This window comes from Nonomuraea sp. LP-02, assembly GCF_036289125.1.
Taxonomy (GTDB): Bacteria; Actinomycetota; Actinomycetes; order Streptosporangiales; family Streptosporangiaceae; genus Nonomuraea; species Nonomuraea bangladeshensis.
The window spans coordinates 2535562-2647341 of record NZ_JAXCLK010000001.1 but is presented as its reverse complement, the minus strand read 5'-3'; the positions used below and the strand labels follow the sequence as shown (position 1 = coordinate 2647341).

109 protein-coding genes (2 of these 109 cut by a window edge) are annotated in these 111780 nt (G+C 72.6%); 44 read left to right on the top strand and 65 right to left on the bottom strand.

Annotation, left to right across the window (positions count from 1 at the left end; genetic code table 11):
* Together SMD20_RS12280 and murQ are read right to left on the bottom strand one after the other, a co-directional pair.
* A protein-coding gene (locus SMD20_RS12280) for a serine hydrolase domain-containing protein (protein WP_329579314.1) crosses the window boundary here: on the bottom strand, positions 1-578 show its 5' portion. Its footprint begins 469 nt before the window's first position; the window shows 578 of its 1047 coding nt (coding positions 1-578); it begins with the start codon at positions 576-578; its stop codon lies beyond the left edge, outside the window.
* Between the two features lie 22 nt (positions 579-600).
* On the bottom strand, positions 601-1500 hold the full coding sequence (murQ, locus tag SMD20_RS12275) for an N-acetylmuramic acid 6-phosphate etherase (RefSeq protein ID WP_329579312.1): 900 nt from the start codon (positions 1498-1500) through the stop codon (positions 601-603).
* 58 nt (positions 1501-1558) lie between these two features.
* Here murQ and SMD20_RS12270 point away from each other — a divergent pair, with 58 nt between their 5' ends.
* Positions 1559-2662, top strand: coding sequence for an exo-beta-N-acetylmuramidase NamZ family protein (locus SMD20_RS12270; RefSeq protein ID WP_329579310.1), 1104 nt, complete (start codon positions 1559-1561; stop codon positions 2660-2662).
* A gap of 2 nt (positions 2663-2664) precedes the next feature.
* On the opposite strand, the gene SMD20_RS12265 is transcribed toward SMD20_RS12270, so the two are convergent.
* The 8 genes from SMD20_RS12265 to SMD20_RS12230 all read right to left on the bottom strand — a co-directional run bounded on the left by SMD20_RS12265 (position 2665) and on the right by SMD20_RS12230 (position 11677).
* Entirely contained in the window at positions 2665-3537 is an 873-nt protein-coding gene (locus tag SMD20_RS12265) for a GNAT family N-acetyltransferase (protein WP_329579308.1), read from the bottom strand.
* On the bottom strand, positions 3537-4547 hold the full coding sequence (locus tag SMD20_RS12260) for an ABC transporter ATP-binding protein (protein ID WP_329579303.1): 1011 nt from the start codon (positions 4545-4547) through the stop codon (positions 3537-3539). Before SMD20_RS12260 ends, SMD20_RS12265 begins: the two co-directional genes overlap by 1 nt.
* The gene (locus tag SMD20_RS12255) at positions 4544-5560 is read right to left on the bottom strand and encodes an ABC transporter ATP-binding protein (protein ID WP_329579299.1); all 1017 of its coding nucleotides are present in this window, start codon (positions 5558-5560) and stop codon (positions 4544-4546) included. Before SMD20_RS12255 ends, SMD20_RS12260 begins: the two co-directional genes overlap by 4 nt.
* Before the next feature lie 5 nt (positions 5561-5565).
* On the bottom strand, positions 5566-6471 hold the full coding sequence (locus SMD20_RS12250; protein ID WP_329579296.1) for an ABC transporter permease: 906 nt from the start codon (positions 6469-6471) through the stop codon (positions 5566-5568).
* Positions 6468-7475, bottom strand: a complete 1008-nt coding sequence (locus SMD20_RS12245; RefSeq protein ID WP_329579293.1) for an ABC transporter permease — start codon at positions 7473-7475, stop codon at positions 6468-6470. Before SMD20_RS12245 ends, SMD20_RS12250 begins: the two co-directional genes overlap by 4 nt.
* 3 nt (positions 7476-7478) lie before the next feature.
* Entirely contained in the window at positions 7479-9314 is a 1836-nt protein-coding gene (locus tag SMD20_RS12240; RefSeq protein ID WP_329579290.1) for an ABC transporter substrate-binding protein, read from the bottom strand.
* Between the two features lie 145 nt (positions 9315-9459).
* Complete coding sequence (locus tag SMD20_RS12235) at positions 9460-10425, bottom strand: zinc-dependent alcohol dehydrogenase family protein (protein WP_329579288.1); 966 nt, start codon at positions 10423-10425, stop codon at positions 9460-9462.
* A 58-nt stretch (positions 10426-10483) separates the two neighbouring features.
* On the bottom strand, positions 10484-11677 hold the full coding sequence (locus SMD20_RS12230) for a M20 metallopeptidase family protein (protein ID WP_329579285.1): 1194 nt from the start codon (positions 11675-11677) through the stop codon (positions 10484-10486).
* Between the two features lie 59 nt (positions 11678-11736).
* On the opposite strand from SMD20_RS12230, the gene SMD20_RS12225 reads away from it, so the two are divergent.
* The 7 genes from SMD20_RS12225 to SMD20_RS12195 all read left to right on the top strand — a co-directional run bounded on the left by SMD20_RS12225 (position 11737) and on the right by SMD20_RS12195 (position 18396).
* On the top strand, positions 11737-12516 hold the full coding sequence (locus SMD20_RS12225) for an HAD-IIA family hydrolase (RefSeq protein ID WP_442942474.1): 780 nt from the start codon (positions 11737-11739) through the stop codon (positions 12514-12516).
* Positions 12517-12559: 43 nt separating this feature from the next.
* Positions 12560-13186, top strand: coding sequence for a hypothetical protein (locus tag SMD20_RS12220; RefSeq protein WP_329579283.1), 627 nt, complete (start codon positions 12560-12562; stop codon positions 13184-13186).
* Between the two features lie 127 nt (positions 13187-13313).
* Positions 13314-13901: a hypothetical protein gene (locus SMD20_RS12215; protein WP_329579280.1), complete on the top strand. Its 588-nt coding sequence runs from the start codon at positions 13314-13316 to the stop codon at positions 13899-13901.
* Positions 13902-14090: 189 nt separating this feature from the next.
* Complete coding sequence (locus SMD20_RS12210) at positions 14091-14489, top strand: hypothetical protein (protein ID WP_329579278.1); 399 nt, start codon at positions 14091-14093, stop codon at positions 14487-14489.
* A 155-nt stretch (positions 14490-14644) separates the two neighbouring features.
* On the top strand, positions 14645-15571 hold the full coding sequence (locus SMD20_RS12205; protein ID WP_329579276.1) for an acyl-ACP desaturase: 927 nt from the start codon (positions 14645-14647) through the stop codon (positions 15569-15571).
* A 111-nt stretch (positions 15572-15682) separates the two neighbouring features.
* Positions 15683-17662, top strand: a complete 1980-nt coding sequence (locus tag SMD20_RS12200; protein WP_329579273.1) for an ABC1 kinase family protein — start codon at positions 15683-15685, stop codon at positions 17660-17662.
* A gap of 116 nt (positions 17663-17778) precedes the next feature.
* On the top strand, positions 17779-18396 hold the full coding sequence (locus SMD20_RS12195; protein ID WP_329579271.1) for an NADPH-dependent FMN reductase: 618 nt from the start codon (positions 17779-17781) through the stop codon (positions 18394-18396).
* A 24-nt stretch (positions 18397-18420) separates the two neighbouring features.
* Here the strand turns inward: SMD20_RS12195 and arfB are convergent, their stop codons facing one another.
* The gene (gene arfB / locus SMD20_RS12190; RefSeq protein WP_329579268.1) at positions 18421-18828 is read right to left on the bottom strand and encodes an alternative ribosome rescue aminoacyl-tRNA hydrolase ArfB; all 408 of its coding nucleotides are present in this window, start codon (positions 18826-18828) and stop codon (positions 18421-18423) included.
* 101 nt (positions 18829-18929) lie between these two features.
* Here arfB and SMD20_RS12185 point away from each other — a divergent pair, with 101 nt between their 5' ends.
* From SMD20_RS12185 to SMD20_RS12175, 3 genes are all read left to right on the top strand, one after another.
* Positions 18930-19757: a hypothetical protein gene (locus SMD20_RS12185; protein WP_329579265.1), complete on the top strand. Its 828-nt coding sequence runs from the start codon at positions 18930-18932 to the stop codon at positions 19755-19757.
* Positions 19754-20347, top strand: coding sequence for an HAD family hydrolase (locus tag SMD20_RS12180; protein WP_329579262.1), 594 nt, complete (start codon positions 19754-19756; stop codon positions 20345-20347). The genes SMD20_RS12185 and SMD20_RS12180 overlap by 4 nt, the downstream gene beginning before the upstream one ends.
* 75 nt (positions 20348-20422) lie before the next feature.
* Positions 20423-21973, top strand: a complete 1551-nt coding sequence (locus SMD20_RS12175) for an alkaline phosphatase D family protein (RefSeq protein WP_329579259.1) — start codon at positions 20423-20425, stop codon at positions 21971-21973.
* 46 nt (positions 21974-22019) lie between these two features.
* Here SMD20_RS12175 and SMD20_RS12170 read toward each other — a convergent pair whose 3' ends face one another.
* Positions 22020-23639, bottom strand: coding sequence for an efflux RND transporter periplasmic adaptor subunit (locus SMD20_RS12170; RefSeq protein WP_329579256.1), 1620 nt, complete (start codon positions 23637-23639; stop codon positions 22020-22022).
* A 194-nt stretch (positions 23640-23833) separates the two neighbouring features.
* Between SMD20_RS12170 and SMD20_RS12165 the strand changes: the two genes are divergently transcribed.
* From SMD20_RS12165 to SMD20_RS12140, 6 genes are read left to right on the top strand one after another with little or no spacing between them, the layout of a single operon-like run.
* A complete protein-coding gene (locus tag SMD20_RS12165; RefSeq protein ID WP_329579253.1) occupies positions 23834-24958 on the top strand; it encodes an efflux RND transporter periplasmic adaptor subunit in 1125 nt (374 codons plus the stop codon).
* Complete coding sequence (locus tag SMD20_RS12160) at positions 24955-25704, top strand: ABC transporter ATP-binding protein (RefSeq protein WP_329579249.1); 750 nt, start codon at positions 24955-24957, stop codon at positions 25702-25704. Before SMD20_RS12165 ends, SMD20_RS12160 begins: the two co-directional genes overlap by 4 nt.
* Complete coding sequence (locus SMD20_RS12155; protein ID WP_329579246.1) at positions 25701-26963, top strand: ABC transporter permease; 1263 nt, start codon at positions 25701-25703, stop codon at positions 26961-26963. The genes SMD20_RS12160 and SMD20_RS12155 overlap by 4 nt, the downstream gene beginning before the upstream one ends.
* A gap of 10 nt (positions 26964-26973) precedes the next feature.
* Entirely contained in the window at positions 26974-27510 is a 537-nt protein-coding gene (locus tag SMD20_RS12150) for a hypothetical protein (RefSeq protein WP_329579243.1), read from the top strand.
* The gene (locus SMD20_RS12145) at positions 27507-28205 is read left to right on the top strand and encodes a response regulator transcription factor (protein WP_329579241.1); all 699 of its coding nucleotides are present in this window, start codon (positions 27507-27509) and stop codon (positions 28203-28205) included. The genes SMD20_RS12150 and SMD20_RS12145 overlap by 4 nt, the downstream gene beginning before the upstream one ends.
* A gap of 5 nt (positions 28206-28210) precedes the next feature.
* The gene (locus SMD20_RS12140; RefSeq protein WP_329579238.1) at positions 28211-29704 is read left to right on the top strand and encodes a sensor histidine kinase; all 1494 of its coding nucleotides are present in this window, start codon (positions 28211-28213) and stop codon (positions 29702-29704) included.
* Here the strand turns inward: SMD20_RS12140 and SMD20_RS12135 are convergent.
* Positions 29689-31065 carry an FG-GAP and VCBS repeat-containing protein gene (locus SMD20_RS12135; protein WP_329579235.1) on the bottom strand — a complete coding sequence of 459 codons (1377 nt, stop codon included), beginning with the start codon at positions 31063-31065 and terminating at the stop codon, positions 29689-29691. The genes SMD20_RS12140 and SMD20_RS12135 overlap by 16 nt on opposite strands.
* 67 nt (positions 31066-31132) lie before the next feature.
* On the opposite strand from SMD20_RS12135, the gene SMD20_RS12130 reads away from it, so the two are divergent.
* Positions 31133-32362, top strand: coding sequence for a cytochrome P450 (locus SMD20_RS12130; RefSeq protein WP_329579232.1), 1230 nt, complete (start codon positions 31133-31135; stop codon positions 32360-32362).
* A gap of 15 nt (positions 32363-32377) precedes the next feature.
* On the opposite strand, the gene SMD20_RS12125 is transcribed toward SMD20_RS12130, so the two are convergent.
* Together SMD20_RS12125 and SMD20_RS12120 are read right to left on the bottom strand one after the other, a co-directional pair.
* Complete coding sequence (locus SMD20_RS12125) at positions 32378-33778, bottom strand: MFS transporter (RefSeq protein ID WP_329579229.1); 1401 nt, start codon at positions 33776-33778, stop codon at positions 32378-32380.
* Positions 33775-34416 (bottom strand): TetR/AcrR family transcriptional regulator, encoded by a 642-nt coding sequence (locus SMD20_RS12120; RefSeq protein WP_329579226.1) that lies wholly within the window; start codon positions 34414-34416, stop codon positions 33775-33777. The genes SMD20_RS12125 and SMD20_RS12120 overlap by 4 nt, the downstream gene beginning before the upstream one ends.
* Positions 34417-34467: 51 nt before the next feature.
* On the opposite strand from SMD20_RS12120, the gene SMD20_RS12115 reads away from it, so the two are divergent.
* Positions 34468-35616: a Fic family protein gene (locus SMD20_RS12115; protein ID WP_329579222.1), complete on the top strand. Its 1149-nt coding sequence runs from the start codon at positions 34468-34470 to the stop codon at positions 35614-35616.
* On the opposite strand, the gene SMD20_RS12110 is transcribed toward SMD20_RS12115, so the two are convergent.
* Positions 35600-36244, bottom strand: a complete 645-nt coding sequence (locus tag SMD20_RS12110) for a biliverdin-producing heme oxygenase (RefSeq protein WP_329579219.1) — start codon at positions 36242-36244, stop codon at positions 35600-35602. The genes SMD20_RS12115 and SMD20_RS12110 overlap by 17 nt on opposite strands.
* Before the next feature lie 205 nt (positions 36245-36449).
* Here SMD20_RS12110 and SMD20_RS12105 point away from each other — a divergent pair, with 205 nt between their 5' ends.
* Together SMD20_RS12105 and SMD20_RS12100 are read left to right on the top strand one after the other, a co-directional pair.
* A complete protein-coding gene (locus SMD20_RS12105) occupies positions 36450-36701 on the top strand; it encodes a type II toxin-antitoxin system Phd/YefM family antitoxin (protein ID WP_329579216.1) in 252 nt (83 codons plus the stop codon).
* Entirely contained in the window at positions 36701-37123 is a 423-nt protein-coding gene (locus SMD20_RS12100; protein WP_329579214.1) for a type II toxin-antitoxin system VapC family toxin, read from the top strand. The genes SMD20_RS12105 and SMD20_RS12100 overlap by 1 nt, the downstream gene beginning before the upstream one ends.
* Before the next feature lie 4 nt (positions 37124-37127).
* On the opposite strand, the gene SMD20_RS12095 is transcribed toward SMD20_RS12100, so the two are convergent.
* From SMD20_RS12095 to SMD20_RS12085, 3 genes are all read right to left on the bottom strand, one after another.
* On the bottom strand, positions 37128-38492 hold the full coding sequence (locus SMD20_RS12095) for a phenylacetate--CoA ligase family protein (protein ID WP_329579211.1): 1365 nt from the start codon (positions 38490-38492) through the stop codon (positions 37128-37130).
* Positions 38493-38559: 67 nt separating this feature from the next.
* Positions 38560-39219, bottom strand: a complete 660-nt coding sequence (locus tag SMD20_RS12090) for a response regulator transcription factor (RefSeq protein WP_329579208.1) — start codon at positions 39217-39219, stop codon at positions 38560-38562.
* A gap of 257 nt (positions 39220-39476) precedes the next feature.
* Positions 39477-40814 carry a sensor histidine kinase gene (locus tag SMD20_RS12085; RefSeq protein WP_329579205.1) on the bottom strand — a complete coding sequence of 446 codons (1338 nt, stop codon included), beginning with the start codon at positions 40812-40814 and terminating at the stop codon, positions 39477-39479.
* A 704-nt stretch (positions 40815-41518) separates the two neighbouring features.
* On the opposite strand from SMD20_RS12085, the gene lon reads away from it, so the two are divergent.
* Entirely contained in the window at positions 41519-43876 is a 2358-nt protein-coding gene (gene lon / locus SMD20_RS12080; protein WP_329579202.1) for an endopeptidase La, read from the top strand.
* 97 nt (positions 43877-43973) lie between these two features.
* Here the strand turns inward: lon and SMD20_RS12075 are convergent, their stop codons facing one another.
* Entirely contained in the window at positions 43974-44408 is a 435-nt protein-coding gene (locus SMD20_RS12075; RefSeq protein ID WP_329579199.1) for a MarR family transcriptional regulator, read from the bottom strand.
* 381 nt (positions 44409-44789) lie between these two features.
* Between SMD20_RS12075 and SMD20_RS12070 the strand changes: the two genes are divergently transcribed.
* The 6 genes from SMD20_RS12070 (at position 44790) to SMD20_RS12045 (ending at position 50512) form a co-directional block, all read left to right on the top strand.
* Positions 44790-45743, top strand: a complete 954-nt coding sequence (locus tag SMD20_RS12070) for a methionine ABC transporter ATP-binding protein (protein ID WP_329579197.1) — start codon at positions 44790-44792, stop codon at positions 45741-45743.
* Entirely contained in the window at positions 45740-46396 is a 657-nt protein-coding gene (locus tag SMD20_RS12065) for a methionine ABC transporter permease (protein WP_329579194.1), read from the top strand. Before SMD20_RS12070 ends, SMD20_RS12065 begins: the two co-directional genes overlap by 4 nt.
* 10 nt (positions 46397-46406) lie before the next feature.
* Positions 46407-47252 carry a MetQ/NlpA family ABC transporter substrate-binding protein gene (locus SMD20_RS12060; RefSeq protein ID WP_329579191.1) on the top strand — a complete coding sequence of 282 codons (846 nt, stop codon included), beginning with the start codon at positions 46407-46409 and terminating at the stop codon, positions 47250-47252.
* An 87-nt stretch (positions 47253-47339) separates the two neighbouring features.
* Positions 47340-48875 (top strand): acyl-CoA synthetase, encoded by a 1536-nt coding sequence (locus SMD20_RS12055; RefSeq protein ID WP_329579188.1) that lies wholly within the window; start codon positions 47340-47342, stop codon positions 48873-48875.
* 54 nt (positions 48876-48929) lie between these two features.
* On the top strand, positions 48930-49154 hold the full coding sequence (locus tag SMD20_RS12050; RefSeq protein WP_329579186.1) for a hypothetical protein: 225 nt from the start codon (positions 48930-48932) through the stop codon (positions 49152-49154).
* Positions 49155-49267: 113 nt separating this feature from the next.
* Positions 49268-50512 (top strand): S1C family serine protease, encoded by a 1245-nt coding sequence (locus SMD20_RS12045; RefSeq protein WP_329579183.1) that lies wholly within the window; start codon positions 49268-49270, stop codon positions 50510-50512.
* Between the two features lie 76 nt (positions 50513-50588).
* On the opposite strand, the gene SMD20_RS12040 is transcribed toward SMD20_RS12045, so the two are convergent.
* From SMD20_RS12040 to SMD20_RS12005, 8 genes are all read right to left on the bottom strand, one after another.
* A complete protein-coding gene (locus SMD20_RS12040; protein ID WP_329579180.1) occupies positions 50589-51329 on the bottom strand; it encodes an ABC transporter permease in 741 nt (246 codons plus the stop codon).
* A complete protein-coding gene (locus tag SMD20_RS12035) occupies positions 51322-52215 on the bottom strand; it encodes an ABC transporter ATP-binding protein (RefSeq protein WP_329579177.1) in 894 nt (297 codons plus the stop codon). Before SMD20_RS12035 ends, SMD20_RS12040 begins: the two co-directional genes overlap by 8 nt.
* Positions 52212-52535, bottom strand: coding sequence for a transcriptional regulator (locus tag SMD20_RS12030; protein WP_329579174.1), 324 nt, complete (start codon positions 52533-52535; stop codon positions 52212-52214). Before SMD20_RS12030 ends, SMD20_RS12035 begins: the two co-directional genes overlap by 4 nt.
* Entirely contained in the window at positions 52532-53155 is a 624-nt protein-coding gene (locus tag SMD20_RS12025) for a hypothetical protein (protein WP_329579171.1), read from the bottom strand. Before SMD20_RS12025 ends, SMD20_RS12030 begins: the two co-directional genes overlap by 4 nt.
* An 82-nt stretch (positions 53156-53237) precedes the next feature.
* Positions 53238-54926 carry a thiol reductant ABC exporter subunit CydC gene (gene cydC, locus SMD20_RS12020; protein WP_329579169.1) on the bottom strand — a complete coding sequence of 563 codons (1689 nt, stop codon included), beginning with the start codon at positions 54924-54926 and terminating at the stop codon, positions 53238-53240.
* Entirely contained in the window at positions 54923-56635 is a 1713-nt protein-coding gene (gene cydD, locus SMD20_RS12015; protein ID WP_329579167.1) for a thiol reductant ABC exporter subunit CydD, read from the bottom strand. The genes cydC and cydD overlap by 4 nt, the downstream gene beginning before the upstream one ends.
* A 6-nt stretch (positions 56636-56641) precedes the next feature.
* Complete coding sequence (locus SMD20_RS12010) at positions 56642-57406, bottom strand: cytochrome d ubiquinol oxidase subunit II (RefSeq protein ID WP_329579164.1); 765 nt, start codon at positions 57404-57406, stop codon at positions 56642-56644.
* A gap of 11 nt (positions 57407-57417) precedes the next feature.
* Positions 57418-58584, bottom strand: a complete 1167-nt coding sequence (locus SMD20_RS12005) for a cytochrome ubiquinol oxidase subunit I (protein WP_329579161.1) — start codon at positions 58582-58584, stop codon at positions 57418-57420.
* 111 nt (positions 58585-58695) lie between these two features.
* On the opposite strand from SMD20_RS12005, the gene SMD20_RS12000 reads away from it, so the two are divergent.
* Positions 58696-59031 carry a PadR family transcriptional regulator gene (locus SMD20_RS12000; protein WP_329579158.1) on the top strand — a complete coding sequence of 112 codons (336 nt, stop codon included), beginning with the start codon at positions 58696-58698 and terminating at the stop codon, positions 59029-59031.
* A gap of 13 nt (positions 59032-59044) precedes the next feature.
* Here SMD20_RS12000 and SMD20_RS11995 read toward each other — a convergent pair whose 3' ends face one another.
* Positions 59045-59728, bottom strand: coding sequence for a permease prefix domain 1-containing protein (locus SMD20_RS11995; RefSeq protein WP_329579155.1), 684 nt, complete (start codon positions 59726-59728; stop codon positions 59045-59047).
* Positions 59729-59837: 109 nt separating this feature from the next.
* Here SMD20_RS11995 and SMD20_RS11990 point away from each other — a divergent pair, with 109 nt between their 5' ends.
* The 3 genes from SMD20_RS11990 to SMD20_RS11980 are packed head-to-tail and all read left to right on the top strand — an operon-like array spanning position 59838 to position 60980.
* A complete protein-coding gene (locus SMD20_RS11990) occupies positions 59838-60191 on the top strand; it encodes a VOC family protein (RefSeq protein ID WP_329579152.1) in 354 nt (117 codons plus the stop codon).
* A complete protein-coding gene (locus SMD20_RS11985) occupies positions 60188-60523 on the top strand; it encodes an ArsR/SmtB family transcription factor (RefSeq protein ID WP_329579149.1) in 336 nt (111 codons plus the stop codon). Before SMD20_RS11990 ends, SMD20_RS11985 begins: the two co-directional genes overlap by 4 nt.
* Positions 60507-60980 carry an SRPBCC family protein gene (locus SMD20_RS11980; RefSeq protein ID WP_329579147.1) on the top strand — a complete coding sequence of 158 codons (474 nt, stop codon included), beginning with the start codon at positions 60507-60509 and terminating at the stop codon, positions 60978-60980. Before SMD20_RS11985 ends, SMD20_RS11980 begins: the two co-directional genes overlap by 17 nt.
* A gap of 10 nt (positions 60981-60990) precedes the next feature.
* Here SMD20_RS11980 and SMD20_RS11975 read toward each other — a convergent pair whose 3' ends face one another.
* The gene (locus SMD20_RS11975; protein WP_329579144.1) at positions 60991-62340 is read right to left on the bottom strand and encodes a pentapeptide repeat-containing protein; all 1350 of its coding nucleotides are present in this window, start codon (positions 62338-62340) and stop codon (positions 60991-60993) included.
* A gap of 196 nt (positions 62341-62536) precedes the next feature.
* Between SMD20_RS11975 and SMD20_RS11970 the strand changes: the two genes are divergently transcribed.
* Positions 62537-62911 carry a thioredoxin family protein gene (locus SMD20_RS11970; RefSeq protein ID WP_091084337.1) on the top strand — a complete coding sequence of 125 codons (375 nt, stop codon included), beginning with the start codon at positions 62537-62539 and terminating at the stop codon, positions 62909-62911.
* A gap of 64 nt (positions 62912-62975) precedes the next feature.
* Here the strand turns inward: SMD20_RS11970 and SMD20_RS11965 are convergent, their stop codons facing one another.
* From SMD20_RS11965 to SMD20_RS11955, 3 genes are all read right to left on the bottom strand, one after another.
* Entirely contained in the window at positions 62976-63746 is a 771-nt protein-coding gene (locus tag SMD20_RS11965) for an SAM-dependent methyltransferase (RefSeq protein ID WP_329579138.1), read from the bottom strand.
* A gap of 180 nt (positions 63747-63926) precedes the next feature.
* Complete coding sequence (locus SMD20_RS11960; RefSeq protein WP_020540076.1) at positions 63927-65264, bottom strand: class II 3-deoxy-7-phosphoheptulonate synthase; 1338 nt, start codon at positions 65262-65264, stop codon at positions 63927-63929.
* A 61-nt stretch (positions 65265-65325) separates the two neighbouring features.
* Positions 65326-66543, bottom strand: coding sequence for an FAD-dependent oxidoreductase (locus SMD20_RS11955; protein WP_329579128.1), 1218 nt, complete (start codon positions 66541-66543; stop codon positions 65326-65328).
* Positions 66544-66661: 118 nt separating this feature from the next.
* Here SMD20_RS11955 and SMD20_RS11950 point away from each other — a divergent pair, with 118 nt between their 5' ends.
* Positions 66662-67687, top strand: coding sequence for an anti-sigma factor (locus tag SMD20_RS11950; RefSeq protein ID WP_329579125.1), 1026 nt, complete (start codon positions 66662-66664; stop codon positions 67685-67687).
* A gap of 69 nt (positions 67688-67756) precedes the next feature.
* On the top strand, positions 67757-70012 hold the full coding sequence (locus tag SMD20_RS11945) for a M64 family metallopeptidase (protein WP_329579122.1): 2256 nt from the start codon (positions 67757-67759) through the stop codon (positions 70010-70012).
* Here SMD20_RS11945 and SMD20_RS11940 read toward each other — a convergent pair.
* The 7 genes from SMD20_RS11940 to SMD20_RS11910 all read right to left on the bottom strand — a co-directional run bounded on the left by SMD20_RS11940 (position 69956) and on the right by SMD20_RS11910 (position 78145).
* On the bottom strand, positions 69956-70963 hold the full coding sequence (locus SMD20_RS11940) for a phosphotransferase family protein (protein ID WP_329579118.1): 1008 nt from the start codon (positions 70961-70963) through the stop codon (positions 69956-69958). The genes SMD20_RS11945 and SMD20_RS11940 overlap by 57 nt on opposite strands.
* An 11-nt stretch (positions 70964-70974) precedes the next feature.
* On the bottom strand, positions 70975-71973 hold the full coding sequence (locus tag SMD20_RS11935; protein WP_329579115.1) for a LacI family DNA-binding transcriptional regulator: 999 nt from the start codon (positions 71971-71973) through the stop codon (positions 70975-70977).
* Positions 71954-73363: a GH1 family beta-glucosidase gene (locus tag SMD20_RS11930; RefSeq protein WP_329579112.1), complete on the bottom strand. Its 1410-nt coding sequence runs from the start codon at positions 73361-73363 to the stop codon at positions 71954-71956. The genes SMD20_RS11935 and SMD20_RS11930 overlap by 20 nt, the downstream gene beginning before the upstream one ends.
* Positions 73360-74190, bottom strand: a complete 831-nt coding sequence (locus SMD20_RS11925; protein ID WP_329579109.1) for a carbohydrate ABC transporter permease — start codon at positions 74188-74190, stop codon at positions 73360-73362. Before SMD20_RS11925 ends, SMD20_RS11930 begins: the two co-directional genes overlap by 4 nt.
* Entirely contained in the window at positions 74187-75143 is a 957-nt protein-coding gene (locus SMD20_RS11920) for a carbohydrate ABC transporter permease (protein WP_329579106.1), read from the bottom strand. The genes SMD20_RS11925 and SMD20_RS11920 overlap by 4 nt, the downstream gene beginning before the upstream one ends.
* A gap of 57 nt (positions 75144-75200) precedes the next feature.
* Positions 75201-76541, bottom strand: a complete 1341-nt coding sequence (locus SMD20_RS11915) for an extracellular solute-binding protein (RefSeq protein WP_329579103.1) — start codon at positions 76539-76541, stop codon at positions 75201-75203.
* A gap of 593 nt (positions 76542-77134) precedes the next feature.
* Positions 77135-78145 carry a hypothetical protein gene (locus tag SMD20_RS11910; RefSeq protein ID WP_329579100.1) on the bottom strand — a complete coding sequence of 337 codons (1011 nt, stop codon included), beginning with the start codon at positions 78143-78145 and terminating at the stop codon, positions 77135-77137.
* Between the two features lie 186 nt (positions 78146-78331).
* Between SMD20_RS11910 and SMD20_RS11905 the strand changes: the two genes are divergently transcribed.
* Both SMD20_RS11905 and SMD20_RS11900 read left to right on the top strand, forming a co-directional pair.
* On the top strand, positions 78332-78523 hold the full coding sequence (locus SMD20_RS11905) for a DUF1918 domain-containing protein (protein ID WP_329579096.1): 192 nt from the start codon (positions 78332-78334) through the stop codon (positions 78521-78523).
* Positions 78524-78616: 93 nt separating this feature from the next.
* A complete protein-coding gene (locus SMD20_RS11900; protein ID WP_329579093.1) occupies positions 78617-79462 on the top strand; it encodes a universal stress protein in 846 nt (281 codons plus the stop codon).
* Between the two features lie 9 nt (positions 79463-79471).
* Here SMD20_RS11900 and SMD20_RS11895 read toward each other — a convergent pair whose 3' ends face one another.
* From SMD20_RS11895 to SMD20_RS11880, 4 genes are all read right to left on the bottom strand, one after another.
* A complete protein-coding gene (locus tag SMD20_RS11895; RefSeq protein ID WP_329579090.1) occupies positions 79472-80431 on the bottom strand; it encodes an Acg family FMN-binding oxidoreductase in 960 nt (319 codons plus the stop codon).
* Between the two features lie 90 nt (positions 80432-80521).
* Positions 80522-80986, bottom strand: coding sequence for an OsmC family protein (locus SMD20_RS11890; RefSeq protein WP_329579088.1), 465 nt, complete (start codon positions 80984-80986; stop codon positions 80522-80524).
* A gap of 104 nt (positions 80987-81090) precedes the next feature.
* A complete protein-coding gene (locus SMD20_RS11885) occupies positions 81091-81471 on the bottom strand; it encodes an STAS domain-containing protein (protein WP_329579085.1) in 381 nt (126 codons plus the stop codon).
* A 92-nt stretch (positions 81472-81563) separates the two neighbouring features.
* Entirely contained in the window at positions 81564-82847 is a 1284-nt protein-coding gene (locus tag SMD20_RS11880; RefSeq protein ID WP_329579082.1) for an ArsB/NhaD family transporter, read from the bottom strand.
* Between the two features lie 136 nt (positions 82848-82983).
* On the opposite strand from SMD20_RS11880, the gene SMD20_RS11875 reads away from it, so the two are divergent.
* Positions 82984-83535 (top strand): hypothetical protein, encoded by a 552-nt coding sequence (locus tag SMD20_RS11875; RefSeq protein ID WP_329579079.1) that lies wholly within the window; start codon positions 82984-82986, stop codon positions 83533-83535.
* Positions 83536-83597: 62 nt separating this feature from the next.
* Here SMD20_RS11875 and SMD20_RS11870 read toward each other — a convergent pair whose 3' ends face one another.
* The 14 genes from SMD20_RS11870 to SMD20_RS11805 all read right to left on the bottom strand — a co-directional run bounded on the left by SMD20_RS11870 (position 83598) and on the right by SMD20_RS11805 (position 99158).
* The gene (locus SMD20_RS11870; RefSeq protein WP_329579077.1) at positions 83598-84617 is read right to left on the bottom strand and encodes a LacI family DNA-binding transcriptional regulator; all 1020 of its coding nucleotides are present in this window, start codon (positions 84615-84617) and stop codon (positions 83598-83600) included.
* Positions 84618-84708: 91 nt separating this feature from the next.
* Complete coding sequence (locus SMD20_RS11865; RefSeq protein ID WP_329579074.1) at positions 84709-87381, bottom strand: beta-glucosidase family protein; 2673 nt, start codon at positions 87379-87381, stop codon at positions 84709-84711.
* A 194-nt stretch (positions 87382-87575) separates the two neighbouring features.
* The gene (locus tag SMD20_RS11860; protein WP_329579071.1) at positions 87576-88586 is read right to left on the bottom strand and encodes an aldo/keto reductase; all 1011 of its coding nucleotides are present in this window, start codon (positions 88584-88586) and stop codon (positions 87576-87578) included.
* Positions 88587-88628: 42 nt separating this feature from the next.
* Complete coding sequence (locus tag SMD20_RS11855) at positions 88629-89597, bottom strand: hydroxyacid dehydrogenase (protein WP_329592513.1); 969 nt, start codon at positions 89595-89597, stop codon at positions 88629-88631.
* 22 nt (positions 89598-89619) lie between these two features.
* Positions 89620-91881, bottom strand: a complete 2262-nt coding sequence (locus SMD20_RS11850) for a SpoIIE family protein phosphatase (RefSeq protein ID WP_329579067.1) — start codon at positions 91879-91881, stop codon at positions 89620-89622.
* A 177-nt stretch (positions 91882-92058) separates the two neighbouring features.
* Complete coding sequence (locus tag SMD20_RS11845) at positions 92059-92415, bottom strand: STAS domain-containing protein (protein WP_329579065.1); 357 nt, start codon at positions 92413-92415, stop codon at positions 92059-92061.
* 83 nt (positions 92416-92498) lie between these two features.
* Positions 92499-93947, bottom strand: a complete 1449-nt coding sequence (locus tag SMD20_RS11840; protein WP_329579063.1) for an MFS transporter — start codon at positions 93945-93947, stop codon at positions 92499-92501.
* Between the two features lie 106 nt (positions 93948-94053).
* A complete protein-coding gene (locus SMD20_RS11835) occupies positions 94054-94662 on the bottom strand; it encodes a TetR/AcrR family transcriptional regulator (RefSeq protein ID WP_329579061.1) in 609 nt (202 codons plus the stop codon).
* 54 nt (positions 94663-94716) lie between these two features.
* Positions 94717-95163 carry a CBS domain-containing protein gene (locus SMD20_RS11830; protein WP_329579057.1) on the bottom strand — a complete coding sequence of 149 codons (447 nt, stop codon included), beginning with the start codon at positions 95161-95163 and terminating at the stop codon, positions 94717-94719.
* 46 nt (positions 95164-95209) lie between these two features.
* On the bottom strand, positions 95210-95872 hold the full coding sequence (locus SMD20_RS11825; RefSeq protein ID WP_329579054.1) for a potassium channel family protein: 663 nt from the start codon (positions 95870-95872) through the stop codon (positions 95210-95212).
* A complete protein-coding gene (locus tag SMD20_RS11820) occupies positions 95865-97217 on the bottom strand; it encodes a TrkH family potassium uptake protein (protein WP_329579051.1) in 1353 nt (450 codons plus the stop codon). The genes SMD20_RS11825 and SMD20_RS11820 overlap by 8 nt, the downstream gene beginning before the upstream one ends.
* A 159-nt stretch (positions 97218-97376) precedes the next feature.
* A complete protein-coding gene (locus SMD20_RS11815) occupies positions 97377-97709 on the bottom strand; it encodes a DUF3140 domain-containing protein (protein WP_329579048.1) in 333 nt (110 codons plus the stop codon).
* Positions 97706-97948, bottom strand: coding sequence for a DUF2945 domain-containing protein (locus SMD20_RS11810; protein WP_329579045.1), 243 nt, complete (start codon positions 97946-97948; stop codon positions 97706-97708). Before SMD20_RS11810 ends, SMD20_RS11815 begins: the two co-directional genes overlap by 4 nt.
* Positions 97949-98003: 55 nt before the next feature.
* A complete protein-coding gene (locus tag SMD20_RS11805) occupies positions 98004-99158 on the bottom strand; it encodes an epoxide hydrolase family protein (protein WP_329579043.1) in 1155 nt (384 codons plus the stop codon).
* Positions 99159-99221: 63 nt separating this feature from the next.
* Here SMD20_RS11805 and SMD20_RS11800 point away from each other — a divergent pair, with 63 nt between their 5' ends.
* Together SMD20_RS11800 and SMD20_RS11795 are read left to right on the top strand one after the other, a co-directional pair.
* Positions 99222-100196 carry a helix-turn-helix transcriptional regulator gene (locus SMD20_RS11800; RefSeq protein WP_329592511.1) on the top strand — a complete coding sequence of 325 codons (975 nt, stop codon included), beginning with the start codon at positions 99222-99224 and terminating at the stop codon, positions 100194-100196.
* Between the two features lie 20 nt (positions 100197-100216).
* Entirely contained in the window at positions 100217-100783 is a 567-nt protein-coding gene (locus SMD20_RS11795; RefSeq protein WP_329579040.1) for an NADAR family protein, read from the top strand.
* Between the two features lies 1 nt (position 100784).
* On the opposite strand, the gene recD2 is transcribed toward SMD20_RS11795, so the two are convergent.
* Together recD2 and SMD20_RS11785 are read right to left on the bottom strand one after the other, a co-directional pair.
* Positions 100785-102932, bottom strand: a complete 2148-nt coding sequence (recD2, locus tag SMD20_RS11790) for an SF1B family DNA helicase RecD2 (RefSeq protein ID WP_329579036.1) — start codon at positions 102930-102932, stop codon at positions 100785-100787.
* Positions 102933-103041: 109 nt separating this feature from the next.
* Positions 103042-104184, bottom strand: coding sequence for an acetate/propionate family kinase (locus tag SMD20_RS11785; RefSeq protein ID WP_329579033.1), 1143 nt, complete (start codon positions 104182-104184; stop codon positions 103042-103044).
* Between the two features lie 107 nt (positions 104185-104291).
* Between SMD20_RS11785 and SMD20_RS11780 the strand changes: the two genes are divergently transcribed.
* The 4 genes from SMD20_RS11780 (at position 104292) to SMD20_RS11765 (ending at position 108384) form a co-directional block, all read left to right on the top strand.
* Entirely contained in the window at positions 104292-104780 is a 489-nt protein-coding gene (locus tag SMD20_RS11780) for a (2Fe-2S)-binding protein (protein ID WP_329579031.1), read from the top strand.
* Positions 104777-105748: an FAD binding domain-containing protein gene (locus SMD20_RS11775; RefSeq protein ID WP_329579028.1), complete on the top strand. Its 972-nt coding sequence runs from the start codon at positions 104777-104779 to the stop codon at positions 105746-105748. The genes SMD20_RS11780 and SMD20_RS11775 overlap by 4 nt, the downstream gene beginning before the upstream one ends.
* Positions 105745-107775, top strand: a complete 2031-nt coding sequence (locus SMD20_RS11770) for a xanthine dehydrogenase family protein molybdopterin-binding subunit (RefSeq protein WP_329579025.1) — start codon at positions 105745-105747, stop codon at positions 107773-107775. The genes SMD20_RS11775 and SMD20_RS11770 overlap by 4 nt, the downstream gene beginning before the upstream one ends.
* A 66-nt stretch (positions 107776-107841) precedes the next feature.
* Entirely contained in the window at positions 107842-108384 is a 543-nt protein-coding gene (locus SMD20_RS11765) for a DUF6328 family protein (RefSeq protein WP_329579022.1), read from the top strand.
* Here the strand turns inward: SMD20_RS11765 and SMD20_RS11760 are convergent.
* The 5 genes in view from SMD20_RS11760 to SMD20_RS11740 are tightly spaced (each overlapping or abutting the next) and all read right to left on the bottom strand, a layout consistent with a single transcriptional unit that may run on beyond the window.
* Positions 108297-108650 carry a cation:proton antiporter gene (locus tag SMD20_RS11760; RefSeq protein WP_329579020.1) on the bottom strand — a complete coding sequence of 118 codons (354 nt, stop codon included), beginning with the start codon at positions 108648-108650 and terminating at the stop codon, positions 108297-108299. The two genes, SMD20_RS11765 and SMD20_RS11760, sit on opposite strands and share 88 nt — an antisense overlap.
* Entirely contained in the window at positions 108647-108919 is a 273-nt protein-coding gene (locus SMD20_RS11755) for a monovalent cation/H+ antiporter complex subunit F (RefSeq protein ID WP_329579017.1), read from the bottom strand. The genes SMD20_RS11760 and SMD20_RS11755 overlap by 4 nt, the downstream gene beginning before the upstream one ends.
* Positions 108916-109461, bottom strand: a complete 546-nt coding sequence (locus SMD20_RS11750; RefSeq protein ID WP_329579014.1) for a Na+/H+ antiporter subunit E — start codon at positions 109459-109461, stop codon at positions 108916-108918. Before SMD20_RS11750 ends, SMD20_RS11755 begins: the two co-directional genes overlap by 4 nt.
* Positions 109458-111041 (bottom strand): Na+/H+ antiporter subunit D, encoded by a 1584-nt coding sequence (locus tag SMD20_RS11745; RefSeq protein ID WP_329579011.1) that lies wholly within the window; start codon positions 111039-111041, stop codon positions 109458-109460. The genes SMD20_RS11750 and SMD20_RS11745 overlap by 4 nt, the downstream gene beginning before the upstream one ends.
* A protein-coding gene (locus tag SMD20_RS11740; RefSeq protein WP_329579008.1) for a Na(+)/H(+) antiporter subunit C crosses the window boundary here: on the bottom strand, positions 111038-111780 show its 3' portion. The gene runs 64 nt beyond the window's last position; only the last 743 of its 807 coding nucleotides appear in the window; the start codon falls outside the window, past its right edge — the gene reads right to left on this strand; the stop codon is at positions 111038-111040. Before SMD20_RS11740 ends, SMD20_RS11745 begins: the two co-directional genes overlap by 4 nt.

Sequence of the window (111780 nt, the reverse complement as noted above, 5' to 3'; positions counted from 1 at the left end):
CGGGGCCCGTAGCCGGTATCGGCCAGGCCGAGCACGCCGGTGACGCGCTCGCGGACGAGCACGTCGAGCGGCGCGCCCCCGGCCAGCTCGGCGAGCCCGCCCGCCATGATCATGCCGACGTCGCTGTAGAGGTAGGGGCCGCCGACCGGATGGGCGGGCGGCGTGCGCCACATCGCCGCCATGCGTTCGGCGGCGGTGGCGTCGGGCAGCTCCACGTCGACGCGGCGGGTGGGCGGCAGACCGGCGGTGTGCGTGAGCAGCCGGCGCGGGGTGATCCGGGCGTCGAGGCCGGGGACCAGCGCGGCGGCCGGCTCGTCCAGCGCCAGCCGGCCCTCCTCGGCCAGCGAGAGCAGCACGACCGTGGTGAACAGCTTGCTGACCGAGGCCAGGTCGAAGATCGAGTCGTGCCGTACCGGCGGGCGCTCGGCGGCCAGCGCGCCGTCCGCGCCGGTGTAGCGCACCAGTTCGCCGGCGGCGGCCGTGGCGGCGACCTCGCCGTCCACGGCGATCATCGCCACCGCCGCCGGGCAGATCCGCGGCACCGCCCCCGCGAGGATCGCCGCGAGCCCGTCCGGCATGTCCGCCCCCTCCACCCCGTGATCAGCCGCTCAGCGCGTCGCTCAGCCGCTCGCCGTGCGTGGCGAGCAGGGCGCGGGCCGCGTCGGCGTCGATGCCGTGCTGGATCATGAGCACCGCGACCTTCGTCCGCCCGCCCGCCGCGTCGAGTGCCGCCCCGGCCGTCTCCCGGTCAGCGCCGGTGATGTCGCGGACCATGCGCAGCGCCCGGTCCGCCAGCTTGGAGTTCATCGCCGACATCTCGACCATCTTGTTGCCGTACGTCTTGCCGAGCTTGACCATGCTGATCGTCGAGATCATGTTGAGCACGAGCTTCTGGGCCGTGCCCGCCTTCAGTCGCGTCGAGCCGGTCACCACCTCAGGCCCCACGACCACCTCGATGCCGTGCTGGGCGGCGGCCGACAGCGGCGCGCCCTCGTTGCACGACAGGCCCACCGTGAGCGCGCCGCGGCCGGCCGCCTCCGCCAGCGCGCCCAGCACGAAAGGGGCCCGCCCGCTCGCGGACACCCCGACCACCGAGTCCAGCGGGCCCACGCCGAGGTCCTTCATGGCGGCGGCGCCCGCCTCCGGGTCGTCCTCCGCCCCCTCGACGGACCGGGTGAGCGCGTCGGGCCCGCCCGCGATGACGCCCTGGACCAGCGACGGGTCGGTGCCGAACGTGGGCGGGCACTCGCTGGCGTCCAGCACGGCCAGGCGTCCCGACGTGCCGGCGCCGACGTAGAGGAGCCGGCCGCCCTGCGACATGCGGGCGGAGATCGCGTCGATGGCTCCCGAGATCGCCGGGATGGCCACCGCGACGGCCGCGGGCACGGCGGCGTCGGCCTGGTTCATCAGTCGGGCGATCTGCTCCGTCGGCAGCCGGTCGATCTGGCTGTAGCGGGGATCGCTCTGTTCGGTGGACAGCTCGGGTAGCGGATCAATCATGACGCTAATTTCCACCCTTATCTTCCCTCTTGTAAATATCTTTCAGCACAATGGCTCCATGACTCTTGTGCGTACTGGCGCCGAACGGCTGGCCGACGATCCCGCGCTCGCGGGAGGTACCCGCCTCGGCCTCGTCACGAACCCCACCGGCGTGCTGCCCGACCTGACCCCCACGGCGGAGGCGCTGCTGGCCGCAGGGGCGCCGGTGACCGCCCTGTTCGGCCCCGAGCACGGCCTGCACGGCACCGCCCAGGCCGACGGCGCCGAGGCCGACGGCGTGGACGAGCGGACCGGGCTGCCGGTGCACAACACGTACAAATTGGCCGGCGAGGAGCTGGACGCGGCGGTCGCCGCCGCCGGCGTGGACACGCTCGTCTTCGACATCGCCGACGTGGGCAGCCGCTTCTACACCTACGTCTGGACGATGTACGACCTGCTCGCCTCGGCGTCCCGGCTGGGCCTGCGGTTCGTGGTGCTGGACCGGCCCAACCCGCTCGGCGGCACGGTCGCCGAGGGCCCCCTCCTCGACCCCGCGTACGCCAGCTTCGTCGGCCGCCACCCCATCCCCGTGCGGCACGCGCTGACGGCGGGCGAGCTGGCCGGGCTGTTCGGCTTCGACGTGGACCTGACGGTCGTGGAGATGACCGGCTGGCGGCGCGACACGCCGTGGGAGGAGACCGGGCTGCCCTGGGTGATGCCCTCGGTCAACATGCCGACCCCCGACACCGCCCTCGTCTACCCGGGCACCTGCCTGTTCGAGGGCACGAACTTCTCCGAGGGCCGCGGCACGACCCGGCCGTTCGAGCTGATCGGCGCCCCGTACGTGGACGGCCGGTTCGCCCCCGCGCTCGACGCGCTCGGCCTGCCCGGGGTGCGCTTCCGCGACGTCCGCTTCACCCCCACCTTCCACAAGCACGCCGGCACGCCCGTCCGCGGCGTCCAGCTCCACGTGCACGACCGCGAGGCGTTCCGCCCGGTGCTGACCGGCGTGTCGATGCTGCACGTGGCCCGCACCCTCTACCCGGACGACCTGCGCCTGCTGCCGGGCCTGGACCACCTGTGGGGGTCCGGTGAGCTGACCCGGCGGCTGGAGGCCGGCGAGGACCCGCGCGAGCTGTGCCCGCCGCCGGGAACCCCTTCGGGACCGCTGCTCTACGGCTGACATCACGCCAGGGCGCGCCGGTAGAGCCAGAAGACCCGCTCCGCCCGCGCGCCCACGGCCCGCGAGTAGAACCGCAACGGCCCCACCCACCCGATCTGGGCGTCCGCCTGCCCGGCGGCCCGCTGCTCGGCCAGGCACCTGCGGAGCAGCACCCGGCCGAGACCCAACCCCCGTGCGGCCGGCGCGGTGCCCATCGGCCCGAACCAGGACGGCCGCGCCCCCCACGCGGCGAACGCCAGGATCTCCCCGTCACGCTCGGCGAAGTGCAGACCGGTGGCGTTGGCCGCCTCCCAGGCCCAGCGCTCGTTCCAGTGGCCGGCGACGAACGCCGCCACCCGCTCCCGCTCGTCCCCGGCGGCCGCGCGCACGGCCACCCCGGCCTGCTCCAGCCGCACCAGGTCGTCCTCGACCGACAGGTCGCCGCCGCCCAGGTCGGCCGTCATGTTCCAGGCCGTGTGGTAACGCTCGTAGCCGAGGCTTTCCGCCAGGCAGGCGGCGGCGGTGTAGCGCACGTCGATGCCGGGCCAGGCGTAGCAGGGCGGGTTGCCGGCCCAGCGGGCCTCGCGCGCCCCCCGCTCGCGCAGCCACTCCTCGGCCGCCAGCACCAGTGCCCGGCCGCGGCCCTCGCCGCGCGCCGACGGGTGCACGGCCAGCAGGTCGAGATGCCCGATCGCCGGATCCTTCTCCGACAGTGACGCCATCACCACGCCGCCGTCCACGGCCAGCGCGGTCCACGTCCGGCCGGGCGGCGGGGTGGCCAGCCGCCGGACCAGCGCGGCCCCCTCCCCGGGGTCGCAGGTCAGCGCGTCTTCGGCGATCCCGGCCGCCTCGGCCAGCTCCGCCGCGTCCGCGATCGGCCGCGCCTCGAAGGCCATCACACCTCACTCATCGGGCGCGCGATCACGCTGCGCCGCTCGGGGTAGAAGCACGCGTGCTCCTGCGGGATCCCCTCGGTGAGCTGCAGCAGCGGCCGCTCGTCGGCGCACCGCTCGCCCTGGAACGGGCACCGGCGGGCGAACAGGCAGCCCTCGTCGGACTGGCTCTCGTCCAGCGAGGACAGCGGCGTCACCGGCTCCTCGCCCGGCCGCTCCAGGCCGTGCAGCACCGGGATGGCCGACAGCAGCGACTGCGTGTACGGATGCACCGGATCGGCGATCACCGTGTCCACGGCGCCGCGCTCGACGACCTGCCCGCGGTAGATCACGTACAGCTCGCCGTCGTCGCCGATGTAGCGGGCGGTGGCCACGTCGTGCGTGATGAACAGCACGCTGACGCCGAGCCGCTCGCGCAGGTCCTTCAGCAGCGCCAGGATGCCGAGCCGGAGCGAGACGTCGATCATCGACACCGCCTCGTCGGCCACCAGCATCTCCGGGTCCACCGTGAGGGCCCGCGCGATGACCACCCGCTGCCGCATGCCGCCCGAGAGCTGGTGCGGGTAGCGCCCCAGCACCGTGCCGGGGTCCAGGCCGACCAGCGAGAGCACCTCGGCCGCCCGCTCCTCGATCCACGCCGCCGACCGGCCGGTCTGCTTGGCGCGCAGGCTCAGCGGGGCGTGCAGCGTCTGGTGGATGGTCCGGGTCGGGTTGAGCGCCGAGTACGGGTCCTGGTGGATCATCTGGATCTTGCGGAAGTGCGGCTGGCGCTGCTTGGGCCGCAGCGGCGTCATCGGCACGTCGCCGATGACGATCTCGCCCTCGTCGTAGCTCTCCAGCCCCGCGATGATGCGTCCCAGCGTGGTCTTGCCGCAGCCGGACTCCCCGATGAACGAGGCCGCCCCGCCCTTCGGGATCGCGAAGTCCACGCCGCGCAGCGCCCGCACCTCGCGGGCGCCGAGCACCTTGCCGCGCTGCTTGAACGTCTTGACGACGCCGGTCCCGGTGATCACGCGTGCTCCTTCGTCGCGACGTCCTTGGCTGCCGGCGCGGGCGTGTTCACGGCGTGGCAGGCCACCAGGCGCGGGCCGTCGGCGACGGTCTCCGGGTCCACGGTGTCGCACACGTCCATGCGCAGCTCGCAGCGCTCCCTGAACACGCACCCCTGCTTCGGCACGGTCGCCAGCGTCGGCGGCCGGCCGGGCAGCGCCCGCGCCTCGCCGATGTCGCCGGTCAGCCGGGGGATGGCCTGGATCAGGCCCCGCGTGTACGGATGCCGCGGCGCCCCCAGCACCTCCCGCGTCGGCCCCTGCTCGACCAGGCGGCCGCCGTACATGACGGCCAGCCGGTCGGCCACCTCCGCCACCACGCCGATGTCGTGCGTGATGACCAGCGTGGTCAGCCCGCGCTCGGCGTGCACCTCGCGCACGATCCGCAGGATGTTGGCCTGCGTGATCATGTCGAGGGCGGTCGTCGGCTCGTCCAGCACCACCAGGTGGGCGTTGAGCACCAGCGCCAGCATGATGCCGACGCGCTGGCGCATGCCGCCCGACAGCTCGTGCTGGTGCGAGTCGAGCACCCGGGCGCCGTCCAGCCCCATGCGGCCGAGCAGCTCCTTGGCCTCGCGCACCAGGCCGCGGAGGTCGTCCACGCCGTGCGAACGGCCCAGGTCGAGCAGTTGCTTGCCGACCGTCTTGAGCGGGTTGAGGGAGTTCTGGGCGGCCTGGAAGACGTAGCCGATGTGCTTGCCGCGGGCCTTGCGCAGCTCCTCGCCGCGCAGCCCGACGACGTCGCCGAGCCCGTCGATCTCGACGCTGCCGCCCGCGATCCTGCCGGGCGGCTGCACCGCGTTCAGCAGCGACAGCGCCAGCGTGGACTTGCCGGAGCCGGACTCGCCGACGATGCCGGTGATCGAGCCGGGCTCCAGCGTCAGCGTGACGCCCCTGACGGCGGGCAGCTCGCCCGCGGGGGTCTTGTAGACGACGGTCAGTCCGTCGATGCGCACTCCCGGCGCTTGGTTGCTCACCCTCACTACTCCTCGCGCAGCCGGGGGTTGAAGATCTCGTCCATCGCGTCCACGACGAGCACGATGGCCAGCGTCAGCAGCAGGATCGCCACCAGCGGCCCGAGCAGGTAGCCGAGCGCGTTCGGGGTGATCAGGGCGCCCGCCTGGAACACGGCCAGGTTGAGCATCACGCCCCAGTTGTCCGACTCGTACGGCAGCACGCCCAGGAAGAACAGGCCCACCTGCGAGTAGACCGCGCCGGTCACCGAGATGAGCATGTTCATCGCGATGTACGGCGCCATGCTCGGCAGCAGCTCCCTGCCGATGATGTGCGTCGTGGACAGCCCGAGCCCGCGCGCCGCCTCGATGAAGCCGCGCTCGCGCAGCGACAGCGTCTGCGAGCGCACCGCCCGCGCCACGCCGCCCCAGCCCAGCAGGCCGAGCACCAGGCCCATCTGCCACGGGCTGCCGAAGCGCCACACGGTGGCCAGCACCAGCAGCAGCGGCAGGCCGGGGATGGTGAGCTTCATGTCGGTCAGCCGCATGAGCACGGTGTCCCAGCGGCCCCGCTTGAAGCCGGAGAACAGGCCGATCGAGGTGCCGACGACGACCGTGATGAGCGCGGTGATCGCGGCGGTCAGCAGTACGTACCGCGAGCCGGTGATGACCAGCGCGACCACGTCGCGGCCCTGCGGGTCGGTGCCGAGCCAGTGCTCCCAGCTCGGCGGCCGCGTGATCGCGGCCGGGTCGTTGGGCAGCGGATCGGGCAGCAGCATCGGCCCCACGACCGCCATGACGACGAACCCGGCCAGGATGACCACGCCGACCAGGCGGCTCGGCTTGCGCCGCATCACCCGCCACACGCCGCGCCAGAAGTTGCGGCGCAGGGTCGAGGCGGCCGATCCGGTCTCGGGGATGAGCGTCGCGCTCACGAAACCTCCTCCCCGCTGCGCACCCGCGGGTCGATGACCGTGTAGAAGAGGTCGGCGACGATGTTGGCGAGAATGGTGCCGACGGTGATGAGCAGGAACGCGCCGCCCATCAGAGCGTAGTCCCGGTCGTTGACGGCGCCGATGAGCAGCCAGCCGAGCCCGGGATAGTTGAAGATCTTCTCGATGAAGACCGCGCCGCCGAGCAGCAGGCCCAGCGACAGGGCCAGCATGGTGAACAGCGGCAGGATCGCGTTGCGCGCGATGTAGCGGAAGACGATCGAGCGCTTCATCCCGCGCAGCTCGGCCGCCAGGATGAAGTCGTCGCCGAGCACGGTGACCACCGACGACTTCATCGCCAGGATCCAGCCGCCGTACGCCGACAGGGCGTAGGTGAGCACCGGCAACAGGGCGTGCTCGACGAGCGAGCCGATGTAGCCGGCGTTCCAGCCGGGCTCGTACAGGATGTCCACCGAGCCGTCCGCGGGCAGGATCCCGAGGAGCGTCGAGAAGATCATCACGACCAGCAGCGCCAGCACGTACTGCGGGACGCCGTGCAGCAGCGAGCCCGAGATGGACAGGGCGTCGCCGAGCTTGCCGCTGCGCTTGACGGCGGCGTACACGCCGAGGATGATCCCGACGAGGAAGCTCAGCAGCGTGCCGGCCAGCACCGGTAGAACGGTCCACTTGGCCGCGTCGGTCAGCACGTCGAGCACCGGGGTTCCGGGCCTGCTGACCGAGACGCCGAGGTCGAGCCGGAACAACCCGGCCATGAAGTCGGTGTACTGCTGCCACAGGCTGCCGTCGGGCTGGAAGCCGTAGAGCACCTTGACGGCCTGCCTGGCGGCCTCGGGGGCCATGCCGCCCTCGACCAGCTTCTCGTAACGGGCGGCCATCGGGTCGCCCGGGATGTTGTTGACGATGAAGAAGCTGATCGTCGCGACTACGAGGATCATGACGAACCCGCGGGCCAGGTGGCCCGCGAGTCGCCGTGCGATGAGCGTCATAGGCTACTGCTTCGCCTTGATCAGACCTTGCTGGATCCACACGCCCGAGGGCAGGACACCGGTGCCCATCCGCAGGATGGAGTCGTCGTGCGGCCAGCCGGTGAAGCGGCTGTTGTTGACGAACTGGGTGTTGACGTAGTCCCAGAGCTGGATGACCGGGAGGTCCTGGTTGGCGGCCTTGGCGAGCTGGGCCATGATCGGCTTGGCGGCCTCCTCGTCGGAGGAGTTCAGCTTGGCGGTCAGCTCACCGGGGTTGATCTTCTCCCCGTCGACCTCGATCTCCTCGGGGCCGCCCATCCAGTTGCCGTTCTTGCCGGGCGCGGAGTGCTGCACCTTGCCGGCCACGTTGGCCCAGCCGTTGGAGGCGCCGTAGAGGCGCTGGAAGATGTCGTACGGCGCGGGGCCGAGCGCCATCAGCCAGAAGCCGACGTCGTACTTGCCGGCGTTCAGCTCCTCCAGGTAGAGCGGGTAGTCGGCGGTCGTCACGACCTCGGCGTCCACGCCGGCCTTGACGAGCTGGCTCTTGATGTTCTCCTGCGCCGACAGCCAGTCGGAGAAGCCGGCGGGCGCGTGCATGGAGACCTTCCACGCCGAGCCGTCGGCCAGCGCCCACTTGCCGTCCTTCTTGACCAGGCCGGCCTTCTTGAACTCCTCCTCGGCCTTGGCCACGTCCGCCTTGTACGGCTCCAGCGACGGCAGCGTGTCCGGGATCCAGGCCTGGGCGGCCTTCTGGTGGATGCCGCTCGTGGTGACGGCGGCGGTGCCGCCCTCGGGCGAGGCGACCTGCGTGACCTGCTCGCGGTCGATGAGGTAGGCCAGGCCGCGGCGCACGTGCACGTTGTCGTACGGCTTCTTGGACTGGTTGAAGGCCATGCTCACCGCGACCGGCGAGTAGCCCTTGATGACCTCGTTGCCGTTGGCCGACTTGATCCGGTTCATCACGTCGGTCGGCGCGGCGGTGAAGCCGGCGTGGTCGAGCTTGCCGGCGATGAGGTAGTTCCAGATCTGCTCGTTGCCGGTGTAGTTGAGGAACTTCACCTGCGCCGGGGCCACGTTCGCGGCGTTGAAGAAGTACTTGTTCTTCACCAGCAGCGCCTCGGACGGGTTCACCCGCTCCAGCACGAACGGGCCGGCGGAGACGTCCTTCGGCGGGGCGAAGGCGATGACCTTCTCGCCCAGGGCGGTGACCTCCTCGCGGGCCTTCTCGGCGTCGGCGCCGTCACCGCGGGCGGCCTTCAGCTTGTCCCAGAAGTCGGCCGGCAGCACGCTGCTCCACACGTGGGCGGGCAGCACGGTGGTGTCGAGGACGCCCCGCGCGAACTTCGGACTGGGGTTGGCCATGTCCTGCGTGATCTTCACGGTCTGCGGGTCCACCACGGTGACCTCGGCGGCCGCGCCCGCGGCGCCGGGGGTGACGGAGAAGGCCGTGCTGCCCTGCGTGTAGGCGATGCCGATGGACATCTTCACGTCGTCGGCGGTGACGGGCTTGCCGTCGGACCACTTGGCGTTCGGCTGCAGCTTCAGCGTGATCGCGGAGTTGTCGGGGGCGATCTCCCAGCTGGCCGCGATGCCGGGGAGAGCCTGGTTGGGGTCGGTGAGGTGGTTCTTGACCCAGCCGAGCTTCATGGAGCTGTAGCCCGGGAAAGAGTTGCCTTTGGGGTTGTACGGGTTGGCCGGGGCGGATGCCTCCAGGCCCGGCCGGTTGACGTCGATGGTGGTGAACAGGCCACCACCGCCACCGCCCGCCGCGTCGCCGGACTTGTTGGTCGAACCACCGCTGCACGCCGCTGTCGCGGCGGCAAGGCCCAGCAACGTCACTACCGCTGCCAGTCGCTTCATTTGCCGCTCCGGGGGATGTCTCAAGGGATTGACCGGACCCTACGGTCGCCTCCGGAAGGCGTCAATAATCTCCAGAGACTGTGAGGTTAATGTAACTTTCCTTCATCACTGTACAGAGTGACGCTAAGCGCCATCAAGTAAAGCTTTAACCGACGATCAGCACCGCCGCGCCGTTGACCTGGTCGTTCGCCAGATCCGCCAGCGCCAGATCGGCCGCCTCCAGGGGATAGGGCACCGTCGAGACGCGCGGCGGGTGCGCCGTCGCCAGCTCCAGATACGCCCGCCCGTCGGCCCGCGTGTTGGCCGTCACGCTGCGCACCGTGCGCTCCTGGAACAGGTGCCGCTCGTAGTTCAGCGACGGGATGTCGGTCAGGTGGATCCCGGCGATCGCCAGCGTGCCGCCCCGGTCCAGCGCCTCCAGCGCCGGCGGCACGAGATCACCCACCGGCGCGAACAGGATGGCCGCGTCCAGCGGCTCCGGCGGCCGGTCGCCCGCCGAGGCCGCGCCCAGCTCCAGCGCCAGCCGGCGCGAGGCCGCCGACCTGGTCACCGCGTACACGGTCGCGCCCCGCGCGATCGCCGCCTGTGCCGTGAGGTGCGCCGAGGCGCCGAAGCCGTAGATGCCGAGCCGCCCGCCCGGCGGCAGGTCGCAGCGGGCCAGCGCCCGGTAGCCGATGATCCCCGCGCACAGCAGCGGCGCCAGCCGCTCGGCGGGCACGTCGCCGGGCAGGTCGTAGACGTAGTCCTCGGGCGCCACCACGTACTCGGCGAAGCCGCCGTCGGCGTCCCAGCCGGTGTAGGTCGAGGCAGGGCACAGGTTCTCCATGCCCCGCCGGCAGTAGCGGCACGTGCCGCAGGTCGAGCGGAGCCAGGCCACGCCCACCCGGCGCCCGGTGCCCTCGACCCGGCCGACCACCTGATGCCCCGGAGTGGTGCGCGGGCGGCGCGGCGGCAGGTCGCCCTCGGCCAGGTGCAGGTCGGTCCGGCACACGCCGCACGCCTCCACCCGCACCAGCACCTCGCCGGGGCCCGGCTCGGGGACGTCCCGCTCGACCGGCTCCAGCGGCCCGGACGCGATCGGTCCCGGCTCGCGCACCACCCACGCTCTCATGCCGCGCCACCTCCTCCTGCGGGTGTTACCTCCTCAGGCCGTGTTCACTCGCGTTTTTTCATGCGACGGCGAGCCTCGTCGCCGCGAGTGAGGCGTAGAGCGCGGCGCCGTCGGTGAGCACCGCGTCGTCGAAGCGCGCCTCGGGGGAGTGGTTGTAGGGGGCGGTGGCCGGGTCCAGGTCGGGCGGGCACGCGCCCAGGAACACGAACGCCCCCGGCACCCGCTCCAGCACGTACGAGAAGTCCTCCGACCCCATCACCGGCTGCGGGGCGACGAAGTAACGCCCCGGCCCGAACAGCTCGTCGGCCGTCCTGCCCACGAACCCGGCCTCGTCCTGGTCGTTGACCGTCACCGGGTAGCCCATCCCGAACGACGTCTCCGCCGTCATGCCGTGCGCCGCCGCGATGCCCTCGACCAGCTCCACCAGCCGCCGCTTGACCAGCGTCCTGTTCTCCTTGCTGAACGTGCGCACCGTCGCCTCGAACCGGGCCTCGTCGGGGATCACGTTGTCGGCCGAGCCACCGTGGAAGCTGCCCACCGTCACCACCACCGGGTCGAACACGTCGAACGTCCGGGTCACCATCGTCTGCAGCGCGGTCACCATCGCGCAGCCCGCCTGGATCGGGTCCAGCGCCCGGTGCGGGCTCGACCCGTGCCCGCCCCGGCCCTTGACCGTCACGCAGAACACGTCCGCCGCCGCCATGATCGGACCCGGCCGGGAGGCGAACAGCGCGTTCGGCAGCATCGACGACACCACGTGCATCCCGTACGCGGCCACGGGCCGCTCGCCCGCCGCCTCCAGCACGCCCTCGTCGATCATGTACTTGGCGCCCTCGTGGCCCTCCTCGCCCGGCTGGAACATGAAGATCACGTCACCGGCCAGCTCCTCGCGCCGCGCGCTCAGCAGGTGCGCCGCGCCCGCCAGCATCGCGGTGTGCAGGTCGTGGCCGCAGGCGTGCATCTGGCCGGGCAGCTGGGAGACGAAGGGCAGGTCGTTCTTCTCCGTCACCGGCAGCGCGTCCATGTCGCCCCGCAGCAGCACCGCGGGTCCCGGCCTGCCGCCGCGCAGCACGGCCGTCACCGAGCTGAGCGCCGAGCCGGTCTTGATCTCCAGGGGCAGCCCGTCCAGCGCCGCCAGCACCTTCTCCTGGGTGCGGGGGAGGTGGAGGCCGAGCTCCGGCGTGGTGTGCAGGGAGTGCCTGAGCTGTACGAGTTCGTCCCGCATGTCCTGTGCGGATTCCATGAACGACATGACGACATTGTTCACGTACCGGCACGGAAGTCGACAAGATACGTCGGTACGATGGCCGGGTGACTCAGCGTAAGCGGATCGACTCCTGGCTGTCCGACATGGACGGCGTCCTCGTCCACGAGGGGCGGCCGGTTCCCGGGGCCGCCGAATTCATCAAGAAGCTCAGCGAATCCGGCAAGAAGTTCCGGGTGCTCACCAACAACTCGATCTACACGCAGCGCGACCTGTCCGTCCGCCTGGCCGGAGCCGGGCTGACCGTGCCCGCCGAGTCCATCTGGACCTCCGCCCTCGCCACCGCCCAGTTCCTCGACGACCAGCGGCCGGGCGGGTCGGCGTACGTCATCGGCGAGGCCGGGCTCACCACCGCACTGCACGAGGTCGGCTACATCCTCACCGACCTCGACCCCGACTACGTCGTGCTCGGCGAGACCCGCACCTACAGCTTCACCCAGATCACCCGGGCCATCCGGCTCATCGAGAACGGCGCCCGCTTCATCGCCACCAACCCCGACCCCATCGGGCCGTCCACCGAGGGATCGCTCCCGGCCTGCGGCGCCGTCGCCGCCCTCATCACCAAGGCCACCGGCGTCGCCCCCTACTTCGTCGGCAAGCCCAACCCCCGCATGATGCGCAGCGCGCTCAACGACATCGAGGCGCACAGCGAGACCACCGCGATGATCGGCGACCGCATGGACACCGACATCGTCTCCGGCATGGAGGCGGGCCTCTACACGATCCTCGTCCTCACCGGCGTCATGCAGCGCGACCAGATCGACCGCTACCCCTACCGGCCCTCCCTCATCGTCGACTCGGTCGCCGACCTCATCGACCTCATCTGAACCTGACGGATCCCGACAGGTACGCCTGGCAGGCTGTGACGCCATGAACCGCGTTCACCTGGAGATCGGGCGGAAGAAGGTGTTCGCCTGCTCGCTCGACTGGCCCGGCTGGGCCCGCGCCGACAAGAGCGAGGAGGCGGCCCTTGACCGCCTGATGGACTACGAGGCCCGCTACCGCGTCGTCGCCGACCGGGCCGGCGTCCCGTTCCTGCCTGGGGAGCCGGAGGTGGTCGCCCGCGTGTCCGGCGACACCTCCACGGACTTCGGCGTCCCCGCGGTCGTCGTTCCCGACCTGGACCTGGAGCCGCTGCCCGCCGCCGACGCCGAGCGCCACGTCGCGCTGATGCGCGCCGCCTGGGACCTGTTCGACGAGGTCGCGGGGAACGCCCCCGAGGAACTGCGCAAGGGCCCGCGCGGCGGCGGGCGCGACCGCGACCGGATCGTGAGTCACGTGGTGGATGCCGAACGTGCCTTCGCCCGCAAGGTCGACGTGCGGCACAAGCCGTACAAGTCGGTCGCCGACCGCGACGCCCTGCGCCAGGAACTCGCCGCCACCCTGTCATCCGCCTGGCAGCCACCCGCCACCACCGCCTGGCCACCCCGCTACGCCCTGCGGCGCGTCGCCTGGCACGTCCTCGACCACCTCTGGGAGATCGAGGACCGAAGATGAGAGTATTTCTACGAAGGGTCGCGACCCGCCTACTCTGTGCAATCATCGCTTGGCGCAGAAAGGGACCTGGCTAAACTACGTAGCCAGGTCCCACCGGTCACTGTAGGCACTGGAGGGGCTCTTGTACGTGGAATTCGAGATCGACGGCCTGAAGCGCCGGGTGGGCGACATCGAGGAGTTCCTGAAAACGGGGGGCATCGTGACGGACCACACCAAGGAGCTCGACCGACACCTCAAGCTCTTCGAACGCGTCGACGTCCGCACCGAGAAGATGCAGAAGGACATCACACACCTCCGCAAGGACGTCACGACCATGCAGGGCGACATCACCCATCTCCAGGGTGATGTCACGACGATGCAGGGCGACATCACGCACCTCCGCAAGGACGTCACGACCATGCAGGGGGACATCACCCGCCTCCAGGGTGATGTCACGACGATGCAGGGCGACATCAACCATCTCCAAGGGGACGTCGCTGAGATCAAGGGTGAGGTGTCCGAACTCCGAGCCACTGTCACCAGCCTGGACGCGAGGGTCACCAATCTGGATACGAAGGTGACTCACCTCGATTCGAAGGTGACCCACCTGGATGCGAAGGTAACCCACCTGGACGCGAAGGTGACCCACCTGGACGCGAAGGTGACCCACCTGGACGCGAAGGTGACGAAGCTGGACTCCAAGGTGGATCTGATCCTTGAGAAGTTGAGCGCGTAAGGGCGGGGGAGCCCTCGGCCGAAGGGGTCGGGGGCTCCAGCATGTTCGACACGACGCGTCTGATGTGGGCAAAGCCGGTCTCGCAGAGGGGTTGTGCTGGCTACGATCGTCACAGAAAGCGATCGGACGGACACAAGGACGCGAGGGAGAAGGCGGGCGTGTGTGGATGTGCAGACGGAGATTCTCGGCTTGAAGCTCCGTGTTGAGGACCTGGAGGCGGACCGCGACAGGTCGGGCAGCCCGTCGGCGGCCCGGCAGGCGGAGCTGCTGCGCGAGATCAACGAACGGACCCGGTTCCTTCAGAAGGAGATAGCCGCTCTCCGTGGCCGCATCGGCGAGGTCTGCCTGGAGATGGGCCAGGACCTCGCGGCCCTGCAGACCGAGGTCGAGGGCGTGCGCCACGCGATGGGCCCGTCGTTCGTCCGGGTGCCCAGGAGCTCCGGCGGTGACGCCGGGCTGCGCGCCGACATGGCCGAGGGATTCGCCGGGGTGCGGGCCGAGATGGCCCAGGAGTTCGAGTCCGTACGTTCGGAAATGCTCGATCTCGGCATCAAGCTCGACCGGTTACTGGCCCAGGAGGACGACTGAACCGGACCGCGCCGGGCAAGGCAGACATGGACACAATGGACACCGTGCACAAAAAGTAGCACCGAGTCATAGACGCCCACACTCTTTGACCGGTAGGTCCTTCAGGTAGCCTAACCTACGGTACCGTAACCTGAAGGAGAAGATCATATATGGCGATGACTCAGACGGAGCTGCTGCACGAGCTCGAGCCCGTCGTGGCCGTCGAGCTGGACCGCCACGAGAAGATGGCCAAGGAGTGGTTCCCGCACGAGTACATCCCGTGGAGCGAAGGCCGTGACTTCGACGGCATCTACGGGGGCGAGGCGTGGCAGGAGAGCGACTCGAAGATCCCCGAGGCCGCCCGTGTGTCCCTCATCGTCAACCTCCTGACCGAGGACAACCTGCCCAGCTACCACCATGAGATCGCCACCACGTTCGGCCGCGACGGCGCGTGGGGCACCTGGGTGCACCGCTGGACGGCCGAGGAGGACCGGCACGGCACCGCCATCCGCGACTACCTCACCGTGACCCGCGCGGTCGATCCCGTCGCGCTGGAGCGGGCCCGCATGCACCACATGGAGCAGGGCTTCACCACCGAGTACGGCACCATGCTCCAGCAGCTCGCCTACGTCTCCTTCCAGGAGCTCGCGACCCGCATCGCCCACCGCAACACCGGCAGGGCCTCCGGCGACGAGGGCTGCGAGCGCCTGCTCGCCCGCATCGCCGCCGACGAGAACCTCCACATGCTCTTCTACCGCAACCTGCTCAAGGCGGCCTTCGAGCTCGACCCGGGCCAGACCATGCGCGCGGTGACCGACGTCGTGACGACGTTCCAGATGCCCGGCCAGGGCATGGAGGGCTTCACCCGCAAGGCGCTCATCATCGCCAACGAGGGCATCTACGACCTGCGCCTGCACCTCGACGACGTGCTCATGCCGGTGCTGCGGCAGTGGTCGGTGTTCGACAAGACCGGGCTCGGCCCCGAGGGTGAGGCCGCCCGCGACGAGCTGGCCGCGTTCCTGGACAGGACCGAGGCGACGGCGGCCAGGTTCGTCGAGCGCCGGGAGGAGCGCCGCGCCCGCGCCGCAGCACGCCTGGGCTGATGCCTGCCTCGGCTGACGCCTGCCTCGGCTGACGGCCGTTCCGGCTGACGGTCCGGGGAACGGTCGGCCCGTGGCGGGACGCGCGAGCCGGACGTGCCATGATCCTGCCCCATGGACGTCCTGGCCGAGTTGCTCATCGCCCTGTTCGCGTTACTGACGATCATCCTGCTCGCCCTGGCGGCGCAGCGGCTGCTGGGCGTCAGGTTCGGCGCGGTCCGCACGCTCGTGGCCGCGCTGGCCGCCTTCCTGCTGGCGCAGCCGCTGCTCGGGCCGCTGCTGACGGCCATGAACATCCCGGCGGACGGTCAGGTGCCGGACGCGGGCGCGCTGGGCGTCCTGCTGCTCGCCACGATGGCCATGGTGCTCATCCCCATGGTGCTGCTGGTGCTGGCCGAGGCGCTGGTCCCGCCCGGCTCGCTGCCGGGGCCGGTGGAACTGCTGCGATCGGTACGAGGACGGGTCTCGCGGGCCCGCCGCTACTCGCAGATCACCCGGATCGCGATCAAGCACGGCCTCGGCCCCTACCTGCGCGGCCGGGGCGAGCGGCTGGAGGACCGTCCCGGCAAGGTACGCCTGGCCAGATCGCTGCGGGAGGCGCTGGACGAGGGCGGCGTCACGTTCGTCAAGCTCGGCCAGGTGCTGTCCACGCGGCGTGACCTGCTGCCCGCCGAGTTCGTCGAGGAGCTGGGGCGGCTGCAGGACCAGGTGGTCCCGGCGCCGTGGGCGCAGATCGAGCCGGTGCTGGTGGCGGAGCTGGGCGCGCCGGTGGAGGAGGTCTTCGCCGCCTTCGACCGTACGCCGCTGGCCGCCGCCTCCATCGGGCAGGTCCACGCCGCCCGGCTGCCCGGCGGCGAGGACGTCGTCGTCAAGGTACGCAGGCCGGGCATCGGGAGCGTGGTGGCCAAGGACCTCGACATCGTCCGGCGGCTGGCGGCCACGCTGGAGTCCCGCACCCGGTGGGGACGTTCGCTGGGCTTGCGCGACCTCGCGGAGGGGTTCGCGGCGGCCATCCGCGAGGAGCTGGACTTCCGCGTGGAGGCCGCCAACATGGCCGCCGTCACCGCGCCGCAGCCACCCGGCGGCGCGGAGGGCGGCCCGCGCGTCCGGTACCCGGCGCCGATGACGGCGCTCTGCACCGAGCAGGTGCTGGTCATGCGGCGGCTGTCGGGGCGGCCGGTCACCGAGGCCGCGCCCGAGGACGGCCCGCGCCTGGCCCGCGACCTCCTCGACTGCCTGCTCCGCCAGATCCTCGTGGAGGGCGTCTTCCACGCCGACCCGCATCCCGGCAACCTCATGCTGCTCGACGACGGCGCCCTGGGCCTGCTCGACTTCGGCTCGGTCGGCCGCCTGGACGCCGCGGTCCGCTCCGCCCTGCAACGTTTCCTGCTCGCCATGGACCGCCAGGACCCGCTCGGCGTCACCGACGCCCTGCTGGAGGTGGTGCCCCGCCCCGAGGACATCGACGAGGCCGCGCTGGAACGCGCGCTCGGCCAGTTCATGGCCCGCCATCTGGGGCCGGGCATGGACAGCGTCCAGATGTTCACCGACCTGTTCAGGATCGTCACGGCGTACGGGCTGTCCGTGCCGCCGGAGGTGGCGGCCGTCTTCCGCGCGCTGGCCACGCTGGAGGGCACGCTGGTGCGCCTGTCGCCGGGCTTCGACCTCATCGGCGAGGCCCGCGCGTTCGCCGGCCGCCACATCGCCGAGCGGGCCGAGCCGGCCGCGGTGCGGGAGACGCTCACGCAGGAGCTGGCCGCGCTGCTGCCGATGCTGCGCCGCCTGCCGCGCCGGGTCGAGCGCATCGCCAGCGCCGCCGAGCACGGCCGGCTGGCGTTCAACGTGCGGCTGCTGGCCGACGAGCGCGACCGCCGCTACCTGACCGGGCTGCTGCACCAGGTGCTGCTGACGGTGCTCGGGGCCACGTCGGGCGTCATGGGGGTGATGCTGCTCGGCAACGACGGCGGGCCGCAGATCATGCCGGGGGCGACGTTGTACCACCTCATCGGATACAACCTGCTGATGATCTCGGCGATCCTCACGTTGCGGGTGCTCGCGCCGATCTTCCGGAGACATCCGGAATCCGAGGAATAACTTCCGCACCAGGGGTAGAGCTGCGGCGCGGAAACCACTCTTGACCGGGGCATGGTCTTGGACAACCTACGCATCGGGCAGGTTTCCGGTAAACCGGAACCCCTTGGGAGCAGAGGGTGAAAATCATCGGCATCGCCGCCGGCCTGCACGCCGGATCGTTCGTCAACAGGCTGCTGGGAGCGGCGGGCGGTGAGTTGCCCGAGGACGTCGGTTTCGAGGTGTGGTCCGGGTTGGGGGAGATGCCGCCGTACGAGCCGGGGCCGGTGCCCGCGCCCGTACGGGAGCTCACCCGGCTGATCCTGGCGGCGGACGCGGTGGTGGTGACGGCGCCCGAGCACAGCCTGCTGCCGGACGAGCTGATCGACACCCTCGACTGGCTGACGGCTTCCGGGGTGCTGGCGGGCAGGCTGGTCGCGGTGATGAGCGCGAGCGCGCGGGCGTGCGGGGCGATGTGGGCGCAGGCGGAGCTGTACAAGAGGCTGCAGCACGCCGGGGCCGTGGTGACGGGCACCGAGCTGGTGATCCTGCCCGGCTGCCGGCACTTCGACGAGCGCGGCCGCCTCGCCGACCCGGTCCTGCGCGAGCAGGTACGTGACGTGATCGGTCAGCTGTGCCCGGCCGCCGAGCCGGCGGAACCCGGCCTTGACGAGGTCATGGAGCCCGCGCTCGGGCTGTGCGCGGTCGAGATGGACGTGATCGGGACCGAGGTGCGCGAGCCCGTGCTCTCCCGCTGAACCCTCTTCCTGGAGAGCGCCGGCTCAGAGGCCGCGGCGCAGCCGTTTGACGTCCGAGCGCTGCTTCTTGGCGGCGATGCGGCGCTCGACGGAGCCCCTGCTGGGCTTGGTCGGGCGCCGCCGCTTCGGCGGCGGGGCGATGGCCTCGCGCAGCCGCTGGGCCAGCCGCTGCGTGGCGGCCTCCCGGTTCCTGAGCTGCGAACGGTACTCGGAGGCGGCGATCGTCACCGTGGACGACCCCAGCCGGTCGAGCGCCCGCTGCTTGAGCGCGGGCGGCAGCGCCGTGCTCGCCGCCACGTCGAAGGTCAGCTCCACCCGGCTGTCGGTGGTGTTGACGCCCTGGCCGCCGGGCCCCGACGAACGCGAGAAGCGCCAGACGAGCTCGGCGTCGGGGATGACGACGGCGTCGTTGACGACCAGCGGGCCGGTCATGAGCGGAACTCCTGTCGGGATGGGACCATGCGTCCTTGGAACGAGTGTCACCGTATCTGGATGACATATGCCGATAGCAACGGTATTTCCTTGGACACGGCATGAGGGAGGCAGGAGTGGCGGTCATCGTCGGGGTGCACGGCATCGGCAAGTACGACTACTTCCAGGAGGCGGGCTCGGCCGCCGGGGCGGCGGAGGCCATGCGGGTCAAGTGGGACCGCTACCTGCACGCGGCCCTCGGCGGCAAGGGGAACGGACGCTACTTCAGCGAGGTCGCGTACTTCTCCCACCTGCTGCGGGACGGCGGGGCGCGGGCGCGATCCCTGGCCGCCATGGACGCCCCCGCCCAGCAGGTCCTGCTGGAATGGGCGCGCAACCGAGGGCTGGGCGAGCAGGTCACGGGCGCGCTCAGGACGTTCACCGGATGGCTGCTGACCAGGCTCGACGCCCGGTCCACGGCCTTCGCCGAGCTCTTCGCGCCCGAGGTGGCGGCCTATCTCACCGACGGGGCCAGGCGCGAGCGGTGCCGCCAGGCCGTGGCCGAGACGGTCCGTCGCAACCGTCCCAAAGTGGTCATCGCGCACTCGCTCGGGAGCGTCGTCGCGTACGAGACCTTATGGGCCAACCCCGACCTGCGGATCGAGCTGCTGATCACCCTCGGCAGCCCGCTCGGCATGCGCAACGTCGTCTTCGAGCGCCTGCTGCCCGCCCCCATCAACGGCCGCGGCGAGCGCCCGCCCGGCGTGGCCCGCTGGGTGAACATCGCCGACAAGGACGACATCGCCGCCATCCCGCCCGGCCTGGGCGGCTGCTTCACCGGCGTGGACGCCGAGGAGCTGGTCAACCTCGACTGGCTCGACTTCCACACGGCCGAGAAGTACCTGGGTTGTCCCGCGCTCGACCCGCATCTGCGACCATTCCTGGCATGACCTGGATCGTGTTCGACTACGGCGGCGTGCTGTCGCTGCCCCAGCCCGAGGCCGACACCCTGGAGATGGCCCGCGCGATGAACGCCGACCCCGAGGCGTTCCTGAACGGCTACTGGCGGCACCGGCTGGACTTCGACCGGGCCGACCTGACCCCGCACGCCTACTGGGCCGCGGTGCTCGGCCGGCCCGTCACCCATACCGAGGTCGCCCGCCTGGTCGCCATGGACCTCGCCGGCTGGGCCCATCCGGACCAGGGCACCGTCGCGCTGCTCGGCGAACTGCTGGCCGACGGCTGCGACGTGGCCCTGCTGTCCAACGCGCCGATCTGCCTCGGCGACGGCCTGGACGAGCTGCCGTGGATCGCCGCCATCGAACGACGGTTCTACAGCGGCAGAATGGGCCTGGTGAAACCGGACCGGGAGATCTACGACGAGGTCGCCCGCGCGCTCGACACCGACCCCGCCGACGTCGTCTTCATCGACGACCGCCCCGAGAACGTCGAGGGCGCGGAACGCGCGGGCATGACCGGCCTGCTCTACACCGGCTCCGCCGATCTGCGCGCCGGCCTCCGGGCCGTCCTGGCCGCCTGAGGACGACCGTTGCTGTTCACCGGGCCTTGACTCCCCGGCCACGGGCGGGTCAGCACGGCCGGACATACCTGGTACGTGGACCGCAGAGCCTTCCTGACCGCAGCGGCGGCCGGCCTCGTCACCTCACCGGCGTGGGCCGCCCCCGCCTCGGCTGCCCCGTCCAGAGCCTCCCGAACCCTCCGCTCCGACCCGTTCACGCTCGGCGTGGCCTCCGGCGACCCCTCGGCCGACGGCTTCGTGCTGTGGACCCGGCTCGCCGCCGACCCCCTCGGCGGCGACGGCCGCGGCGGCATGCCCTCCCGCGACGTCGAGGTGGACTGGCAGGTCGCGGCCGACGAACGTTTCTCCAAGGTCGTCCGTTCGGGCACCGCCACCGCCCGCGCCCGCGACGCCCACAGCGTGCACGTCGAGCTGTCCGGCCTGGAGCCCGGCCGCGAGTACTTCTACCGCTTCCGTGCCGAGGGCCGGCTGTCCCCGGCCGGCCGCACCCGTACCACGCCGACCGGCGCGGCGACGCCGCTCACGTTCGCCGTCGCCGCCTGCGCGCACTACGAGCACGGCTACTACACCGCCTACCGCCGCCTCGCCGAGCAGGAGCCCGACCTCGTGGTGTTCCTCGGCGACTACATGTACGAGTACGGCCCCAGCGGCTACACCGCCCTGGCCGGCCGCGTCCGCACCCACACGCCGGGCAAGTGCCGCACCCTGGCCGACTACCGCCTGCGCCACGCCCAGTACAAGAGCGACCCCGACCTGCAGCGGGCGCACGCGGGCGCGCCGTGGCTGGTGGCCTTCGACGACCACGAGGTGGAGAACAACTGGGCCGGCGAGGTCTCCAGCACCGGCGCGACCGGCTTCGCCGACCGGCGGGCGCACGCGTTCCGCGCCTACTACGAGAACATGCCGCTGCGCCGCGCCAGCCTGCGGGGCACCTCGCTGCGGGTGAACCGGCGCGTCTCCTGGGGCACGCTGGCCCGCTTCCACCTGCTCGACACCCGGCAGTTCCGCGACGACCAGGCGTGCCTGGACGGCGTACGGGCGGGCTGCGACGAGCGGCTGTCCGGCGGGAGGACCCTGCTCGGCCGCGACCAGTGGCGCTGGCTGGAGGACGGCCTGCACGGCTCCACCGCCCGCTGGAACCTGCTCGGCCAGCAGATCATGGTGGCCCAGCGCGATTTCAGGACCGGCCCTGGCCGTGAGGTCAACCTGGACTCCTGGGACGGGTACGCCGCCGAGCGCACCCGCCTGCTCGGCGCGCTGTCCCGTACCTCGAACCCGGTGGTGCTGACCGGCGACGCCCACATGCACCACCTGGCCGAGCTCAAGCCCGACTTCGACGACCCGGACTCGCCGGTCGTCGCCAAGGAGCTGATCACCTCGTCCATCGCCAGCGACGGCGACGGCTACCGCGACCGGGAGTGGATCGCCGCCACGCTGCGGGAGAACCCCCACTTCTCCTACATCGACCAGCGCCGCGGCTACCTCATGGCCCGGCTCACCGGGGACGAGCTGTCGGTCGACTTCCGTACGCTCGACCGCGTCTCCCGGCGCGGCGCCCCCCGCCAAGACGTCGCACCGGCTCACCCTGACGGCCGACTCCCTGAACGCCCGCTGAGAGCAAACTGAGGATCCGCTCAATCCGCGGCCCGGGGATCATGGGACGCTGGGCGCGTCAGGCGTCGGGCCAGGCGCCGTCGGGGAACTCGCCCGTCGTGCCGTCCGAGATCACCACCTGGTCGCGCTCCGTCAGGCCCGAGGTGACCTCGACGTACTGGTCGCCGCGCACGCCCGTCTCCACCACCTTGGCCAGGTCGCGGCCGTCGGACCGGACGGTGATCACCTGGGCGCCGTCCGGCCTGCTGCGGACCGCCGCCGCCGGGACGTAGATCGCGTCCGCGGCCGCGTCCGTGGTGACGGTCACCGAGGCCGTCTGCCCCAGCATCAGGCCGGTCGGCGGCTTGTCGAAGGCGAGGGTGACCGAGTAGCGGACGAGCTGGCCGTCCCTCGTCGCGGTCGGCGCGATCGCCGTCACCGTGCCCGTGTAACGCTCGCCCGGGCGGGTCGCCAGGGTGATCCCGGCCTGCTGGCCGAGCTGCAGCCGGTTCACGTCGGACTCGGTCACCATGGCCTGGACCTGCAGCTCGTCCAGGTCGCCCAGGCTGATGAAGGTGCCGGTGCCGGCCTGGTCGCCGGGCGCGCCCGCCACCGAGAGGACCGTGCCCGCCGCCGGGGCGACGATGCGGGTGGCGCGCACGGCGTCGGCGGCCTCCTCCAGGGCGGCTTCGGCGCGGTCCACGTTCGCGGCGGCCTGCTCCTTGCTGGTGCCCTGGCCGCCGGTCCTCGGTGTGCCGCCTGTGGACGGGCCCGCCGATGGAACGGTGGACGGGGTGCAGGAGCCGGTGCTGGGGCGGGCCGAGGGTTTGCCGGTGGTGGTCTGCTTCTTCGTGGCGGACGGCCTGGCCGTGGGGGAGCCGGAGGCCGCCGGGCGGTCGGTCTGTCGCGTCCCGTCGTCCTGGGGTGGGGCGATGACCGTGACCGTGACCGTGGCCGTCACGGTGGCGGTGACGGTCACCGTGGGCTGAGGCTCAGGCTCGGTGGGCCCGTCGGTCGGCCTGGTGGTCGGGGTGACGGTCGGCGTGGCCGTGGGACGCGGGGTACGGGTCGGCTCGGGCGTCGGCGAAGTCGTGCCGCCGTGGTCGGTGCCGGGGGATCGGACGGGACCGAGCAGCGCGCCCCCCGCGGGGCCGTCGGCGACGGGGGCGGCGCTGGTCCGGCCGGTGGTCGGGGTGGCCGAGGGGGTTCCAGCGGGACGGGCGGACGTGGTGACGGAGGGCCGGCTGCCGGCGGGGGTGCAGTCCGTGCCGCCGTTCCTCGTGCCGCCGCGCGTCGCGGAGGTGCCCGTGGACGTGTTCGGGGACGTGGACGTCGTGGTGGTGGACGCCTTGTCCAGTGCCTCCTCGGCCGCCGCCAGGTCGGCCTTGGCCGCCTCGTACGCCTCCCGCGCCTCCCGCCCGTCGATCCGGGCCAGGACCTGGCCCTTCTTCACCTTGGCCCCCGTCTTGACGTACACCTTGGTGACGGTGCCGGAGGAGCCGAAGGCCAGGTCGCGGCGGGAGCCGTCCACGGTGTTGCCCGCGGCGCTCACCACCGCCGTGACCTGCCCGCGCTGCGCCGCGGCGAGCCGTACCTGGACGGCGGCGGGGGAGTCGTCGCGCAACGCGAGCACGGCCACGCCCGACCCGGCGGCGAGCACGACCAGGGCGAGCCCGCCCAGCGCGAAAGTCCGTCTCATGACGGATCATCCTGGCGAAGCAGGTTCGCGGCAGCCTGCGAGCAGCCTGCAAGTTTTCTGTGCGCCCGCCGGGGCGGGCCCGCTGTCAGCGAACGTTCAGCTTGCTCGCGGCTGCGGCGCAGCCTGGTGTGCAAGGGTCACGGCTCGTGAAGGTGTCGAACAGGCGCAGATCGCGCAAGAGCCGCGGAGCGCTGATGACCAACGGAGCGCTGGCGGTGCTCCTGCTGGGCGGGGCCGCGTTCGCCTACTCCCAGCTCGGTACGGAGGAGGCGGCGAGCGAGAGCGCCGTCCGGACGGTGACGGCGAGCCGCGGAACGGTCGTGGCCGCGGTGTCCGCCACGGGCGCGGTCGAGAGCGCCAGGTTCCGCGCCCTGTCCTTCGGCACGTCCGGCACGGTCGAGAAGATCTACGTCAAGGCCGGGGACAAGGTGAGCAAGGGCCAGCTCCTGGCCCGGCTGGACGACGCCGCCGCCCAGGAGAACCTGTCGGCGGCCAAGGCCGCCTACGACAGCGCCCTCGCCGACGGCACGGACACGGCGCAGCTCTACGCCGCCTACGTGAAGGCCCGCAACTCCTACCGTGAGGCGCAGCGGACGGTCGCCGCCACCGTGCTGAAAGCCCCCTTCGGCGGCACCGTCACGGCCGTCAACGGCTCGGTCGGCGCGAACGCCGGCGGCTCGGGCGGCCAGAGCAGCGCGGGGCAGGGTCAGTCGCAGAGCTCCAGCGGGTCCACCTCCACGTCCGGCTCCGGCTCCGGCTCCGGCTTCGTCGAGCTCGCCGACGCCACCAAGCTGCAGCTCGTCGGCACCTTCACCGAGTCCGACGTCGGCAAGCTGAAGAAGGGCCAGAGCGCCACGGTCACGTTCGACGCGCTGCCCGGCGTGAGCGCCACCGGCAAGGTCACCCAGATCGAGCCGGTCGCCACCACCAGCAACAACGTCGTCCAGTACCCGGTCACGGTGACGTTCACCGAGGTGCCCGACGAGGTCCGGCTGGGCCAGACCGCCACCGTCGAGGTCGTCACCGGCCGCGCGGAGAACGTCGTCGCCGTCCCGTCCACGGCGATCTCCACGAGCGGTGGCCAGACCACCGTCACCGTGCTCCAGCAGCAGGGCCGCCAGACACGGACCCCGGTGGAGGTCGGCGTCCAGGGCACGACCCTGACCGAGATCAAGTCGGGCGTCTCGGAGGGCGACCAGATCGTGCCCCCGGCCGCCTCGACCGGCACCATGCAGGGCGGCAACGGCCGCTTCGGCGGCGGCTTCCCCGGCGGCGGCGGGGTGCCCGGCGGTGGCGGCGTTCCTGGGGGCGGGCGATGACCGCCGGGCTGCGCGTCGTGGAGGACGTGCCGGTCCTCCGGGTACGGAACCTGGTCAAGGAGTACGGCGAGGGCGACGCCAGGGTCCGCGCCCTGCGCGGCGTCAGCCTGGACGTCCAGCAGGGCGACTACGTGGCCATCATGGGCGCCTCCGGCTCCGGCAAGTCCACGCTCATGAACATCCTCGGCTGCCTCGACGTGCCGACCTCCGGGACGTACCTGATCGACGGGGCCGACGTGGGCCGCCTGGACGAGCGGCAGCTCGCGATCCTGCGCAACCGGCGGGTCGGGTTCGTCTTCCAGTCCTTCAACCTGATCCCGCGCATGAGCGCGCTGGCCAACGTCGAGCTGCCGCTCGTGTACGGCGGCGTCCCCCAGGCCGAGCGGCGCGCCCGCGCGCTGGCCGCGCTGGAGGAGGTCGGCCTGCGCGACCGCGTGCACCACGAGCCGAACCAGCTCTCCGGCGGCCAGCAGCAGCGCGTCGCCGTGGCGCGGGCGCTGGTCACCGCGCCGGCCCTGCTGCTGGCCGACGAGCCGACCGGCAACCTGGACACCGCCTCCACGAACGACGTGCTCCAGATCCTGGACCGGCTCAGCGCGGCCGGCCGCACGATCGTCTGCATCACGCACGAGGACGACGTCGCCGCGCACGCCAAACGGGTGATCCGCCTGGTGGACGGCGAGGTCGTCGAGGACCGCAGGCAGGCGCCGGTGGACGGCCCGCCCCCGAGGACGGCCGCCGGATGAACCAGTTCGAGATCCTCCGCTTCGCGCTGCGCGGCCTGCTGGCCAACAAGATGCGCAGCGCGCTGACCACGCTCGGCATCCTCATCGGCGTGGCGGCGGTCATCCTGCTGGTCGCGGTCGGCGAGGGCTCCTCCCGCTCGATCCAGCAGAACATCCAGCGCCTCGGCGCGAACACCCTCACGATCTCCCCGTCGTTCTCGGGCGGCGGCGGCGGCGGTGGGGGCGGCGGTTTCCGTGCCGGGACGGGCGGGGGCGGCAACACCGGGCCGCGTACCCAGGCCAGGCAGCTCACCCTGGCCGACGCCAAGGCGCTGACCGACCGGACGCTCGCGCCGTCGGTCAAGAGCGTCTCGCCGGTCGTGAACGCCTCCTCGGCCACGGCCGCGTACGGACCGGCCAGCCACGCGATCTCCCAGTTCGTCGGCACCTATCCCAGCTACTTCGAGGCGATGAACAAGCCCGTCGCCCAGGGCACGTACTTCTTCAACGACGACGTGCTGGCCGCGCGGAAGGTCGTGGTGCTCGGCCGGACCGTCGTCGAGGAGCTGTTCGGCACGGTGGACCCGATCGGCAGGCAGGTCAGCGTGTCCGGGGTGCCGTTCACGGTGGTCGGGGTGCTCAAGGAGGCCGGGTCCACCGGCATGCAGGACGCCGACGACATCGCGATCGCGCCGCTGCCGGCCGTGCAGCAGAGCCTGAGCGGGTTCGGCTCGCTCGGCCAGATCGTCGTCCAGGCGACCGGCGCCGGCACCACCACGACGGCGCAGTCCGAGGTCACCGCTATTCTCAACCAACGACATGGCATCACCGGCAACAACCCCGACTACCGAATACTCAACCAGGCCACGTTGCAGGAGACCGTCAGTGAGGCGACCGGCACCTTCACCGTGCTGCTCGGCGCGGTCGCCGCGATCTCGCTGCTGGTGGGCGGCATCGGCATCACCAACATCATGCTGGTGACGGTCACCGAGCGCACCCGCGAGATCGGCATCCGCAAGGCGATCGGCGCGCCGCGCGGCGCGATCCTGGGCCAGTTCCTGGTGGAGGCCACCCTGCTGAGCCTGGTGGGCGGGTTGTCGGGCGTGCTGGTGGCTTTCATCGGCACCAGGTTCAGCATCGCCGGCATCGAGCCGGTCCTCGTGCCGTCGTCGGTGGCGCTGGCCCTGGGCGTGTCGGTGGGCATCGGTCTGTTCTTCGGCAGTTATCCGGCAAACCGGGCGGCCAAGCTCCGGCCGATCCAGGCCCTGCGCCACGAATAAGGAGAGTCACATGTCGAAGCTCGACTCCTCGCCGTTCCCCGACGACCTGGGGGAGGAGCTCGCCGCCGAGCCGCGTCAGGGCAGGTCGAAGGTCACGCTGGCGCTGGCCGCCGGTGTGGTGCTGGTGGCCGGGATCCTCATCGGCATCCAGGCGGGCAAGCTCTTCGGCGACGACACGCCCGCCGCCGCGGGCGGGCCGCGCCAGGCGGGCGGCACCGGCCAGCAGCAGGGCGGCGGCCCTCCCGGCTACGGCCAGCAGCGGAACGGCGGCTTCCCGGGCGGCGGCCAGCGCATGGGCGGCGGCACGTTCGGCACCGTCGAGAAGGTCGAGGACGGCAAGGTGTACGTCAAGACCTCGGACGGGAAGACGGTCACCGTCACCACCACCGACCAGACCACGGTCCAGATCTCCAAGCCCGGCAAGGTCACCGACCTGGAGCAGGGGAGCGACGTCACCGTACGCGGCGAGCAGGGCGCCGACGGCTCGGTCACGGCCTCCGCCATCACCCAGGGCGGCCGGCAGTTCCCGGGAGGCGGACCGCGATGAGCCCCGAGCCCGAGGCCAGGCTGCTGGTGGTCGACGACGAGCCCAACATCAGGGAGTTGTTCTCGGCGAGCCTGCGCATGGCCGGGTTCGAGGTGCTGACCGCCGCCGACGGCCGGGAGGCGCTGCGGGTGGCCGAGGAGAGCAGCCCCGACCTGGTGATGCTCGACATCATGCTGCCCGACCTCGACGGCATGACGGTCGCGGGCCGGTTGCGCTCGCGCGGCCGGCGGGTCCCCGTCCTGTTCGTGACCGCCAAGGACACCTCGGAGGACCGCATCGCCGGGCTCGGCCTCGGCGAGGACTACGTGACCAAGCCGTTCAGCCTGGAGGAGGTCATCGCGCGCATCCGGGCCGTGCTGCGCCGCACCCGGCGCGGCACTCCGCCGCCCAACCGGCTGCGCGTCGCCGACCTGGAGCTGGACGAGGAGACCCACGAGGTGTGGCGCGACGGCCTGCCGGTGAAGCTGTCGCCGACGGAGTTCCGGCTGCTGCGGTACTTCATGCTCAACGTGGGCCGGGTGCTGTCGAAGACGCAGATCCTCGACCACGTCTGGAACGGCGACTGGCGCACCGACGTCGGCCTCGTCGAGTCGTACGTCTCCTACCTGCGCCGCAAGGTCGACACCGGCGAGCACAAATACCTGCACACGTTGCGCGGCGTCGGCTACATCCTGCGCCCGCCGCGCGGTCTGTGAACGCGATGCCGGGCAGGCTTCGCAAGCACCTGGCCAGGACGCCGCTGTGGCTCCGGCTGGTGTCGGCGACCCTGCTGCTGGTCACCCTGGCGATCACGCTGACCGGCCTGTTCGCCGTGCGGCTGCTGCGCGGCTACCTCGTGGAGCGGGTGGACCAGCAGCTGCACGCCGCGGCGGCCCCGCGCGACGTGCTCCCGCCGCCCGAGTCGCGGCCCGCGGGCACCCGGCCGCAGCGCTTCCTCGGCCTGTTCCACGTGGTGGTGCTGGACGCGAGGGGCGCGCCGGTCCGTACGCTCAGCGAGTCCACCGCCGCGCACACGCCGAGCCTGCCCCGCCTGACCGCCGCCGACGTGACCGAGCTGAGGGGCCGGCCCTTCACCGTCGAGTCCGCCGACCCCGCCGGCCCCACCTGGCGGGTCGTCGCCGTGCCGGGACGCGACGACCAGAGCCGGGTGATCGCCATCAACCTGGGCGACGTGGACGACACCGTCTCCCAGCTCGGCCTCATCGTCGCGGTGGGCGGCGGCGGCACGGTGATCGTGCTCGGCTTCGCCTGCCACTGGCTGGTACGCCGCAGCCTGCGCCCTCTCCAGGAGATCTCCCGCACTGCCAACGACATCGCGGGCGGCGACCTGTCGCGCCGCGTACCCCTCTGGTCCGGCACCACTGAGGTCGGCAAGCTCGGCCGCTCGCTCAACACCATGCTCGCCCGCATCGAGGACGCCGTGCGCGAGCGCGAGGAGGCCGCCGACTCGGCCCGTCGCTCCGCCACCGCGGCCCGCCGCTCCGAGGAGCTGATGCGCCGTTTCATGGCCGACGCCTCGCACGAGCTGCGTACGCCGCTCACCTCGATCAGGGGGTTCGCCGAGCTGTACCGGCTGGGGGAGGAGAAGGACCTGGACGAGGCCGTCCGGCTCCTCGGCCGCATCGAGGGGCAGGCGGCCCGCATGGGGCTGCTGGTGGAGGACATGCTGCTGCTCGCCCGGCTCGACCAGCGGCGCGCCCTGGCCACCCGGCCGGTCGACCTGCTCAGCCTGGCCGCCACGACGGTGATCGACGCGCAGACGCTGGCCCCCGACCGGCGCATCGAGCTGGTACGCCTCTTCGGCGGCGACGGCGAGGTGCTGGTGACCGGCGACGAGCCGCGGCTGGCGCAGGTGCTGGGCAACCTCGTCGGCAACGTGCTCGCCCACACGCCCGGCGGCACGCCGTTCCAGGTGCGCGTGGGCGTGGACGGCGACCACGCCGTGGTCGAGGTGGCCGACGAGGGGCCGGGGTTCCCGCCCGAGGTGGCCGAGCGGGTGTTCGAGCGGTTCTACCGGGCCGACCCGGCGCGCAGCACGGGCGGGTCGGGGCTGGGGCTGTCGATCGCGGCGACGCTGGTGGAGGCGCACGGCGGGGTGATCGTGGCGGAGAGCGAGCCGGGCAAGGGGGCGCTGTTCCGGGTGATCCTGCCGTCGCACCGGCCGGGGGAAGGCCAGGCTCAGCCGAAGGCGTAGCCGTACAGGCCGGTGCCCTTGGCGATCTCGCGGACCTGGCCCAGCCGCAGGCCACGCGCCCGCGAGCCGGGCGCGTACAGGACGAGGCCCTGGCCGGGGGCTGCCACCACGAGCCCCTGCGGCGACCCGCCCCGCTCCAGCGACCGGAACCGCCCGCCGCCGGGCAGCGCCGCCAGCGTGGCGCCGAAGTCGCGTCCCTCGCCCTTGATCAGCAGGTTGCCCTTGCGGGTCAGCCCGCCGCCGGCTGTGCCGGCCAGCACCTGCACCGCGCGCTCGCCGGGGACGCCGATGGCGAGCTCGTCACGGCCGTCGCCGTTGAAGTCGCCGGCGGCCAGCGCGGAGCCGAACCGGTCGTAGTAGCGGGGCCGGCCCTTCAGGGTGTTCTGCGACCAGGCCTCGGCGCGGTCGGTGCTCAGGCCGCCGCGCGAGCCGTAGAGGACGTCCACCGTGCCGTCGCCGTAGTCCATGGCCCGCTGGTTCGCGCTCAGGCCCTCGCCCGGCACGCCGATCGCGAGGTCGTCGCGGCCGTCGCCGTCGAAGTCGCCGGTGGCGAGCGCCGCGCCGAAGGCGTCCCACTTCTCGGCGGCGCCGGCGATGCCGGGGGTGCTCTGGGTGAGCAGCCTCGCCCGCCGGCGGTGTACGTCGACGACCGTGACCGAGCCCTGGCCGTCCTGCGTGACGCTGTCGGCGGGCGCGCCGACGGCCAGCTCGTCCCGGCCGTCGCCGTCGAAGTCGCCGGTGGCGAGCGCGGCGCCCCACTGGTCGGTGACCCGCGCGGCCTGCCGCACCCACGTCGTCCGCTGGGTGATCACGTACGGCTCGTGGCCCTTCAGCCCGTACACGGCCACCGCGCCGCCCGAGCGGTGGCTGGGCGCGCCGACGACGAGCTCGTCCACACCGTCGCCGTCGAGGTCCCCGGCGGCGAGCGCGGCCCCGAACCGGTCGCTGGACGGCTTGGGCAGCGCCAGCTCCTCGCCCTTGACCAGCCCGGCGGGGGAGCCGCGGAAGAGCTGCACGACCCCGTTGCCGTCGCCGCCGGGCACCCGCTCGCCCGCGAACTCCTCCGACACGCCGACCGCCAGGTCCGCGCATCCGTCGCCGTCGAAGTCGCCGACGGCCAGCGCCGAGCCGAACGAGTCGCCCGGCTCGGCCCCGTCACCCTGGGTGAGGGTGACCTTCGTGCCGGAGCCGTACAGCACGGCCACCGAGCCGGCCCGGTCGTGGTCGTAGGGGGCGGCGACGGCGAGGTCGGGGCGGCCGTCGCCGTCGAAGTCGAGCGGGTGGCCGCCGCACGGGCGGGCGGCGGGAGCCGCGCCGGAGGCGAGCGGAAGCGCCAGGAGGGCAGCGAGCAGCGCGTTCATACGACCAGTGATGTCCTCCCGGCGCGAACTCGGGCTTAACGCGGTGGGAACGTGCCAGGATAGTCGCGTGGACATCGACCTCGCGGATTTGGATTTCTGGCGTAAGCCGCTGAAAGAGCGGAACGAGGCCTTCGCCCGGCTCCGTCAGCTGGAGCATCCGGTGTTCTTCCCGGAGAAGAAAGTGCCCTTCCTGCGCTCGGGCAAGGGCTTCTACGCCCTCGTCCGGCACACGGACGTGGTCGAGGCCAGCCGCAACGCCAAGATCTTCTCCAGCGAGCCCGCGGTGACCAATCCCGAGCCGCCCGGCTGGATCAAGCAGGTGTTCGGCGAGTCGATGGTCAACATGGACGACCCCCGCCACGCCCGGCTGCGGCGCATCGTGACCCGCTCGTTCAGCCCCAAGATGCTGTCCGGCCTGCAGAGCGACATCGAGGCCGCCTGCGCCCGCATCGTGGACGACGTCGTCAGCGAGGGCCCCCGCGACTTCGTGTCGCAGGTCGCCGCCCGCCTGCCGATCCACGTCATCTGCGACATGCTGGACATCCCGCAGGAGCTGCGGGACAAGGTGCACCAGCACGTCGACATCTCCACCGCCTACACCGGCGTGCGGCCCAGCCTGGCCCGCAGCGTCCAGATGGCCGGCCAGAACATGCTGGCCCTGCTCGCGCTCCAGCGCATGGTCATCAAGCTCGGCCACGAACGCGCCGCCGACCCCAAGGGCGACCTCGTCTCGCTGCTGGTCACCGCCAACGTCGACGGCGAGAAGCTGACCGACAAGGAGCTCGGCTCGTTCTTCTCGCTGCTGCTGGTGGCGGGCAACGAGACCGCGCGCAACACGATGGCCCACGGCCTGAAGATCCTCACCGACAACCCGGCGCAGCGCGAGCTGCTGATGAGCGACTTCGACAAGCACATCGGCAACGCCGTCGAGGAGATGGTCCGCTACGTTTCGCCGATCATGCAGTTCCGCCGCACGGTCACCGAGGACTACTCGTTGCGCGGGCTGGAGCTGAAGAAGGGCGACAAGGTCGTGCTCTTCTACGGCTCCGCCAACCGCGACGAGACCGTCTTCCCCAACCCGGACACCTTCGACATCACCCGCGAGACCAAGCCCCACGTCGGCTTCGGCGGGCCCGGGCCGCACTTCTGCCTCGGCGCCAACCTCGCCCGTCAGGAGATCCGTACGATGTACCGCGAGCTGCTGACCCGCCTGCCCGATCTGCGCGCGACCGGCGAGCCGGAGCTGCTGCTGTCCAACTTCGACAACAGCGTCCGCAGCCAGCCCTTCACGTTCTGATCATTCTGGGGCTGGTCATTCTGGGGCGAGGACGTTCGTCCGGATGGTCACGAACGTGACCAGCGCCGACACCGCCATCATCGCGGCGCTGACCAGCATCGCGGCCCGGAACCCGGCGTCGAACACCGGCGGGTTCTGAAACGCCTCGCCCACCAGCCCCACCAGGGGCGGCACGGCGGCCACCGCCAGCAGGCCCCCGGTGCGGGCCACCGCGTTGTTGACGCCGCTGGCGGTGCCCGCGTAGCGCTCGTCCACCGTGGCGAGCACGGTCGCGGTCAGCGGCGCGACCGCCGCCGACAGCCCGAGCCCGAAGATCGTCACCGCCGGCAGCACCCGCAGCGGGTACGACGCGCCGAACCCGATCGTGCTCATCGCCACGAACCCGGCCCCCGCCAGCAGGATGCCGATCGTCATCGGCCAGCGGGGGCCGTAGCGCTTGGCGACGTCCCCGGCCTTGGCCGACAGCAACAGCATGAGGATGGTCGTCGGCAACATCGCCAGGCCCGCCGCGATCGGCGAGAACCCCGACACCACCTGCAACTGCACGACCAGCAGGAAGAACGCCACGCCCATGGCGGCGTACATGACGAGCGTCACGACGTTGACCGCCGTGAACACGTGGTTCCTGAACAGCCCCACCGGCACCAGCGCCTCCGGCGACCGGCGCACCTCGACCACCACGAACGCCGCCGCCAGCAGCAGCCCCACGGCCAGCGGCACCGGCGCGCCCCCCTGGATCAGCCCGTACGTGATCCCGGCCAGCGCCAGCGCCGCCAGCGCCGCCCCCAGCACGTCGAACCGCCCGGCCGCCTGCTCGTCCCTGGACTCCGGCACGTGCCGCACCGCCACCACCACGACCAGCAGCGCGAACGGCAGGTTGACCAGGAACGCCCACCGCCATCCCGCGGTCTGCACCAGCCAGCCGCCGAGCAGCGGCCCGGCCGCGCTGGCCACGCCGCCGAGCCCCGACCACGCCCCGACCGCCCGCGGCCGGTCCGCGCGGGCGAACGACGCCTGGATGATCGCCAGCGCGCCCGGCGTCAGCAGCGCCCCGCCGACGCCCTGGAGCGCGCGGGCGGCGATCAGGAACTCGATGTTCGGCGACAGCCCGCACAGCGCCGACGCGACCGCGAACCAGATCGTGCCGATGACGAAGACCGTGCGCCGGCCGTACCGGTCGCCGAGCGAGCCGCCCAGCAGGATCAGCCCGGCCAGCGTCAGCGTGTAGGCGTTGACCGTCCACTGCAGCCCGGCCATGCCCGCGTTCAGCTCGCGCCCCAGGAACGGCAGCGCGACGTTGACGATCGTGCTGTCCAGCAGGGCCAGCCCGGAGCCGAGCACGGTCGCCAGCAGCACCCACCGGCCGCGCGCGGACTTCAGCTCCAGATGCCCGCCGGCCTGAGACGGACCGCTCACCGCTCCGCCGGACTGCCCAGGTCGCCCGTACCGCCAGGCTGGGCCGGACTGCCCAGCGCCCGCAGGACGAACTCGGACACCAGTGCCGCCGCCGCCTCGACGGTGACGTTCCCGCTGATGAGCGGCACCCGCTCGGCGCCGATCACCGCCAGGATCATCCGCGCCGTCGCCGCGACGTCCACCACCCGGAAATCGCCCGCGGCGGCCCCGCTCTCCAGGATGCCGGCCAGCACCCGCTGCATGGGCGCGACGTGCTCGGCGAGCTGCTGGTAGGCGTCCGGCCCGAGCGCCGCACCGAGATCGGCCGCCCCCGGGTGCGGATGCGCCAGCAGGCCCTCCAACTGCAGCCGTACGAACGCCCGCAGCCGGTCGGCCGGCGAGGCGCCGGCGGGCAGCTCACGCTCGTAGCTGTCGATGAAGTAGCGCGTCACCCGCTCGGTGAACGCCAGCAGCAGCGCCGCCTTGTCCGGGAAGTAGTTGTAGAGCACGGTGCGGGTGATGCCGGCCTCGCTCGCCACATCGGTCATGGAGATCGCGTCGATGCCCTGCGTCCTCGACAGGCGCGAGACGGCCTGGAGGATGCGGTCGCGCGTCTGAGCACGATGCTCACCGATCGTGGCGGCCGAGATCCTGGGCATAGGCCCATGGTAGGCCCGCGGCGGATGGTCCGTTCATGCTTCCATGGCCTCATGCTGTACGGCACGCCCGTCCTCGAAGCGGCGGACAAAGCGGTGCTCGACGAGGTCGGAGACATGCGGCGGGACCTGAGGCGCCGCCTCGCCGAGACGCACCGATGGGACGGCCAGTTGCGGCGCCACCTGCGGGCCCGCGCCATCCAGGGCTCGAACTCCATCGAGGGCTACCAGGCGAGCGTGGAGGACATCCAGTCGATCATGGCCGGCGAGGAGCCGCTGGACGCCTCCGACGCCGTGGCGAAGGAGATCGGCGGCTACCAGCAGGCGCTCACCTACATCACGCTCCTGTCGAAGGCCCCGTTCTTCCGCTACGACCTCGGCGTGCTCAACGCCCTCAACTTCATGATGATCGGTCACCACCGCCACAAGACCCCCGGGCTGGTACGCCCCGGTCCCATCTACATCCGGGACTCCCTCTCCCGCGAGGTCGTGTACGAGGGCCCCGACGCGGCTCTCGTCCCCGGCCTCCTCGACGAGCTGATCGACTGGCTCAACCACGGCGACCTGGACCTGCCGAGCTACGTCCGGGCCGCGATGGCCCACCTCAACCTCGTCAAGATCCATCCCTGGCGCGACGGGAATGGCCGCATGTCGCGTGCCCTGCAGACCCTCGTCCTCGGCCGCGACCAGATCGCGACGCCGGAGTTCTCCTCGATCGAGGAGTGGCTGGGGCAGCAGCGGGTCACCGTCGACTACTACGACGTGCTGGGCGCGGTCGGCGGCCGGCGCTGGCAGCCGCACGGCGACACGCTGGCGTGGGTGCGCTTCTGCCTGCGCGCCCACCACCTGCAGGCCCAGCGCGTACGCCAGCGCCTGGCCGAGGCGGGCGAGGTGTGGACGCTGCTCGAAGCCGAGGTGGACCGTGACGGCCTCAACACGCGCTGCGTGTCCGCCCTGTACGAGGCGTTCGTCAGCCGCCGGGTGCGCCGCAGCCGCTACCAGGCCGACGAGGACCTCAGCCAGGGCCAGGCCGCCCGCGACCTGCGTGACCTCACTGCCAAGCGCTGGCTCCAGCCGTACGGCGAGACGAAGGGCCGCCACTACACGGCGGGCCCTCGGCTGTCGCGGCTCAAGGCGGAGTTCGCCGAGCGCGTCACGCCGCTGCGGGACCCGTACCGCCCGGGGGTCAGGCCGCGGTCCTGACGACGTCGAGCAGCTCGGTGAGGACGTCCGCGTTCAGCCGGTACGCCAGCCGCACCTCACGGATCATCCGCTGGCGCTCGCGCTCGTCCAGGTCGAGGGCGTCCAGGCGGGACCGGTAGTCGTTCTTGAAGCGGGGCAGGCTGCCCAGCTCGTCGAAGAAGTAGAAGTCGACGCCGCCGCCCCTGTCGTAGCCGTAGATCTTCTGCAGCTCCATCCGGATGAACTGGCCGCCGGACAGGTCGCCGAGGTAGCGGGTGTAGTGGTGGGCGATGTAGCCGCACGGCCAGTCGGCGACCTTGCGGATGCGGTCGACCAGCGCGGTCGTGGACCTGGACGGGGTGACGCGGTCGCGCCACGACGGGCCGTAGATCGTCGCCAGGTCGCGTTCGAGCGCCGCCTCGCGGTACAGCTCGGGGAAGACGAAGGCACCGGCGACCGGATGATCGGCCAGGTCGCGGGAGACGCCGTCGAGGGCCACGTACGCGAAGTAGTGCTGGGCCACCATCTCGCCGTACTCGTGCTCGGTCAGGCGTCCCGCCATGAGCTCGGTCAGGTAGCCTTCGGCCTCGGCGGACTGGTGGTCGCCCCAGGTGGCGTTCCTCAAGGTCTCGGAGAACGACGTCGTCACGGCCCACCTCAATCGCACGGTACTTTCATGACGAAGTGTCACAAACACTGGGAGCACACGTCAACCCTTTAATGACACTATGTCATCAAAACCCGCTTCCCTCCTTCTGTACCCACTGACGTGCGTACGAGTCGCCGCGGTATCCGCTCGACGGCAGCCGCCAACGCGTATAGTCTCGGTCTAGACAGACTGGACAGGGGTGCTCATGAGCAGCTGGCAGGTACAGGAGGCGAAGCAACGCTTCAGTGAGGTTGTACGGCGAGCGGTGAGTGAAGGCCCTCAAGTGGTCACCCGGCACGGGGAAGAGGTGGCCGTGGTCATCGATATCGCCGAGTATCGCCGTCTCAGAGGAGAAACTCCCGACTTCCGGAAATTCCTCCTGGAAGAACCCGACTGGGACGACGACCTTGAGATCCCCCGCAACCGCGACCTCCCCCGAGAGGTGGACTTCGACTGATGGACGTCGGCTACCTCCTCGACACGAACGTGGTCTCCGAAGTCCGCAAACGAAACGGCAGTCCGTACGTCCGGGACTGGATCGGCGGAGCTCATGGACCCACGCTCTACCTCAGCGCCCTGACCGTCGGGGAGATCCGCTGTGGAGTCGAACTCCGCAGACCCAAGGATCCAACCCAGGCGACCATCCTGGAACGCTGGCTGCACGCTCTCCACCGGCAGTTCGGTGACCGCATCATCCCCGTCACACCGGAGGTCGCGGAGGAATGGGGGCGGATGAACGCCGTCCGTCCGCTCCCGACGACGGACGGGTTGATCGCGGCGACGGCCAGGGTGCATGGGTGGACGCTGGTGAGCAGGAACGTGAAGGATTTCGCAGGGACCGGCGTGTCCGTGGTCAACCCCTTCGAACCGCTGAATTGACCGGTCAGCCGCGGGTGTAGCGGTGCTTGGCGCCGGGCGGGAAATAGTCGGGGTCGCCGGTCTCACGGAGCTGGACCTCCGGCCGCCGGCGGTGCGGCGGGACGTAGGCCGCGAACTCGCTGTTGAGGCGGAGCAGGTGCGTCAGGATCGACTCGCCGGCGGCTTCGGCGATCCTGGCGGAGGGGGCGATCCCGGGGGCCAGCTCGACGGTGACGGTCAGGCGGCGGTCGCGGCGCTCGTCCTCGACGGTTTCCAGGACGAACTTGCCGGTGACGAACGAGCTGACCTCCCGCTGTTCCAGGCCGATCGCGATGTTCTCCGGGTAGACGTTCGCGCCGTAGTAGGAGACCGTGAAGTGGCTGCGGCCGAAGACGTACACGAAGGGCCGCTCGGGGCCGGGCGCCGACGGCGTGAAACCGTGCTCGCGGGCGAAGCCGAGCAGGCGATCGTACGGGAGCACGCCGCCCTCGTCGGCGATGTGATATCTGACCAGCGGGATGCCGTTGTCGCCGGAGAACAGCAGGGTCCCCGCGTCCTCCTCGAAGAAGCGCGCCTGCGGGTCGTACTGCAGGAGCGAGGGCAGCCGCGACGCGCCGAACAACTCCCTGGCCGCCGCGGGACGGGTCGCGAGGAAACGGCGCAGCTCGACCGAGAGCGGCGTCTCGTTCGCGAGGACGCCGGCGTCGGCGGTGCCGTACAGGGAGGCGATCCCGCGCAGCGGATCGGCGATCCCGGCCCGCTCGCACACCAGCGACCGCCACTCCTCGCTGAACACCTCGCCCGCCGTCACCAGCTTGAGGTCCCACTCGTGCCAGGGCAGGTCCTCGGCGTCGATGACGTTCTTGAGGAACGGCGGATAACCCAGCAGCACGACCTGGTCGAAGTGGGGAGCCAGCTCCGGCAGCACCCGGGCGATCTCCCGGCGGTCGGTGCCGGGGGCGACGACCGTGATCGGATAGCCGCGCTCGGCCAGGTGACGGCAGCAGTTGACGGTGAACAGGCCGCCCACCCAGGTGCCGAGCGCGAAACAGACCACGGCCAGCGTGCGGCGCTCCCCGGCCGCGAAGGAGTCACGGAACACCTCCTCGAAACGGGCGGCGACGACCCGCTCGTCGGCGGCCGAACGCGGCCAGAACGACGGCACGCCGGTCGAACCCGACGACACCGCGATCATGTCGCCGATCACGCCGTCGCGGCACAGGTCGGGCAGCGGGTGACGGCGGACATAACCGTCCTTCGTGGTCATCGGCAGCCGCCGGAAGTCCTCAAGGGTCCGGACACGGGCGGGATCGACGCCGTGCTCGGCGAGAAACGCGCCGTAGGCGGGGACGGTCGCCGCGACCTGCTGGAAGAGCTCAACCGGTTCCACCAGCCGACTGTACGATCTCCAGCCTCCCGGCGCACCCTCCGCCCGCCTGCATCCCCTGGCAGGGCGGTCATTCCCCGGGACGGACCAGGCCGTTCTCGTAGGCCCAGACGATGGCCTGGGCCCGGTCGCGCAGCCCGAGCTTCATGAGCACCCGCCCGACGTGCGTCTTGACCGTCTGCTCGGCCACGAACAGCTTGTCGGCGATCTCCTGGTTGGACAGCGCCTGCGCGACGAGCGTCAGCACCTCGGTCTCGCGTTCGGTCAGCTCGGCCAGCCGCCGCCCCGCCGCCGGCCGGGGCGCGCCCAGCCGGGCGAACTCGTGGATCAGCCGGCGGGTGACCTGCGGAGCCAGCAGCGCGTCCCCGGCCGCCACCACGCGCACCGCCTCGGCGAGCTGCGCCGCCGAGGCGTCCTTCAGCAGGAACCCGCTGGCTCCGGCGCGCAGTGCCTCGTACACGTAGTCGTCGAGGTCGAACGTCGTCAGGATCAGCACCTTCGGCGACCTGCCGCCGCCGGCCAGCAGCTCCCTGGTGGCCTCCAGGCCGTTCATGACCGGCATGCGGACGTCCATGAGGACCACGTCGGGGGCCAGCTCCGCCGCCCGCCGGACCGCCTCCCGGCCGTCGCCCGCCTCGCCCACGACCTGGATGTCCGGCTGCGCGCTCAGGAACACCGTGAACCCGGTGCGGACCATCCCCTGGTCGTCAGCGATCAGAACCCGGATCACCCGTCACCCCTCTCCCACCCGCTCACCCGTCACCCTTCCTACCTGCCCGCAGGCTGCCCTCTCCTGCCCGCCAGCTGCCCTCTCCTGCCGGCCGGCCGGCTGCCCTCTCCTGCCTGCTGGCTGCCCTCTTCTGCCGGCCGGCCGTTCTCTCCTGGGCGCAGGCCGGCCGTTCTCTCCTGGGCTCCGGACACCATTCTCCCGGTCGCCAGGTCCGTCGCCCGATGGCCGGCCCCCGATCGCCGAGGCTTCGTTCCTGCTCACCTGTCGTCCGCCTCGTTCGCGCCGGTCCTCGGGGCGATGATCGGCAGGGTCGCCGCCACCTCGAAGCCGCCGCTCGGCGTCGGGTCCGCCGCCAGCGTGCCGCCCAGCAACGACGCTCGCTCGCGCATGCCCACCAGCCCCTGGCCGGCCCCCGGCGGCCCGCCGTCGCCCGCGCCCCGGCTGTTGGCCACGCGGAGCCGCAACTCGTCGCCCTCGCGAACGAGCTCCACGCCCACGGCGGCTCCGGGCGCGTGCCGCATGGCGTTGCTCAGCGACTCCTGCACGATCCGGTACGCCGACAGCTCCACGGCCGGCCCCAGCCCTTCCAGCGGCCCGGATCGCTTGACCAGCACCGCCAGCCCCGCGGAGCGGGCGTTGGCCACCAGCTCGTCCACCCGGTCGAGGCCCGGCTGCGGCGTGGTCTCGGTGCGGCCGTCCTGGTCGCGCAGCACCCCCAGCACCTGCCGCAGCTCTGCGATGGCCTCCAGCGACAGGTTACGGATCTCCGCCAGGCCCGCCTCCAGCTGCACCGGGTCACCGGCAGCTTTGATGGGCACCGCCTCGGCCTGGATCGCGATCACCGACATGTGGTGGGCGACCACGTCGTGCAGCTCGCGGGCGATGCGGGCGCGTTCCTCCAGCACTGCCTGCGCGTCCTCCGCGAGCCGGCTGCGCCGCTCCTCCTCGGCCAGCCGGGACGTCGCGGTGCGCCGCACCCGTACGTTGTAGCCGAACAGCACGACCACGGTCACCACGACCGTGACGACGGCCATCGAGTCGGGGTGCGCGATCCACGAAGTCAGGACGGTGAGGCCCCACACGGCCAGGGTGATCCGCCGGTCGCAGCGTACGGCGACGGAGTAGAGCACCAGCAGGTACGACAGCACGGTGGTGGCCGGGTAGGGCGGCTCGCTGACCCGCCAGCTCGTCCACAGGGAGATCGGCATCAGCGCGAAGGCCGTACGCCAGGCCGCGAGCGGCCACCGGTCGCGCATTGCCACCGGCAGCGCGGCCGCGACGCCGCAGAGCAACGCGAACGTCTCCGGGATCGGCACCGACAACCGGCCGCTCGCGGTGGCCTGGATCGCCCAGTGCGTCACCATGTTCTGGGTCGTGAGGAAGAGGATGACGGCCATCAGGAGGTCGGCCGTCCGCACCAGGCTCAGCCGTTCGGCCGGGACCAGCACGCGGAGCCCGCGTGGCACGGGTAGTGACAGGCGGCGCGATCGGGGCGGGGGATCGGCTTCGCCCCGGAACAGGGCGAGTGCGAACGGCTGCAGGGCCACCGCTCCCAGCTCACGCCACCGCCAGAGCCCCGCCCGTCCCCCCGCCACGTCCCGCCCACCCCGAGCTCCGCCGCCATCCGCAGGTCGTGGGCCGCGGATGGCGCCGGCCGCAGATCCGGGCCCAGGAGCTCCGCCGGCGGACGGCTCGTGACCGCCAAGCTTCCCGGCTGTGAGCGTGCGGTCGCCAGGTTGCCCGGGTGCGGGGGTGTGGTGGCCGGGCTCTCTGGGTGCGGGTGGCGTGTGGTCGTCAGGTTCTCTGGGTGTGGGTGGCGTGTGGTCGTCAGGTTCTCTGGGTGTGGGCGTGCGGTCGCCGGGTTTCCCGGGGTTGGGGGTGTGGTCGTCAGGCTCTCTGGGCGCGGGGGCGTGGCCGTCAGGCTCCCCGGATGTGGGTGTGTGGTCGTCAGGTTCCCTGGGCGTCGGCGTGTGGTGGCCAGGTCTCCCGGCTGCGCGCGTGTGGTCGCCGGCTTTGTCCGCTCCGTGCGCGTCCGCCGCCCCGTGATCGCCGTCATGGGCCTCATAGGCCCGTGGTGGTGGCGATGGGAAGGAAGTGCGAGGGTCGCGCGGGCGGTGGATCACGTGGTCAAGGCTACGGACACCGCCGCCCGGCCCGCGTCCCCCCGAGGTCTGATCCTGCCTCAACCCCAGGTACCGCTTACATGATTACGATCGCCCTGAGCGAACATCACCAAGTAAGGGAACAACAGGCGGCTCCAATTGATTGAGCCGGTATAACTCAACCCTTTGGAGTTCGCATGAGTGAGAGCTTGACCCTCCCGGTCCTGCCGCTGGACGACGAGGTGGTCCTGCCGGGCATGGTGGTCCCGCTGGACCTGTCCGACTCCGAGGTGCGCGCGGCGATCGACGCGGCCCGTGCATCCGGTGGCAACAAGCCGCGGGTGCTCCTCGTTCCCCGCATCGACGGCCGCTACGGCGCCACCGGCGTCCGCGCCGTGGTGGAGCAGGTCGGGCGGCTTCCCGGAGGCGAGCCCGCAGCGGTCGTCCGCGGCGTGGACCGCGTCCGCGTGGGCACCGGCACGACCGGCCCCGGCGCCGCCCTCTGGGTGGAGGCGCACACGATCGACGCCGTCCCGGCGAGCGAGCGCGCGCACGAGCTGGCCAAGGAGTACAAGGCCCTGGCCACCACGATCTTGCAGAAGCGCGGCGCCTGGCAGGTGGTCGACCAGGTCAACCAGATCGACGACCCGTCGGTGCTCGCCGACAGCTCCGGCTACACCCCTTGGCTGTCCACGGCGCAGAAGGTCGAGCTGCTGGAGGCGGCCGACCCTGCCGACCGGCTGGCCAGGCTGATCGAGTGGTCCCGCGACCACCTCGCCGAGCTGGACGTCGCCGAGACGATCCGCAAGGACGTCCAGGAGGGCATGGAGAAGCAGCAGCGGGAGTTCCTGCTGCGCCAGCAGCTCGCCGCCGTACGCAAGGAGCTCAAGGAGCTCAACGGCGACGCCGAGACCGAGGAGGAGGACTACCGCTCCCGCGTCGAGGCCGCCGACCTGCCCGACAAGGTACGCGAGGCCGCGCTCAAGGAGGTCGACAAGCTTGAGCGCACGCCCGACCAGTCGCCCGAGACCGGCTGGATCCGCACCTGGCTCGACACCGTCCTCGACATGCCGTGGAACGTCCGTACCGAGGACAACTACGACATCACCGGCGCGCGGGCCGTGCTCGACGCCGACCACACGGGGCTGAAGGAGGTCAAGGACCGCATCATCGAGCACCTGGCCGTGCGCAAGCGGCGCCAGGAGCGCGGCCTCGGCGTCGTCGGCGGCCGCCGCAGCGGCGCGGTGCTCGCCCTCGCGGGCCCTCCCGGGGTCGGCAAGACCTCGCTGGGCGAGTCCGTGGCCCGCGCGATGGGCCGCAAGTTCGTCCGGGTGGCGCTCGGCGGCGTCCGCGACGAGGCGGAGATCCGCGGCCACCGCCGCACGTACGTCGGCGCGCTGCCCGGCCGCGTGGTCCGGGCCATCCGCGAGGCCGGCTCGATGAACCCGGTCGTCCTGCTCGACGAGGTCGACAAGGTCGGCGCCGACTACCGCGGCGACCCGACGGCCGCGCTGCTGGAGGTGCTCGACCCGGCGCAGAACCACACCTTCCGCGACCACTACCTGGAGGTCGAGCTCGACCTGTCGGACGTGCTCTTCCTGGCGACGGCGAACGTCCTGGAGGCCATCCCGGGCCCGCTGCTCGACCGCATGGAGGTCGTCACGCTCGACGGCTACACCGAGGACGAGAAGGTCGCCATCGCCCGCGACCACCTGCTGCCCAGGCAGCGGGAGCTGGCCGGGCTGAGCGCCGAGGAGGTCGTCGTCGAGGAGGCCGCGCTGCGCAGGCTGGCCGCCGAGTACACCCGTGAGGCCGGCGTGCGCTCGCTGGAGCGGGCGGTCGGCCGGGTGCTGCGCAAGGTGGCCGCCAAGGACGAGCTGCCGGTCACGGTCGGCGAGGCCGACCTGGTCGAATACCTCGGCCGGCCGCGGTTCGTGCCGGAGTCGTCGCTGCCGGAGACCGCCCAGCGCACCTCGGTGCCGGGCGTCGCCACCGGCCTGGCCGTCACCGGGGCCGGGGGAGACGTCCTCTACGTGGAGGCGTCGCTGGCCGACCCGGAGACCGGCGAGACCGGGCTCACGCTCACCGGCCAGCTCGGCGACGTGATGAAGGAGTCGGCCAGGATCGCGCTCTCCTACCTGCGCTCGCACGGCGCGGAGCTGGAGCTGCCGGTCACGGCGCTGAAGGACCGGTCGGTGCACGTGCACTTCCCGGCGGGCGCCGTCCCGAAGGACGGTCCCTCGGCGGGTGTGACGCTGACGACCGCGCTGGCCTCGCTCCTGTCCGGCCGCCAGGTCCGCAGCGACGTGGCCATGACCGGTGAGATCTCGCTGACCGGGCGGGTCCTGCCGATCGGCGGCGTCAAGCAGAAGCTGCTGGCCGCGCACCGGGCGGGCATCACCACCGTCCTGATCCCGGCCCGCAACGAGCCGGACCTGGACGACGTGCCCGAGGAGGTCCGCGGCGAGCTGACCATCCACGCGGTCAGCGACGTGCGCGAGGTGCTGGACCTCGCGCTGACGCCGGCCCAGGTCGGGACCACCGTCGCGGCCTGACCGGCCCCGCGAGTCCACGCCCCGCCGTCCCAGGCGGGCGGATCTCGCAGGACCACGCCCGCCGTCCCTCACCGAGGGACGGCGGGCGTTGCCGGTTTCATCCAGCGCCGTGTGACTCGTCGGTGATCAGCAACGACTCCAGCTCGGTCAGCAGCGCGACCGCCCGCGCGGTGTCGGCGGGGTCGCGCAGGGCGGCCCCGACGACCTCGTCCACCGGGCTGGTCGCCCGCCGGAACAGCGCGTGCACGGTCCGGTTGGCCACCCGCACCTGCGTACGCCGGCCGTCGGCCGGGTCGGGCCTGGTCTCCAGGACGCCGCGCTCGCGCATGCGCGCCACGGACGCCGACACGTGGCTCTGCGCGAAGCCGGTGCGGGCCTGGATCTCGCGCACCGCGCTGTCCGGATGGCGGAGCACGTCCACGAAGACGGCCTCCTCGCCGGGGGTGAGCACCGGCTCGCCCACCTCGCTCTCCGTGGCCTTGGCGAGCTCCATCAGCCGTCGTCCGAGTCTGCGCATCCTCGCGATGTTCATGGTCCGGCATATTACATCGCTACCGATACATCTCCAGCGATATGAATGTCGTGACGTGAATCACATGAGTGGTCCGGAATATGCGCTCCTCACCGGCCGTTGGCACGGGCGTGAACGAGGCATACGCGAACGACGAAGGCGCCCCCGGGGCGGCCCTGTGTTGTCGCATGCGTATGGGACGAATGCCGGCCCGCTGACCCCGACCGCCCCCGCCCGCCCGTTCTCCTTCCGAAGGTCCTGATGATCGCCCCCGTGTTCGTGCTGCGCAGGCTGACCCACCTGCCGTTCCCTCCGGGCACCCGCTGACGCCGGCCGGTTCCTCCGCCCGTTGTCGTCCATCTCCGCGGCCCCGGCCGCCCTCAGTCGTGGGGTAGTTCTTCCGTGATCCAGGCTTCCGGCCTGCGCAAGCAGTACGGCGACGTCGTCGCGCTCGACGGCGTCGACCTCGACGTCCGCGAAGGCGAGATCTTCGGCGTCCTCGGCCAGAGCGGCGCGGGCAAGAGCACGCTGCTGCGCTGCGTCAACCTGCTCGAACGCCCCGACGCGGGCACCGTCACCGTCGCCGGCCAGGACCTGACCGCGCTGCGCGAGACCGAGCTCAACCGCGCCCGCCGCCGCATCGGCATGATCCACCAGCACTTCGCGCTGCTGTCCTCGCGCACGGTCGCGGGCAATGTCGCGTTCCCGCTGGAGATCATGGGCGTGTCCAGGGCCGAGCGCGAGCGCCGCGTCGGCGAGCTGCTGGAGCTGGTCGGGCTGGAGGGCCGCGGCGGGCACCGCCCGCACCAGCTCTCCGGCGGGCAGAAGCAGCGCGTCGGCATCGCCCGCGCGCTCGCCGGCAACCCGTCGGTGCTGCTGTCGGACGAGGCCACCTCCGCGCTCGACCCGGCCACCACGCAGCAGATCCTGGCCCTGCTCAAGCGGCTCAACGCCGAGCTGGGCCTGACGATCCTGCTCATCACCCACGAGATGAACGTGGTCAAGAGCATCTGCGACTCCGTCGCCATCATGACCGGCGGCCGTGTCGAGGAGTCCGGGACCATCGCCGACCTCGTCCGAACCCCCGGATCCCGCCTGACCAGGGAGATCTTCCCGCTGCCCGAGCCGGCGCCCGCCGGTTCCGTGACGCTGACGTTCGCCGGGCAGGCGGGCCGGCCGGTGGTGTCGGAGGTCGTGCGCAGGTTCGACGTGGACCTCAGCATCCTGGGCGGCTCGATCGAGGAGCTGGCCGGCGACTCGGTCGGGCGGCTGCGCGTCGCGCTGGACGGCTCGGAGGCCGGAGCGGCGCTCGCGTACCTGCGCGCGTCCGGACTGATCGTGGAGGAGGCCGCGTGACCTGGGAAGAGATGCTGCCGCTGCTGTGGCCGGCGACGGTGGAGACGGCCCAGATGGTGGGCTGGTCCACGCTGTTCACCGTGCTGTTCGGGCTGCCGATCGGCGTGGCGCTCGTCGTGCTCGACCGGGGCGGGCTGCGGCCGGCGCCCGCGCTCAGGGCGGCGCTCGGGTTCGTGGTCAACATCGGGCGGTCGCTGCCGTTCATCGTGCTGATGATCGCGATCATCCCGTTCACCCGGCTGGTCGTCGGCACCACCATCGGGACCGCCGCGTTCGTCGTGCCGCTCACCGTCGGGGCGGTGCCGTTCTTCGCCCGGCTGGTGGAGACCGCGCTGCGCGAGGTCGGGACGGACGTCGTCCAGGCCGCCCAGGCCATGGGCGCGAGCCGGGCCACCGTCGTGCGCAAGGTCCTGCTGCCCGAGGCCCTGCCCGGCCTGGTCGCCGGGCTGACGGTGACCGTCGTCGCGCTCATCGGCTACTCCGCCATGGCCGGCACGCTCGGCGGCGGCGGGCTCGGCGACCTCGCCGTCCGCTACGGCTACCAGCGCTTCGAGACGCTGCTGATGATCGTCACCGTCGTGCTGCTCATCGTCATCGTGCAACTCCTGCAGAGCTTGGGCGACTGGGTCGCCCGGCGTCTATCGCACAAGTAAGGAAGAAATCATGAACATCCGCCGTGTCCTGGGCGTCGTCGCCCTGTCGTTGTCGCTCGCCGCATGCGGTACGTCGCAGTCCGCGACGGACGCCGCGCCGGAGGCGGGCGGCAAGACCGCCGAGTCCGCCGACACCGTGCTCAAGGTGGGCGCGAGCCCCGTGCCGCACGCGGAGATCCTGAACTTCGTCAAGGAGAACCTGGCCCCCGCCGCCGGGCTCAAGCTGGAGATCGTGGAGTTCACCGACTACGTGCAGCCGAACGTGCAGCTCGACGAGGGGCAGCTCACCGCCAACTTCTTCCAGCACAAGCCGTACCTGGACGACTTCAACGCCTCCAAGGGCACCAAGCTCGCCTTCGCCGCCCCCGTGCACCTGGAGCCGCTGGGCCTCTACTCCAAGAAGGTCACCGAGCTGTCCGCGCTGCCGAGCGGCGCCACCGTGGCCCTGCCGAACGACGCCACCAACCTCGGCCGCGCGCTCAAGCTGCTCGCCGACAACGGCGTGGTCACGCTCAAGGACGGCGTCGGCACCGCGGCCACCGAGCGCGACGTCGCCGCCAACCCGAAGAACCTGACCTTCAAGGCGCTGGAGGCGGCACAGCTCCCGCGCTCGCTGGACGACGTGGACGCCGCCGTGATCAACGGCAACTACGCGCTCGAAGCCGGGCTCAAGCCCGCCTCGCAGGCGCTCGCGCTGGAGAAGACCGAGGGCAACCCGTACGTCAACGGCCTGGTCGTGCAGGCCGGCCACGAGAAGGACGCCGGCATCGTCACCCTCGGCAAGCTGCTGCAGGACCCGAAGACCAAGGAGTTCATCCAGCAGAAGTACGAAGGCTCGGTCATCCCGGCCGAGTAGGTCCCCCCGGGTTGACCGGGAAGGATGACGGGCGGGCGGCGTCCGCGTGCTGGCGCGCCCGCCCGCCTGCCGAATACTGTTCTAGTCATGCATCCGGGAGCCATCGCAGCAGTCACCCCCGACAAGCCCGCTGTGGTCATGGCGGGCTCCGGGCGGATCGTCACCTACCGCGAGCTGGACGAGGAGTCGAACCGGCTGGCGCACCTGTTCCGCGCCGCCGGGCTACGGCCGGGCGACCACATCGCGTTCATGCTCACCAACCACCCGCACTTCCTGTCCATCGCCTGGGCGGCGCACCGGTCGGGCCTGTACTACACGCCCATTAGCTCCCGGCTGCAGACCGACGAGCTGGCTTACATCGTGGACAACTGCGGCGCGAGGGTCTTCATCTCCAGCGCGGACCTGGCCGACGTGGCCGCCTCGATCGCCGGCGCCACGCCCAAGGTCGAGCTGCGCCTGATGATCGGCGGCGTCGCAGAGGGCTTCGACTCGTACGAGGAGGCCGTCGCCGGGCAGCCGGTGACGCCGGTCGAGGACGAGTGCACCGGCGCCGACATGCTCTACTCCTCGGGCACCACCGGCCGCCCCAAGGGCGTCAAGGTGCCCGCGTCGCACGGCCCCCTGGAAGAGCCCGGGATGCTGCTCCAGCTCATCTCGGCGCTGTTCGCGCCCTCCGCCGACAGCGTCTACCTCTCGCCCGCGCCCCTCTACCACGCCGCCCCGCTGCGCTACTGCATGACGTTCCAGCGCCTCGGCGCGACGGTCGTGGTCATGGAACGCTTCGACCCCGAGCAGTACCTGGCGCTGGTGGAGCGCCACAAGGTCACGCACTCGCAGCTCGTGCCGACCATGTTCATCAAGATGCTGAAGCTGCCCGAGGAGACCCGGGCCAGGTACGACCTGTCCTCGCTCAAGTACGCCATCCACGCCGCCGCGCCCTGCCCCGTGCCCGTCAAGGAGCAGATGATGGACTGGTGGGGGCCGATCATCCACGAGTACTACGCGGGCACCGAGGGCAACGGCTTCCTCTACGTCGGCCCCGAGGACTGGCTCAAGCACAAGGGCACCGTCGGCCGCTCCCTGCTCGGCGTCGTGCACATCTGCGACGAGGAGGGCGAGGACGTGCCCGCGGGCACGCACGGCACCATCTTCTTCGAGAACGGCGGCCGTTTCGAGTATCACGGCGACCCGGACAAGACCCGCTCCGCGCAGGACCCGAAGGGCCGCGGCTGGACCACCCTCGGCGACATCGGCTACCTCGACGAGGACGGCTTCCTCTACCTCACCGACCGCCGCTCGTACATGATCATCTCCGGCGGCGTGAACATCTACCCGCAGGAGGCCGAGAACGTGTTGTCGGTGCACCCCAAGGTCGCCGACGTGGCCGTCTTCGGCGTGCCGGACGAGGAGATGGGCGAGCAGGTCAAGGCCGTGGTCGAGCCGGTCTCCATGGACGAGGCGGGCCCTGAGCTGGAGGCGGAGCTGATCGCGTACTGCCGCGAGCGCCTGGCCCACTACAAGTGCCCGAAGTCGATCGACTTCCGCCGCGAGCTGCCCCGCCACCCCACGGGCAAGCTCTACAAGCGCCTGCTGCGCGACGAGTACTGGCCCGCCCGCTCCTGAACCCGTGCGGGGCGGCCCATTTCCGGGGCCGCCCCGTCCTGCGAGAATGGGATCATGCCGGGAGAGCAGATCGACCGCAGCAGGCTGAAGGTCACGAGCCGCGCCCACATCGCCCACTTACGTGCCAAGCGCGCCAACGATCGCGAATGGCGTGAGGTGCGGCGGATGGCCCGCCTCTACCGGCAGGTATGGATCTGGGTGCTCTTCACCAGCATCGCCGTCACCCTGCTGGTGGGGGTTCTGCGCGGAATCGGCGTCCTGCCCCCGCTGACGCCGTAACCTTCGCGCACATCGCTCCATCGGCCTTCTCATGGAGTTCTGATCAGAGGCTTAACCAGGTCTTACGCGCGCCTTGGCACCCTTGAGTCAGAGAACCCTCGAGGAGATGACAGATGGACGCGAACGAGCCTCGCGAGCAGGGCACCGGCTGGAGCCAGTTCGGCGCCACCCCGCCGGCCGCCGGGGGCTTTCCCCGGCGGGACACGATCATCATGGAGCAGCCGCCCCCGCCGCCCCCCGCGCCCCCGAAGAAGCCCTTCTACGGCGGCAAGGCCGTCGCCGGGCTCGCGCTGGCGGCAGCGGCCATCGGCGGCGGGATCGTCGGCGGTGTCGTCGTCAACGCGTTCCAGCCGGACCCCGTCTCCGTCACCACCACCTCCAACCCCAGCGCGCCGAGCCCGGTCTTCAAGACCGCCTCCAGTGACCTGACCGTCGCCGAGGTGGCGGCCAAGGTGCAGCCCAGCGTGGTGATGATCCAGGGTCAGAGCGGCGAGGGCTCCGGCGTGGTGCTGTCGGAGGACGGCCTCATTCTGACCAACAACCACGTCGTCGTCGGAGCCGCCCAGGGCGGCGGGCAGATGACGGTCAAGTTCAGCGACGGCAAGACGGCCAAGGCCAGTGTGGTGGGCACCGACCCGGCCACGGACCTCGCCGTCATCCGCGCAGAGGGTGCCTCCGGGCTGACCAAGGCCGCGCTCGGCGACAGCGACCAGCTCAAGGTCGGCGACGACGTGCTCGCCATCGGCAGCCCGCTCGGCCTCGACGGCTCCGTCACCAGGGGCATCGTCAGCGCCCTCGACCGCACCCTGACGGTCGGCGGCGAGCAGCGTCAGCAGTTGCCGCCCGGCTGGGGCCAGGAGCAGCAGCAGGGTCAGAGCGAGGAGCCGACCACGATCGGCGGCGCCATCCAGACCGACGCCTCGATCAACCCGGGCAACTCGGGCGGCGCGCTGGTCAACGCGGCCGGCGAGCTGATCGGCATCAACACCGCGATCGCCTCGGAGGCGGCCGGCGGCGGCGTCGGCTTCGCCATCCCGGTCAACACCGCCAAGCAGGTGGCCGACCAGCTCATCAGCTCCGGCAAGGTCACCCACGCCTTCCTCGGCGTCAGTGTGACGGACGCGACAGGCGACGTTCCCGGCGCCCTGATCAGGGAGATCACCGCCGGAAGCCCCGCGGAGAAGGCAGGTCTGCGGCAGGGCGACCTCATCACCAAAATCAACGACAAGGCGGTTGACGGGGGCGATACGGTTGTTGGACAGGTCAGAGGTTTCAAACCCGGTCAAGCGGTCAAGATCACATATATGAGGGACGGGCAGGCCCACGACGCCACCGTCACCCTCGTCGAGAAGAAATAACAGGACCCCCTCTTGGACGGGTGTGCCGTCGAGATCGCTGCGGACTCGGCGGCACACCCCCCCATTCGTGCCGGGATCAGGAGAAACGCCGGCCCTCGTCCCGCCGGTACGCCCACGCGGCGGCCACCGCCATGGCGACCGTCCAGACCGCCAGCATCACCAGCGGCACGGTGCCGGGAGTGGTCCCGGCGACCGCCCACCAGATCAGCTCGGCCGCGCCCCTGGTCGGCACGTACGGCGAGACGACCTGCACGAACGCCGGCAGGATCTGCGGCGGCAGCAGCAGCCCGCCCACGATCGCCATCGGGAAGAACAGCACCTGCGCCACCGCCATGGCGGCCTTCGACGACAGCAGCAGCCCGACGAGCAGCCCCATCAGCATGAACGGCACGCTCCCCGCGACCAGCGCGCCCAGCCCGAGCAGCAGCCGCGCCGGCGTGATCGTCGCCTCGGTGAACAGCGCGGCCACCAGGATCACGGGGACCACCGACACCAGCATCACGGCGAGCGTCGAGAGCATTCGCCCGGCGAAGCGCGGGAACGGCCCGGCGGGCAGGGTACGCAGGTAGGGGTTCCACGGCAGCTCGCGGTCCTGCGACACCGAGATGGCGAGCCCGATCAGCGCCGCCGACATCGAGCCGAAGAACATCAGCGAGCCGGTCGCGGTGGTCGCCGCCACCGGGTCCTGTCCGGCGAACGGCACCACGAACGCCACCATCGACACGGCCGGGAACAACGAGCTGGCCAGCAGCCCGATCGGGACCCTGATCTGCTCCAGCAGGAGATAGCGGGTGTGCGCGACGACCAGGTTAGACATGGGCGCTCTCCTTCTGGCCGGACGTGGCGGTGAGGGCCAGGAAGGCCTCCTCCAGGGTGGTGGGCCGGATCTCCAGCCCGGAGAACGGGGCCCCGCTGCGCACCAGCTCGACCACCAGCCGGTCGGGGTCGGCGGTGAGCAGCTCGATCCGGCCGTCACGGCGTTCGGAGCCGAGGACGCCGGGCAGCTCGGGCAGGTCCGCGGCGGTGAGCGACACCTTGCGGACGCCGACGAAGTCGCGTACCGCGGCCACCGTGTCGTCGGCCAGCACCCGTCCGTGGCCGATGACCACGACCCGCTCGGCCAGTGCCTCGATCTCCTCCAGGTAGTGGCTGGTCACCAGCACGGTGCCGCCCTCCTGCTGGAAGGACCTGATGCCGTCCCACAGCGTCCGCCTGGCCTCGACGTCGAGGCCGGTGGTGGGCTCGTCCAGGAAGACCAGGCGCGGGCGGCCGGCGAAGGCGAGCGCCACGGCCAGCCGCCGCCGCTGCCCGCCCGACAGGCCGCCGACCTGCCGCCGCGCCAGGTCCTCCAGGCCGAACCTGGCCAGCAGCTCGCCCCGCTCCACCGGGTCGGGGAAGTGCGCCGAGACGAAGCCGACGATCTCGCCGACCCTTAACGACTCGGGCAGGCCGGTCTCCTGCGGGGTCACGCCGATGGCCCGCCGCCGCGCCGGGTCCAGCGGCGAGCCGCCGAGCAGCTCGACCGTGCCCGAGGACGGGCGGCGCAGGCCGACGAACAGGTTGATCAGGGTGGACTTGCCGGCGCCGTTCGGGCCGAGCAGGCCGACGAGCTCACCGGCCCTGATGTCCAGCGAGACGCGGTCGAGTGCCGGCACGTCGCCGTAGCGGCGGCCGGCCTCGACGGCCCTGGCGAGGACTGTCATGTGGTTCCTCCAGCGGGGTCGATCAGGGCGCGGATCGCCCTGGTGTAGTCCTCGAAGGCCAGCCGTCCGCGCGTCGTCAGCGCGACGTACGTGACCGGGGTGCGGCCCCTGTGGGTCTTGGTGATGCGGACGTACTCCGCCTCCTCCAGCTTCGTCAGGTGGACCGAGAGGTTGCCGGCCGTCATGCCGAGCAGGTCCTTGAGCGAGCCGAAGGTCATCTCGTCCCCGTCGCCGAGCACGTTGAGCGCGGCGACCACCCGTAGCCTCGCCTGCGCGTGGATGACCGGGTCGAGCTCGGGCGGCGCCTGGTCCGCCGTCATGAGCGGCGCCTCCACCACAGGCCCGCCACGATGAACCCGCCGCCGAGCAGCACCGCCGTCAGCAGCGCGTGCCAGCCGGGGCCGAGCAGGATGCCCAGCAGGTTGACGGCGGCGGTCCAGACGCCGACGGAGAACATCTGGCGGCTGGACCACACGGCGCCGCCCGCCATGTAGAGCACCGCCACGATCGTCAGCATCGAGCCGCCCCAGAGCAGCTGGCTCTCCGCCGCCGGCACCAGGGGCGAGAGCCGGACGTCGAGCACGGCCGTCAGCGAGAGCCCGGCGAACCACGTCCAGCCGTACATCGAGCCCCGGTCCCTGGTCGTGCCGCGGACCTGCCGGTTGGCGCGGGTGATGCCGTAGGCGGCCACCGCGCCGGCCACGAGCTGGGCGGCGGTCAGCAGGGACACCGCCGCGCCCTGGCTGATCGGCGCGTAGGACCGCCCGTCGAGCCCGATGTGCAGGAACAGCGCGGTGAAGCCGACCAGCCAGGCGACCCCCCAGGGCAGGTAGAGCAGCAGCGGGTCGATGTAGATGTGCCGGGCCGCGGCGGCCTGCTGAGCCTCGATGACGCGCAGCGTCTCCTCAGGGGTGGGGGGCCGCTCGTCGTCATCAAGCATGCAAACTCCTCGGTCGGCCAAACTGGTTTGAATCATAAACCTGATTGCGCCGCCAACACAACATCCGGCCGTACGGGACCGGCTATCTCCGGGTGAGGACCTCGGACTCCCACAGGTCGCGGTAGTAGCCCGGGACGGCCACCAGCTCGTCGTGCCGGCCACGCTGGGTGACCCGGCCCTCCTCCAGCACCACGACCTCGTCCACCGACTCCAGGCCCTTGAGCCGGTGGGTGACCAGCAACGTCGTACGGTCCCTGGTGACGTCGAGCAAATCGGCCATCAGCCGGTCGGCGGTCTCCTCGTCCAGGGCCTCGGCGGGCTCGTCCAGCAGGAGCACCGGCGGGTCGTACAGCAGGGCCCGCGCCAGGGCCAGGCGCTGGAGCTGGCCGCCCGAGACGGTCCTGCCGTCCTCGCCCAGCTCGGCGTCCCAGCCGGTGCGCTCCACCCAGTCGCCGAGCCGGGCGTCGTCCACGGCCCGGCGCAGCCGCTCGTCGCCGGCGTCGGGGCCGGCCAGCCGCAGGTTGTCGCGCAGCGTCGTACGGAAGATGTACGGGTCCTGGGTGAGCCCGGTCATGAGCTCCCGCACGTCGTCGCCGGCCAGGTCGCGGACGTCCGCGCCGTTGACCGTGATGCGCCCGGACTCCGGCTCCACCAGCCGCATCAGCGCCGCCAGCAGGGTGCTCTTGCCCGCGCCGCTCGGCCCGACGATCGCGACCCGCCTGCCGGGCGTGAGCCGCAGCGACACGCCGTCCAGCGCGGGCCGGGTCTCCTCGGGGGCGGGGGAGTGGCGGACGACCAGGTCCTCGACCTCGACGGTCAGCGGGGACTCCGGCCGCGGCGCGGGGGCGGCGGGGTCGGCGACGGCCGGGGCCGCGGCGCGTACCTCGCGCAGCCGGCGCAGCGCCGCCGTGATGCCCGCCATCCGCTCGCCCGCCGCCGCGAGCGGCAGCACCGGCTCGAACGACACCAGCGCGGTCAGCGCGAGCACCGCCGTGCCGACCGAGCCCACCTGCGCGCCCTGGGCGAGCAGCACCACGGCGGCGACGGTCAGGCCCTGCAGCAGGGTGCCCCCGGCGAGCGCGGCGGCGTGCACGCGGGCCTGGCGGCGTTCGAGCGCGGCCAGCGCCTCGTCGGCCGCCTCCGCCCGGCGCAGGGCCGCCTCGTCGGCCCCGTACGCGGCCAGGTCCGCCGACCCGTGCACCAGGTCCGCCACCCGGCCCGCCAGCTCGGCGCGGGCCGGCGCGATCCTGGCCGCCCAGCGGCGGGCGGCCGCCGCCGTGCCCGCGGGCAGCGCGAGCCCGGCCAGCGCCAGCCCGGCCACCAGCACCAGCGCCGCCAGCGGCAGGATGGTCAGCCCGACGATCACGGCCGCCAGCCCGGCCACGGCCGCCGCGGCGGCCGGCAGCAGGCAGCGCACCAGCAGGTCCTGCACCGCCTCGGTGTCGTCCACCATGCGGCTCAGCAGGTCGGCGCCGCCGTGGCGGGGCCGCTGCGGCGGGATCAGCGCGCCGTAGAGGTCCTCGCGGGTGCCGGCCTGGGCGCGCAGGGCCACGTCGTGACCGGTGAGGCGCTCGACGTAGCGGAAGACGCCCTTGCCCGTCGCGAACGCCCTGGTCGCCACGATCGCCACGCTCAGCGCGGCCAGCGGCGGCTGCTGGGCGGCCCTGGTGATCAGCCAGGCCGCCGCCGCGATCAGCCCGAGCCCGGCCAGATCCGCCGCCGCCCCGGCCAGCACGGCCCACACCAGCCGCTTGCCCATGACCCGCCTCATGCCTCGCCCCCGCTCTCGCCATGAACAGCCGCCACGCGCCGCCCGGTGTCGGGCTCGACGCCTGCGGTGTCGGCGACGACGCGGCCGGCGTGCAGGCGGATGATGCGGTCAGCCAGGTCGATCATCGCCGGCCGGTGGGCGACGATGACGGCCGTACGGCCCCGTGCCAGCTCGGCCGTGCCCGCGACCACCGCCGCCTCGCTGCGCCCGTCCAGGCGGGCCGTGGGCTCGTCCAGGAGCAGCACGGACGCCTCGGGCCGGCAGAAGGCGCGGGCCAGCGCCACCCGCTGGCGCTGCCCGGCCGACAGGTTCGCGCCCCGCTCGCCGACCACGGTCGCGAAGCCCTGGGGGAGCGCGGCCACGAAGTCGGCGTGCGCGGCCTCGGCGGCGCGGCGTACGTCCTCGTCGGAGGCCCCGGGCGCGCCGAGGCGGATGTTGTCCGCGACCGACGTGGCGAACAGGTGCGGCCGCTGCGCCACGAACGCCAGCCGCGCCCGCCACCCCGCCGGGTCCAGCTCCCGCAGGTCGGCGCCGTCCACGAGCACCCGGCCCGCGGCCGGCTCCACGAACCCGAGCAGCAGGTGCAGCAGCGTGCTCTTGCCGCCGCCGCTCTCGCCCACCAGCGCCACCCGCTCCCCGGGCGCGATGGTGAGCGTGACGTCCTCCAGCGCGGCGGCCTCGCGTCCCGGATAGCGTACGGTGACGTTCTCCAGCCGGATCTCCGGCGGGCCCGCCGAGGCCGGCGCGGCCGTGCCGGCGCTCTCGCGCCGCGTGTCCTCTGCTGTGTCCAGTACGGCGAAGGCCGCGTCGGCCGCCGCCACGCCCTCCATGGAGGCGTGGAAGCGCGTCCCCATGGCCCGCAGCGGCAGGTACGCCTCCGGCGCCAGCAGCAGCACCAGCAGCGCCGTCGTGAGGTCCAGCGAGCCGCCGAGCAGCCGCAGCCCGATCGGCACCGCCACCAGCGCCAGCGACAGCGACGCGCACAGCTCCAGCACCAGCGACGACAGGAACGCCACCCGCAGCGTGCGCATGGTCGCGCTCCGGTGGGCCTCGGCCACCTGCCGGATGACGCCGGCCTGGTAGCGGGCCCGGCCGAAGGCGCGCAGCGTGGGCAGGCCGCGTACGACGTCGAGGAAGTGCCCGCCGAGCCGCGACAGCGCGAGGTACTGGCGCTCGGTGACCGCCTTGGTCGTCATGCCGACGAGCGCGCCGAAGATCGGGATGAGCGGGAGCGTGACGAGCACGATGACCGCGCTGCCGAGGTCGGCGGCGAACAACCGGACCAGCACGGCGATCGGCACCACCCCGGCCACCGCGATAGACGGCAGGTAGCCGGTGAGGTAGGCGTCCAGGCCGTCGAGGCCGCGCCCGGTCAGAGTGACCAGCTCGCCCGAGCGGTGCGCGGCCAGCCCTCCAGGACCCAGCTCGCGCAGCCGGGCGAGCAGCCGGCGGCGCAGCGCCGACTTCACGCCGGTCGCGGTGCGCCCGGCGAAGACGCCCTGCGTCCAGGCGAGCAGCGCCCGCACGCCGACGACGGCGGCCACCGCCCCCAGCGCGGCGGCGGTGAAGCGGCCGGACAGCACCCCGGCCAGCAGCTCGGCCTGGACCAGCACGAGCAGCCCGGCCAGTACGGCCGCCACCAGCGTGACGGCCAGGTGGAGGCGTACCGCCCGCTCGGCCCGCATGAGCCGCAGAAGATCCTTGTGCACGTGTCCTCAGAAGAACGACGGGAGCCGGAAGGCGTCCTTCCCTGGGCGGAAAGTGCGCCATACCCATAGTTGCGCGCCCAGCATGATGGGTGCGAACGGCAGGACCATGAGACTGAGCACATTCAACGTAGCCGCGGACGCACTGTGCTCCATCAGGTACGGCATCGCCCCGGCCAGCACTCCGGCCGCGGGCAGCGCCGCCACGACCCCCGACACCACCAGCGCCCGCCCCGGCCGGGTCGCGCCGAACTCGCCCGGCGTCCGCCAGGCCAGGAACGTCCACCCGTGCCAGGCGAACAGCAGCGTCACCACCATGCCCAGCATCAGCCCCAGCGGGTGCATCGGCGAGGTGGTGAACCCGGTGGACGCGGCGTACAGCGCCATGCCCCATCCGAACGACAGCCCCAGCGACCCGAAGGCGATCATCGCGTCCCAGAAGCCGCGCCACGCGCGCCCGTCCGCGCGGCGGCGGAACCACAGGCCGGCGTCGCGCAGCACCCAGCTCAGCAGCATCGCCACCACCACCGGGTAGAGCGCGAACAGCACCTCGCCCTCCAGCTCCGGATAGACCCCGAACAGCGTCCCCGCCACGGCCACCAGCCACACCTCGTTGGCGAGCATGTACGGCGCCATCGCCGCCACCATGCGGTCGCGCCCCTCGCGGGTGCGCCCGAGCAGCGGCAGCAGCAGCCCGACCCCGAGGTCGAAGCCCTCCAGCGCGAAGTAGCCGACCAGCAGCACCGCGAAGAAGGCGAACCAGATCATTTCCATGTCAGTCCTCCCTAAAGGCTCAGCGCGGGGGCGCGCGTCTCGCCGGGCTCGCCGGCGCCGAGGTCGGGCTCACGCGGCCCGCGCCGGATCGCCCGCGCGATGAGCACGTAGTCGACGACCGCGAGCAGCCCCAGCACGCCCGCGAACCCGGCCAGCGAGGCGGTGACCATGCCCGCCGTGAGTCCGGGCGTCATGGCGTCGGCGACGGTCAGCTTGCCCCAGATCATCCACGGCTGCCGCCCGACCTCCCTGGCCACCCACCCGGCGATGGACAGCACGAACGGCAGCGGCGTCATCGCGATGAGCAGCGGGTGCGCCCACCGCCAGCGCGGCAGGAAGCGGATCAGCGGCAGCATGACGAGCAGCACGACCAGCCCGAGCAGCTGCCCGACCTCCATCATGAGGGCCAGTCCGAGCGCCGCTCCGATGTTGTCCCACTTGCCGTCCTGCACCCCGGCGAACTGGGCGTAGCCGAAGCCCATCGTGAACGTGATGCCGATCGCGGCCGTCACCACGCCGAGGCGCATCGAGCGGGTGAAGAACTCCACCTGTTCGGTGCGCCGCCGCAGCATGTACGCGCTCGCCCCGACCAGCACCATGCCGCCGGTGAACAGCCCGGCCGCCACGACGTGCGGGAAGGAGAACACCAGCGCCTTGTTGGTCAGCAGGGCGCCGAAGTCGACCAGCTCCAGCCGGCCGTCGCGGGCGACGGACCCGGCCGGGTTCTGCAGGAACGAGTTGGCCAGCATGATGAAGAACGCGCTCGCGTACGCGGTGAGCGTCACGAGCCAGATGCACGCCAGGTGCAGCCACCGGGGCAGCCGGCCCCAGCCGAAGATCCACAGCCCGAGGAACGTGGACTCCAGGAAGAAGGCCAGCAGCGTCTCCATGGCGAGCGGCGCGCCGAAGACGTCACCGGCGTAGTGGGACAGCCCGCTCCACGCCAGGCCGAACTGGAACTCCATCACCAGCCCGGTCACGATGCCGAGCGCGTAGTTGATGACGTAGATCTGCCCCCAGAAGCGGGTCATCGCCTCGTGCTGCGGCCGGCCCGTCACCGCCCAGCGGGTGTGCATGAGCGCGACCAGCGGCGCCATCCCCAGTGTGAGCACGACGAACAGGAAGTGCAGCCCGCCGGTCACGGCGAACTGCGTGCGTGCCAGGTCGAGTACGTCCATTCCGGCTCCGGTCCGATCGATAGTTGTGCCTGCCTACATATAGACACTCTACATATAGACGGCCTACATGTAGGCTGTCTATGTGACGATCGGTTGCCTAAGATCTGAGACATGAACCCGGACGCGCTGCGCGGGCACATGGACGCACTGCTGCTCGCCGTGCTGGAGCGCGAGCCGCTGCACGGCTACGCCATCATCGAGGCGCTGCAGGAGCGTAGCGGCGGCGCGCTGAGCGTGCCGACCGGCACGGTCTACCCCGCGCTGCGCCGGCTGGAGCGCATCGGCCACCTGTCCAGCGAATGGGCGACCGTGGGCGGGCGCAAGCGGCGCACCTACCGGCTGACCGACTCGGGCAGGAGGCAGCTCGAAGGGGAGCGCTCGGCCTGGCGCGAGTTCGCCAGCGTCATCGGCGGCGTGCTGCGTCCCGAGGCTCCGCCCTCAGGCTGACGCCGACGGGCTCTCAGGCTGACACTGCCGGGCAGGGCGTCACGACGGGGCGGGTGAGGCGCAGGCAGCGGGAGGCCCCATAGATCTGCAGCCCCCACAGCGCGGCGGTCACCAGGTTGGCCAGCAGCGTCGGCAGTGCCGAGAGCGTGTTGGGCTGGCTCGCGCCGTACGTCAGCAGCAGGCCCAGCCCGCTCGTGACCGGCAGTGAGATCCACACCGTCACCGCCAGCGACCTGGTGAGCAGGCGCGGCCGGCGGATCCACCGCGCGCCCCGGCCCAGTGCGAGCAGCACCAGCCCGCCGTACAGGCCGACGGCGAGCTGCGCGGCGTCGAGCAGCCGTGAGACCGCCACGTACCAGCCGGGCTTGGCCAGCCAGGCGGTCTCGGGCGCCGGGTAGAGCCGCCACAGCACCGACCACATGAGCACGGTGATCGGCACGCCGACGAGCAGCAGGGTGCCGAGCCGCCGCCCGGCGGCGCAGGTCAGCTCCGCCTGGTAGCCCGGGGCGATCTCCTCGACCGGCCCGAACCCGGCCACCGCCACCCGCTCCGCCTCCGCCCGGTCCAGGCCCTCGGCCTCCAGCGCGTCGGCGGCGTCGGTGAGGCTGTCGCGCGCCTCGACGATCAGGTCCCGCCTGGGACCGGGCGGGCCGGCGAGCGCGCGGTTCAGCTCGGCCACGTAGTCGTCGATGCGCATGATCCCAATTGTACGGAGGACCCCTGCCGCCGGTCACTCCGGGAATTCCCTGATATGTCGCGTCGCCTAGGCTTGTCATGTAGGAAAAATCCTACGTATAGTGGCGGACATGCTGATATCCGCGATCCAGACCGTCACCGTGCCCGTCGCCGACCAGGAGCGGGCGCTGGAGTTCTACGCCGGCGTCCTCGGCTTCGAGGTGCGCGCCGACAACCCGTTCCCCATGGGCCGCTGGCTCACCGTCGCCCCCAAGGGCGGCGAGACCACGCTCCTGCTCGCCTCCTGGTTCCCTGACATGGCCCCGATCGGCGGCCTCGTCGTGGCCGCGCCCGACCTCGACGAGCTGGCCGCGCGGCTGCGCGAGCACGGCGTCGAGGCCGAGGGCCCGAGCGAGCAGCCCTGGGGGCGGCAACTGCTGTTCCACGACCCGTTCGGCAACGGCTTCGTCGTGAGCCAGGGGTGAGCGCCGACCACGTCTTCGCCGCCCTCGCCAGCCCCGCCCGGCGCGAGCTGCTGCGCCTGCTGCTGGAGGAGGACGGCCAGCCGGCCGGGCGGCTGGCCGAGCGGTTCGCCATGAGCCGGCCCAGCGTGTCGGAGCACCTGAAGGTGCTCAGGGACGCCGGGCTGGTCGCCGAGACGCGGAAGGGCAGGGAACGGCTCTACCGGCTGGAGCCCGCGCCGCTGATGGAGATCCGTGACTGGCTCGGCCCGTACGAACGCTTCTGGCGCGAGAAGCTCGCCGCGCTGACCACCCTGCTCGACGAGATGGAGGACGACGATGCCGGCTCCCGATGAGGACCGCACCGCTGAGGACCGCACCGCTGAGGACCGCACAGCGATCAGGCTCGACCAGTTCATCGCGCACCCGCCCGCCAAGGTGTGGCGGGCGCTGACCGAGCCCGACCTGATCGCCAAATGGCTCATGCCCGGCGACTTCCGGCCGGAGGTCGGGCACCGCTTCACCTTCCGTACGACGCCGAAGAAGTCCGTCGGATTCGACGGCGTGGTCCACTGCGAGGTGCTGGAACTGGAGCCGGAACGGCTGCTGAAGCTGAGCTGGCGCGACGGCAAGAGCGCCGACTGGACCGTCACCTGGCGGCTTGAGCCCGAGGGCCGGGGCACCCGGATGTTCCTCGACCACGAGGGCTTCGACCCCGATGACGAGCTGCAGCAGATGTCACGCCGGATCATGGGCGGCGGCTGGCGCTCGGCGGCCTACCGGCGCATCGCCGAGATCGTCGACGCGCTCTGACGGGGGCCGGTCAGGGATGGATGGCGGAGGCGTGGCCGGCCGACGTCCACAGCACGGCGACCAGGGCAACCGTGGCCAGGGCGGTTAACCAGCCCGCCGTCCGGCCGAGCCGCAGGCCGTAGCCGAACAGCAGCCACGACACCGGCAGCCACCAGCGGTGGCCGGCCCGGCGGCGCATCTCCATCGCGGCGAAGGCGAAGTCGGCGGCCGTGGCGCGGTCGCTGGGCCGCAGCCCGGCGTAGAGCGCGGCCAGGGCCTCGGGGGAGACGCCCTGCTCGCCGGCCGCCTGCTCGCCGCCCGCGCCGCCCGCGCCGCGCTCGTCGGCGAGGACGCTGCGCCGGGAGAACCAGCGCAGCACCGGCCAGCGCAGGCTCACCTGCACCCCGCGCGGCGTGAGCGCGAACGCGCAGTCCTTGACCCGCACCCCCGCGGGATGGACGATCCCGGCGAACCGGCAGGCCGACAGGTCCAGCCCGTGCAGCGTCAGGTCGGCCGCCTGGACCTGGCGCAGCGAGCTCACCCCCGACCGGCCCCGGCCGCTCACCACGGCCGGGCCGCGCAGCACCGCGCCCTCCAGGTCGGCGGAGGAGTCGGTCAGCTTGACCGCGGTCGCGCCGGCCACCTCCACGCCGCGCAGGTCCACGCCGCAGCGCGCCACCGTGACGTCCAGGGTCGCGTCGGCGCGGGCGCGGGCCAGCGACAGCCGCCCGGTGGCCGACAGGTACGCGTCCGCCGCGAAGTGCGCCGCCTCGAACCCGGCGTTGCCGCTGACCTTGCGGAAGGACAGGGTGCGGCCGAAGCGCGCGCCGCGGAAGGCGCCCCCGTCGCCGAGTCGTGCCCCGTCGAAGGTGGCGTAGCCGTCGAACCTGGCCCGCTCGCACGACAGCCCGTGCCCGAAGTCGGCCTGGCTGAACAAGGCGTCGCGCGACATGACGGCCCGGTCGAGCGAGACGTGCCCGCGTACCGCGACGCCGTGGAAGGACAGCTCCCGCGCGAAACGGGCGCCGGCCAGCGAGACGTTGCCCTCGAAGCGGGCGCCGAAGAACGAGGCCAGCCGGTCGAAGCGGGCGTCGTCGAGCGAGACGTCGCCGCCGAAGGTGACGCCCGACAGGCGTACGTCGCCGGTGAACCTGGCCCGCTCCATCCGCGCCCGCCCGAGCCGGTCGCCGGTCGCCTCCAGCACCCTGCCGAGCAGGTCGCCGGTGAGCGTCGTGCCGCGCAGGTCGAGCAGACGGCCGGGGGCCACGCGGGCGAGCGTCTCCGCGAGCTCCTCCGGCGGCAGGTGGGCGAGACAGAGGCCGGACGGCCTGGTGGCGACTCCGGTGCAGGCAGCCGAATACGCGCAGGTGACCCAGTCCATGCACTGCTCATACCCGCGTACGCCGACCGTCAAGGATCGGTGTTTAAATGTTCTATCCGCATTTATGCGGATATACGCAGTCGAAACCCCCCTCGTACGCGTCCGCACCTGGTCAGCCCAGGCCGGAGCTGGAATGCCGCGGACGGGGTATGGGTTCTACCTCACGACAATGACGACGATCAGCGAGGAGCCACTTGTGGCGACCATCGAAGTAACCGAGAAGAACTTCAACGACATCGCCGACAAGGGCATCGTGTTGCTGGACTTCTGGGCGACCTGGTGCCCGCCGTGCAGGCAGTTCGGGCCGATCTTCGAGAAGGCCTCGGAGCAGCACGCCGACATCACCTTCGGCAAGATCGACACCGACGCGGAGCAGGCGCTCGCGCAGGGCTTCGACATCACCTCGATCCCGACCCTGATGGCCATCCGCGACGGGATCGTGGTCTTCGCGCAGGCCGGCGCCATCCCGGCCCCCGCGCTCGACGACCTCATCCGGCAGGTCAGGGCGCTCGACATGGACGCCATCAGGCAGGAGCTCAGCGAGGAGCTCAAGCAGGCCGAGCAGAACTAGCCGGCGCGGAACCGGCCGGCCGAAGAAAAAGCCCCGCCGCAGGCGGGGCTTTTCTCGTACGGTGTCACGCCTTGCGGCCGACGCCCACGTAGCCGAAGTCGACGCCGTTGCCCGGCGCCAGCGGATCGTCGGGACGCCACCCCGCCGGGAACGTCAGCCCCGGCTCGGCCAGCTCGTAGCCGTCGAAGAAGCGCAGGACGCCCTCGCGGTCGCGCAGGTTGAGCGCGGCGGTGGCCTTGCGGTAGATCTCCAGCGCCTGGTCACTGGTGTCCGGCGTGGAGTCCACGGCGTGGCTGATCACCAGGTGGCTGCCGGGGGCGCTCACCTCGCGCAGCTTGGCCACCACGTCGTAGGCGATCTCGTCCGGGATGAAGTGCAGCAGCGCCAGCGCCAGGAACGCCACCGGCTGCTTGAAGTCGATCAGCCCGGCCAGCTTGTCCAGCAGCACGTCGGCCTCGCGCACGTCGGCCTGGAGGAAGTCGACGTTCTCCTTCCTGGCCAGCAGGGCCCGCCCGTGCACGCACACCACGGAGTCGTAGTCGACGTAGACGACGCGGGCCTCCGGGGCGATCTCGTGGGTGTTGCCCTGGGTCGGCAGGCCGGCGCCCAGGTCCACGATCTGCCGCACACCCTGGTCCACGAGGTAGCGCACCGCGCGGCGCAGGAACTCGCGGTTGGCGCGGGCCCCCTCCTTGGTGTGGGGGAAGTTCTTCAGGATCTGCTCTGCCGCCGCCCGGTCGGCCGCGAAATTGTCCTTGCCGTCGAGGTAGTAGTCATACATCCGCGCGACGTTGGGGACGTTGGGGTCCACCCCTTCCGGGGCACCACTGTCCACGATTGGCTCCAAGTTTTCGCCCTCTTTCGTGGCGATCATAGCGGCGAAACCTCACGTATAACGTGAATACCGTTCGGCCTCATGGGCCACTGAGACGCAGATCACCATGACGCAGACGCGGGTACGGCGCCGCCGGGCGGCGGACCGGGAGCGGCCCGCCGCCGGGGGAGTGAGCGTGCGTCAGCCGCGGTAGAGCTCGGCGACGCGGAAGGCCAGGTCAAGGGACTGGCTACGGTTGAGACGGGGGTCGCAGGCCGTCTCGTACCGGGTGGCGAGGTCGGTCTCGACGATGCCGTGGCCGCCGCCCACGCACTCGGTCACGTCGTCGCCGGTGAACTCGATGTGGATGCCGCCCGGATGCGTGCCGAGCGAGCGGTGCACCTCGAAGAAGCCGGCCACCTCGTCGAGGACGTCGTCCAGGCGGCGCGTCTTGTGCCCGCTGGGCGCCTCGAAGGTGTTGCCGTGCATCGGGTCGCAGATCCACGCCACCTGCGCGCCGGCCGCCGTGACCTCCTTGACCAGCGCGGGCAGGTGCTCGCGGATCTTGGTGGCGCCCATGCGGGTGATGAACGTGAGCCGCCCCGCCTCGTTGGCCGGGTTGAGCCGCTCGACCAGGTCCAGGGCCTCCTGCGGCGTGGTCGTCGGGCCGAGCTTCACGCCGATCGGGTTGCGGATGCGGGCGAAGAAGTCGACGTGCGCCCCGTCGAGCTGGCGGGTGCGCTCGCCGATCCAGACCATGTGGGCCGACACGTCGTACGGCAGGCCGGTCCGCGAGTCGATGCGGGTGAGCGCCCGGTCGTAGTCGAGGATCAGCGCCTCGTGCGAGGAGTAGAACTCGACGGTGTGGAACTCCTCGGGATCGGCCCCGCAGGCCCGCATGAACGCGAGCGCCTGGTCGATCTCCCTGGCCAGCTGCTCGTAGCGGCGGCCGGCCGGCGAGCCGGACACGAAGTCCTGGTTCCAGGCGTGCACCTGCCGCAGGTCGGCGTAGCCGCCCTTGGTGAAGGCACGCGCCAGGTTGAGCGTCACGGCCGAGGAGTGGTAGGCCTTGAGCAGCCGCCATGGATCCGGCGTGCGCGACTCGGCGGTGAACTCGAACCCGTTGACCATGTCGCCCCGGTAGGCGGGCAGCTCGACGCCGTCGCGCACCTCGGTGGGCTTGGAGCGCGGCTTGGCGAACTGACCGGCCACCCGGCCGATCTTGACGACCGGCACCTTGCCCGCGTACGTCAGCACGATCGCCATCTGCAGCAACGTCTTGAGCTTGTTGCGGACGTTGTCGGCGGTCGCGCCGGAGAAGGTCTCGGCGCAGTCGCCGCCCTGCAGGACGAACGCCTCACCGCGGGCCACGGCGGCCAGCTGGTCCTTCAGCTGGTCGCACTCGCCGGCGAACACCAAGGGGGGCAGGCCGCCGAGCTCGGCGACGACCTTGTCGAGCTCGCTGCGATCGGGCCAGTCGGGCTGCTGGGCCGCGGGGAGGGCTCGCCAGGAATCGAGATCCAGTAGATTGCTGCTCACGAGATACGAGGGTATGCCAAGGAGCCCCTACCTACCGACCTCGTTGTCCACGTTTTGGCCATTACCGATGCGTAGCCTCTCCATGGACCTCCTCCGTCTCCACGTGCTCGGGCCGGATCCCCACGCCGACCAGGCGCGGAAGCAGCCGGTTGAGCAGCGGCACCCGCGTCAGATCGCGCGGCAGCGCGCCGGGGTCGAAGCTGCCGCGCAGGGCCCGGCGGATGAGCAGGTTCTGGAGCACGCGCTGGGCCGTCTGGGTGATCACGGTGGGCGGCGTGCGCCGCCGCTGGATCCTGTGCAGCAGCGACTCGGGGACCGGCGCGCCCGACCGCAGCGGGGCGGCGAGGGCGTTGGCGGCGGCCACGGCGTCCTGCACGGCCAGGTTGATGCCCACGCCGAACACCGGCGACATGGCGTGCGCGGCGTCGCCGATGCACAGGAAGCCGGGCCGGTGCCAGCGGCGCAGCCGGTTGATCGCCACGGTGAGCACGCTGACGTCGTCGTAGCCTTCGATCTCCGTGACCCGGTCGGCGAGGAACGGCAGCAGCCGCGCGACGGGCCGCCGCAGCGCCTCGATGCCCTGGCCGACCAGCCGGTCGTGGCCGCCCTTCGGGATGAGGTAGGCGAGCTGCCAGTAGCTCACCCGGTTGATGCCCACCATCATGTGGCCGCGCGAGACGCGCAGGAACGTCCTCTCCGGGTCGCCGTCCCGCCACGGCAGCCGGAACCACAGCACGTCCATCGGCGCGCCCAGCTCGCGCGGCACCAGGCCCGCCCGCCCGCGCAGTGCCGAGCGCCGGCCGTCGGCCGCGACGGTCAGGTCCGCCCGCAGCTCGTGCTCGCCGGACTCGTCGCGGTAACGCACCCCGCGCACCGCGCCGCCCTCGCGGATCAGGTCGTACGCCTCCGCCCCCATCAGCAGCCGGAAGCCGGGGTAGCGGCGGGCGGCCGAGGTGAGGATCGTGAGGAAGTCCCACTGGGGGACGAACGCGATGTAGTCGTACGGGCGGGGCAGCCGGCGCAGCGACGCCAGACGGACCTCGCCGGCGTCGGTGACCAGGCCGACCTCGCGCACCTCCTGGTGGGGCAGCTTCAGCAGCTCGCCCGCCAGGCCCAGCTCGTCGAGGACCTGAAGGGTCGAGGGATGGATGGTGTCGCCCCGGAAGTCGCGAAGGAAGTCGGTGTGCTTCTCCAGGAGCGTGACCTCCACGCCCGCTCTGGCCAGCAGCAGGGCGAGCATCGCGCCCGCCGGGCCGCCGCCCGCGATCACACAAGTCATAATTCATCACCCGATGAGATTGTCTCACGTCCGCGGAAAGAAGCAAGGGCCTGAGCCATCCGGCGTGCCCGAGCGGCCGAAGTACATGCGTGAGCCGCCTCCCACCCCGGAAGTGATCATGAACGACGACCTCCACGCCCTCTCCGGCGCCTACGCCGTGGACGCGCTGCCGTACGCGGAGTGGACGCTGTTCGAGGAGCACCTGCGCGGGTGCGCCGGGTGCGGGACGGAGGTGCGGCGGCTGCGCGAGACGGCCGCCCGGCTGGCCGGGGCCGTGGCGGTGGACCCGCCGGCCGGGCTGCGTACGCGCCTGCTCGCCGCCGCCCGCCGCAGCCCCTCCCCGCACCCGGCACCTCCACCTTCCGGCGACGCCCCCGCCGCCCGGCTCCCGGGCCGTCCGGCCCCCTCACCGATCACCCCCTTGACCCCGCCCGGGGAGCCGGAGGACACGCGGGGCGACGGTCTCGGGCCGTCTGCCGCCGCGCGGCCCTGGGCGGGAAAAGGGCGGCGGGGGGAGGGATGGGGGCGGGGGTTGCCGGTGAGGGTGGTGGCCGGGTTGGCCGCCGGGTGTGCGGCGGCTGCCGTCGGGCTCGGCGCGGTGGCCATAGACGCGCGCCGCGACTCCGGCGGCCTGGCCGCCGAGAGCCGCCGGCTCGCCGAGGCCAACCAGCGGCTGACGGACACCAACCGGCGGCTCACCGACGCCAATCAACGGCTCACCGGCGCCAACCGACGGCTCGCGGGCGTCAATCGGCAGGTCGCGGAGGCCAATCAGCGGCTCGCGGGCGTCAACCGGCAGGTCGCCGCGCTGCTGGCCGCGCCCGACACCAGGACCGTACGCCGCCCCGTCACCTCCGGCGGGACCGCCACGCTGGTGGTGTCCCGCTCGGCGGCCCGCCTGTTGTTCACCTCGTCCGGGCTTCCGGCGCTGCCCGAGTCGCGAGGGTACGAGCTGTGGCTGATGGGCCCGGGCGGCCCGCGTCCCGCCGGGCTGCTGGGCCGCGCCGAGGGCGGCGTCACCGCTCCCGTCGTGGTGACGCCGCTGCGCGGCGACGAGCGGGTGGCCCTCACGGTGGAACCGGCGCGCGGCTCACCCCGCCCCACCACCGACCCGATCCTCCTCGCCGACCTCCCCACGACCTGACCAGAGAAAGAGAAAGCCGAAAAAGGGGGATCTGGGCAAAAGATGGTCTTATGGGAGATAGTGCAGGGCATGCGTAAATTAGCGGCCCTGATCACGGCCGCCGCCCTGCTGCACGTCCCCATCGCCGCGACCCCCGCCGCAGCCTCCGACGTGGCCGCCGCCCCCGGCGCCGCCACCGTCGTCCCCGTGCAGGTCACCGGCCCGCCGGCCAAACGGTTCAACCTCGTCGTCATGGGCGACGGCTACACCGAGGCCGAGCAGGCGAAGTTCCGTGCCGACGTGGACCGGCACCTCAACGTCATGTGGTCGATCGAGCCGTTCAAGTCCTACCGGAACTACGTCAACGTCTACCGCATCGACATCGTCTCCGGCGAGTCCGGCGTGAGCTGCGACCCCGGCCTGGACGCCCCCCGCCGCACCACCCCGCTGAGCATGGGCTTCTGGGGCCGCTGCAACCCGGGCAGCGTGCAGCGCCTCATCACCATGGACAACGCCGCCGCCACCCGCTACGCCGACCTGGTGACCGGTACGACGTCCGGCAACCGGCAGATCCTCGCCCTGGCCAACAGCGGCACGTACGGCGGCGCCGGCGGCTCCTACGCCACCGCCTCCGGCAGCAACAGCATGTCGGCCCTGATCAGCCCGCACGAGCTGGGCCACTCGCTGGGCGGCCTGCAGGACGAGTACGACTACTACCAGCGCGGCGTCCCCGGCGGCGCCTACACCGGCGCCGAGCCGGGCAGCGCCCACCACACCCTGCTCACCGAGCAGCAGATGCGCGATCAGCGCAGGAAGTGGTGGCGCTGGCTGGGCGAGCCGAGCGAGTCCGGCGGCACGATCGGCCGCCACGAGGGCGGCCTCTACTACACCAGCGGCGTGTGGCGGCCGAGCGAGCACTCGATGATGAAGACCCTCGGCTACTACTTCGACCAGGTCGGCCGCGAGGTCATGACGCAGCGCATCACCGCCAAGACCGCCGTGATCCAGGACGCGACGCCCACCAACGCGCCCGTCGGCGCGGACCGCGTCCTCTGGGTGGAGCCGATGCGCCCGGTCAGCCACTCGCTGACGACGACCTGGAGCGTGGACGGCCGCGCGCTGCCCGGCGACCGTGACGCCCTCGACCTGCGCACCCTCGGCCTCGCGCCGGGCACGCACACGGTCACGGCCACCGTCGCCGACCCGACCGGCTTCGTCCGCGACCCGGCGATCAAGACGGCGCTCACCGGCACCCGCACCTGGACCGTGGACACCGCGCTCACCACCCCGCCCGACGGGGTCGCGGTCGAGGTCGTCTCCTCGACGCCCACGGACCGGCCGGTCGGCCGCGCCGACATCGTCTACGTCGAGACCACCCACCCGGCCGCCGAGGTCCCCCGGATCGACTGGCGGCTCGACGGCAGGCAGGTCGAGGGCGGCAGCGATCTCGACCTGGGCGCGCTCGGCCTGACGTCCGGCGCGCACACGCTCACCGCCACGGCAGGCGGCCGGACGCTCACCTGGGAGGTGGACGCCGAAGCGCCGGCCACCGCGTACGAGCTGTCGCGCCCCCTGGCCCGCGCCGGCGACACCTACGTCTACAACGGCCCGTTCACCATGCGCCTCACCGGCGACGACGACCGCGACGGTTACCTCGTCTCGGAGTCGCGGGTGGACGGCGACGGCTGGTTCAACTACTTCGGCTGGCCCACCTCCTCCGAGCTGCCGTGGACCTTCTCCGAGCAGGGCACCGTCATCGACTCCCTGGTGTACGGCAAGCTGCCGCGCGGCCGGCACACCGTCGAGTACCGCTCGATCGACGCGGCCGGCAACATCGGCAAGGCCGGGACGTTCACCGTCACCACGATCGCCCCGCCGCCCGCCTGCACCCGTACGGTCACCGGCGAGCACCGGGGCCCGCTCGTCGTCGCCGACGGCGTCACCTGCCTCGACGAGGCCCGGGTCACCGGACCCGTCACGGTACGGGCGGGCGCCGCGCTGGTCGCCACCGGCGGCCGGATCACCGGCGCGCTGGCCGCCGCGAACCCGGCCGCCGTCCACCTGCTCGGCACCGGCGTCCAGGGCGCGGTGACCGTCTCCGGCGCGAAGGAGCTGGTGATCGTGGGGGCCGACCTGCGGGGGGCCGCCCAGCTCACCGGCAGCACGGCGCCGATCCTGTCCGGGACCACGGTGAAGGGCGCGCTCGCCTGCTCGGGCAACACCGCCGTCCCCGCCGACCTCGGCGTGCCGAACGAGCTGTCCGGAGCCGGGGCGGGGCAGTGCGCGAAGCTAGCCCACGGTGTCCAGGGAGGAGCGTACGAGGCGGTCAAGCACCTCGGAGAGTGAGGAGTAGGCCGCGTCGCGGAGCCCGGCGTACTCCTCCTCGGGGTACTGCCGGGGTCCGTTCTCCACCAGCAGGATCAGCGACAGGTAGGCCCGGTAGAGGTCGAGCCGGGTCAGCGCGGAGGGCGTGAGCTCCAGCGGCGTCACCTCGCGATAGCCCGCCAGCAGCGGATCGTCCTCCCGCAGCTCGCCGAAGATCGTCGGCGTGACGAACTCGGCGAGCGGATCGCCCCAGAACGCCCGCTCGTGGTCGATGAGCGCCTGGATCCGCGGCGTGCCCCGCAGGTCCAGGAAGACGTTGCCCACCCAGACGTCGAAGTGCACCAGGCGGGGGGTCGTCACCTCGTCGAGCGCGGGCGCGGCGGCCTCGAACGCCGCCAGGATCTCCCCGGCCGGGCGCGGCAGCGGCGTCGGGTAGCGCTCGGTGTCGCCCACCAGCGCCCGCGCCATCGCGAGGAACGCCTCCCGCCAGGTCGCGCCGGTGATGCCGGCGTGCGGATAGCCGAACACCTCGCCGGTCACCCCGTTGAGCCTGGCGAGGTGGCGGCCCAGCTCGCGGCGCAGGTCGTCGCCGCAGCCCGGCGGCAGCGCGTCCTTGCACGCGTTCCAGGAGACCCCGTCGAGCGCGGCCAGCATGAGGTAGTCGCCGCCCAGCACCGGGTCGTCGAACCCGGCGCGCAGCAGCGCGGCCACCGGCACGCCCGCCGCGGCGGCCAGCCCGATGGCGGCGGCCTCCATGCGCAGCAGGTCCCGCTCGTAGCTGAGCTGCTCCAGCTCGGGTGGCGGCGCCAGCTTCAGCACCACCTCGCGGCCGTCGTCGAGCGACAGCCGCCACACGGCGTTGGCGAACCCGTCGGTCAGCTCGGCGGACGCCGTGACCCCCGCGCCGAGGGCCCGCCGGGCCAGCGCGTCGAGCTCGGCCGCCGACAAGCGACGTTTGGTCCTGCTGTCCACGGGGGCTCCTCTCAGGCCGACTCCCGCCGGACGAGGTGGGTGTCGAGGATGACGACGGGCTGCCGCAGCTCCTCGCCGTTGATGCGGGCGACCAGGAGCCGCGCCATCTGCCGGCCCATGGCCTCCGTCGGCTGGTGGACGGTGGTCAGCGGCGGATCTGCGTGCAATGCGGCCTTGGAGTCGTCGAAGCCGATCACGGCGACATCGCGCGGGATGCTGCGGCCCTCGGCCTTGAGCACCCGCATCGCGCCGAGCGCCATCGGGTCGGAGGCGGCGAAGACCGCGTCGAGCTCGGGGTGACGCACCAGCAGCTCGCTCATCGCGGCCGAGCCGCTCTGCTCGGAGAAGTCGCCGAAGGCCACCAGCTCCGGCAGGCCGGAGGGCAGCAGCGCGTCGCGGTAGCCGGCCAGACGGTCGACGCCCACGCCCATGTCCTGGGGGCCGGCGATGGCCGCGATCGCGCCGCGGCCGAGGCTCAGCAGGTGTTTGACCGCCTGCCGGGCCCCGGCCCGGTTGTCCATGTCCACGTAGCTGTAGGGGTCGAGGCCGACGGGACGGCCGCCGAGAACGGTCGGCACGCCCATCGCCTCCAGCCGCCCCGGCAGCGGGTCGGCTCCGTGCAGCGACAGGAGCAGCACGCCGTCGACGTGCTGCCCCGTCAGGTAGTGCTCCAGCCGCGCGTGCTCCTCCGGGGTGCGCGCCATCGCGAGGATGAGCTGCAACCCGGTCTCCGCCAGCGCCGATCCGATGCCGCGGATGGTGCCGGCGAAGTAGGGCTCGTCGAAGACCCGGAGCTGCGACTCCGACACCACCAGCGCCACCGTGTCCGTGCGGCGCGTCACCAGCGCGCGCGCCGCACGGTTGGGCACGTAGCCCAGCTCGCGGATGGCCAGCTCCACGGCCTCGCGGGCCTTGGCACTGACGTTGGGCGAGCCGTTGATGACTCTCGACACCGTGCCCCGGCCCACACCCGCGCGGGCTGCGACGGCCTCAAGAGTCGGTCGGTTCATGGGTCCTATTCTGCCGGATGATCTCCGCGTACCAGAGCGCGCTGTCCTTCATCAGCCGCTCCTGGGTGTCGAAGTCCACGTGCACCAGACCGAACCGCTTGCCGTAGCCCCATGCCCACTCGAAGTTGTCCATCAGCGACCAGGCGAAATACCCCTCCAGGGGCACGCCGGCCTCGATGGCCGCCTTGCACGCGCCGAGGTGCGCCTCCACGTACGCCTGCCGCTGCCCGTCGTGCACGCGGCCGTCCTCGATGACGTCGTCGAACGCGGCGCCGTTCTCGGAGACCACCATCGGGATCGGCGGGTAGTCGCGCGCGACGCGGGTGAGGACCTCCACGAGGCCGCCCTCGTCGATCTCCCAGCCCATCGCCGTCACGGGGCGGCCCCCGTTGGCGAAGGACACGTGCTCGCTGCCGACCCACGGGGAACCCGCGTCCGTGGGGGCCGCCGCCGCCGACTGCCGGCCGCCTGGTGCTCCCGAGACCGTGAAGCGGCTGTAGTAGTTGACGAGCAGCACGTCGATGGGCGCGTTGATGATCTTCAGGTCGCCCGGCTGGATGAAGTCCGCGTCGCCGGGCAGGTCGGCCAGCACGTCCTCCGGGTAGCGGCCGAGCAGCAGCGCGTCCAGGAAGAAGCGGTTCTGCAGGCCGTCGATGCGCCGGGCCGCGTCCAGGTCCGCGGCGCTGTCGGTCTCCGGGGTGATCGCGTACAGGTTGACGCAGCCGCCGACCCGGCGCGCGTCCATGGCCTGGACGGCCAGACCGTGCGCCAGGTTGAGGTGGTGCGCGCCCCTGATCGCGTTCTCCGGCTCGCGCCTGCCGGGGGCGTGCTCCCCGGAGGCGTAGCCGAGGAACGCGGCGCACCATGGCTCGTTGACCGTGCTGAACGTGTGGACGTGGTCCTTCATCGCCTCGTGGACGGTCGCCGCGTAGTCGGCGAAGCAGTAGGCGATGTCCCGGTTGGGCCAGCCGCCCTTGTCCTCCAGCTCCTGCGGCAGATCCCAGTGGTAGAGGGTGAGCCACGGGTCGATGCCGTGCGTGCGCAGCTCGTCCGTCAGGCGCTTGTAGAAGTCCAGGCCCTTCTGGTTGACCTTGCCCGAGCCGGTCGGCTGGATCCGCGGCCAGGAGACCGAGAACCGGTAAGCCGTCAGGCCCAGATCCGCCATGATCGCGACGTCGTCGCGGAAGCGGTGGTAGTGGTCGATCGCCGTGTCCGCGTTGTGCCCGTTCAGGATCTTGCCGGGCGTCCTGGTGAAGGTGTCCCAGATCGAGGTGCCCCGCCCGTCCTCGGCGACGGCCCCCTCGATCTGGTACGCCGAGGTCGCCGCGCCGAAGGTGAAACCCGTGGGGAAGCGGAGCCCGGAACGCGTCTGTTCCTCTTGTGTCGTCACGCCTTGACCGCACCTTCCATGAGTCCGCCCACGATCTGACGGCCGAATGCGATGAATACAGCGACTAGCGGGATGATGGACAACGCCGTGCCCGCGAAGATCAACGTGTAGTTCGTGGAGAACCTCGCGTTGAGCGAGGTGATCGCGATCTGCACGGTCGGGTTGTCCGGGGTGAGCACGATCAGCGGCCACATGAAGTCGTTCCACATGAGCATGAACGTGTTGATGCCGAGCACCGCCATGCCCGGCCGCACGGCCGGCAGCACGACGTTCCACCAGATGCGCAGCGTCGCCGCGCCGTCCACGCGGGCCGCCTCGACCAGCTCCATCGGCACGGCCTGGCGGGTGTACTGCGTCATCAGGAACACGCCGAACCCGTTCAGCAGGTACGGCAGGATGACCGCCTTGAGCGTGCCCGTCCACTCCAGGCTCACCATGAGCCGGTAGAGCGGCACGACGCCCATCTGCTGCAGCGGCACCGCCATCGTGAGCAGCACCAGCACCAGCAGCACGTTGCGGCCCTTGAACTGCAGGTTCGCGAACGAGAAGCCGGCCAGCGTGGAGATGATGACGACCGAGACCGTCACCGTGGCGGCGACGATGAACGAGTTCGTCAGGCCCAGCAGGAACTTCGCGTCCTCGTTGTTGAGCACCGCGATGATGTTCTCGCCGAGGTTGCCGCCCGGCAGGAACGGCGGCGGCACGGACACCGCGTCGGAGTTCGTGCGCGAGGCGATGACCACCATCCAGTACAGCGGGAACGCCGACAGGAACACCGCCAGCGCCAGCATGACCCGGGTGAAGATGGTCGGAGACCAGGTGGTCATTTCGTGCCTCCGATCCTGCGCACGAACAGGAAGTTGATCGCGGCACCGATGAGGATGAGCAGGAACAGCAGCCAGGCGGCCGCGGCGGCGTAGCCGTAGTCGAACTCGCGGAAGCCCTGCTTGACGATGAACATGGCCACCGTCTGGAACTGGCCCTGCGAGCCGCCGTCCACGTTGCCGCCGTAGAAGGTGGTCGGCTCGGAGAACAGCGTCAGGCCGCCGATCGTGGAGTTCAGCACCACGAAGATCATGGTCGGGCGCAGCATCGGCAGCGTGATCTGCCAGAACTGGCGGCGGCGGGAGGCGCCGTCGATCGCGGCGGCCTCGTACAGGTCGCGCGGGATCGTCTGCATGCCGGCCAGGAAGATGATCGCGTTGTAGCCGGTCCAGCGCCAGTCGACCATGGTCGCGATGGCGATCCAGGACGGGATGCGCTCGGCCCGCCAGTTGAAGGGGTCAACGCCGAACCAGCTCAGGATCCAGTTGACCAGGCCCCAGTCGCGGGCGAAGAGCTGGGTGAACACGACCGCGACCGCGACCACCGAGGTGACCAGCGGGAGCAGCACGCTCATCCGGATCGCCAGGCGGAAGCGGAAGCGCTTGTTGAGCGCGTTGGCCAGGAACAGCGCGAGCAGCATCTGCGGCACGGTGGCGAGGACGAACATGCCGACCGTGTTGATCACCGCGCGCCAGAAGTCCTCGTCGCCGAGGAGCGCGGTGTAGTTGCCCAGGCCGATCCACTCGGTGGTGCCGGCCAGGTCGTAGTCGTAGAGCGAGTAGTAGAGCGTGAAGGCCAACGGGAAGAGCCCGAAGGCGGCGAACAGGATGAAGTACGGAGACACCAGGGCGTACGGCATCCCCTTGACGTCGAATCGCGACGCCCAGCGGCGGCCGGGCGGACGGACACGGCGGTGGTTGCTCCGTGTCGCCCGCGGGAGGGTGTCGAGGCTCATAACAGACCTTTCGGCGGCAGAGTGCCCGGCCCGCTCGTGGCGGGCCGGGCGCGAGGATCAGCCCGCGGCCTTGACCGCGTCGTCGACCAGCTGCTGCCAGGCCTTGTCGTAGGCCACCGAGCCGTCGTCCATGCCCTGGATGACCGACTCGATGGCGTTCTTCACCTGCGCGTGCTTCACGCCGAGGAAGACCGGCTGAAGGGAGGAGGCGGACTTGGCGAAGATCTCACCGATGGGGGCGTCGTTGAAGAACTCGTTCTTCGCGCCCTGGACGGACGGGTCCTGCTGAGCCTTGGTGTTGCTCGGCATGTTGCCGAAGTCCGTGAAGATGCTCGCCTCGGTCTGCGCCTGGGTCAGGTAGTCGGCCACCATGGCCGCTTCCTTCGGGTGCTTGGACTGCTTGGGCACGGCCAGCCAGGAGCCGCCCCAGTTGCCGCCGCCGCCGGGCACCGAGGCCACGTCCCACTTGCCCTTGGCGTCGTCGCCGGCGTTGCCGCTGACCACGCCGAGCATCCAGGACGGGCAGCCGACCGTGGCGAAGGCGCCCTTCTGGGTGCCCGCGGCCCACTCGTCGGTGAAGTTGCGCAGCTTGGCGGTCAGGCCCTGCTGGCTCATCTTCGAGGCGAAGTCGAAGGCGCTCTTGACCGCCGGGTTCTTGTCGACGATGAGGTTGTTCTGCTGGTCGAAGTAGGTGACGTTGCCGTTCTTGGCGGCCTCCTGGTACAGGTACACCTGGTAGAGGGTGTTGGTGCCGTCAGCCCACTTGGTGTCCTTGACCTTGCCCTGGAACTGCTGGCCGACCTTGATGAACTCGTCCCACGTCGGCCACAGGGCGCTCACCTTGTCGCGCTCGCTCGGCAGGCCGGCCTTCTTGAACAGGTCCGCGCGGTAGCAGAGGCTCATGCCGCCGATGTCGGTGCCGAGGCCGAAGAGCTTGCCGTCGGCGCTGACACCGTTCTCCCACTTCCAGGCGGGGAAGTCCGCCTTGCGGGACTCCAGGCCGAACTCCTTCAAGTCGGCCCACCACTCGGGGTGCGCCTTGGCCAGGCCCATGCCGCCCTCGTCGATGCCGACCACGTCACCCGCGCCCGTGCCGGACGTGAGCCACTGGATCATCTGCGGCCAGTACTGCTGCTCGAACTGGTCCGTCAGGTGCTCTTCCTTGATCTGGATGTCCTTGTGCTCGGCGTTCCACTTCGCGATGGCGTTCTTGTAGCCGAAGTTGGTGCCGCCGCCGAAGGTCTGAACCCGGATCGTGACCGGCTCGGCCGCTCCGGACGAGGCGGGAGCGCTGGACTGCGAAGTGCCGCCGCCGGAGCTGCAGGACGCGACCGTCAGCGCCGCCGCGGCCAGCACCGAGGCCGCGGCCAGACCGCCGCGACGCTTGCTGATCATCATGGTGGACCCCTTCTCGGGTGAATGTTGGGGGAGTGCACCGCGGCACGCGCTCCGCCGCGGTGGGAGTCTTTGGGAGCGCTCCCACAAAGGGTGCACTTGCCCGCTGTTCACGTCAATCCACCGAAACGCAACCGTTACCGATGGGGTGATTTGTAACCGTGAAAGAGGATTTAAGGGGATGAAGCGCGCAAAGGGAGGATTGGGAGCGCTCCCATCACATCAGACACGTTTTGTGTCGGATGAAGGGCATGTCGCCCGCACTACGGGCGCTTGACCGCTGGTCATCGCTCCCAGTCAGCGGCGGCGCGGGGGGTTCCAACTGGGTCGCAAAGAAGATCCAAGTGAGCTGCAGCCGCACAATGGTGGACTCGGTCACCCGACCCCCGGAGGAGGTGATCGATACCGTTGCACCCGGATGAGCGGGTGCGGTGACGCCGCTCGGGGTCCTGAGAGCGGGCCGTGACCGCGGCCGCTTGAAACCGCTCACACGGGAACGCCCGGCCGGCCGGATCGGGACGCCGGGCGTTCCGCGGCGGGCGGCCCACGGGCCGCGGCTACGGGTCGCGGTCACGGGTCGCGGCTACAGGGCGCGGTCACGGGGATTGGTCCGGGCGGGAGGCGCGGTGCAGCCGCAGGCCGAGGACCGACGACGCCACCAGCACCAGTCCCGCGATCATCAACGCGAGCGAGCCGCCGACCGCGCCGTCCGTCCAGTCCCACACCGCCTCCGGCACGGCCAGGGTGAACCCGGCGACGCCCGCCACCAGCAGCACCCAGGCCCGTTCCCACCGGTACAGCACGAGGCAGGCCACCGCGACGGCGAACGTCGCCACGTACGACCAGGCCAGGCTGTCACCGGTCCCGAGGCCGTGCTGCGCGCCGAACAGCGCCACGACCGCGCCGAGGCCCAGCCCGAGCCGCCGCTGCCCGATCACCCCGGCCGTCACCAGGGCCGTCCACGCGACGCCCGTGCCGACCACCGCCAGGCCCACGGCCATGGAGTCGTAGCCGGCAAGCTCGCCGGCGACGGCCTCGGCGGTCAGCGCCGCGAACCCCGCCGCCGCCACCGCGCAGGGGCCGCCCGGCAGCGCCACGTACCCGGCGGCGGCCAGGACCAGCCCCGTCACGGCGGCGGCCGTGAGCTGAGGCCCGGTGACGGCGGCGGCGAGCTCGGCGGCGGCCAGGGCCCCGGTCACGGACGCCAGCGCCAGCGTCACACCCCCGCTGCGCCGCCGTACCGGCCCGGCCCGCCCGGCTCCCTCCAACCAGGCCCGCCAACGCTCCCCGGCACCCGCGCGGACGAGGAGCGAGAGGCGGGGGCCGAGATCGGCGAGGAGGAGGCCGGCGGCGAGGAGGGCGGCGGTGGCGGACAGGAGGATCAGGACGCGGGCCGCCGTGGACAGGACCGGCCACGACGTCCCCGCCAGCGACACCGCGCCCACCAGCAGCAGCGCGCCGCCGACGTACCCGGCGACCTCCGCCCACCGGGCCCGCGTCGGCCGCTCCGCCTCGTCGAGCGCCTGGTGCACGGCGAGCGCCTGCGCGGCCGTCAGCGTGCCCTCGCGTACGAGCCGCCGCAGCACCTCGTCCCGGCTCTGAGTCACCTCGCGGCCCTCCTTCCCCCGTCCCATCGCCGGACAGGCACCTCCCGAAACCCGCATCGCCGAACCCGCCGGGGCCCTGGACGCCGCGCGGAAAGGAGCCGGTCGTTCCCGTGACTAGGAGCCCGTACGGGGCATCTGAACTGGGAGAAGAAGCACGAGGGTCCTTGCGGGACGAGGAGGTCTGCGATGAGGGCGAGTGTGGGAGATCGGCTGGTGGTCGAGGGCACGTACGGGGGCGAACTCCGCAAGGAAGGCGTCATCGTGCGGGTCGAGCATGATGACGGCTCGCCGCCGTACATCGTGCGGTGGCTGGAGGACGGGCACGAGAGCCTGGTGTTTCCCGGCCCCGACGCCCATGTCGTCGCCGGAGCCCGGTGACCGCGGTGCCGCCGGCTCCGGGGTGTGGCTCGCCGGGCGGGTGATCCGGATGCCCGGGCTGCGGCTGCGGCACGGGAGCGGAGGAGGCGCGCGATGACCGGGCCCGTCATGGTCGCCGTGGACGGCTCCGCCCCGGCCGCCGCCGCCGTGGAGTGGGCCGCCGCCGACGCCCAGCTGAGAGGGCTCGCGCTGCGGATCGTGCACGTGTGCGAGCCGCGGCCCCCGGGTCAGGACGGCCTGGAGCCCTGCGAGGAGACGCTGGAAGTGGCGCGGGACCGGGCGCTCGCCCTGACCCGCGACGTCGAGGTCGAGGCCGCCCTGCTGACCGGCGACGTCGTCGAGGCCCTGCTCGCGGAGTCGGTGTCGGCGTCGGCGGAGAGCGTGGTGCTGGGCAGCCGGGGGCTCGGCGGGTTCGCCGGGATGCTCCTCGGCTCGGTCGGCATGGGGGTGGCCGGGCATGCCGCCGGGCCCGTCGTGATCGTACGGGAGACGTCCGTGGTGCGGCACGGCCGGGTGGTCGTGGGCGACGACGGCTCGGAGCAGGCGGCGGCGGCCGTCGCGTACGCGATCGAGCAGGCGAGGGCCCGCGGCGTCACCCTGCACGTGGTCAGCGCCTGGCAGTCGCCGGTGTACTCGCCGTACGCGGCGGCGTACGACACGCTGACGCAGGAGGGCTACGAGTACCTGACACAGGCCGCGGCCGAGCGCGTGGCGGCGTGGCGCGAGAGCGACCCCGACGTCCGGATCACCGACGCGCAGGTGCACGGGCACCCGGTGAACGCCCTGATCGAGGCGGGCCGGGCGGCGGACCTCGTGGTCGTGGGCTCGCGCGGGCGGGGCGGGTTCGCCTCGGCCCTGCTCGGGTCCGTCGGCCACGCGGTCCTGCACCGCCTGACCTGCCCGGTCGCGGTGGTGAGGCCGCGTCCCGGTGGCGGGTGACGAGAACGCTCAGTTCTCCGCCATGACGAGGTCGCCCACGGGCCGCCGCGGCGCGCGGGCCACCACCGGCCCGTACCCCAGCCGGAGGATCATCTGCGGATGCCCGTGCCGGGTGCGGGGGTCGGCACGCCGGCGCATGTCCCGCAGGTCCAGCGGCTGGTTGAGGAACGACGCCGACACCTCGCGACCGGCCGCGACGAGCAGCACCCGCTGCAGCGCCTGCCCGGCGCGCAGCCAGTCGAGCGGCCCGTCCCCTGCCGTGGTCAGCACCGCGAGCTGCGGGTACGGCTCGAAGCACGCCTCGCCGCGGCGGCGGCCGAAGTCGCGGACCGGGTCCATCCGGCCGCTCGCCACCGGGCCCTGCACGTACGGGGGCACGCCCCGCCCGCCGGTCCACGCCCGCAGCTCCGCCACATACTCCTCGTCGCGGGCCAGCTCGTCCTCGGCGATCGCGGCGTGGTCGAGCACGTCCATGGCCGCCCGCCGGTCCAGGACGATCAGCCTGGCCCGCTCCAGGGCCGCCGCCGCGCGCAGCTCCGCCAGCACCGCCTCGGGGACCGGCCGGTCGTGGAAGGGCATCCGGCTGGTCCGCCGCACCGGGATGAGGTCGTACAGCTCCCGCGACTCCGCCGAGGACCGGCCGCGCAGCGCGATCTGCGTCACGGCCAGCAGGTCCGGCCGCCGGTCCGGGTCGGGCAGCAGCCGCACGCCGGGCATCCGCCCGGCCGCCCGCGCCGCCACGCGCAGGTTCAGCAGCGCCGCCCCGCAGCTCACGTGGAGCGAGCGGCCGCGCGGGTCGCTCACCCGCAGCCAGCGGTCCCAGTCGGCCAGCAGCTCGACCAGCTCGCCGTGCAGCGCCCTGAACCGCCACGGCTGCGTGTTGTTCACCGAGGCCGCCTGCCCGGCCGCCACGATCAGCCGCCTGACGGCGAGGTCGGTGGGGCAGGCGGTGGGATATGACGTGATCATGACGTACCTCCTGAGCCCACGCTGGCCCACCCACCGGGCGCGGCGTAGGGCCGGAGGTCCTGCCGAAGGTCCTGCGGGAGGGGTGTCAGATCACGCGTCTCCGGCCAGTTCGACGACCACCTCGGGTGGCCGGCGCAGCGAGTTGTGCACGGTGCAGCGCGAGATCACGGCCAGGAACGCGGGCCGCCGCTCGGCGGGCAGGCCGGGCGCGGCCACGCGCAGCCGTACGGCGGCGACCCGGGCGGGCCGGTCGGCGGCCAGGCCGAAGTCCGCGCTCACCCGCAGCCCCTCCCGCGAGGCGCCGTGGCGGGACAGGAAGCGGCCGGCGTAGTAGGCCACGCAGGAGGCGAGGGAGGCGACGAACAGCTCGGTCGGGGTCGCGCCGGCGTCGTCGCCGCCCGCCTGCTCCGGCTGGCCGGCGACCAGCGTGTGGCCCCGTACGGTGATGAGGTAGGACTCGCCGCCGGCGTGTGCGACCTCCACCCGTTCGGGCAGGTCGGCGGCGGACGGCTGGGAGGGGGCCTGGAGCGGGATCGTCGCGTGGCGGGTGTCCATGGTGATCTCCTTCGTTCGCCAGGGAGCACGGTGGCCACCCTCCACCTTGGCCCCCGGGAGGGAGAACGGGGAGGGCCCAAACCTGTCACCGCCGCTGCGCCAGATCAGGGCGGGTCAAGGGCGGCGAGGGCGGCGTCGATCGTGGGCAGCAGCTCCAGGCCGGCGGCGTGGGCCGCGCCGAGCAGCGGCAGGCCGCCCGTGACCACCAGGCGCCCGCCCGCCACGCCGGCGTCCCGGGTGGCCGAGCGCAGGACCTCGAGCCCGGCCGCGTCCAGACCGGTCAGCCCGGCGAGGTCCACGACGAGCGCCGGGACCGCCAGGGTGTCGAGCGTCCTCGCGAGGTACATCCGCAGGATCTCCACCGGCGCGCCGGACAACGGCCCGCCGAGCTCGATCACCAGGACCTCGCCGCGGCTGCGGATCCGCAGGGAGAAGTCGCCGGCGGCGGAGGGGCCCGGCGGGTCGGCGGGCGCGGTCGGGGTCATCGGTCGCTGGCTCTCCAAGGCGCTACGGAAGCATCACCGGCCGGACTTCCCGGCACACCGCCGACGACACTATCGACTGCGGACGGCGTACATCACAGCAGGTAACGCAGCCACAGGTAGGGGGCGACCAGGCCGACGGTGACCACCGTGACGACGAGGCCGTACTTCGTGAACTGCCAGAAACTGATCGGGGTGCCGTTGCGCGCGGCGATGCCGAGCACGACCACGTTGGCCGCCGCGCCGACGGCGGTGGCGTTGCCCCCCAGGTCTGCGCCGAAGGCCAGCGCCCACCACAGCGCCTGGTCGCCGCCGTTCGCGTTGACGAGCTGCTCGACGATGGGGCTCATGGTGGCGACGTACGGGATGTTGTCCACGATCGCCGACAGCACGCCGGACACGCCGAGCAGCCCCAGGGTGGTCAGCTCCGGCCGCCCGGCGGTCGCCTCCACGGCGGCCTTCGACAGCTCGCCGATGACCCCGGTCTCCACCAGCGAGCCCACCATGACGAACAGCCCGGCGAAGAACACCAGCGTGGGCCACTCCACCTCGGCGATGGCCTGCTCGGTGGTCACCTTCGTCACCGCGACCAGCACGCCGGCGCCGAGCAGCGCGACGACCGACGGCTCGTAGTGCAGCACCGGGTGCAGCACGAACGCCGCCATGACCAGCACCAGCACGCTCAGCGACTGCCACAGCAGGGTCCGGTCGCCGAGCGCCTCCCGCTCGTCCAGCGCCATGATCTCCGCGGCCCGCTCCGGGTCGTGCCGGAAGCGCCGCCCGAACATCAGCCAGCACAATCCGACGAACACCGCCATCAGCACGACGACCATCGGCGCCATGTGCACGAGGAAGTCGTTGAAGGTCAGCCCGCCCCGGCTGGCGATGATGATGTTCGGCGGATCGCCGATCAGGGTGGCCGCGCCGCCGATGTTGGAGGACATGGCCTCGGCGATGAGGAACGGCGCGGCGGGCAGCGCCAGCCGTTCGCACACGAGGAACGTCACCGGCGCGATGAGCAGCACCGTGGTCACGTTGTCGAGCAGCGCGGAGGCCGACGCGGTGATGATCACCAGCAGCGCCATGAGCCGGAACGGCCGCCCGCGGGCCCGCTTGGCCGCCCAGATCGCCAGGGACTCGAAGACGCCGGTCTCCTTCAGCACCCCGACGATGATCATCATGCCGAGGAGCAGGAAGATGACGTTCCAGTCGACGCCGGTGCGCTCGGAGAAGAACGCCGCCTCGGCGCCCGTGGCGTGGATCAGCATCATGATCCCCGCCCCGCCGAGCGCGGCCGCGACCCGGTGGACCTTCTCGGTGGCGATCAGCGCGTACGCGGCCAGGAAGACCGCCACGCTCACCCAGGAGAGCGCGGTCACGCGGGAAACCGGTCAGTGAGGTGCACTGGCACATCCTCTGTTCAAAACGGATGAACGACTCGCCGACCAGACTTCCCGGCACACCTTCGCACAACGTATCAAGAATGCTTCCGTGTGGAATCATGGGCAGCGGATCATGACATTCGGCGTGCGCCAGTTCGAGCTGGCGCTGATGCATCGCATGCGCGACCTCGCCGCCGCCCGCGTCGAGGACGCGCTCAAGGTCATGGGCGCCACCCGCGCCGAGCTCCGGCAGGCGCACACCCAGTGGACCGCCATGGCGCACTCGGCACGGGCCCCCAAGGGGCGGCGGGCGTTCCTGGCCGCGCTCGGGCCGCCCGCGTACGAGGGCGACCGGCGCGTGGGCAGCCTGACCTGCGGCGTCGCCCGGTGGGCGCTGCCGTCCTGGCCGGGACTGCAGTTCGAGGTCCTGCTCGGGCCGGGCGGCGAGGTGTGGAACCAGTGGTTCGTCCGGCCGGGCGGCGGGCGGGCGGTCTCGTTCGCCGAGCTGACGCCGTGGAGCTGCGTCGTCGCCGACGTCGGGGCCGGCTTCTCCAGCGCCTCACACCTCGAGGGCGCGGCACCCCACCACTGGACGGTCGGCTTCGCCCACGAGGGCACTCTCTATCGCGCCCGCTTCGTCTACGGCCTCTACCAGCGCCTCGACCGCGCCGCCGACGACTCCTGACGTCTGCCCGCGCCGGGTCAGGCCGGGCGGGCAGACGGGAGGCCAGGCCGGGTCGGGCCGGGTCAGATGGCCGCCGGAGCCTGTGCCGCCGTGGACGTCCGCTCCACCAGCGCCGGCTGGAAGATCACCCGCCGGTGCTGGTGGCCCGGCACCCGGCCGGACTCCTCCAGCAGCATCTGCGTGGCGGTGTCACCGATCTGCTCGCGCGGCTGCCGGATCGACGACAGCGGCACGGCGGCCGCCGCCGCGAAGTCGATGTCGTCGTAGCCGAGGATCGCCACGTCGTCCGGCACCCGCAGCCCGCGCTGCGTCAGCTCCTGCAGCACCCCCAGCGCGACCAGGTCGTTGCCGCAGAACACCGCCGTCGGCCGCGCCCCGGGCGACAGCTCGGCGATCTCCCGGCCCGCCGTGCGGCCGGTCGCGACGTTGAGGTCGGGCAGCCGGATGACGGTCAGCCGCTCCCGCTCGCCCAGCACGGCGGCGAGCCCGTCGTGCCGGTCCTCCACCTGCCGGACGCTGAACGGCCCGCCGGCGTAGGCGATGTGCCGGTGCCCGCGCTCCAGCAGGTGCCGCCCGGCCAGCCGGCCGCCGAGCACGTCGTCCACCGCCACCGCGCACCCGTGGCTGAACCGGGAGGAGTTGTCGAACACGACGACCGGGATGCCCCGCGACACCAGCTGCTCCAGCCGCTCCCGTTGCCCCCGGTCGTTGACCGGCGTGATGAGCACGCCCAGCGGCCGCTGCTCCGCCAGCTCCTCGATCAGCCGTTCCTCCCGCCCGGCGTCCTTGCTGCTGTTGAACACCATCACGGTCAGCCTGTCGCGCTGCGCGGCGCTCTCGACTCCGCGGAGGACGTCGATGAAGAACGGGTTGGCCAGGTCGAGCGCCACGACGGCGATCGTCCTGCTGCGCCCGGCCCGCAGTTGCCGGGCCGAGCCGTTGCGGACGTAGCCGAGCCGCGTGATCGCGGCCTGCACGCGCTCGCGGGTCTCGGGAGCGACCATGTCGGGACGGTTGAGCACGTTGCTCACGGTGCCGACGGAGACCCCGGCGAGGCGGGCGACCTCTTTGATGCTCGACATCGTTCCTCAGTGTCAGTCGCCACCGCGTCCAGCGGCGTGGCCCCCTAGCTTATGCGATCACCGGACCCGCTGAAACGATTCATCCCCCCGCTCACCGTACCGTCACCTCGCGTCGCAGCCGCAGGTCCCGCGACGACGAGCCGACCTGCACCTCCCGTCTCCCGGCGGCGAGCGCCCATCCCTGGCCGCCCCAGTGCCGCAGCGTCCGGCCGGGCACCGTCACCGTGACCCGCCGCCGCTCGCCGGGAGCGAGCCGGACCCGGGCGAAGCCCGCGAGCACGCGCGGCGGCATCGGCACGGGCGGGTCCGCGGGCGGCGTCACGTACACCTGCGCCACCTCCACGCCCTCCCTCCGTCCCACGTTGGCCAGCGTGAACGTCACGCGCAGCCCGTCGCCGGACGGCCGCACCGACAGCCCGTCGTACGCGAACCGCGTGTACGACAGCCCGTGGCCGAACGGGAACAGCGGCTCGATCCCGTACGCGTCGTAGTGCCGGTACCCGACGAAGACGCCCTCGTCGTAGACCGCCGTGCCGGCCACGCCGGGGTAACGCTCCGGCGCGGCGGCCGGCGCGTCCCCGGCCCGCGCGGGGAACGTCACCGGCAGCTTCCCGCCGGGGCAGGCCGCGCCGAGCAGCAGCGCGGCGGTCGCGTCCGCGCCCTCCTGCCCCGGGTACCACATCTGCAGCACCGCCGGCACGTCCGCCAGCCACGGCATGAGCACCGGGTGCCCGGTGTTCAGCACGACGGCGGTCCGCGGGTTGGCCGCCGCCACCGCCGCGATCAGCGCGTCCTGCTCCTTCGGCAGCGCCAGGCTCGTCCGGTCGGCTCCCTCCGTGCCCTCGTCGAAGGCGAACACCACGGCCGCCCGCGCGCCGCGCGCCAGCGCCGCCGCCTCCTCCCGCGCCTCCTGCCGCCGGGCCGGCGTGACCCAGGCCAGCCGGACCTCCAGCGGCTTCCCCGCGACCCCGGTGGCGGAGATCCGCAGCCGCGTGGGCCGCCCGCCCTTCAGCCGGACCACCGCCCCGGCGTTCATGAGGCCGTCCGCGGTCGCGATCAGGCTGCTGTTGCCGCCGAGCAGCGCCTCGACAGCGCCGATCCTGGTCCCGCCCACGGTGAGCGTGATCGAGCCGCCGGACGACGGCGGGGCGCCGGCGCCCTGGACGCGCAGGTCGTAGTCGCCGGTCGCGGGGGCGGTGATCGTGCCCGTCCAGGTCCAGGACGACCCCGCGGGCAGGGCTGCGGCGCCGGTGTGGTCCACCCGCGTCACGGGCTCCGGGTCGCCGCCCCGGCGGGTGCGGGTCAGCGACAGGGCACTCGCCGGGACCGGGACGCCGTCCAGGTCCACGCCGGTGGCGAAACCCACCCGCGCGGCCCCGCCCGCCCGGCGGCGCAGGGCGGCGAACGGGCTCTCCGTCCCTGAGCGCAGCACCCGGGCGCTGCCGCCCCCGCCGGCCAGCGGCGCGGCGGCGGTGGGGCCGATGACGGCCAGGTCCGCCAGGTCGGCGCGGCGGAGCGGCAGGAGGCCGCGCTCGTTGCGCAACAGCACCGCCCCCGCCAACGCGACCTCCCGCGCCGCCGCCGCCCCGGCCGCCGGGTCGAACACCGGCCGAGCCCGGCCCCCAGCCGCCGGCGCGTCCGTCACCCCACCCGTCAGCCCGCCCGTCAGTCCGCTTGTCGTCCCGCCCGTCAGTCCGCCCGCCAGCCCGCCCGTCAGTCCGCCTGTCGTCCCGCCCGTCAGTCCGCCTGTCGCCCCGCCTGTCAGGCCGTCCGTCACCCCGCCCGGCAGCCCGTGCCGTGGGTCGCTCAGCAGGTCGAAGCGGTCGAGTTGGAGCAGGATCCTGCGCACCGACCGGTCCACGACGGAGCCGGCCAGCCGCCCCGAGGCCACCGCCGCGGCCAGGCCGGAGAAGCGGGCCCCCGAGGGCATCTCCATGTCCAGCCCGGCCTCGATCGACGGCACGCCGCTGCGCGTGCCGCCCCAGTCGGACATCACCCAGCCGGCGAAGCGCCACTCGTCCCGCAGGATCTCGGTGAGCAGGTGCCGGTTCTCGGCGCAGTACCGGCCGTTGACGCGCGGGTACGCGGCCATGACCGCGCCCGCGCCGGCCGCCACCGCCGCCTCGAACGCCGGCAGGTAGATCTCGCGCAGTGTCCGCTCGTCCACGCGCACGTCGACGTTCTGGCGCTCGTTCTCGAAGTTGTTGGCCGCGTAGTGCTTGACCGTGGCGATCGCGCCCTCGCCCTGGATGCCGCGCACCTCGGCGGCGGCCAGCGCGGCCGCGAGCACCGGGTCCTCGCCCAGGGTCTCGAAGTTCCGGCCCGCCTGCGGGACGCGGACGATGTTCACCATCGGCGCCAGGATCACGTCCATGCCGAGGGCCCGGCACTCGCGGCCGAGGACGGCGCCGTACCGGCGGGCCAGGCCCGGGTCGAACGTGGCGGCGAGCGCGACCGGCGCGGGCAGCGCCGTGGCCTGCCCGCCGGCCTGCCCGCCTGGCTGTACGGCCCCGCGCACGCCGGCGGGGCCGTCGGCCAGGCGCAGCTCGGGGATGCCGAGCCGGGGCACGCCGGGCACGTACCCGGCCGCCCCCTGGGACGCGGGATCGGCGGCCCCGTGCAGCAGCGCGATCTTCTCCTGGAGCGTCAGCTCACGCAGGAGAGCGTCCACCCGGGAAGGCCGGACGCCCGCGCGTACGGGCCCGGCCCACGCGACGACGGCCCCCACCCCGGCGAGCAGACGGGCCACCTCCCGGCGCGTCACGAACAGGGACGGACCGTATGGGGGGTTTTCGGGGGAGGCGGGGGCTCCGGGCATGGGGCAGCTCCTTCGCGGGTGGGCTGGACCCCGAAACCTAGAGCCGCGACGGGGGCCGGGGCCCCGCGTTCGCCGTTGAACGGAGGACTTCCCGGCCCGACTTTTACCTTCCGGGCCGCGCTCCTGCCCCGGCCCCGCTGCTACGCCGTGACCCCGGCCTCCTTGGCGGCCCGGTCGATGGCGGCCAGTTCGTCGTCGGTGAAGTCGAGGTTGTCCACGGCGGCCACGTTGGCCTCCAGCTGCTCGGGGCTCGACGCCCCGACCAGGACGGAGGTGACGCGCGGGTCGCGCAGCGCCCACGCCAGCGCGAGCTGCGCGACCGTCTGCCCCCGCCCGGCGGCGATGCCGGCCAGCGCCCGTACGAACGCCAGGACCTCGGGCGTCACCCGGTCGGCCGTGAGGAAGCGGCCCTCGGCCGCCCGCGAGTCGGCAGGGATGCCGTCGAGGTAGCGGTCGGTGAGCAACCCCTGCGCCAGCGGCGAGTACACCACGCAGCCCGCGCCCTCGGCCTCCAGCACCCCGAGCAGCCGGTCCTCGATGCCCCGGTTGAGCAGGGAATACGGCGGCTGGTGCACCAGCAGCGGGGTGCCGAGCCCGCGCAGCAGCCGGGCGATCTCGGCGGTGCGCCCGGGCGAGAAGTTGGACACCCCGGCGTAGAGCACGCGGCCGGTGCGCACCATGTGGTCGAGCGTGGCGGCCTGCTCCTCCAGGGGCGTGTCCTCGTCGTCGCGGTGCAGGTAGAAGATGTCGACGTGGTCGAGCCCGAGCCGGGCGAGCGAGCGGTCCAGGGTGGCGAGCAGGTGCTTGCGGGAGTTGCCCTTGCCGTACGGGCCGTCCCACATGGGGTTGCTGCCCTTGGTGGTGACGACCACCTCGTCCCGCAGGGACGCGGGGAAGATGCGGCCGAACGCGGCCTCGGCGGCGCCGATCGGCGGGCCGTAGCGGTCGGCGATGTCGAAGTGGGTGATGCCCAGGTCGAGGGCCTTGTGCAGGATCGCTCGCTGGCTCTCGACGGGCTTGCCCTCGCCGAAGTTGTGCCACAGGCCCAGCGAGACGGCGGGGAGCAGGAGTCCGCTGCGGCCGCACCTGCGGTACGGCTGGCGTTCGTAGTCCAAGGTGACCTTCCGCGTGATCGCAATGAATCGTTTCACGGCCACGTTATCGTGCCGCTCCACGAAGGACTGGGCGCCGGGTCAGGCCCGCAGATGCAGGGTCGCCGGGTCCACCGCGTGCCGCAGCGGCCGGCCCGCCGCGGCGGCGGCCACCTCCGCGACCGCCCCGGCCGCCAGCCGGTGCAGCTCGGTGCCCACCGACCCAGCCACGTGCGGCGTGAGCAGCACCCCCGGCAGGTCGAACAGCGCGTCGTCCGGCTCGATCACGTCCAGCACCGCGTGGATCCGGCCCCGGGAGACCGCCTTCACCAGCGCGTCCTGGTCCACCAGCGACGGCCGGGCGGTGTTGATCAGCGTCGCCCCCGGCCGCATCAGGGCCAGCTCGGCAGCCCCCACCAGGTGCCGGGTCTCGGGCAGCGCGGGCGCGTGGATGGTCACGACGTCGCTGCGCGCCATCAGCTCCGGCAGCCCGACCAGCTCGGCGCCCAGCTCCTCGGCGCCGGAAAGGGTCGGGTCGTACAGCAGGGCGCGCAGGTCGAAGGGGCGCAGCAGCTCCAGCACGCGCCGCCCGACCGCCGAGGCGCCGATCACGCCCACCGTACGGCCCGCGTTGCCGCCCGCCGACCAGATCGCCTCCAGGCCGGGCGGGCGGCGGCTCTCGGTGTAGGCACGGGAGAGCTGCCAGACCTGCTTGTTCGCCAGCAGGATCATCGCCAGGGTGTACTCCGCGACCGGCACGGCGTTGGCCGCCACCTGCGAGCTGACCTGGATCCCGCGGGCGAACACCGCCGGCCCGGCCAGCCCCTTCACCGTCCCGGCGGTGTGCACCACGTACCGCAGGCGCGGCGCGTTCTCCAGGGCGCGGGCGTCCAGCGGGGGAGCGCCCCAGCCGGTGATCAGCACCTCGGCCCGCGCCAGCGCCGGCCCTTCGTACCGGGTGAGGACGAGCGTGGGATCGAGCTCGACGTGCCGCCGCAGCTCGGCCAGCAGCTCAGGGGTGAAGAAACGGCCGACCTGCGAGGGCGGGTCGAAGACGAGGATCGCGTGCATGGGGGTCACGCTCTTGATCGTCTCAGGTGAGCTGGACGCCGATGAGGCAGGTGTCGTCGTCGGTGTCGGAGCCGCACTGGATGAGCAGGTCGTCCAGGCGGTCGTCCAGGGAGGCGGCGCCGCGGGTGGCGATGGCGAGCAGGCGGTCCTGCGCGTGGCGCAGGTTGCGGTCGCGCCGCTCGATGAGGCCGTCGGTGTAGAGCAGCAGCGTGTCGTCCGCGCGCAACTGCACCTGCCCCTCCTCGTACGCGGCGTCGGGGAACGCCCCCAGCAGCGGCCCCTTGATCATCGGCAGCTCGTGGCCGTCCGGCTCCCGCAGCAGGATCGGCGGCAGGTGACCGGCCCTGGCCCAGGTCAGGACCCGGGTGGCCGGGTCGTACAGGCCGCACACCGCCGTCGCGGTCATGGGATCGGTGAGATGGCAGGCGACCAGGTTGAGCCACGACATGAGCTGGGCGGGCCCGGCACCCGTGGCGGCCAGGCCGCGCAGCGCGTTGCGCAGCACCACCATGCCGGTGGCCGCCTCCATCCCGTGCCCGGCCACGTCACCGACCGACAGCAGGATCTGCCGGGACGGCAGCGTGACCACGTCGTACCAGTCGCCCCCGACCAGGTGGTCCTTCTGCGCGGGCCGGTAGCGCACGGCGATGCGCAGCCCGTCGGAGCGGGTCGTGCCGTGCGACGGCGGCATGATCGCGTGCTGGAGCCGCAGTGCCAGCAGGTTGCGCTCGGCGGACTCCTGCTCGCTGTGGGCGAGCTGGTCCCGGGTGACGGCGAGCGCCACCTCCGTCCAGTGCTGCGAGGAGATGTCCTGGTACGCCCCCCGCACCGCCATGAGCCGCCCGTCCGGCCCGAAGACCGGCTCGGCGACCACCCGCAGGTGCCGGGCCGTGCCGTCCGCGCGCCGCAGCCGGAACGCGGTGGCGGCGAAGCGCCGGTGGTGCAGCACGGTACGCAGGAAGCGGCCGACGGTGACCCCGTCGTCGGGATGGGCGTGCTCGCGCAGCCGCTCCAGCGGCACCGGCGGCTCGCCCGGCGACAGGCCGTACAGCGCGTAGAGCTGGCCGGTCCAGGTGATCTCGCCGGTGACGGCGTTCTCCTCGAACCCGGCGATGCGGCCGAGCCGCTGGGCGTGCTCGAGCAGCCCGGCCAGGCGGGCGTCCTCGTCGTGGTCGCGCCACACCAGCAGCACGTTCTCGCCGTGCCGGGTGAGGCTGACGTCGGCCACGCCCGTCATGCTCAGCGCCAGCGGCATACGTTCGGACCGGAACGGCTCGCCGGTCGCGTGCACCCGCTCGACATGCCCGAACAGCCCGCCCGCCGCCTGCGGGAACGCCTCCAGCAGCAGCCCGCCGGCCCTGAACGGGTACGCCTCCAGCGCCGGCGTCCCGCGCAGCCGCCGGCTGACGTGCCGCACCTCGAAATCGGCCAGACCGCCGCGCGCGTCCAGGCTCGCCCGCAGCACCAGCGCGGGATCGGGCAGCGCGTCGGCCAGCCCGGCCAGCTCCGGCAGGTCGGAGCCCGGCCCTCCGGACGGCGCGGTCAGCGTGTGGGCGCACAGCTCGGCCAGCGCCTCGATCTGCCGCTCGACCCGGAACGAGTCCGCCGCCTCCGGCACGTACGGCCAGCAGACCTCCAGCACGCCGAGCACCTGCTCGCCCCTGGTCATCGGCATGGTCACCCGGCCGCCGGTGTCGGCGCGGCGGCGGCCGATCGACGGCAGGTCGCCGGAGTGCCAGATCGTACGCCGCCCGGCCAGCGACCGCCCGGCCATGGTGTCGACGCCGGGCGGCACGTGCCGCCAGCTCCCGGCCTCCTCCGGGCCGAAACCCGCGTACCCCGCCAGCGACAGCGACCCGTCCGGCCCGGCCGCCCACACCGCCACGGCCGTCGCGCCGAGCGGCGGCAGCGCGTGCTCCAGCAGGGAGCGGGCCACGGCCTGCGTGTCACCGGCGTCGAGGGCGGCGCTCTCGGCGGCACGCAGCGGCACCGCGGCCTCCGGCTCGGCCCGCGCGACGGCGCTGACGCGGTCGTACGCGGCCGCGTTGACCACGTCGGCGGCCACCTCGACCGGCGACAGGCCGCTCCGGCCCGCCAGCGTGGTGAGCTGCTCGGCCGCCTGCGCGGGGCCGCAGTGCAGCCGCCCGACCAGCACGCCCTTGGCCAGCTCGACCAGGGCGCGGTCGGCGGCGGCGCGGCGCGAGTCGGCCAGCTCGCGCCGCAGCCGCTCGACGGTGGCGGCGAGCCTGCCGAGGTCGCCCGCGGGGTCCGTTGGGTCGTCCACGCGCTCCGCCCTCCTCACGAGTCCGCCGGCGACCGGCCGGCGCCGGACGCGCGCGGCGAGGTGACGCGGCAGCCGCCCGGGGCCGGTGGCTCTGGTGAGGCAGAGACTAGCCCGCCGCGGACGCCACGTCCGCCGGCCGCGCGTCCCCATCCGCGTGGCACCGGCGCCGTGCGGGGCTCAGACGGAACGTTCCGCACGTCCGAGCGCCGCGGTCACGGCCTCCTCGACCGTGGGGTGCATCGGCACGTGGGCCAGCACGCCCGTGATCTCGAACAGGCGGGCCGGCAGCGGCTGCACGCCGGCCAGGTGCACGAACCCGCCCTCGCGCCGGCAGCGGACATCGCACATCAGCAGGACGTGCAGGCCGGAGCTGTCCATGAACGGCACCCGGGACAGGTCGAACACGAGCCGGCCGTCCGGCAGGTCCTTGACGTAGTCGTCGAGCTGCGCGCGGTTGGTGGCGTCCAGCTCGCCGCACACCGTGATCACGGTGACCCCCGGCAGGCGTTCGTGGGCCAGTGTCAACGTGGGCATTCAGCTTGTCACCGGTCTCGCCGGCGGTTCAGGACCATCAATGAAGGATAGTGGGCGGGAGCCGTCCGCGACATCCTCAATCGTCAGTGGCCGTGCCCGTGACCGACGAACGCCCCCGAGGGCCGGCCGGGCGGCACCAGCCGGAGCGAGACGAGTGCCGCCACCCCGGCCGTCACGGCGCACACGGCCAGCCCCGAGACGAAGCCGCCGATCCCCGCGGCGCCTGGCGTGAGGCTCGGCGCGACGACGGCGGAGGCCACCGCCACGCCGATCGAGCCGCCCAGCTCGTGGAAGGTGTTGATGACGCCGGAGGCCACGCCGTTCTCGCCGGGCGGCACGTTGGCCATGGTGGTCGTGGTGGCGGTCACGAACAGGGGCCCGATCCCGAGCGCGGCCAGCGTGAACCCGGGCAGCAGCGTGGCGTACGGGCTGGTGGCGTACAGGTCGGTGCCGGAGGAGATCAGGGTCATCCACGCCGCCCCGGCCGCCGTCAGCGCGAACGCCGCCACCGCCACCGGCCGCCCGCCGAGCCGGGGGAGGAGATGCCCGCCGGCCTGCGCGCCGATCGTGATCGCGAGCGCCACGGGCAGGAAGAGCAGGCCGGTCTCCAGGGCGCCGAAGCCCCGCGCGTGCTGGAGGTACAGCGAGCCGATGAAGAACAGGCCGAGCATGAGGCCGGTCGCGGTCACCATCAGGAACATCCCGGAGATCACCGGCCGCCTGGCCAGCGTCGCGGCCCGCATGAGCGGGGCCCGCACGGTCCGCTCGACCGCCGCGAACAGCGCGTAGAGCAGCACGGCCGCGGCCAGCGGCAGCAGCGTGGCGGCCGCGCCCCAGCCGGCCTCGCCCGCGGTGACCACCCCGTAGACGAGCAGGCCGGTCGCCGCCGTGACGAGCAGCGCGCCCGGCACGTCCACCCGCCCCGCCCGCCCGGGTGCTGCGGGCGTCACGGCGGGCGTCACGATGGGCAGGGCGACCAGCACCAGCAGGCCGACCGGCACGTTCACGACGAACGCCCAGGCCCAGCCGGGACCGGCGGTGAGCAGCCCGCCGAGGAGCACGCCGAGGGCGGCGCCGCTGCCGCCGACGGCCGCCCAGACGCCGAGCGCCCGCCCGCGCCGCTCGCCGTGGAAGACGGTGGTGATGACGGCCAGCGCGGCGGGGGAGAGCAGCGCCGCGCCGACGCCCTGCAGCGCCCGCCCCGCGATCAGCGTTGCCCCGCTCCCGGACAGCCCGCACAGCAGCGAGGCGGCGGTGAACAGGGCGAGCCCGGCCAGCAGCGTCCGGCGAGCGCCGAACACGTCGGCGAGCCGCCCGCCGAGGACCATGAGCCCGCCGAAGCACAGCGTGTACGCGGTCACCACCCAGGTCAGCGCCTCGCGGCCGAGCGCCAGGTCCGTACCGATGGACGGCAGCGCGACCTGCACGACCGTGATGTCCACGATGAGCATGAACTGGGCCAGGCAGAGCAGCACCAGCACGCCCCACCCGCCCGGCGCGCGGACTCCGCCGCGCGAGACGTCGATTTCCATACGATCCAACCCCTAAACTCGAACAGTGGTGTTCAAGTTAGCACGCGCAACCGTACCCGGGTACGGTTTGAAACGAGTGAAAATCGCCCCCGAAGGCGGGCGGGCGTCAGGCGGAGGCGGGGGATCCGGACGTCAGGAGGGACAGCATCGTGGTGATCAGCACCCGCTCGACGTCCTCCGCCGGGAGCCGTCCCGCCTCCCGCTCCTGCGCGGCGCTGTGGATGATCGAGAAGAACGTCGTCACCAGCCACGGCAGCGGCAGGTCCGTACGGAAGTCGCCGTCCCGCCGGCCACGCTCGATCAGCCGCTCCACCCGCCGCAGCGGACGCTCGTGGTGCTCACGGATGCGTTCGGTGGCCATGATCCGGTCGGCGGCCACGAACAGGCGGCGGTGCCGGTCGAGGACCTCCCACGCCGAGCGCAGCAGCGCCGCCATCGCCTCCGGCGCCGGGCCCTCGTCGAGTGCAGGGTCGTCGAGCACCGCGTCGGCCAGGCCGACCGCGTGCTCCAGCACCGCGTCCACCAGCGCCTCGCGGGACGGGAAGTGCCCGTACAGCGTGACCCGGCCCACCCCGGCCGCCTTGGCGATGTCGGCGACGCTCGCCGCCGGGTCGGCGCTGAGCAGGCGGGTGGCGGCCTCCAGGATCGCCGCGATGTTGCGCTCGGCGTCGGCCCGCCGAGCGGGTACGGGCTGTCGTGGCGCGGTCCTCACCATGCGCACCACCCTACGACGCCGGCCGCGGGTGACCGGGCGACACGCTCGCCGGGGTCAGAGCTGGAGGGCGTGGTCGAGCAGGTCCTGCAGGGTGACCGCGCCCATCAGCCGCCCGTCGGCGTCCACCACCGCCACGAGCGGGCTGTGCGTACGGGCCATCAGCGCGGCCAGCTCCAGCACCGTCGCCTTCTGGTCGGCGACCGGCAGCTCGCGGGGCTGCTCGGGCAGGCACTCGCGGACCGTACGCTCGCCCAGCCGGCGCAGGAACAGGTCGGCGTGGGCCTCGTCCACCACCCGCGCCAGCGCCGGGTCGTCCCGGCAGTAGGGCGGCACCGCCAGGCGCAGCACCTGGGTGCCGGGCAGGATGCTGATCGGCCGGCCGTCGCCGTCGACGAGGATGAGGCCCGGCAGGTCGCCGTCGGCCAGCAGCCTGGCCGCCTCCAGCGCCGGGGTGTCCGGGGTGACCGTCGGGAAGTCGACGGCGAGCTCATGTGCGCGCATCGGTGTCCTCCCTTCCGAAGCCTAGCCAACCGAAGAGCCCAGCCGGTCACGGTAGCTCGGCGAAGCGCTCGACCTCCTCCGTACGCCCCGACACGAGGATGACGTCGCCGTAGGACAGCTCGGTCTCGGCGGTCGCGTACGTGAACGCCTCGCCCGGCGTCTTGACCGCGACGATCGTGACGCCGCGCTTGCGCCGCAGGTTGGACTCGCCGAGCGGCACGCCCACGTACTCCTTCGGCGGTTTGATCTTGGCGAGCGCGAAGTCCCCGTCGACCTGCATGAAGTCCAGCATCCGGCCGCTGACCAGGTGAGCGACCCGCTCGCCCATGTCGTGCTCGGGGAAGACGACGTGGTGGGCGCCGATCCGGTCGAGGATGCGGCCGTGCTGGGAGCTGACGGCCTTGGCCCAGATGTCGTTGATCTCCAGCTCGACCAGCAGCGACGTGGTGAGGATGCTGGCCTCGATGTCGCTGCCGACCGCCACCACCGCCCGGTAGAAGTCGGGGACGCCGAGCTGGCGCAGCGCCTCCATGTCGGTGGCGTCGGCGGTGGCGATCTGGGTGAGCTGCCCGGCCAGCGCCTGTGTGATCTTGGGCCGGTGGTCGATGGCCAGGACCTCGGTGCCGCGCCGGGTCAGCCCCAGCGCCAGCGCGGTGCCGAACCGGCCCAGCCCGATGACCACGACGGGATTGCTCTTGTAGTCAGCCAACGATGACTCGCTCCTCCGGTAGCTCGTAACGGCGGGTCCGCCGGTTGAGCGCCAGCGCGGACCCCAGGGTGAGCGGACCTATCCGGCCGATGAACATCAGCACGGCGAGCAGCACGTGGCCGGGGGTGCCGAGATCCGCGGTGATGCCGGTGGACAGCCCGGTCGTGCCGAAGGCCGAGATGACCTCGAACAGCACCTGGTCGAGCTTGTAGGGGGTGAGCGCGAGCAGCACGTACGTCGAGACCGCCACCAGCGTCACCCCCAGCACCGTGATCGTGACGACCTGGCGCTGGGTGGTCTCCGGCAGCCGCCGCCGGCCGATGTTGACCCGGCTCTCGCCCCGCATCTCGGTCCAGACGATGAAGGCCAGCATGCCGAACGTGGTGACCTTGATGCCGCCCGCGGTGCCGGCGCTGCCGCCGCCGATGAACATCAACAGGTCGGTCGCCAGCCAGCTCGACGGGTACATCTGCCCGATGTCCAGCACGTTGAACCCGGCCGAACGCGGCATGACGGCGGTGAAGAAGGCGGCCATCAGCTTGTGCCCGTCGTCGAGCCCGCCGAGCGTGGCCGGGTTGCGCCACTCGGTGGCCAGGAAGACGAGGGTGCCGGACACCAGCAGGATCACGCTGGTGCCGACGGTGATCCTGGTCAGCACCGTCCACTTGCTCGGCTGCCGCCAGAGGCGGGCCAGCTCGAACACCACCGGGAACCCCAGCCCGCCGACGATGGCCGCGATCGCGATCGTCAGGCAGATCCACGGGTCGGCGACGAAGCGCATGAGGCTGTCCGGCCACAGCGCGAACCCGGCGCTGTTGAACGCCGTGACCGCGTGGAAGACGCCCAGGTAGAGCGCGCGGCCGAACGACTCGCCGTAGCCGAGCACGAACCGGCCGGTGAGCACGGCGGCGGCCACCGCCTCGCAGACGAGGCTGAAGACCACCACCTTCAGCACGAGCCGGCGCACGTCGCTCATGCTGAGCGTCTTGGTCTCCGTCTGGGCGGCGATCCGGGCGCGCAGCCCCAGGCGGCCCGACACGAGCAGGGTGAAGACCGTGGCCATCGTCATGATGCCGAGGCCGCCCACCTGGGCCAGCCCGGCGATGACCACCTCGCCGAAGACCGACCAGTGCGCCTCGGTGTCGACCAGCACCAGCCCGGTCACGCAGACCGCGGAGGCGGCCGTGAACAGGGCGTTCAGCCATCCCGCCGACACGTCCCCGGCGGTGGCGGCGGGCAGCGACAGCAGCAGGGTCCCGATCCCGATCGCCATGGCGAACCCGGCGGCCACGACCTGGGCCGGATGCTGGAATCGCGCTAAGAGCGTCGAGGTAGCGCGCATCATCGATCGCCGCCATCACTCCAGCGCATCGCGCAACACCCTCCGGGACACTTCGGTCGCCGATCCAAAGCCGACCAGACTTCCCGGCTCACCGGGCCCCACCATACCTCCCGCGCGCGTGGCAGCGGTCCCGGACGGGCGCGAACGCCCGGGAGACGCCGATCACTTGAGCGGGTCGTGGCCCCAGTTCATCAGCGAGTAGCGCCACCGCGTCTTGCTGACGTCGCCGGAAGGGCGCTGGGCGAGGTGCCGGTGCACGTACCCGATGACCTTCCTCATGTGGGCGTAGTCGTCGTCGCCCCAGTCCGACCTCGGGCGGTGCAGCAGCGCGACGATGCGGCGGCCGGACTCGTGGCCGGTCGACTCGGCCGCGCCGTCCGCCTTCTGCCCGGCCGACCTCGACTCCTCGGTGGTCAGCCAGTGCTCCAGCTCCTTGGCCGTCATGTTCACGACCCGGCCGAACTCGGCGGCGATCTCGTGGCGGTCGCCGCTCACTTCTTCTTCCGCTTCTTGAGCGCCGACGCCTTGTGGACGGCCTCGCCGCCGCTCTTGTCGCTGCGCACCACGTACTGGGGCTCCTCGGGGGAGGCGGCGACGGTGCGGCCGGCGGCCTTCGTCCGCTTGGTGATCTTCTTCTCCACCTCGCCCTCGGCGGTGCCGCCGTGGCTGCGCCAGCTCACCTGGTCGCCCTTGGCGAGCGCGTCCTTGTTCGGCTGGTCCTTCTTCTTCGGCATGCACCTGCGGCTACCCGCACCTCGGGGGGATAACCGCAGGTCAGCGCCGCCTTCGCTACCTCAGCCCGGCGAAGAGGGCGCGCAGCTCGGCCACGAGCAGGTCCGGCGCCTCCAGCGCGGCGAAGTGGCCGCCGCGGTCGAACTCCGACCAGCGCACGACGTTGTGCACCGGCTCGGCCAGCGGCCGCACCGAGAGGTCGGTCGGGAAGACCGCCACGCCCGTCGGCACCGTCCCGCGCGGCTTCGGCGCCCACGCGGCGGCGTCGTTGAAGCGCTCGTAGTAGGTGTGGGCGGCCGGGCCGGCCGTCTCGGTGAACCAGTAGACGCTCACGTCGGTCAGGATGCGGTCGCGGTCCACGGCGTCCTCGGGCAGCTTCGCCGCCGGGTCCGTCCAGTCCTTGAACTTCTCCACGATCCAGGCGAGCTGCCCGGCGGGGGAGTCGTGCAGCGCGGCCGCGATCGTCTGCGGGCGGGTGCCCTGCAGGTTCATGTACGCGCCCAGCTTCTGCTGCCACTCCTCCATGCCGGCCAGCCGGGCCCGCTCGGTGCCGGTGAGCGCGCCCATGATCGCCGGGTCGCCGTTCGGGAACGTGAGCAGCGCGTTGACGTGCACGCCGATGACGTGCTCCGGCGCGGCCCGGCCGATGAGCGGCGCGATGAAGGCGCCGACGTCGCCGCCCTGCACCCCGTAGCGGTCGTAGCCGAGCCGGTCCATGAGCGTGGCGAGCGCGGCGGCGGTGCGGCCGTCGGTCCAGCCGGTGTCCGGCAGCGGGCCGGAGAAGCCGTAGCCGGGCAGCGACGGGATCACCAGGTGGAAGGCGTCGGACGCGGCGCCGCCGTACGCGGCCGGGTCGGTGAGCGGCCCGATGACGTCGAGGAACTCCACCACCGATCCCGGCCAGCCGTGCAGGAGCAGCAGCGGCGTGGCCTCGGGCACGCCCGAGCGAACGTGCAGGAAGTGCACGTTCGCGCCGTCGATCGTGGTGGTGAACTGCGGGAAGGCGTTGAGCGCCGCCTCCTGGGCGCGCCAGTCGAAGCCGTCGGCCCAGTACGCGGCGAGCTCCCGCAGGTAGCCGGTCGGCACGCCGCGCTCCCATCCGGTGCCGGGCAGCTCCGGGGCCCAGCGGGTGCGATGCAGGCGGTCGCGCAGGTCGTCGAGGGCGGCCTGGGGGATGTCGATGCGGTACGGCGCGATGCGCGGGTTATCCATGCACGGCAGGCTAGGAGGAATCAGTGACAGGCTCTGGCACCGATGAGCGGAAGAATGGCGGCCATGCTGGAGACCTCGGCGCGGCTGCTCCGCCTGCTGTCCCTCCTCCAATCCCGGGCCGACTGGAGCGGCGCCGAGCTGGCCGACCGGCTCGGCGTGGGCCTGCGGACGGTGCGGCGCGACGTCGGGCGCCTGCGCGAGCTCGGCTACCCGGTGGACGCCACCCCCGGCGTGGCCGGCGGCTACCGGCTGGGCGTGGGCGCCGCGCTGCCGCCGCTGCTGCTCGACGACGAGGAGGCGGTGGCCGTCGCGCTCAGCCTGCGCACCGCCGCCACCGGCAGCGTCGCCGGGCTGGAGGAGGCCGCGCTGCGCGCGCTGGCCAAGCTGCGGCAGGTGCTGCCGTCGCGGCTGCGGCACCGGGTGTCGGCGTTCGAGGCCGCGACCGTCCCGCTGGCCGGGGCCGCCGTCCCCGGCGTCGGCGCGGACCTGCTCACCGCGGTCGCCGCCGCCTGCCGCGACCACCGGCGGCTGCGGCTGCGCTACCGGGGCCGCGACGGGGCGAGCGAACGGGAGGTGGAGCCGCACCGGCTGGTCCACACGCCGCGCCGCTGGTACCTGCTGGCGTGGGACGTCGGGCGGCGCGACTGGCGGACGTTCAGGATGGACCGCGTCGAGGAGCTGCTGGGCCTGCCCGGCGCCCGGTTCACGCCGCGCACGCCGCCGGAGGACGACGCGGCGGCGTACGTCTCGCGCGGCATCACCACCGCCCCCTACCGGCACCGCGCCCGGATCCTCTTCCACGCCCCGCTCGCCGCGGTCGCGCCGCGCACCTCGCCGGGCGCGGGCCGGCTGGAGCCGGTGGACGGCGAGCGCTGCCTGTTCACGGCCGGCGCCGACTCCCTCGACGAGCTGGCCGCGTACGTCGCCGCCAAGGGCTTCGACTTCGAGGTGCTCGACCCGCCCGAACTGGCGGCCACCCTCCGCGCCCTCGCCGCCCGCCTGCACCGCGCCGCCGATCACTCGACGGAACAACCATGATCTGTGGCACAGTCACCCTCATGTCCGACGAACCCGCCCTCCCCATGACCGTCGAGGAGGCCGTCGCCGCCGAGCGTGCCGGTCTCCGGCTGAAGTACCTCTACTTCTGGGGTCACCGGCCGCCGCGCGGCGGCGGCGTGGGGCCCGGCTGCCTCAGCCAGTGGTGGCCGGTGACGTTCACGGAGGACGGCCACGTCTACGCCTCCGCCGAGCACTACATGATGGCGCACAAGGCGTGGCTGTTCGGCGACGGCGAGACCGCCGAACGGATCCTCGCCGCCGGGCACCCGGCCGAGGCCAAGGACCTCGGCCGTGAGGTGCGCGGCTTCGACGAGGCCACCTGGGCCGAGGCGCGGTTCGCCGTCGTGGCCCGGGGCAACGCCGCCAAGTTCGGCCAGCACGCCGACCTGGGCGCCTATCTGCTCGGCACCTCCGGGCGGGTGCTGGTGGAGGCCAGCCCCCGCGACCGGGTGTGGGGCATCGGCCTGGCCGCCGCCGACGAGCGCGCCGCCTCCCCGGCCGCCTGGCAGGGACTCAACCTGCTCGGCTTCGCGCTCATGGCCGCCCGCGCCACGCTCCAGGGGTAGGTCAGGTCTCCGCCGCCGGGGTCTCCAGGGTCAGGGACAGGCGGCGGGCCAGGCCGGTGTTGCGGCGGGAGCCGATCCGGTGGACGGCCAGCTCCAGCGCCTCGCGCTGCCCCACCAGCACCACCCACGCCCTGGCCCGGGTGACCAGGGTGTAGAGGAGCTTGCGGCGCAGCATGATGCCGCCGGACTCGGCGACGATCGGCGCCACCACGAACGGGTATTCGCTGCCCTGCGAGCGGTGCACGCTGATCGCGTAGGCGTGGGTGAGGTCGTCGAGCTCGTCGAAGCCGTAGGCGACGCTCTCGCCGTCGTCGGTGCGGATGGTGATCGTGCGCTCGGCCGGGGTCACGGCCGTCACCGTGCCCGTCTCGCCGTTGAAGACGCCCTTGTCGTAGTTGTTGCGGATCGGCATGACGCGGTCGCCGACCCGGAACACGGTGGCTCCCGACCAATGCTCGGGCTTGTCGTCGGCGGCCGGGTTGAGCTGCTCCTGGATGAGCCGCCCGAGCGCGGTGGCGCCGGTCTCGCCCTTGCGCATCGGGCACAGCACCTGGACCTGGCTGGGCTCGACGCCCTGCTTGCGGGGGATCGCGACCATGGCGAGATGGGCGACCCGCTGGGCGACCTGCGCGGGGTCGTCGAGTTCCTCGAACCAGAAGCCGCCCCGGCCCGGCGTGACCGGCATGCGCCCGGCGCGGATGCGGTGGGCCGCCTCGACGATGCCGCTGCCGTCCGCCTGCCGGAAGACGTGGGTGAGCTGGATGCGCGGGACGCCGGGCACCCGCAGCAGGTCGGCCAGGACGTCGCCGGGGCCGATGCTCGGGAGCTGGTCGCTGTCGCCGATGAGCAGCAGGTGGCTGCCGGACGGGACGGCCGCCACCAGCCGGGTGGCCAGGTGCAGGTCGAGCATGGACGCCTCGTCCACCACGATGAGGTCGGCCCGCGAGGGCCGCTCGTCGAACAGCGTGCCGGGCTCGGGGTCGGGCTGCTGGGCCAGCATGCGGTGGACGGTCATCGCCGGCAGCCCGGTCAGCTCCGACAGCCGCTTGGCGGCCTTGCCGGTCGGCGCGGCCAGCGTGACCGTGCCGCCCGCCTGCCGCACCGCGGTCGCGACGGCCCGGACGGTGTGGCTCTTGCCCACCCCGGGCCCACCGGTGATCACCGCGACCGTGCTGGTCAGCGCCATGGTGACGGCCGCCCGCTGGTCGTCGTGGAGCGAGTCGTCCTCGCGGAAGGCGCGCAGCGGCAGCGTCGAGCGGGCCCGGAGCAGCCGGGCGAGGTGCGTGGCCAGCGCCTGCTCGCGGGCGTGCACGTGCTTGGCGTAGGCCACGAGCTGACCCGGCTGCGCGGGCGAGGTCTCCACCGCCAGGCGGCGCTCGGCGACCAGCGCGTCGAGCTGCGGGCGCACCAGGTCCTGGTCCTGCTCGATCAGCTCGGCCGTCTCGCGCACGAGGGCGGCGACCGGGAGGTAGCAGTGGCCGTCGCGGCTCCCCGCCGCCTCCAGCCGGTCGAGCAGCGCCGCCCTGACCCGCTGCGGGCTGCGCTCGGGCACCCCCGACTGCAGCGCGATGCGGTCGGCCACCCGGAACGCGATGCCCCGCACCCGCCCGATCAGCCGGTAGGGGTCGGTCGCCAGCACCTCGTCGGCGTCCTGCCCGAACGCCTGGTAGATCTTGGCCGCCAGCAGCGGGCTCACCCCGAGCCCCTGCAACGTCACCATCAGCGCGGCGATGGCCTTCTGCTCCCGCCACGCCTCCACGATCTGCGCCTGCCGCAGCGGCCCGATGTTGACCACCTCGGTGAGCCGCCCGGGCTCGGCGTCGATGACCTTGAGCGTGGCCTCGCCGAAGTGCTCGACGATCGCGTGCGCGAGCCGCGGCCCGATGCCTCTGACCAGGCCCGAGCCGAGATAGATGCGGATGGCCCGGACCGACGACGGCGTGACGCGCTCGCAGCCGGACACCGCGAATCGCCGCCCGTGGCGGGCGTGCCGGCCCCACTCGCCGTGCAGGCGCAGCGTCTCGCCCGGCTGCACCCCGGCCAGCGCCCGCCCGGTCGCCACGAAGCCGGGCTCGCCGTCGGCGCTCATGCGCGCGACGGTGTACGAGTCCTCGCGGACGTAGACGAGCTGCTCGACCGACGCCTCCACAGGGACGATCCAACCATCCCGCACCGACAAACCCCCGAGAGCGGGGGAGGGGCAGGGCGGGCCGGGGGCACGGCAGGTCATCCGGCGCCGGGCACGTCTCCGGCCCGCGTCAGGGGTCCTCCTCGCCGAGCACGCGCAGGCATTCGCGGGCGAGCTGCAGCTCCTCGCGCACCTGCACCACCAGGACGGGCACGGCGGCCCCGTCCGCGCTGACCGGCCCGTCGTCGCGGCGGCCGGTGAGCGCGGGCGGCTCGATCCCGAGCGGCCCGAGCCGCCGGCAGACCGCCTCGCGCACCTCGGGCTGGTCCCAGCCGATCTCGCCGGTGAACACCAGGGCGTCCACGCGCGGCAGCGACGTGGCCGCGGCGGCGATCTCCCGCGCCACCCCGTGGGCGAACACGCGCAGCGCCAGCCCGGCGTCCTTGTCGCCGTCGCGCTCGGCGGCGACCAGCTCGCGGGTGTCGCCGGAGCGTCCGGACAGGCCGAGCAGCCCGGAACGCCGTTCCAGCCCCTCGCTCAGCTCGTCCAGGCTCAGGCGGCCCTCGGCCAGCAGCCAGGTCAGCATCCCCGGATCGACGCTGCCCGAGCGCTTGCTCATGGGCATGCCCTCCAGCGGCGTGAACCCCATCGAGGTGTCCACGCTGCGCCCGCCCGACAGCGCGCACGCCGAGCACCCGCCGCCCAGGTGTGCCATCAGCAGCTCCAGCTCGGCGAGCGGCCGGCCGAGCAGCTCCGCCGTACGGTCGGCGGCCCAGGCGTAGGACAGGCCGTGGAAGCCGTAGCGGCGCAGGCCGTGCCGCTCGCGCCACTCGCGCGGCAGCGCGTACGTCGCCGCCTCCTCCGGCAGCTCCGCGTGGAAGGCGGTGTCCGGGCAGAGCACGTGGGGCACCGCGGGAAGCTGCTCGCGGGCGGCCTCCAGCAGCGCCAGCGCGGGTGGCAGGTGCAGCGGCGCGAGGCTCGTCACGCCGCGCAGCGCCGCCACCGTCTCGTCGTCGGCGACCGCAGGGGCGCGCACCGCCTCGCCGCCGTGCACCAGGCGGTGCGCCACCGCCCGGATGTCCCGGTCGAAGTGCCCGCCGAGGAAACGGGCCAGCTCCTCCCGCGCCGCGGCCGGGTCGGCGGCCCGCTCGGCGTGCGCGCTGTCCAGCACACAGCCGCCCTGCACCAGGTCGAGACGCAGGCTGGAGGAGCCCGCGTTGACGGTCAGCACCGCCGCCGATTCGCTCATCCGCTCGTCGAACGCCAGGCCCATGCGCCCCCGGCTACCCGCCACCGCCCGCGCAAAACGGACGGCTTGGGACGAAGGCGCTTTACCGCCCCCGGAGGTTGCCCGGCGATCAGGTCGGGTAGCGAGCGCTCATGGACATCCGCCTTACGGTGAACGGCAGGCCGCACACGCTCGACGTCGACCCCCGAATATCGCTGCTCGACCTGCTGCGCGAGCGGCTGGGGCTGATCGGCTCGAAGAAGGGGTGCGACCACGGGCAGTGCGGCGCCTGCACCGTCCTCGTGGAGGGGCGGCGGGCCAACTCCTGCCTGGCGCTGGCGGTCGCCATGGACGGTCTCGCCGTCACTACCGTCGAGGGCCTCGCCGACGGCGAGCAGCTGCACCCGCTGCAGGCCGCCTTCATGGAGCACGACGCCTTCCAGTGCGGCTACTGCACCCCAGGCCAGCTCTGCTCGGCGGCCGGCATGCTCGGCGAGCCGGGCCCGAGTGCCGTCACCGAGAACCTCCTGGACGACCCCGAGCTCACCCCGCACGAGATCAGGGAGCGCATGAGCGGCAACCTGTGCCGCTGCGGCGCGTACGTCAACATCGTCAGCGCCATCTCCGAGGTCGCCCGATGAGGCCGTTCGACTACGCCCGCGCCACCAGCGCCGCCGACGCCGTGCGCCGCTACCGCCCCGGCACCATGTACCTGGGCGGCGGCACCAACCTCGTCGACCTCATGCGCCTCGGCGTGGCCCGCCCCGAGCACCTGCTGGACGTCAGCCGGCTGCCGCTGGACGCCGTCGAGGAGGTCCGCGGCCGGCTGCGCGTCGGCGCGGCGGTGCGCAACACCGACCTCGCCGCGCATCCGCTGGTGCGCGCCCGCTACCCGATGCTCGCCCGCGCGGTGCTCACCGGCGCCTCCGGCCAGATCCGCAACATGGCCACCGTGGCGGGGAACCTGCTGCAGCGCACCCGGTGCGCCTACTTCCAGGACGTGAGCAGGCCGTGCAACAAACGCCGGCCCGGCTCCGGCTGCCCCGCCATCGAGGGCGACCACTCCAACCTGGCCGTGCTCGGCCACTCCGGCGCGTGCGTGGCCACCCACCCGTCCGACATGGCGGTGGCGCTGGCCGCGCTGGAGGCGGAGGTGCACGTCACCGGCCCGGCAGGCGACCGCATCATCCCCATGCCCGGCCTGCACCGCCTGCCCGGCGAGGCCCCGGAACGCGACACCGTGCTGGAACCGGGCGACCTCATCACCGCCGTCGAGCTGCCCCCGCCGCCGCCCGGCGCGTCCCTCTACCGCAAGGTCCGTGAACGGGCCTCGTTCGCCTTCGCCCTCGTGTCCATCGCGGCCGTCCTCGACGTCGCGGCCGACGGGACCGTCGCCGGGTGCCGGATCGCGCTCGGCGGTCTCGCGCACGTGCCCTGGCGGGCCGAACGCGCCGAGCGGGAGCTGATCGGCAGCCCGGCGACCGGCGGGGCGTTCCTGGCCGCCGCCGAGGCCGAGCTGGAGCAGGCCAGGCCGCTGCCGCGCAACGCCTACAAGGTCCCGTTGGCCCGCGACCTGATCGTCAACACGCTGGAGGAGCTGGCACCGTGAATCGCGTCGAGGGCCGCGTCAAGGTCACCGGGCTGGCCACGTACGCGGCCGAGTATCCCGTCGAGGGCGTCGCGTACGCCTATCCCGTCCAGTCGCTCATCGCCAAGGGCCGGGTCGCGAGGGTGGACGCCGCCGCCGCGCTCGACATGCCCGGCGTGCTCGCCGTGCTGTCCGTCGCCGACCCGCCCGAGCTGGCCGAGGACACCGACGCCGAGCTGGCGCTGTTCCAGCGGCGCGAGGTCGCCTACCGCGGCCAGATCATCGCCGCCGTCGTGGCCGGCACCTACGACGAGGCGCGCGCCGCCGCCGACGCCGTCCGCGTCGAGTACGAGCCCGCCGACCACGACGTCAGCCTGCGCGCCGACCACCCGGGCCTCTACCGTCCCGAGGTCGTCAACCCGGACTTCCCCTCCGACACCGAGCAGGGCGACATCGAGGCCGGGCTGGCGGAGGCGGCGACCGTCGTGGACGTCACGTACACGACGCCCGTCCTGCACAACAACCCGATGGAGCCGCACGCCGCGCTCGCCGTGTGGGACGCCGAGGGCACCCTGGTGGTCTACGACTCCACGCAGGGCGCCACCACGGACCGCGACATGATCGCGAAGACGCTGGGCCTGCCGCCCGGCCGGGTCAGGGTGGTGGCCCGGCACGTCGGCGGCGGCTTCGGCTCCAAGGGCACCACCCGGCCGCACGCCGTGCTGGCCGCCCTCGCCGCGCGCGTCACGGACCGGCCGGTCAAGGTGGCGCTGACCCGGCAGCAGATGTACGACGTGACCGGCTACCGCACGCCCACCATCCAGCGGCTGCGTCTCGGCGCGGACGGCGAGGGCCGGCTGATCGCGCTGGAGCACGTCGCCTACGAGCAGAGCTCGACGCTGAAGGAGTTCGCCGAGCAGACCGCCGTCCCGGCCCGCGTCATGTACGCCACCCCGGCCCTGCGCACCGCGCACCGGCTGGTCCGGCTGGACGTCGCCACCCCGTCGTGGATGCGCGCTCCGGGGGAGTGCCCCGGCATGTACGCCCTGGAGTCGGCCATGGACGAGCTGGCCTACGCCGGCGGCATCGACCCGGTCGAGCTGCGGCTGCGCAACGAGCCCGAGACCGAGCCGGAGAGCGGCCTGCCGTTCAGCTCCCGCGACCTGGCCGGCTGCCTGCGCGAAGGGGCCCGCCGTTTCGGCTGGGAGCGGCGCGACCCGCAGCCGGGCGTCCGGCGCGACGGGGAGTGGCTGATCGGCACCGGCGTGGCCGCCTCCACCTACCCGGCGAAGCGGAGCCCGTGCCAGGCCGTGGCGTGCGTCCGCGACGGCGGCTTCCTCGTCCAGGTGGCCGCGGCCGACATCGGCACCGGCGCGCGCACCGCGCTCACCAGGATCGCCGCCGAGACGCTGGGCGTCGCCCCCGACCGGGTGCACGTCGAGCTCGGCGACAGCGACCTGCCGCCCGCGCCGGTCGCCGGCGGCTCGATGGGCACCGCCTCCTGGGGGTCGGCCGTCGTACGCGCCTGCGAGGAGCTGAAGAAGGACGGCAGGGAGGGCCGCGCGGACACCACCGAGGAGGTCGGGCAGGACTCCGAGCTGGCCAGGCACGCCTTCGGCGCGCAGTTCGCCGAGGTACGGGTCAGCGCCGTCACCGGCGAGGTCCGGGTGTCGCGGCTGCTCGGCGTGTTCGCCGCGGGCCGCATCGTGGACGCCCGGCTGGCCCGCTCGCAGTTCATCGGCGGCATGACGATGGGCCTCGGCATGGCGCTCATGGAGGAGACGCTGACCGACGAGGAGTTCGGCGGCTTCCTGCGCCGCGACCTCGCGCAGTACCACATCCCGGCCTGCGCCGACGTCCCGGACGTCGAGGCGGTCTGGCTGGAGGAGGAGGACGAGCGGCTCAACCCGATGGGCAGCAAGGGCATCGGCGAGATCGGCATCGTCGGCACCGCGGCCGCCATCGGCAACGCCGTGCACCACGCCACCGGCCACCGCGTCAGGGAGCTGCCGATCACCCCGGCAAAGATCGTAATGTCCAGGTTTTGACACTTTTTTACGTGGAAGTAGAGCGCTCTTCACGCCGCGATCCGCGGCGACGGCACAGGAGGGCGTGTGAGCCGAGAATCGGACAAGGAGCGGGCGGACCGCAATTTCGTGGAGCTCCTGCAGGGGGCCCGCGTCGCGGTCACAGGCGTGCAGGTGCTGTTCGCGTTCCTGCTGACGGTGCCGTTCTCGCAGCAGTTCGACAGGCTGGCCCCGGCCGACCGGTGGCTGTTCTTCGCGGCGCTGGTCGGCGCGGCGGTGGCCTCGATCTGCTACATCGCGCCCACGGCGCAGCACCGGGTGCTGTTCCGTCAGGGCCGCAAGGAGCTGCTGGTGAAGCGCTCCAACTTCTACGGGATCCTGGGCGCTCTGGCGCTGATCGTGTCGATGACGGCGGCCACCGGACTGGTGATCGACTACCTGTTCGGGCCCCGGCTGGCCTGGCCCGTCGCCGCCGCGATCGCCGTCCTCGCCCTCTGGACGTGGTTCGGCCAGGCGGCGATCGACCGGGCCAACGGCGACGATCAGGACTCCGGCGAGGAGCCGGACGACTCCTCCGGCGGCAGCGACGTCCCGTCGTCCTCGTCCTCCCGCGCGGAGTCCCGGGCGTAGGCGGCCCGCGCCACCGTGTACGCCGCCACCGCCACGGTGATCACCTGCGAGAGCCCGACCAGCGCGAGCGGCCCGGCGGTCGCCCAGGTGGGCCGGTGCAGCCACATGGCGAGCAGCACCAGCAGCACCCCGGCCACCTGGGGCTTGGTCCCGGCGTGCATGCGCTCCAGCGTGTGACGGAACTTCACCAGGCCCGCCCCCGCAGACAGCGCCAGCAGCGCGCCCAGCAGGAGACAGGCCCCGGCGAGCGGATCAAGAGAGCTCATCGGGGCCTCCTGCCGGACCGGGCGGTGAAGAACCGGGCCAGCGACACCGACCCGACGAACCCCAGCAGCGACAGCACCAGCAGGATCGGCAGGTCCGAGTAGTCGTCCCTGGCCACCGCGAACGCGCCCGCGCCGCACATCGCCAGCGACGTCATCACGTCCAGCGCCACGGCCCGGTCCAGCATCGACGGGCCGCGCGCCGCCCGGTACAGGGTGAGCGCGGCGGCCACGCCGAGCAACGCCAGCGTCAGCGCGTACACCAGCGTCACGGCGTCCCCAGCTCCTCCCGGTCGGCGCGGGTGCCGAACGCGGCCACCACCCGCGACTCCAGCGCGGTCACGTCGCCGCGCACCTTCTCCGTCGCGTCGCCGGGGATGCCGAGGACGTGCAGCATCAGGCACCGCTCGGCGAGGTAGGCCTCCACCACGATGCTGCCGGGCACGTTCGCCAGCGCCGTCATGATGAGCACCGTCATGGGCTCCGACGACGTGCGCAGGTGCACCCGGACGAGCTGCGCGGGCGGCGGCCCCGGCCGGAACACGTAGAACACCACCCGCGCCGTCGAGGCCACGAGGTCCCATCCGAAGAACAGGAGGAAGCGCGCCAGCGCGACGGGCCGGAGCCTGATGCCGGGGTCGAGGGCGGGCAGCGGCAGCAGCCACGACACCACCGCGCCCGCCGCGATCCCGCCCAGCACGTTGGCCGGCGACACGTCGCCCCACAACGTCACCCACACCAGCGTCAGCCAGGCCACCAGCGGCAGCGGCACCCTGCGGCCCAGCACGCGCGGGGCCAGCGGCCGCCCGTTCACCGCCGGTCTCCCAGCACCGCCGAGACGTAAGGCTCGCGTTCCATCAGCTCACCGGCCGTCCGCCAGGTCAGCGCCGACAGCGGCCCGGCCAGCACCGTGTACGCCAGCCCGAGCGCCACCAGCGCGGCCACCGGCCCCGCCAGCGCCGCCGGCAGCGTGGTCGTGGTGACCGTGGGCTCCTCGCCGGTGTCCTCCTCGCTCTCCACCACCGTGCCCTCCCGCTCCTCCCGAGTCGTCCGCCAGAACGCCTTCCCCCACGTCTTCGCGACGGCGTAGAGGGTGAGCAGGCTCGTCACCAGCCCGGCCGCCACGAGCGCCACCGGCAGCGGCCCGCCGTGCGCCAGCCCCGCCTGCACCAGCATCAGCTTGCCGAGGAAGCCCGACATCGGCGGGATGCCGGACAGGTTCATCGCGGGCACGAAGAACAGCACGGCGATCAGCGGCGCCGCCTTCATCAGCCCGCCCAGCTGGTTCACCGACGTGGTCCCGGTCCGCCGCTCGATGAGCCCGGTCACCAGGAACAGGCTGGTCTGCACGGTGATGTGGTGCACCACGTAGAAGACGGCGCCCGCCATGCCCGCGACCGTGGACAGCGCCACCCCGAACACCATGTACCCGATGTGGCTGACCAGCGTGAAGGAGAGCATCCGCTTGATGTCGGTCTGCGCCACCGCGCCGAGCACGCCGGCGAGCATCGTGGCCAGCGCCACCCACATGAGCAGCGTCGAGACCGGGCCGCCGGGGAACAGCAGCGCCTCCAGGCGGATGATCGCGTACACGCCGACCTTGGTGAGCAGGCCGGCGAAGACCGCCGTCGCCGAGGCCGGCGCGGTCGGGTAGGAGTCGGGCAGCCAGGCTGACATCGGGAACAGCGCCGCCTTGATCGCGAACACCAGCAGCAGCGTCAGCTCCACCAGCAGCTTCACCTGCTCGGGCAGCGTGGCGAAGCGCGTGGCGAGCTGGGCCAGCGACAGGGTGCCGGTGGCCGCGTACGTGATCGCCAGGGCGATCAGGAACAACATCGACGAGGCCAGCGCCATCAGCGTGTACGTCGCCCCGGCCCGGATCCGCGCCTCCGTCCCGCCGAAGGTCAGCAGCACGTACGAGCCGCTGAGCAGCAGCTCGAAGCCCACGAACAGGTTGAACAGGTCGCCCGTCAGGAACGCGTCGGCCACTCCCGCCACCATCACCAGGAACGCCGGATGGAAGATCGCCATCGGCGCGTCGTGCTCCTGCTCCTCGTAGGCGTTGGCGATGGAGTACACCATGACGCACAGCGTCACCGCCGACGACACCAGCAGCACCAGCGTGGAGAGCCGGTCGGCCACCAGGCAGATCCCGACGGGCGCGGGCCAGCCGCCGAGCTCGGTCACCAGCGGCCCGCCGGAATCGGCCGCCACCAGCAGCAGTACCGACACGGCCAGCGTCAGGCTCATCGTGCCGATGCTGAGCAGCGACTGCAGCCGCCGCAGCCGCCCGCCGATGGCCAGCTTCACCCCGGCGGCCAGCAGGGGCAGCAGCACCGGCACGCACACCAGCCCTTCCAGCACGGCCCTGCTCACAGGGAGGGCGAGGATCATGAGTCCTCGCCCTCCAGCTCCGGGTCCTGGGCCAGCGCCTGCCGTTCCAGCTCGCGGCGGATGGCGGCACGCAGCTCCCGGCGTGCCTCCCGCTGCCGCGCCTTGAGCTGCCTGCGCAGGTCGCGCTCCCTGGCCGCCTGCGTGACGCGGCGCCGCTCGTGCTCCTCCCGCAGCTCCTCGATGCGCAGCGCGTTGTCCACGGCGGGCTCGCGCAGCGCCGCCTCCTCCAGACGGTGCTGCAGCTCCTCCTCCGTGCCGCCCCGCTCGCGCAGCCGCCGCGCCCACTGCTCCAGCTCGACGTGGACACGGTCGATGCGCCGCTCCAGGTCCGCCTCCTCCAGCCGCTCCCGTTCGGCCTGCTCGGCCTCCAGCCGGGCCAGCTCGGCCCGCTGCTCGGCGATCAGCCGCCGGTAGGCGTCGTTGCGGCGGTGCAGGGCCTGGCTCAGCGCGCCGCGCCGGGCGCGCAGCCGCACCCGCCGGTCCTCGGTGTCGTCCTGGACCTCGTCGCTGCCGGTGAGCTGCCACGAGCGGTGCACCATGGCCAGCACGAACGCGGTCACCCCCAGCGTGATGACGATCGCGGTGAGCACCATGGCCTGGGGCAGCGGATCGGCCTTGCCCGCCGCCCCGACGAACGGGGGCACGCCCGCGCTGCCGCCCGCGGTGACGATGAGCAGGTTCACCCCGTTGCCCAGCATGATCACGCCGGCCAGCACCCGGACCAGGCTCCGCTCCAGCA

What these genes read in the sequence shown, in the direction of transcription:
- murQ (WP_329579312.1), bottom strand. Translation starts at nt 1,500, where the DNA reads ATGATTGATCCGCTACCCGAGCTGTCCACCGAACAGAGCGATCCCCGC.
- SMD20_RS12270 (WP_329579310.1), top strand. Translation starts at nt 1,559, where the DNA reads ATGACTCTTGTGCGTACTGGCGCCGAACGGCTGGCCGACGATCCCGCG.
- SMD20_RS12265 (WP_329579308.1), bottom strand. Translation starts at nt 3,537, where the DNA reads ATGGCCTTCGAGGCGCGGCCGATCGCGGACGCGGCGGAGCTGGCCGAG.
- SMD20_RS12245 (WP_329579293.1), bottom strand. Translation starts at nt 7,475, where the DNA reads ATGACGCTCATCGCACGGCGACTCGCGGGCCACCTGGCCCGCGGGTTC.
- SMD20_RS12240 (WP_329579290.1), bottom strand. Translation starts at nt 9,314, where the DNA reads ATGAAGCGACTGGCAGCGGTAGTGACGTTGCTGGGCCTTGCCGCCGCG.
- SMD20_RS12235 (WP_329579288.1), bottom strand. Translation starts at nt 10,425, where the DNA reads ATGAGAGCGTGGGTGGTGCGCGAGCCGGGACCGATCGCGTCCGGGCCG.
- SMD20_RS12230 (WP_329579285.1), bottom strand. Translation starts at nt 11,677, where the DNA reads ATGTCGTTCATGGAATCCGCACAGGACATGCGGGACGAACTCGTACAG.
- SMD20_RS12220 (WP_329579283.1), top strand. Translation starts at nt 12,560, where the DNA reads ATGAACCGCGTTCACCTGGAGATCGGGCGGAAGAAGGTGTTCGCCTGC.
- SMD20_RS12205 (WP_329579276.1), top strand. Translation starts at nt 14,645, where the DNA reads ATGACTCAGACGGAGCTGCTGCACGAGCTCGAGCCCGTCGTGGCCGTC.
- SMD20_RS12200 (WP_329579273.1), top strand. Translation starts at nt 15,683, where the DNA reads ATGGACGTCCTGGCCGAGTTGCTCATCGCCCTGTTCGCGTTACTGACG.
- arfB (WP_329579268.1), bottom strand. Translation starts at nt 18,828, where the DNA reads ATGACCGGCCCGCTGGTCGTCAACGACGCCGTCGTCATCCCCGACGCC.
- SMD20_RS12185 (WP_329579265.1), top strand. Translation starts at nt 18,930, where the DNA reads ATGAGGGAGGCAGGAGTGGCGGTCATCGTCGGGGTGCACGGCATCGGC.
- SMD20_RS12180 (WP_329579262.1), top strand. Translation starts at nt 19,754, where the DNA reads ATGACCTGGATCGTGTTCGACTACGGCGGCGTGCTGTCGCTGCCCCAG.
- SMD20_RS12170 (WP_329579256.1), bottom strand. Translation starts at nt 23,639, where the DNA reads ATGAGACGGACTTTCGCGCTGGGCGGGCTCGCCCTGGTCGTGCTCGCC.
- SMD20_RS12165 (WP_329579253.1), top strand. Translation starts at nt 23,834, where the DNA reads ATGACCAACGGAGCGCTGGCGGTGCTCCTGCTGGGCGGGGCCGCGTTC.
- SMD20_RS12160 (WP_329579249.1), top strand. Translation starts at nt 24,955, where the DNA reads ATGACCGCCGGGCTGCGCGTCGTGGAGGACGTGCCGGTCCTCCGGGTA.
- SMD20_RS12155 (WP_329579246.1), top strand. Translation starts at nt 25,701, where the DNA reads ATGAACCAGTTCGAGATCCTCCGCTTCGCGCTGCGCGGCCTGCTGGCC.
- SMD20_RS12150 (WP_329579243.1), top strand. Translation starts at nt 26,974, where the DNA reads ATGTCGAAGCTCGACTCCTCGCCGTTCCCCGACGACCTGGGGGAGGAG.
- SMD20_RS12145 (WP_329579241.1), top strand. Translation starts at nt 27,507, where the DNA reads ATGAGCCCCGAGCCCGAGGCCAGGCTGCTGGTGGTCGACGACGAGCCC.
- SMD20_RS12140 (WP_329579238.1), top strand. Translation starts at nt 28,211, where the DNA reads ATGCCGGGCAGGCTTCGCAAGCACCTGGCCAGGACGCCGCTGTGGCTC.
- SMD20_RS12135 (WP_329579235.1), bottom strand. Translation starts at nt 31,065, where the DNA reads ATGAACGCGCTGCTCGCTGCCCTCCTGGCGCTTCCGCTCGCCTCCGGC.
- SMD20_RS12120 (WP_329579226.1), bottom strand. Translation starts at nt 34,416, where the DNA reads ATGCCCAGGATCTCGGCCGCCACGATCGGTGAGCATCGTGCTCAGACG.
- SMD20_RS12115 (WP_329579222.1), top strand. Translation starts at nt 34,468, where the DNA reads ATGCTGTACGGCACGCCCGTCCTCGAAGCGGCGGACAAAGCGGTGCTC.
- SMD20_RS12105 (WP_329579216.1), top strand. Translation starts at nt 36,450, where the DNA reads ATGAGCAGCTGGCAGGTACAGGAGGCGAAGCAACGCTTCAGTGAGGTT.
- SMD20_RS12100 (WP_329579214.1), top strand. Translation starts at nt 36,701, where the DNA reads ATGGACGTCGGCTACCTCCTCGACACGAACGTGGTCTCCGAAGTCCGC.
- lon (WP_329579202.1), top strand. Translation starts at nt 41,519, where the DNA reads ATGAGTGAGAGCTTGACCCTCCCGGTCCTGCCGCTGGACGACGAGGTG.
- SMD20_RS12075 (WP_329579199.1), bottom strand. Translation starts at nt 44,408, where the DNA reads ATGAACATCGCGAGGATGCGCAGACTCGGACGACGGCTGATGGAGCTC.
- SMD20_RS12060 (WP_329579191.1), top strand. Translation starts at nt 46,407, where the DNA reads ATGAACATCCGCCGTGTCCTGGGCGTCGTCGCCCTGTCGTTGTCGCTC.
- SMD20_RS12055 (WP_329579188.1), top strand. Translation starts at nt 47,340, where the DNA reads ATGCATCCGGGAGCCATCGCAGCAGTCACCCCCGACAAGCCCGCTGTG.
- SMD20_RS12050 (WP_329579186.1), top strand. Translation starts at nt 48,930, where the DNA reads ATGCCGGGAGAGCAGATCGACCGCAGCAGGCTGAAGGTCACGAGCCGC.
- SMD20_RS12045 (WP_329579183.1), top strand. Translation starts at nt 49,268, where the DNA reads ATGGACGCGAACGAGCCTCGCGAGCAGGGCACCGGCTGGAGCCAGTTC.
- SMD20_RS12040 (WP_329579180.1), bottom strand. Translation starts at nt 51,329, where the DNA reads ATGTCTAACCTGGTCGTCGCGCACACCCGCTATCTCCTGCTGGAGCAG.
- SMD20_RS12035 (WP_329579177.1), bottom strand. Translation starts at nt 52,215, where the DNA reads ATGACAGTCCTCGCCAGGGCCGTCGAGGCCGGCCGCCGCTACGGCGAC.
- SMD20_RS12030 (WP_329579174.1), bottom strand. Translation starts at nt 52,535, where the DNA reads ATGACGGCGGACCAGGCGCCGCCCGAGCTCGACCCGGTCATCCACGCG.
- SMD20_RS12025 (WP_329579171.1), bottom strand. Translation starts at nt 53,155, where the DNA reads ATGCTTGATGACGACGAGCGGCCCCCCACCCCTGAGGAGACGCTGCGC.
- cydC (WP_329579169.1), bottom strand. Translation starts at nt 54,926, where the DNA reads ATGAGGCGGGTCATGGGCAAGCGGCTGGTGTGGGCCGTGCTGGCCGGG.
- SMD20_RS12010 (WP_329579164.1), bottom strand. Translation starts at nt 57,406, where the DNA reads ATGGAAATGATCTGGTTCGCCTTCTTCGCGGTGCTGCTGGTCGGCTAC.
- SMD20_RS12005 (WP_329579161.1), bottom strand. Translation starts at nt 58,584, where the DNA reads ATGGACGTACTCGACCTGGCACGCACGCAGTTCGCCGTGACCGGCGGG.
- SMD20_RS12000 (WP_329579158.1), top strand. Translation starts at nt 58,696, where the DNA reads ATGAACCCGGACGCGCTGCGCGGGCACATGGACGCACTGCTGCTCGCC.
- SMD20_RS11995 (WP_329579155.1), bottom strand. Translation starts at nt 59,728, where the DNA reads ATGCGCATCGACGACTACGTGGCCGAGCTGAACCGCGCGCTCGCCGGC.
- SMD20_RS11990 (WP_329579152.1), top strand. Translation starts at nt 59,838, where the DNA reads ATGCTGATATCCGCGATCCAGACCGTCACCGTGCCCGTCGCCGACCAG.
- SMD20_RS11980 (WP_329579147.1), top strand. Translation starts at nt 60,507, where the DNA reads ATGCCGGCTCCCGATGAGGACCGCACCGCTGAGGACCGCACCGCTGAG.
- SMD20_RS11975 (WP_329579144.1), bottom strand. Translation starts at nt 62,340, where the DNA reads ATGGACTGGGTCACCTGCGCGTATTCGGCTGCCTGCACCGGAGTCGCC.
- SMD20_RS11955 (WP_329579128.1), bottom strand. Translation starts at nt 66,543, where the DNA reads ATGACTTGTGTGATCGCGGGCGGCGGCCCGGCGGGCGCGATGCTCGCC.
- SMD20_RS11950 (WP_329579125.1), top strand. Translation starts at nt 66,662, where the DNA reads ATGAACGACGACCTCCACGCCCTCTCCGGCGCCTACGCCGTGGACGCG.
- SMD20_RS11945 (WP_329579122.1), top strand. Translation starts at nt 67,757, where the DNA reads ATGCGTAAATTAGCGGCCCTGATCACGGCCGCCGCCCTGCTGCACGTC.
- SMD20_RS11935 (WP_329579115.1), bottom strand. Translation starts at nt 71,973, where the DNA reads ATGAACCGACCGACTCTTGAGGCCGTCGCAGCCCGCGCGGGTGTGGGC.
- SMD20_RS11925 (WP_329579109.1), bottom strand. Translation starts at nt 74,190, where the DNA reads ATGACCACCTGGTCTCCGACCATCTTCACCCGGGTCATGCTGGCGCTG.
- SMD20_RS11920 (WP_329579106.1), bottom strand. Translation starts at nt 75,143, where the DNA reads ATGAGCCTCGACACCCTCCCGCGGGCGACACGGAGCAACCACCGCCGT.
- SMD20_RS11915 (WP_329579103.1), bottom strand. Translation starts at nt 76,541, where the DNA reads ATGATGATCAGCAAGCGTCGCGGCGGTCTGGCCGCGGCCTCGGTGCTG.
- SMD20_RS11905 (WP_329579096.1), top strand. Translation starts at nt 78,332, where the DNA reads ATGAGGGCGAGTGTGGGAGATCGGCTGGTGGTCGAGGGCACGTACGGG.
- SMD20_RS11900 (WP_329579093.1), top strand. Translation starts at nt 78,617, where the DNA reads ATGACCGGGCCCGTCATGGTCGCCGTGGACGGCTCCGCCCCGGCCGCC.
- SMD20_RS11895 (WP_329579090.1), bottom strand. Translation starts at nt 80,431, where the DNA reads ATGATCACGTCATATCCCACCGCCTGCCCCACCGACCTCGCCGTCAGG.
- SMD20_RS11890 (WP_329579088.1), bottom strand. Translation starts at nt 80,986, where the DNA reads ATGGACACCCGCCACGCGACGATCCCGCTCCAGGCCCCCTCCCAGCCG.
- SMD20_RS11885 (WP_329579085.1), bottom strand. Translation starts at nt 81,471, where the DNA reads ATGACCCCGACCGCGCCCGCCGACCCGCCGGGCCCCTCCGCCGCCGGC.
- SMD20_RS11875 (WP_329579079.1), top strand. Translation starts at nt 82,984, where the DNA reads ATGACATTCGGCGTGCGCCAGTTCGAGCTGGCGCTGATGCATCGCATG.
- SMD20_RS11870 (WP_329579077.1), bottom strand. Translation starts at nt 84,617, where the DNA reads ATGTCGAGCATCAAAGAGGTCGCCCGCCTCGCCGGGGTCTCCGTCGGC.
- SMD20_RS11855 (WP_329592513.1), bottom strand. Translation starts at nt 89,597, where the DNA reads ATGCACGCGATCCTCGTCTTCGACCCGCCCTCGCAGGTCGGCCGTTTC.
- SMD20_RS11845 (WP_329579065.1), bottom strand. Translation starts at nt 92,415, where the DNA reads ATGCCCACGTTGACACTGGCCCACGAACGCCTGCCGGGGGTCACCGTG.
- SMD20_RS11840 (WP_329579063.1), bottom strand. Translation starts at nt 93,947, where the DNA reads ATGGAAATCGACGTCTCGCGCGGCGGAGTCCGCGCGCCGGGCGGGTGG.
- SMD20_RS11835 (WP_329579061.1), bottom strand. Translation starts at nt 94,662, where the DNA reads ATGGTGAGGACCGCGCCACGACAGCCCGTACCCGCTCGGCGGGCCGAC.
- SMD20_RS11830 (WP_329579057.1), bottom strand. Translation starts at nt 95,163, where the DNA reads ATGCGCGCACATGAGCTCGCCGTCGACTTCCCGACGGTCACCCCGGAC.
- SMD20_RS11820 (WP_329579051.1), bottom strand. Translation starts at nt 97,217, where the DNA reads ATGATGCGCGCTACCTCGACGCTCTTAGCGCGATTCCAGCATCCGGCC.
- SMD20_RS11810 (WP_329579045.1), bottom strand. Translation starts at nt 97,948, where the DNA reads ATGCCGAAGAAGAAGGACCAGCCGAACAAGGACGCGCTCGCCAAGGGC.
- SMD20_RS11805 (WP_329579043.1), bottom strand. Translation starts at nt 99,158, where the DNA reads ATGGATAACCCGCGCATCGCGCCGTACCGCATCGACATCCCCCAGGCC.
- SMD20_RS11800 (WP_329592511.1), top strand. Translation starts at nt 99,222, where the DNA reads ATGCTGGAGACCTCGGCGCGGCTGCTCCGCCTGCTGTCCCTCCTCCAA.
- SMD20_RS11795 (WP_329579040.1), top strand. Translation starts at nt 100,217, where the DNA reads ATGTCCGACGAACCCGCCCTCCCCATGACCGTCGAGGAGGCCGTCGCC.
- SMD20_RS11785 (WP_329579033.1), bottom strand. Translation starts at nt 104,184, where the DNA reads ATGGGCCTGGCGTTCGACGAGCGGATGAGCGAATCGGCGGCGGTGCTG.
- SMD20_RS11780 (WP_329579031.1), top strand. Translation starts at nt 104,292, where the DNA reads ATGGACATCCGCCTTACGGTGAACGGCAGGCCGCACACGCTCGACGTC.
- SMD20_RS11775 (WP_329579028.1), top strand. Translation starts at nt 104,777, where the DNA reads ATGAGGCCGTTCGACTACGCCCGCGCCACCAGCGCCGCCGACGCCGTG.
- SMD20_RS11760 (WP_329579020.1), bottom strand. Translation starts at nt 108,650, where the DNA reads ATGAGCTCTCTTGATCCGCTCGCCGGGGCCTGTCTCCTGCTGGGCGCG.
- SMD20_RS11745 (WP_329579011.1), bottom strand. Translation starts at nt 111,041, where the DNA reads ATGATCCTCGCCCTCCCTGTGAGCAGGGCCGTGCTGGAAGGGCTGGTG.